We start from the raw sequence: 115343 nt of genomic DNA on the forward strand, positions 1-115343 counted from the left end.
GAGGCGCGCTATCTGCCTGCCATACGCCAGGACAAGCGCGGTCGGCGCTTCCTCGATGCGGGGTCGGTCAGGATTTCCACATCCGGTTCGGCCGGCCAGTCCTACGGCGCCTTCTGCAATGACGGCATGATGCTCACCCATACCGGCACCTGCAATGACGGCGTGGGTAAGAGCGCCAACGGCGGCACGATCTCGGTGCGCTCGCCGGGCGGTGGTTCGGCAGAGGCGGACGGCAACGTGCTTATCGGAAACTTTGCCCTGTTCGGCGCGACAGGCGGCCGTCTGTTCGTCGAAGGTCAGGCCGGCGACCGGTTCGCGGTACGCAATTCCGGGTCCACCGCCGTCGTCGAAGGCGTCGGCGATTTCTGCTGCGAATACATGACCAACGGCGCAGTCCTCAACCTGGGGTCGTTCGGCAAGGGCGTCGGCAACGGCATGAGCGGCGGCTTCTTTTACCAGTACGATCCCTATCGCGATCTGCCGAAGAAGATGAGCCACGACTCCATCCTGATCGGCTCGATCGCCGATGCGTCCGACCCCTATGTCACCTTCCATGCGGACGCGATCCGGATGATGCTGGAATGGCATTTCGAAGCGACAGGATCGGAAAAGGCGCGCTGGCTGCTCGACAATTTCGAAAGCGAACGCTCGAACTTCGTCTACGCACTGCCCCGTGCCCTGCTTCTCTATCAGGATAGCGATGCCATTCTGAAGGCGAAGAGCCGCAAGGATCTGGTGGAGGAACTGGCGACCGCGCTTGCCGGCCATCAGGTGCGCAAGTTCAAGCTCGCCTATCGTGACCGCAAGCCGATCCTCAACGGCAGGGCTCCCGGCCATGGCGAGACGGATACCGACGAAATGTTCACGCTGCTGAACAACTACACTGTGCTTTCCATGGCCCAGTCGCTGGCCATGGCGCGCGTGCCGAATGCACTCGGACCATCCGAGCCGGCGGTGGAAAAGGCGGTGCGCAACCTGATCCTGACCGAGGATTTCGCGCTGATGCAGAAGCTTTCGCGGTATGCCCGCGAGGCGATCGCCGATTATGACGATGCGGATCTTGCCGTCCTCGTTTCGGAAAAGCGGCTGACCGACTACAGGCAGGCGCTTGCCGGCCGCAACACGCTGTCGATCGACAGCCCCGGCACCTATGGCTGGATCATCCGCCAGACGGAAAGCAACCGGGAGCGGATCGGCCGCATCCCGAGCTTCGAGGAACTGTTCGCAGCCAAGGCCATCGGCGGCCTCGCGACTGCCCGTTGAGACGCGCCAGCAAGCCCGCACCCAGATGTTAAGAGCCGCATGATGATCATACCGCATATCCCTGAGGATGCTCCCTTCAACAGCGACCAGCGTGCCTGGCTGGCCGGTTTCATGGCCGGCCTCAACTCGCGGCTTGTCGCTAGCGAAAGCGCGGCCACTGCACCTGCCGCTGGCGCTGCGCAGCCGATCCACATCCTCTACGGCACCCAGACCGGCAATGCCGAACAGGTGGCGATGGACGCTGCGGCGTCGGCCAGGGCGCTCGGCATGGCGCCGCAGGTACAGGGGCTCGACGATATCGACATGAATGCTCTGGCCGACATGCGCCATGTGGTGATCGTTACCTCCACCTATGGCGAGGGTGAGATGCCGGACAATGCCCAGCTTTTCTGGGAGGCCCTGTCGGCCGAAACGGCGCCGCGGCTCGAAAGTCTGAAATTTGCCGTGCTGGCCCTGGGCGATACCGGCTATGATGGGTTCTGCCAGGCGGGCAAGCTGATCGATACGCGTCTCGAACAGCTGGGCGCCACCCGCATCGCTGCCCGCCTCGATTGCGATATCGATTTCGAGGATGCCGCCGCAGCCTGGCTTGGTGGGACGCTGCCGCTCGCCGCGGAAAAGCCTGCCGCCGGAGTTGTCGCAGCCGCCACAGGAGCGCCTTTGCGGGAACAGACCGGCTGGAGCCGCAAGAACCCTTACGCCGCGACCGTTGTGGTCAATCGCTGCCTGTCCGCCTCTTCCTCGACCAAGGAAATCCGCCATTTCGAATTCGATCTCGGCGATAGCGGGCTTGCCTACGAGGCGGGTGACGCCGTCGGCGTCATGCCGGTCAACGATCCGGCGCTGGTCGATCTGCTGATTGCAAGGCTTGGCGCGTCGCCCGACGCCGAGATCAACGGCTCGGCGCTGGCCGCGCTTCTTTCGACCCATTACGAAATCTCGACGCCATCGCGCGACCTGATCGCCGAGGTCGAACGTCGCGCCGGTCACGAGGAGCTCACCCATATCGTCCGAAATGCCGACAAGGAGGCCCTCGATGCCTTCCTGTGGAGCAAGGATGCACTCGATCTCGTCTCACACATACCCCAGGGAGGTCTGAGCGCTGCCGATTTCATCGGCCTCCTCAAGCCGTTGCAGCACCGCGCCTATTCGATCTCTTCGAGCCCGAAGGAGGCGGATGGCCGCGTGCATCTGACCGTCGCAAGCGTACGCTACCACGCCGCGGGTCGCGATCGCGGCGGTGTCTGCTCCACCTATATGGCCGACCGCGTTGCGGAGGGTACGAAGGCCGGCATTTTCGTCTCGCAGAACAAGGCGTTTCGCGTGCCGGGCAATGACGACGCGCCTATGATCATGGTCGGTCCCGGCACGGGCATCGCCCCTTTCCGCGCATTCCTCCAGGAGCGCCGCGCGCGCGGGGCAAAGGGCCGTAACTGGCTGTTTTTCGGCGACCAGCGCCGAGAGAGCGACTTCATCTACGAGGACGAATTGTCCGTCATGAGCCGCGATGGCCTGCTCACCCGCCTGGACCTTGCCTTCTCACGCGATCAGGACGCCAAGATCTATGTCCAGACCCGCATGAAGGAAAACGGCAAGGCGCTGTTTTCCTGGCTGGAGGACGGTGCGTCCTTCTATGTCTGCGGCGATGCCAGCCGCATGGCGCGTGATGTCGATATGGCGCTCGCTGAGATCATCGCCGAACATGGCGGCATGACGGCCGAAAGAGCATCGGACTATCTGAACGGTCTGAAAAAGGACAAGCGCTATCTGCGCGACGTCTACTGATCTGCAGCCAGACCTGCCTCGATCCTTTCATTTGCTATTGCGACCGTTCGGCTTCGTAGAAAAGCCGGGCGTCCTCAGACGCTGCCGCTCGTGAGGCGGGGTTTCCGTAGAACATGTGACCACCGCGATAGAGGTGCAGGCTGGTGCGTTGCCGGCTCAGCGACAGCGGCAGTTGGTCGATGACATATCGGCTGGCGCCGAACGGCGTGACGACATCGCTATAGCCGTGAAGGATCGCCAGCCGGAAGGATGGGATGACGGACAAGAGGTCGCGCAGGTCGCCGGCTGCATTGGCGCTTCCCCTCCCTCTGCCCCAATCCCATCTGCGGCTCGTCTCTCTGTTGAGCAATGTATAGGTCATCTCGCTGCGGAATTTCAGGTCGTCGTGAGCGTAGGAGGAGAAGGCGGCACCATAGGCGCGCGAATAGCCGTCGAGGATCACGTCATCATTGCCGACGCTGGTCTGGCCGGGATAGGCGTCGGCAGCAGACTGGCCGGCATCATAAGGGCTGACGACATTGCCCTCGCCGCCGGATTGTTTGGCGTAGAGACCGGCGACGTATCCGCGGCTTGCCGCCACGGTCTCGGGCCCAAGCCCCGTCAGTTCCGCAACGCGTTCGTAGAAGATGCGGCCCACGTCTTGTGCCGGCGGCGCTCCGGCCAGTGACACGAGGTATTCGGTCATGGCAAACCGCTCGGCTTGCCGCACGCTCTCGACGGAGAAGGCTCCCTTTCTCTCGTATTCGGCAGCGGCCAGGGAGGGCAGATGCAGGGCGGCAATCAGCGGGTTGTCGTCGGCGTCCGAAAGCAGCCGACTGTCGATCAACGGCGAAACCATGACGATGCCGGAGACGAGGATGCTCTGCGAGTTCTTGAGGCTGGTCGCGACCTTGGCAGCGCGAAAGCCGCCATAACTCTCGCCGAGAAGATACTTTGGCGAGGTCAGGCGGCCTTGTTTCTGAATGTAGAGTGCGATGAACTTGGCGAGGCTCTCGGCATCCTGGGCAATGCCCCAGTAGCGCTCGGCCGCGTCGGCGGTTGCGGCCCTGCTCCAGCCGGTGCCGACCGGATCGATGAAGACCAGATCGGTGAACCGCAGCCAGGTTTCGGGATTATCTGCGAGTTCGGGCGTCGTACCGTCTCCTTCGCCGGGGCCGAGTTCGACTATTCTGGGACCTGCAAGGCCAAGATGCAGATAGGCAGAAGCCGCACCCGGCCCGCCGTTGAAGGCGAAGGTCAGCGGGCGGCTCGGATCGTCCGCCTGGGCGGTATATGCGGTGTAGAACACCTTGGCGCCAACCGTGCCGCTTTGTTCGAAAAGATCGATCGTGCCGGCCGTTGCCGAGTAATCGAGCGCTCCCGTCTTCGTTTCGATCGTATGCCGGGTCGTAGAATCCGACGGAATGAGCGAAAGTATGCCGGAAGGGGCTGAATTCTGCCGAGAGGGCACGGCTGTTTCCTGCGCCATCAGCGGCGTGACCGCGGTAGCGAACAGTAGGGCGGCCGTCGGCACGAGCTTGCTGATCTTCATCGACGTCTCCATCAGGATACCATGCGGTGGCGGGGCCCGCCGGCGCTAGTCGCGCAGAAAGGTAAGGTGCCATCGAGCGACAAGGCTTCTCGCTGGCGAACGTGACACAGGGATCAGGCAGATATAAGCATTCACGACCGATCTCACGCAGAAGTGCGGGCAGACAGGCACGCGCGGTGACCGCGAGCGGCCGCGCATCGGTTGCGCCTGCGGGCCCTATTCTTTTTGGAAGATGTGCCAGGCTGATGCTGGGCATGCGACATATTGTCGCATCTGAGGTACGTGCGTCAAAATCGACCTTGCAAGCGAGCGGAAGGCTCGTATCAATTGCAGCCGGAGGAGGTGTTCGCCGAATTTTTCGCGCGACATTTGAGGCCGCGTCGGAGCGTGGCGAGGGAAGAGAGACAGCAGTCAGACATCAGCCATGACTCTTGGTCGCATGCTTTCGCATGCGCGACGTCGCGTGGCTGCTAACCAGCAATCAAGCAGATACTCAAGGAGGAGGAAATCATGACGAAATATCTTTTGCTCACGACGGCGGCGATCGGTCTCGCGGCAGGTCTTCTGGCAACCACCGGCCCGGCCGCGGCCTCTCCCGACAATCCGGTCATCGGCTTCTCGATCGACGATCTTCGCGTCGAACGCTGGGTGCGCGACCGCGACTATTTCATCGAGGCGGCCGAAGGCCTGGGGGCCAAGGTCAGCGTTCAGTCGGCCGACGGCAACGAGGAAAAACAGGTCAAGCAGGTTGAAAACCTGATCGCCCAGGGTGTCGATGCGATTGTCATCGTGCCGATGAACTCCAAGGTCTTCGATGCCGTGGTTGCCGATGCCAAGGCATCCGGCATCAAGGTTCTCTCCTATGACCGGCTGATCCTCAATGCCGATATCGATGCCTATATCTCGTTCGACAACGAACGGGTCGGCTTCATGCAGGCGGAAAACGTGCTCAAGGCCAAGCCGGAGGGCAACTATTACCTGCTGGGAGGATCGCCGACCGACAACAATGCGAAATACCTGCGCGAGGGCCAGGAACGCGCGTTGAAGCCGGCTGTGGACGCCGGCAAGGTCAAGATCGTCGGCTCCCAATGGGTGAAGGAATGGAGCCCAACGGAAGCGCTTTCGATCATGGAGAACGCGCTGACGGCCGCCGACAACAAGATCGATGCCGTCGTGGCGTCGAATGACGGCACTGCGGGCGGCGCGATCCAGGCACTCGCCGCACAGGGCCTCGCCGGCAAGACGGCGGTTTCCGGGCAGGATTCCGACCTTGCCGCCGTCAAGCGCCTGCTCGACGGAACCCAGACCGTGACGGTCTACAAACCGTTGAAGCTGATCGCATCAGAGGCGGCGAAACTGACGGTGCAGTTGGTCAAGGGCGAGACCCCGGCCTTCACCTCGAAGATCAACAATGGCACGAAGGATGTCGATACGCTTCTGCTGACACCGACGGCGGTGACCAAGGAGAATGTCGATATCTATGTGAAGGACGGCTTCTACACCAAGGAGCAGATCGGCCTGAAGTGACGACGGCGAACGACCTCGGGATCAATGCCGGTCCCGAGGTCTTCCACCAGATTACGAGGGGTCGATGAGCGAATATCTTCTTGAGATGAAGAATATCTCCAAGAGCTTTTCCGGCGTGAAAGCGCTGGACGGCATCCATCTGCAGGTGCGGCGCGGCGAATGCGTCGGTCTGTGCGGTGAAAACGGTGCAGGAAAATCCACCCTGATGAAGGTGCTTTCCGCCGTCTATCCCTACGGCACCTGGGAGGGCGAGATTTTCTGGGAAGGAAAGGAACTGAAGGCCGCCTCCATCCGCGAGACGGAAAGGGCCGGCATCGCCATCATCCACCAGGAACTGATGATGGTGCCGCATCTGTCGGTGGCGGAAAACATCTTTCTCGGCTCGGAAATCAGCAATCACGGCTTTCTTGATTACGATGCGATGAATGCGCGCGCGCAGGAACTGCTGGCCAAGCTGAATGTCCACGACATCAACCCGGCGCTTCCTGTTCTCAACTATTCCGGCGGCAAGCAGCAGCTGATCGAGATCGCCAAGGCATTGAACAAGAATGCCAAGCTTCTCATCCTCGACGAGCCGACATCGGCGCTGACGGCAACCGAAATCCGCACCCTGCTCGATCTCGTCAAGAGCCTCAAGGCCGAGGGACTGGCCTGCGTTTACATTTCCCACAAGCTCGATGAAGTGGCCGAAATTTCTGATACGGTCACGGTCATCCGCGACGGCACCCACATCGCCACCCGCCCTATGAGCGAGCTGACGACGGCCAATATCGTCACCATGATGGTCGGCCGCGAGATGAAGAACCTTTATCCCAAGGAGGCGCATGCCATCGGCGAAGTCGTGCTCGAGGCGCGCAACATTTCCTGCTGGGACATCACCAATCCGAACCGAAAGGTCGTCGACGACGTGTCGTTCCAGATCCGCAAGGGGGAAATTCTCGGCATTGCGGGGCTCGTGGGCGCGGGCCGTACCGAACTGGTGTCGACCCTCTTCGGCGCCTATCCGGCCGCGCACAAGGGAACGGTATCGCTCGACGGCAGGGAAATCACCATCCGTTCGCCGCGCGATGCGGTCAAGGCCGGCATCTGCATGGTCCCCGAGGACCGCAAGCGCAGCGGCATCCTGCCGATCATCGGCGTCGGCCATAACATGACGGTTTCGGTGCTCAACCGCTTTTCAAGGCTCGGCATGATCGACGAGCATGACGAACTGGCGCAGATTCAGGCCGAAATCGTCAGGCTGAAGATCAAGACGGCCGATCCGATGCTGCCGATTGCGTCGCTTTCCGGCGGTAACCAGCAGAAGGCCGTTCTCTCCAAGATGATGCTGCCGGAACCGCGCATCCTCATTCTCGACGAGCCGACCCGCGGCGTCGATGTCGGCGCCAAATACGAGATCTACAAGCTGATCTTCGCACTCGCCAAGGCCGGCGTCGCAATCCTGATGGTGTCATCCGAACTGACCGAGGTTCTTGGCATATCCGACCGCGTGCTCGTTATCGGCGAAGGACGGCTTCGTGGCGATTTCGTCAATGACAACCTGACCCAGGAACAGGTGCTGGCGGCGGCCTTGGGCCAGCCCGCACAGGTCGCCTGAAACAAAACGGCAGCGGCTTTGGAAGGCGTAAGAACATGAATGGCAGGAATTTTCGAAAATTTCTTTCCGAAAACAAGATCGTAGCCCTGTTGATCGTCGTCGCGCTGATCTGGGCGCTGTTCGGCTACCTCACCTATAATACCGATACCGGCGTCTCGGGCTTTCTGACGGCCCGGAATTTCTCCAATCTCCTGCGCCAGATGGCGATCACCGGTATTCTTGCCGCCGCCATGGTGTTCGTCATCGTCGCGGGCGAGATCGATCTTTCGGTCGGCTCGCTCCTCGGCCTGCTTGGCGGTATCGCCGCAATTCTCGATGCCGTCTATGGCTGGCCTCTGGCGGGAACCGTCTCCTTCGTGCTTCTCGCCGGCGCAGCACTCGGACTGATGAACGGCTGGATGACGTCCTATCTCGGCATTCCGTCCTTCATCGTCACGCTTGGCGGACAGCTGGCCTTTCGCGGCGCCGTTCTCGGTCTGACCGGCGGCATCACCATTGCCCCCGTGTCGCCAAGCCTGCGCTATATCGGCCAGGGCTACCTGCCGGGCTGGCTCGGCAACGGTTGCGCCATCCTGCTTTTTGCCGTGCTGCTGCTCATGGCGCTCAGGACCCGGCGAAAACGCCTCCAACATAACCTGCAGGTGCCGAGCGCACTCATGGAAATGGTCCGGCTCGTCGTCATCGGCATCTTCATTCTCGGTTTCGTTCTGGTACTGAACTCCTATCAGGGCATTCCCGTGCCCGTCCTGATGCTGCTTTTCGTGCTCGGCATCTTCACCATCATCGCCAAGGGAACGGTGTTCGGCCGTTATATCTACGCCGTCGGTTCCAATTCGGAGGCAACGCGCCTTTCCGGCGTCAACGTCAATCTGGTCAAGATGGCGGTGTTCGGGCTGATGGGCCTGATGGCGGCGCTGGCCGGCATCACCACCACCGCACGGCTTGCTGCCGGCACACCGTCCGCAGGCTTTGGCGGCGAACTCGATGCGATCGCTTCCTGCTTCATCGGCGGCACATCGATGCGCGGCGGCGTCGGCTCGGTCATCGGCGCACTGGTCGGGGCGCTGATCATGGCCAGCCTCGACAACGGCATGTCCATGCTCGGCGTCGACACGTTCTGGCAGCAGATCATCAAGGGCATCATTCTCGTCATCGCCGTCTATCTGGACATCGTCTCGTCGGGAGCAAAACGGGCTTGAGGGGCAACGTCGTCTACGGTCATGTGATCACGACACTTCACATTGACCTGCTCTCTTTTCCCTACTAAGTATCCGAGGGAGATTAATGGAGATATACGGCATGGCCCGGCCCCAAACCTTGACCTATTCGGAGGCTGATCTGGAACGCGCGCAATCCTACAAGGCGCGTGATTATCCAAAGGATGTCGACCCGAAGATCGAGGCTCTCGTTCGAGAGATGATTGCCAGCTTTGCCGACAAGTGGACGGTGATCATTCTCGATACGCTGTGGGACGAAGGCACATTGCGGTTTTCCGAAATAGCCCGCCACGTTACCGGCATCAGTCAGAAGATGCTGACGCAGACGTTGCGGCGGATGGAGCGCGACGGGCTGGTGATCCGCAAGATCTATGCTTCCGTGCCGCCCAAGGTGGAATACAGCCTCTCGCCGCTCGGTCTTACGCTCGGGGCGGCCTTTTGCAACGTCTGGATCTGGGCGATCGAGAACCATGATGCCGTCGATGGAGCACGCAGTTCCTTCGACAGCCAGGATAACTGATTTCAGATCATCGACCTCTTGCGCCGTGCGGCCGTTGAAACGGCGTCCTGGCTTGCGAATTCCCGATACCATTGATCCAGCTCGTCGCGGAGCTGCGACGAGGTCAGGTCGTGATAGGCAAGGCCGACGATGCGTTGCGCCGCATTGATGGCCAGAGGACTGTCTACCGGGATCGATTGATCGACGCAGAATTCGTTCAAGGCTCTGCGCATCGTCACCATACAGGGCATTGGCTTTCTCCTGCGTTTCCAATCTGTAATCAGCCTCTTGCCTCGGCGAGTGGCGATGAAATCGAGCGGATATGAGGCAACGCTTTTGCCTCAGGCGGCGACGACGAAGTCAAACCGGCCAATTGCGGCATTGGGTTCGACCGCCATCACGAGACGTTGATCGAAAATCGGATCTCCGGCGTTGCGAGGATGGCCGGGAAAGTACAGCTGCGTGGTCAGGAGCGGCCGCCCCGGGGCCTTGACGTGGAAATGGTAATGCGCCGTGCGGAAGGCGTAATGGTGGGTTGCGATCGTGTCGAAACCCCACCGCCCCGCTTCGTCCGTCAACTGGTGCCCACGCCAGGAAAATCCCCGGTTGTCGTAGTTTCCCTCATGGTCGGCATGCCAGATTTCGACGATCGCTCCCACCACAGGGCGGCAGCGCGTGTCTGTCACGAAGCCGCAAACGGTGAAGGCCGATTGACCTTCCGATGGTGCTCCGAGCGTGCCGCGCAGGGGCGCATTCGGCTGGTAATACGGGCCTTCTGTCTGTTGCAGCGTCTCAGCTGCCTCGCCGACACAGGCCGGCGTCAATGGCAGCGCTGCGCTTTCGGCCAATGATTTTCCACTGCCGACAAGAAGGGTGGGCGGCGCCGCCAACAGTGTCTTCAAAATCGTCCGCCGGGTTTTCCGCATCATCTCCGAGCCCTTTCCTTTATCCCGCAAATGCAATCCAGCGCCCGGCAAAGACCGCCGAGATCCACGCTGCCGCAGATGTCATGGCGCAAATCCGGATGCCGACGGGTGGATGTTCGCTTGTGCATTTGCGAATGAGCCGATGACAGATAAGGATATTCACGACGCCGACCGCCAGAATGCCGATCTTCACCAGGAACACTGTGAGCGATGCGTAATAGCTTCCACGCACGGCAAACAGCAGCATCCCGGTTGAGATCGCCAGCAGCAGCCCTGTTCCGGCAATGGGGATCGCCACATCGAGACCTTCCCGCCAGCGATCGCGCTTCCAGAGGCCGGAAGCGCGCAGGTCGAAGGTCAATATTGCGCCGACGAGGACCGCAAGGCCGAGAATATGCAATCCGTTCACCGTCGCATAGGCAAGGGTGGATGAACGGAGATGGCTGATGAGGCCGAGCGTTTCGACGTATCGAAAGCCGTCTATCAGCATTGCTCGACCATGTAGCTCATCGCCGCCTGGCGGCTTTCGATACTGCCATCCGCCAGACGCAGCCACTGGACGTTCAGTTGGTGAGGCGCTTCGCAGTTGCGGATTGCGACGGCAGCGATCCGATCGCCGACGGAGATGCGGTCTCCCAGGTTTGCATATTGCGCCGTCGGCGGCAGTTCGAGTTCAATCGCCTTGCCGGGGAGATCCGCGGGGACGTTCAGCGCGGCGTTGTTGAGGAAGGACGAGGCCGGGCCAAGAGTTGGCGCCGGCCGCGGCACTTTCAGGTCCGCTGCCACCGAGACGGTCAGTTCGGAATGCGGGTTACCGAAATAGGCGGCCGTCACCTCACCCTCGATCCAGATCGGGTTGCCCATGTCGTACCGGCTTTGAAAGCCGTGATGCGCGAAGGCAAAGGAGGCAAGGATAGTCATCGACAATCCGAGGATCGTGGCCATGGGGCGCTTGGCGAGTGATTTGAATGGCATTTCAGGCTGCTCTTTCTGTTGGGTGGTCAGCGCTCAGACCGGGTTGATCATGCCGAAGACGGTTTCGAAGTTGCCCGTCCGCTCTGCGGTCCGCTGTGGCATTACCCTCTGCACCAGAACCTCCGCGGGCGTCGGATCTGCGCAAAGAAGGTCAACGGATTCGGAAATGAAGTCGGCAAGCGGCAGCGCACGCGGATTGCTGGACTGGCCGGGCGTCAGGTCGGTGGCGACCAGCGGCGGCGCAATTTCGACAACCTCGACATTCGTGCTGCGAAGCTCGTGCCGCAGGCTCTGGCTCCAGGAATGGATCGCCGCCTTGGTTGCGCCATAGGTCGGCGTATCCGCCCGCGGCACGAAGGCGAGACCGGAGGAAACGGTAACGATTGCGGCATTCGGCTGACGACGCAGATGCGGCAGCAGGGCGGCTGTCAGCCGGATCGGTCCAAGAAAATTTGTGGCGATCGTCCGCTCGACGATGCCGAGATCGAAGCTGTCGGCCAGAACGTCCTCGATCAGCATGATGCCGGCATTGTGGATGACGGCGTTGAGGTCGGGATGGCGCTCCGTCACCATTGTCGCGAAGCGGGTAACGTCGTCGGCGTCGCTGACATCCAGTTCGTATCCGCTCATGGTCGGGTTGGCATCCAGCGTGGCCTTGAGCGATGCCGTATTCCGGCCGGTGATCAGTACGCGGGCGCCGCGGGCTGCAAGTGCTTCCGCAAGCCCCCTGCCGATGCCGGAATTGCCGCCGGTGATGAGTATTGTCGCTTTCGAAAAATCCATGATCAGGTCCTCGTCATTTGGTAACTGAAGACAAGGTAGAACTATAGCTCTCTTTTAGGAAGTAGGCACCTTTTGGTAAGTGATGATTTTTTTTAAGGCTCCGGGATGGCTTGGTGCATGCCATCCCGGACCAATATCTTACGTGCCGGACCCCAGCAGCGCCTCCAGCCGCACCGGCAGGTCACGGGCGCGAATGCCGGTAGCGTGATAAACGGCGTTGGTGATCGCCGGGGCCACACCTGCCATGACGACTTCGCCGAGCCCCTTCACCCCGGACCGGTTGATGCGGAAATCGGGTTCGTCGATGAAACCGGTCTCGATCGTGCCGATGTCGGCGTTGACCGGGATCAGGTATTCGGCGATGTCGGCATTCATGATGCCGCCGTAGCGCGCATCGATTTCCCCGCCTTCCCGCAGCGTGCCGCCGATGCCCCAGACAACGCCGCCGATCGCCTGGCTGCGTGCCGTGCGAGGGCTGAGCACGCGACCGCAATCGAACATGCTGACGACCCGCGGCACGCGGATGCGTCCGGTCGAGGCCTCGACATGCACTTCAACGAAATGAGCGGCATAACTGAAGGCGATGAAATCCGTATAAACGGGGCCGATCGGCGCGACGCGCCCCGTGTCGGTACGTCCGAGCACCTGCGGATTCTGCCCCGGCGCGATGCTGGATGCCTCCGCGGTGATACGGTCCCGGCCCGAGCGGGCGATCAGTTCGGCAAGCGGTATGGCCTTGTCAGAGGTGTCGACACCCGCGTCCGAGATCGCCTTCAACAGTGCATCGCAGACTGCTTCCGTGGCCGGAATTGCGGATGTCGATCCCCATGAGCCGGCCGTCAACGGCGGCGGTACTCCGCGGGTATCGCCGACCATGGCGGTGATTGCGGCAGGCGCGACACCGAGCCGCTGGGACACGACATTGGTGATGGCGGTCATCGCGCCCTGCCCCATTTCGTGGATGCCGACATTGACCAGAACCGTGCCGTCGCGCCTTGCAGTGATCCGCGCGCGCGCAGAACCGCCCGAACCGCTATAGAGGCCGATCGCCACACCCATGCCGATCAGATCGCCGTTTTCGGCCACCATCGATCGTGGTTGCGGGGTGCGCCTGCTCCATCCGAACGTGTCTGCGCCGCGTCTCAGGCATTCGGCGACATGGCGTGACGAATGCGGCAGGCCGCTGACGACATCGACGACTGTGTCGTTGCGCAGCCTGAGTTCGATCGGGTCGATATCGAGCTCATAGGACAATTCGTCCATTGCGCTTTCGATGGCGAACGCGGTGGCATGTTCGAACGGCGCGCGCATGAAGCCGGGCGTGGAGACGTCCGTGCGGATCAGCCGGGTGAAACTGCGAAAGTTCGGATAGCCATAGAAACGGGCGGCCGTGTCGGCATGTTCTGCAGGGAAGTAATCGAGCATCGAGGTCTGCGCGTCGACATCATAGATCGCCGACTGGAGGCGACCGTCACGGTCGGCGGCCAGCCGTACCCGCTGCCGGGTTGCGGGACGCGACGTCGCGTCATGAAACAGCTGCCGTCGCGGCACAACAATCTTGACCGGCCTGTCGATCTGCCGAGAGGCGAAGGCGGCCAGGACGAGTTGCGACTGTACGGCATTCTTCTGCCCGAAACCGCCGCCGATAAAGGGCGAGATGACCGTCACGTTATCCGGGCTGATGCCGAGCTGGTCGGCAACGCCGAACTTGCAGCCACCGGCGTTCTGCGTCCCTTCATGGATGGTCAGCTGGTCGCCATCCCAGGATGCGACCGTGCCGATCAGTTCCATCGGGTTCTGGAACTGCCTCTCCATCCGGTAGGTGGAATCGACCTTGACCGTGCCGTTGTCATAGGCAGTTTGCGCATCGCCGACGGAGACGTCCTCCAGCGGATAAGCCATCGGCGCCGATGCCTGGGCCACCGGGTCCGCCAGTTCGCTGTCGATGCTTGCCGCAAACGGCAATGCCTCATAGTCGATGCGCAACAGCGCAGCAGCCTCGATCGCGGTTTCAAGCGTTTCGGCCAGTACGAGCGCCACCGGCTGGCCGCGATAGAAGACATCTGCCGTCAATATCGGCGAATGCGACTGGAACGCATAGCCGCCGCCCATGAGAAAGCGCGCCGGCTTCAGCTGACCGGTATCGGCATGGGTGAGGACAAGCGTCACACCGGGCAAGGCTGTCGCCGCCGCACTGTCGATCGCGACGATCCGTCCCTTGCCGATGGTTGACACGGCAAAGGCGCCGTGAACGAGGTTTTCCGGTCGTGCGTCCGTGCCGAAGCGCGTTGCACCGCGAACCTTGTCGCGAGCATCCACGCGGGCGATTTCGGGATAGAAATTGCGGCTCATGTCAGGCTCTCCCGGCTGCGATGACCAGTGCGTCGCGTACGACATTGGCACCGAGTTCGATCTTGAATGCATTGTGTCGAAGCGGGGCGGCGCCCTCGAATGCGATACGCCCTGCCTGCATCGCGCTCTCTTGGTCGAGGCTGCGTCCGATCAGTGATCGCTCGGCCTCGCGCGCCCTCCAGGGGACAGTTGCCACGCCACCGAGTGCGATGCGGGCGTCGGCAACGACACCGGCTTCCAGTCGCACGGCGGCCGCCGCCGAGACCACGGCAAAGGCATAGGATTCGCGATCGCGGATCTTGTGATAGGTGGACGCCCTGCCGACCGCATTCGCCGGAATGCGAATCTGAACGATGATCTCGTCCGGTTCGAGCGTTGCATCCCGCTGCGGGCTGGCACCGGGTTGCCGGTGAAGCTCCGCAATCGGCAGGCTGCGGCGCCCGCTCGACCCGACAATGTCGATGACCGCATCCATGGCGATCAACGCGACGGCGAAATCGCCGGGATAGGTCGCGATACAGGCATCCGAGCCGCCGAACAGCGCATGCGACCGGTTGGCCCCATCGATGGCCGCGCAGCCGGAGCCCGGTGCGCGCTTGTTGCAGGCGAACGGTGCGCCATGGCGAAAATAGGCGCAGCGCGTGCGTTGCAGAAGATTGCCGCCAAGGCTCGCCATGTTGCGCAATTGCTGCGATGCCGCCTTCCAGAGCGCTTCGGAAAGCAGCGGAAATTCGGCCTTCAGCCGGGCATCCTCGGCGGCGTCCGCCATCCGTACCAGAGCGCCGAAGCGGAGTTCGTCTCCCGACGTATCCATGGCGGAGAGTTCCCGCAGGCGATTGATATCGACGATACGGGTCGGTGCCTCGACATCGAGTTTCATGAGATCGAACAGCGTGGTGCCGCCGGCGATCACCCGGGCATCGCCACCGGCGCCGACAAGGGTGGCCGTCGCGGAGCCGATATCGGCCGGGCGTGCATAATCAAAACGCTTCATGGTCAGCCCTCCATCGTCCGGGCCGCATCCTGGATGGCGGCAACGATCCCCGGATAGGCCCCGCATCGACAGAGATTGCCGCTCATATACTCGCGGATTTGCTGCGGCGATCCCGCATGTCCTTCGCGAACGCAGGCGACGCCCGCCATGATCTGCCCCGGCGTACAATAGCCGCATTGAAGCGCATCGTGATCGATAAAGGCCTGCTGCATCGGATGCAGGTCATCGTCGGTCGACAGGCCTTCGATCGTCGTGACATCGAGACCGTCAACCTGCACCGCCAGCGTCATGCAGGATGCCACACGGCGTCCGTCGACATGCACTGTACAGGCGCCGCATTGTCCATGGTCGCAACCTTTCTTTGCGCCGGTCAGCCCAAGCTGGTCGCGGAGCACATCGAGAAGCGAACTGCGCGGATCGAGCGTCAGCGAATTGGCTGTACCGTTGACGCGGAAGGCGACATCGACATCCGCGCGGAACGCGGCCGGCAATGCGGGGCCAGCATCCTGCGCCAGCGCATGGCCACCAAAGCCGGTTGCGGTCAGCGCGCCGATTGCCGCGCCTTGTTTCAGAACGGAGCGCCGGGTTACTCCGGAGAGGTCTGTTTCCTTATCACTTTCGCAACCATCATGCATGCTGTGCTCCCTTTCAATCTGCCGACTCCTGCCGGTTTAGAGTGAGGGGAAGGTGCTGTGACCGGTTCCGAAAAAGAAGAAGGCACCTCTCGGAGACCCACGAACCGCGCGGTTAGCTAACTGAATTGATAGGATTTTCATCCGATAACAATTTCGCCAACGAAATTTTATCCGCCTGACCGGAGGCGGCCAGCCCGCCGTTCAATGCCACCCGTCGCAGGGCGTGACGGCTTTCCGTTGCTCAGGCGCTTCAGCGTCTAGACAATACTGAGCGCCGGACGAATGTCGGGAGACTGCAGGCACATGAAAGTCTCCTTCAAGACGTCAAGAGCAAGTAGTCTGGAGACAATCTTGCCGTGCTCGTCACGGATCGTCGCCGACTTGATATCCATCCGTTTCCCGAGGGCGAGATGTTCGGCCATGATTTCGCGTAGGGCCATCACAGTGTCCCGAAAAGCCGAGGCTACGGAATCCGTTTCCAATGCCGATACGGTTTCGTTCACGCCATTCATAGTCTGAAACTCAATGTGGTACGTCTGCACGTCATTTCCCTCGAGGCGAAGTATAGATAAGTATTGCCTTCTCTTCTGACAGCATCCTGACGAATGAGTATTTTATGGTTCGGGGATCTGGATGGTTCAGCCCGCTCTTTCGTCACCCTTGATTTTCACCCCTTGCGTACGGGTGCAGCCGGAGCGCCGATCTGTGGATTGTGCAAATGTCTGTTATGGCGCATTTAATCGACGGCGGTCAGCTGAATGCGTCGTCATCGGCGATGGAGTAGTCAGCTGCAGGTGACGTCAGGGAGAGCCATGAGGATACTTTTAGTCGAGGACCATGTTTCTCTGTCGGAAATGCTGGAAGAGCAGTTTGGCCGCGCCGGATACATCGTCGACACGGCGCGAAACGGCGTCGACGCCTTGAGCTCCATCAAGCGCGTCCCCTATGACGTCGTGGTTCTGGATCTGGGCTTGCCCAGGATGGACGGGGTCGAGGTGCTGCGATCCGTTCGTTCTTCCGCCAATCGCTCGCTACCGATTATCGTTCTGACCGCTCGTGACGATATCGACAGCCGTATCGCAGGTCTCGATGCCGGAGCCGACGATTATGTCGTTAAGCCTTTCGATTGGGGCGAGCTGGAAGCGCGCGTCCGTGCTGTGCTGCGGCGGCCGGGCCGGCTCCAGTCCGAAATTCTCCACTTCGGTAACGTCACTCTGGAGGCCGCGCGAAAGGATGCGCGTGTGAGTGGAGTTGCGGTTGAGCTTGCCCGCCGCGAATATGCACTTCTCGAAGAATTGCTGCGGGCGGCACCCCGTGTCGTCATCAAGGACCAGCTGGAGGACAGGCTTTACACGGTCAACGAGGCGGTAACGCCCAATGCAATCGAAGCCATCGTGTCGCGCCTGCGCAAGAAGCTCGCCTCCCTTGATGCGGATGTGAAGATCGTGACCGTTCGTGGCATAGGCTACAAGATGCTGATGGGCGCGGCCGCCGATGATATGGACTAGAAGCGTTCGCGGTCGCCTGATCGCCGGTATGCTGATCGTGTTCGGCCTCGGGGTCGGCAATGTGGTCATCTACCTGCTCGATCTCGATCGCGACCTGCGTGAACATGTCTTCAACGAACAGGTAGCGGTCATTCTCGCAAGCGTCGACCTGATGCCTGATGGCAGCAATCTTGCGCAGCTCCCGCACCGTTTCTCCCAGTCCGACTGGCGTTTCAGCCTCTACGACGGCAACCGCACGCTGATTGCGAGTTCGCCGCCGGATATCACGCCCCTGCCGTTCCGGCCTGCGGGATCAGCCTCGCTGGATCAGCGCCAGCCCTCGACCGGGCGGGCTGTCGAAGGCGGCAATGTGCTTGTGCTGGCGCGTAACGACTGGGAGGAGTGCGAAGAGCTATGCCAGATATTCCGCGATCGTCTGACGGGAAGCTCGCTCCTCATCGCGGGGCTTGCGGCGGTGTCGCTTCTTGCCATGTCCCTGCTCATCGGCTGGATGCTGCGCAGCGTCGAGCGGGCGGCCGAGCTGGGAAAGTCGATCGGCGTCGAACACCCGGACCGCCGCATACCGCTCGACGAATTGCCCATAGAGATCGTGCCACTTGCGGCTTCGGCGAATGAGGCGCTGGATCGTCTTGCGACGGCCTACCAGGCTGAACGACGCTTTACGGCCGATGCCGCGCACGAATTGAGGACACCTCTTGCCGTCCTCAGCCTGCGCCTGCAGAAGGCGCGGCAGGACGGTGCGATCGACTGGCTGTCTCTCGATCGCGACATGCAGCAGATGCAGCGGCTTGTTGAGCAATTGCTGGTGATGGCGCGTGCCGACAGCCGATCCGCTTCGGCCGTGTCTGCCAGCCCGCTTCATCTGGCGCGGCTGGTGCGTGGGGTCGCAGCCGATATCCTGCCGATCTACGATGACGCCGGCCGGCAGATCGAAATCGACGTGGATGAAACGATCATGATCCACGCCTCTTCCGTTCTCATAGGCCAGGCTATCCGCAATCTTCTGGAAAACGCCCTCAGTCACGGTCAGGGTACGGTCACGATTTCGCTTTCACGACAGGCGGCCGAAAAATGCTCTATCGAGATCGCGGATGATGGTCCCGGCCCCGACCCGGACTGGTTCGAACAGATGTTCGAACGCTTCCGCAAGGGCGAGCAGAGCCGCGATGGGTCAGGTCTGGGCCTTTCGATCGTCCGCCAGATCATGCGCAATGTCGGAGGCGAGGCCGACCTTGTCGAAGCGCCGAATTTCCGTATTCGCCTGTCGCTGCCCTGTCTGGCGGCAACATGAATGACCGGCTGCCGCCAATTCGTTGAAGGTCATCAGGCGTCTGTCAGTTTCTCCTGCTAGGTGCGCCCAGAGGCAAATTTTGCGCAAGGCCGGTAACGGTTCTGCGTCCTTGAATTGCCTCCGGACAGCGATACGGGCCGGCCTCGCCTTCTCCAAAAAGGTGTGTCCACCCTAATCGACGCATTGGAATGGAGACGGATATGGAATTCTGGGAAGCGATCCTGTTGGGTGCAGTGCAGGGGCTGACCGAGTTTCTTCCCATCTCCTCCAGTGCGCATCTGAGAATACTGGGGGAGTTCCTGCCATCCGGCACCGATCCCGGCGCGGCCTTCACCGCGATAACGCAGATCGGCACCGAACTCGCCGTCGTCATCTATTTTCGCCGAGAGATCGTCAGACTGTCGCTTGCCTGGCTGCGCCAACTGCTCGGTCACCCGCACGAGCGGGATCAGGCGCGGCTGGCATGGATGATCGCTATCGGTACGCTGCCGATCATCGTTCTCGGCCTCCTGTTCCAGTCCTATGTCGAGACCGCGCTGCGCAACCTCTACATAACCGCGACGATGCTGATCGGTTTTGCCGTCGTGCTCGGATTGGCGGACCGCTATGGAAAGCGTCGTCGCGCGCTTTCGGATCTGACCTGGCGTGACGGCATCCTGTTCGGTCTGGCCCAGGCGCTTGCCCTCATCCCTGGTGTCTCCCGCTCCGGCGGCACGATCAGCGCCGGGCTGGCGATGGGATACACAAGAGAGGCCGCGGCGCGCTATTCCTTCCTGCTGGCCATCCCCGCCGTCTTCGGCTCCGGCATCTATCAACTGGCAAGATCGGCCGGTGAGCCGCAAGCTGTCGGTGGCGTCGAGACGGCCATCGCAACACTGACGGCCTTCGTGATCGGCTACGCCGTCATCATCGGTTTTCTGAAACTGGTGTCGACGCGCTCCTTCGCCATCTTCGTCTATTATCGCATTGCCCTGGGCGCGTTCATCCTGCTGCTTTTGGCGGCGAAGGTCATCTCTCCAGATGGCTCGCCGATGCTCCTCTATTAGGCGCCGCAAGTGGTCGCTCCGGGAAAATCTCGGTTCATCAGGCTGTTGTCAGGATCGCATGAGAAAGTGCGTGTCGTCAGTCTCGCCGGATCTGCCTGCAGGCCGAATGAAGCACAAGGGATATTTCTTGCAATCGCGCGCCATCGCAGCAGCCTTAGTCGAGGCGGAGATAGGCATTGCCGCAAGGCAGGCAGTCCGCTCATGCGATATCACCGCGTCGGTTCCCGCAAGCGCTGTGCCGAGGTCACCTTTCCATCGGCCAGGTTTCGCCGAAACCATGAGGCTTTAGGCGACACGATGGACAGCCGAATACGTCGGTCCGATCCGGACCCCGGCAGCTACCATGCCCCGTCCACGATCGGACAGACCTCGAAACTTCCCGCAACATCTGCGCGCGATTGCGCGCGAGCCGCGGTCGCGCATGAAGGCCGATCGTTCCTGCCGTCACCTGTTCCGGCGGTCGTCGATATTTCCCAGATCAACCAACATAAGGAGCGACCGCTTTTGCAGCGGTCATTGAACCCGTCATGATATTCGAATGGATGTCCGACCCTGCCGCCTGGGCGGGGCTTGCCACCCTGATCGTTCTCGAGATCGTCCTCGGCATCGACAATCTCGTCTTCATTGCCATCCTGGCCGACAAGCTGCCGGAGCATCAGCGCGAAAGGGCGCGTCTTATCGGCCTCAGCCTTGCGCTCGGCATGCGTCTGGCGCTGCTCGCTTCCGTCGCCTGGATCGTCACCCTCACCGCGCCGCTCTTCACCGTTGCCGGGCTTGAAATCTCCGGGCGCGATCTGATCCTGCTGTTCGGCGGCGTGTTCCTGCTGTTCAAGGGCACGATGGAGCTGCACGAACGGCTGGAGGGGCATTCCGGTCCCAAGGAAGGCAAGGTCGAACATGCCGTCTTCTGGCAGGTCCTGATTCAGATCGTCGTACTCGATGCCGTTTTCTCGCTCGACAGCGTCATTACCGCTGTCGGCATGGTCGAGCATCTTTCGGTCATGATGATTGCCGTCATCGTTGCCGTGGGCGTCATGCTGATCGCCTCGAAGCCGCTGATGGCCTTCGTCTCCAAGCATCCGACCGTGGTCATTCTATGCCTCGGCTTCCTGATGATGATCGGCTTTTCGCTGGTGGTCGAAGGTCTCGGCTTCCATATCCCGAAAGGCTATCTTTATGCTGCGATCGGCTTCTCGGTTCTGATCGAGGCGTTCAACCAGATTGGCCGGCGAAACCGCGAGCGCTTCATGTCGACGGGTGATCTGAGGGAGCGGACCGCAAGCGCTGTTCTGTCGTTGCTCGGCAGCCGTCGCGGCGAAGCGTCTCTCGGTGAGGCCGCAGACGTCATCGCCGAACGTGCAACGGAGAACGAGCTGTTCACCCCGGTCGAACACGAAATGATCGAAAGCGTGCTGACACTGGCGGATCGCCCGGCCAAATCCGTCATGACGCCGAGGCGGGACATCGACTGGCTGGATATCGACGACAATCAGGAGGAATTGCGCCGCAAGGTGCTCGAATCGGGGCATTCCCGTTTCCCGATCGCGCGCGGCAGTCTCGATAATTTCCTCGGCGTCGCCCTTGCCCGCGACCTGCTGCATGATCTCATCGAAAGCGGCCGGATCGATTTCGATCGCTCTTTGCGCCAACCGCTCGTCGTGCACGAGAGCGTCAACGCCTTGCGGCTTCTGGAACAGCTGCGCCAGTCCCCGGTACAGGTCGCGATCGTTCTCGACGAATTCGGCCAGATGGAAGGTCTCGTTACGCCGACCGATCTTCTGGAGGCGATCGCCGGCGAATTCGCTGATGACGACGAGGATCAACTGGTCGTCGAACGTAGCGAGGACGGTTCGGTTCTGGTCGATGGATGGATCGATATCCGACACGTCTCAAGGCTTCTCGAAGTCGATCTGGTGGACGACGCCGACCGCTATTCCACCCTCACCGGGTTCCTGCTCTGGCGGCTCGGGCATTTGCCGGGGGCTGGGGAAAGTGTCGTCTATGCCGACCTGCGATACGAGATCGTCAGCCTCGACGGTCGCAATATCGACAAGGTGAGGATCAGGAAGGAAGGCGAGCAGCCGCCCGTGCAGGCACTGGTAGAGGAGGCTATCTGAGCCAACCGGCGATACTGAAAAAATACGGGCGGGCTGTTTCGGCCCGTCCGCGCAATCGGCATATCGCCTGCCGGGCCAGGTTTCAGCCGTGCCCGGCCAGTCTTGTCGGATCAGATTGCAGTCCCATCGGCGCGCGAACCCGAGGCGCCGTGGCAGCGGCTATCGGCGGAAAGCACGATGGCACCCGCATGGCCAGGCAGGTCGGAAAAGGCCTGAGTGTTCTCATCCTCGGATCGCCGAGATCGCGATTGCGCCCGGTGAATGCCCGTGTAGTGGCCTCGATCAGGCCGTGGAGGTGATCGAGACCTTCGCCTTCCGCTACATTCGGCGGTCGAACAGGCCGAGGATCAGCAGTGACGCCGTGAAGGATCGGCAGACGTCGCCATCGTTACGCTATACGCAGTCTACTGAAAACCTTCTCCGAATCCTCAGGAGTTCCTAAAGGTCTGCACATAATCTGCAAACGACATGGGCAATTTTCGCCTCATGAAAAAGCACCTCATCCCAGACCGCTCCGCTCTTCCCAGATTGCCGTATCGCCTCTTGACCGAGGGTTGGTGGCTTGAAGATGAACCGTATCCCGACGGCAAACATTCGGCGCGGTCCGCTGGCGTCGAGATCTCCAGTCCGGTGCCTCGGCGTCAATGCGGATTTCAGCAATGCAAGTAAAAGACATGAAAGCTGCCCTTCCGCTATCGCGCGGCTCAAAGCGCTGCATTGTCGCCGTTCTGGCGGTCGTTGCTTTGGCCGACTTTCTGGTTTTCGACCAGGCGCCCGGCCTCAACCTCTTCCTTCTTTCAATCGCGTCGGTCGGCGCGCTGCTGCTCGCCTCCCCCAGGGCTGCAAGGCCAGTCACACTGGCCGGTCTTTTCGGCATTTCGGTTCTTGCCGCCGCGCCCCTGCTGGAGGCGCCGACTTTCAGCGGCGTGATCACCGCCATGACGGGGTTATCTCTTGTCGCACTGTCACGCGCAGGCCTGCTGCCTGGTCGCCTCAGCGCGGCACCTGCCGTCCTGCTTCGCTTCATGCCGGCCATGGTGACACGCCTGGCGAGGAGCTGCCGGGGATATCTGCGGTCCCGTTCCTCGGGCAACATCCTTGCAGCGATGTCGAGATACGCATCCGGCTGGGTGTTGCCGCTGATGATGGGGCTGGTCTTCCTGTTGCTCTTCAGCGCGGCAAATCCGCTGGTCGAGATGGCGCTTCATCGCATCAATCTCGGTTTCCTGCTGCAGTTTCTCGACATCTGGCGGATCACGCTCTGGCTTGCGGTCGCAAGCGTCTTCTGGGCAATGATACGTCCACGGCTCTCGCGCAAGTGCAGACCCCGCAGGTCTGCGGATCTTATTCCGACGGGGCGGGCCGGCGGATGTCTCGACAGGCAGATCCTGATCCGATGCCTTTGGCTGTTCAACCTGCTCTTTGCAACGCAGACCATGCTCGATGTCGTCTATCTCTGGGGTGGTGCAGAGCTGCCGGCCGGCATGAGCCACGCGCAATATGCGCATCGTGGTGCCTATCCCCTCCTGGCAACAGCATTGCTGGCTGCGGTCTTCGTCCTTGTTGCCATGCGACGCGGCGGTCCGGGAGATGAAAGCCGCGTGATACGCGCCCTTGTCGTCGCCTGGATCCTGCAGAATGTGCTCCTCTGCCTCTCATCCATTCTCCGTCTCGATCTCTATGTGCAAGCCTATTCGCTGACCGGATTGAGGTTTGCAGCGCTGATCTGGATGGGGTTGGTGGCTGCGGGCCTGTGTTTCATCCTGCTGCGGATCGTCTGGCGGCGGTCCAACGAATGGTTGATCGCGATGAACCTCGCGACGCTGGCAACGGTGCTCTATCTCGTATCGGTTGCAGATGTTTCGGGCCTCATCGCACGCTTCAACGTGGAAAACAGCGCCGAGCTTGGTCAGTCGGGTGCCTCGCTCGACGTCGACTACCTTGCCTCGCTCGGCCCTTCCGCCATCCCGGCGCTGGATCTTTTTCTGGCGTCGGTCCCGGCCGGGACAACCAAGGCGCGGGAGGCTGACTATGCCCGGCGGTGGCTGGCGCAAATGTTTGACGGCAGATCCCGTGATTGGCGCAGCTGGAGCTACAGGTCGCACAGAATGGAAACCTATTTACAATCAACCTCTTTGATCGAGTGATGAAACCGCGTTATCAAGTCTGTCAATACGTTCTCAGGAGTTGGCATGGCGTACCGCATCCTAGTTGTCGATGACGAGCCGAGTATTCGGGACGTCATCTGCTTCGCGCTCGAACGCGCAGGCATGACGACGGTGACAGCCGGAAACGGTGCGCAGGCGATGATGATGTGGCGGACGGGCAAAAGCGATCTCATCGTTCTCGATATCGGCATGCCGGACATGGACGGATTGGATGTCTGCCGGCAAATCCGCCAGACATCTGCTGTCCCGATCCTCTTTCTCTCCGCCAGGGACGAAGAGATCGACCGTGTCCTCGGTTTGGAGATCGGCGGCGACGACTATGTCACCAAGCCCTTCAGCCCGCGCGAACTCGTGGCGCGGGTCAAGACGATCCTGAGGCGCTCGGGCGCTTCGGGGATGACCGAGAAAGCCGATCAGGGCCTTGTCGTCGGCGCGTTGCGTCTGGAGCGAGCCAGCCGCGTGGTGGCCTTCGGCGACCGGGTTCTGTCTCCCACCGCGCTCGAATTCGCCATTCTGGAGGCTCTCATGGCACGACCGGAGATGGTGTTTACCCGCGAGCAGCTGATGGTCGCCGCCTATGGTCCGCAAACCTATGTCGCAGATCGCACGATCGACAGCCATATCCGCAATCTGCGTGCGAAATTCGCGGCGATCGGCGCTGAGGGCGTCATCACCACCATCCATGGTGTCGGCTTCACCTTGCGCGCCATCGCCAAACGGGGAGAGTGACATGCCGGCACCGCAGGTAAAGCCGAAGTGGCGGCCACAGATGGGGCTGATCGTCTACGCCGTGCTGCTGTCGATCATGGCGCTACCGATCGTCAGCATCATCTGGTTTCGCGCGACAGATACCGAGGCCTCCTTGACCACGTCGGCCGAGGTGGTTGCATTGCTTGCGGTGCTTCTGGTGACGCTTGCCGTCGCCTATGTGCTCAGCCGCACCATAACGGCGCCGATCAATGCGTTGATCTCGCGCTCGGATGAGATCGCGCGCGGCGGACGAGCCGCGATACGGCCGCTCGAAAGCCATGGCACGCGCGAGATCGCCACGCTTTCGCAGAGCCTTCTGGACCTTGCCGGCAAGCTCGTCGACCGCAGCGAGTATGTACGCTCCTTTGCAGCGCATGTATCGCATGAGCTGAAGTCGCCATTGACCTCGATCCGCGGTGCCGCCGAGCTTCTGCGCGATGACGGCGACGATCCTTCTATGACCAGCGCGGAACGCTTGCGGTTTCTCGAAAACATCATCGCCGATGCGGAAAGGCTGGACTTGCTTCTGGTGCGCTTGCGCGAGCTCGCCCATGCGGAAATTCCCAAACCGACCGGGTATATCTGCACCGGTGACGTTGCAAACATACTGCGCGAGCGGTTCCCGGAACACGAGATCGCTGTCCACGGGGATCCAGCGCTGCGTTTCTCGCTGCCGCCGGAGGCTGTCGGCGTGGTGTTCGGAAACCTGGCGGAAAACGCATTCCAGAACGGCGCCAGCCGTATCGACCTGACGGCGCGGGCCGAGGGAGCACTCGTCACCATTCTGGTCCGCGATGATGGCCGGGGCATAATGCCGGCCAACCGGGAGCGGATATTCCAGCCCTTCTTCTCTACCCGACGCCAGGAGGGAGGGACCGGCATGGGGCTCGACATCGCGCGCACCATGCTCGCGTCCCATGGAGGCGATATCATGCTGCGGGTGTCGCAGGCGCCCGGAGCCGAGTTCGCGGTGTCTGTGCCGAGGTCATAGGCCGTCGCTTGGCTGTGCGTGAAGATTGCCTTGCCGAAATGGCTCCATCTATCCAGCGCGGGACCGGGTAACATACTTGCTGAAAACGTGGCTACGGAAGATCGACAATCTCCCGATCCCATCTCGGCTGGCCGGAATATCTTGCCGCGAGAAAGTCGATAAACGCTCTGACCTTGGCTGGAGGCCTGCGATTGGCCGCATAGACCGCGAATATGCCGGATAATCCCAATGGCGGCTGATCGAGTTGAAGCGATACGAGCCGACCTGACCGGATATCGTCACCGAGCAGAAAGGTCGGCTGATAGACGATGCCCTGCCCTGCCAGTGCCGCCGCCACAAGCGCGTCGCCGTTGTTGGCATGCAGGTTGCCGCTGATCGCTACGCTGACGGAACCGTCATGGCCGAATTGCCATCGATTGGGGCCGACCGGCGCCGAGAGCGTGTAGCCCAGGCAATTGTGCGCGCCAAGATCGGCGACCCGTACCGGCCTCGGATGTCTTTGCAGATAGGCCGGCGATGCCGCGACCAGCAGGCGGCATGGCGCGAGTTTTCGCGCGATCAGGCTTTCATCCTTTATCTGGCCGATTCGAATGGCGACATCCCAGCCTTCCTCCACGAGATCGACGGCACGATCATTCAGGCCGAGATCGATCGCAAGGGCGGGATGAAGATCCGCGAGCTCGGCCAGCAGCGGGACGATTTCCCTCGTCCCGAATGAAACCGGCACGTTGACGCGCAGCGTGCCGGTCACTTCCATCCGCTCCGCGGCGGCGATCGCGTTCGCTTCGGCATATTCCGCCAGGATTCGCTCGACACTCTCCAGATAGCGGCGGCCAGCCTCGCTCAGCGTGGTCTTGCGCGTGGTACGGTGCAACAGCTTGACCCCCAGCCTATCCTCCAGCGCTGCCATGTGCTTGGTCGCCATCGTTTGCGACATGCCGAGCGCACGTGCAGCCGCCGACAGGCCGCCATGCAAGGCGACCTTGGCAAAAACCTCCATTCCGGCAATGCGGTCCAGCATTTTTTCTCACTCTGTTGGTGTGAGCTGATATGATCAGGTTCCCGATTATCATGCTTCGGATGAGGATGCATCTTCCCGTCCAGCAAAACGACGTGTTGTCGCAAGGATCGGGAGAGCGCTGTGCTCGTGAATGGCAAATGGACTGCGGACTGGCAGCCTGTCCAGGCGAAGGACGCCAAGGGCGGCTTCGTTCGCCAGACGTCCAGCTTCCGCAACTGGATCACGCCGGATGGATCCGCCGGCCCGACCGGAGAGGCAGGGTTCAAGGCTGAAGCCGGTCGCTATCATCTCTATGTCGCGCTGATCTGCCCCTGGGCGTCGCGCACGCTGATCGCCCGCAAGCTGAAGAAATTGGACAGCCTGATCTCCGTATCCGTCGTCGAACCGGTGCTGACGAAGGAAGGCTGGCGGTTCGGAACCTATCCGGGCGCCAATGAGGATGCCGAGAACGGCGCCCGCTACATGCACGAGATCTACACGCGGGTCGATCCGCATATCTCCGGCCGGGCAACCGTGCCGGTGCTGTGGGACAAGCTGACCAGGACGATCGTCAACAACGAATCTGCCGACATCCTGCGGATGTTCAACAGCGGCTTTGGGGCGCTGGCAGATGAGAGCGTCGATCTTTATCCCGAAGAGCTGCGTGGCGAAATCGATGCCCTGAACGACCGGATCTATCCGCGTCTCAACAATGGCGTCTATCGGGCGGGCTTTGCCACGACGCAGGAGGCCTATGAAGAGGCTTTCGCAGACGTGTTCGGCATGCTCGACGAACTCGATAGCCTGCTGGCGGACAGGGATTTCCTGAACGGAGACCGGCTTACGGAAGCGGATATCCGGCTGTTCGTGACGCTTGTGCGCTTCGATGCCGCCTATCACGGCCTGTTCAAATGCAATCTGCGCCGCATCGCCGATTACCGCGCCCTCACCCGGCATCTCCATCGGATGCTGTCCGTCGAAGGCATCGCGGAGACCGTCAGCATCGACCATATCAAGCGCGGCTATTACTCGATCGAAAGCCTCAACCCGACGGGTATCGTTCCGGTCGGCCCGCTTCTCGATTTCCAGCATCTTCTGGCAGTGGCTGCGGACGCTGAAAACTAGGCCGCCCGCCCGCAACCATCGGCAACCTTCAGGATCACGAGAGAATGCTCACCCAAATCCTTCTAACCACCGTCCTGCTGCCCTTGCTTCTCGGCTTGGCGATATCGCTCATCGGCAGGGGCATGCCGACTTACGGGCTCGTTTTTACAGTCTTTTTGATCCCGCTGGCGGCCGCCATAGCCAGTGTTTCTATCGAAGGCTTCCCACCCTTTCCGCCGGTGGCGGCAAGGCAGAAGCTGCCGGTCCTTCTGGTTGCCGGTGGTGTCGTCATGGCGGTTTTTGCCATCGCCTTTCGCCGGTTTCTGAACCGTTGGACTGTGGCGATAGCCGGTATCGTGGCGCTCGCCATTCCTGCCTGGTGGTTGGGCCGAAATGTACTTGCGGCGAACGCGACCAAGGCCACGACACTCGCCATCGTGATGATCATTGTTGCGATTACGCTCACCGCAATCTCCGGTTCCCGGATGCGCAAGTCGTCATCCGCCGCATTGCCGGCGGCCCTGCTGGCAACGGCCATCGCGACGGCCATCGCCGCCGTCCTCGGTGGTTACATCGGGATGGCGCAGATGAATGGTGCAGTTGCTGCCTTTCTCGGCGGCTGGCTTCTGGTGCGCTACATCGCTTACCTGCGCGGCGACGACATCGCCTTCGAACTTACGGGCCTTGCAGCATTCTCGTTCATCTGGACGGTTGCCATGGGCGTGACGATGACCGTGCTTCTGGCTCCGAACGCGGCACCCGCCTCACTTGTCCTTGCCGTCCTTCCGGCTCCCGTTTTCGCGCTGATCTGCCACAGAGGCATAGGCTTCGACGGGCAGCCACGTTTTCTAAGGCCCCTGACTATCGGCGCATTGACGGCACTTCCGGCGATTGCCGCCATCGTCATCGCCGTTCTGGCAGGTGACTGAGCCTGCAACCGATCCGGTTTTCCGGACTACATCGCCCATCGAGGCATCTCAAAAGGAGAAACCATGAAACGCCTTATTCTCGCGACCACTTTTGCCGGCCTGATGATGAGCGGAGCCGCCTTTGCGGCCGACACTTACGACATCGATCCGACGCATGCATGGGTCGGTTTCAAGACCAACCACGCCGGATGGGCCAAGACGCACGGTGCCTTCAAGGCCGTCAGCGGCACGATCTCCTTCGACAAGGAAGATGTGACGAAGAGCTCGGTCGAGATCACGCTGGAAGCCGCCAGCATCGACACCAATGACGAAAAGCGCAACACCCACCTGAAAAGCCCGGATTTCCTGAACGCCGAAGAGTTTCCGCAGATTACGTTCAATAGCACGGCGATCGAGAAAACCGGTGAAAAGACCGCCAAGGTTACCGGTGACCTGACCCTGCTCGGCACTGCCAAGCCGGTGGTTCTCGACGTAACCTGGAACGCGGAAGCACCGCTGCCATGGGATGCCAACACGATCAAGACCGGCTTCTCCGCCACCGGATCCTTCAACGGCGTTGAATTCGGTATTTCCAAGATGGCAGACTTCGGCCTCGGCCCGGATATCGCTCTCGACATCGACGTCGAAGCCGTCAAGAAGTAATCCGGCCTGACGACACTTACGGCGCGGGTGGACTAAATTCAGCCGCTCGCGCCGTTTTCCTGCATCGCCATCGTCTTCGGCCACCCCGATCAGAAGACCATGCCTGGCGGGCGGGCGACTGCCTTCCCTGTCCCGATCCATAGTTCGGCGTCCATACACCTCAGCTCAAGTCCACCGCCGCAGGCATCCATGCAGCCTCGTTCCAGGCGGCCTCGCTGCGCGGTCTCATATCCCCGGCGAGATTGCTGTGTCTGCTCTATCCTGCACATGCATTATTCCCTGTCCGGTTGATCCGACAATCTGGATGAAAGTGACAGCCTGTCGGGTAGTGCCTACGCCTAATGGTGAGTGTGGCATGGCTCGATGAGCATGACTTACCAATAAAGTATGTAACATCCTGAGCCGGTCATCCTCCTTTTTGGCAGGCTGCGGGACGGGGTACAGCTCGCGATACTCCTGTGAATGGCAGCCTGGAGGCAGCTATCGCGCAACGAATATACGGGCTTCTGTCATGACGAAAAAAGCGCTTATAGTCGGTGTAACGGGGCAGGACGGCGCATATCTGAGCGAGCTTCTGCTCGCCAAGGGCTATGAGGTGCATGGTCTGAAGAGGCGGTCATCCTCCTTCAACACAGGCCGCATCGATCATCTCTATCAGGATCCGTTCGAGGCGAATGTCCGGTTCAAGCTGCATTTCGGTGATCTGACCGATGCGACGAACCTCTGCCGGGTCATCCAGGAAGTTCAGCCGGATGAGATTTACAATCTCGGCGCCCAAAGCCATGTGCAGGTGAGCTTCGAGACGCCCGAATATACCGCCAATGCAGACGCATTGGGTACGCTGCGGCTGCTGGAGGCTGTTCGTCTGCTGAAGCTTGGAGACCGCTGCCGGTTCTATCAGGCCTCGACTTCCGAGCTTTTTGGCGGCATCGGCAAGGAACCCCAGAACGAGACGACGCCGTTCTATCCCCGCAGCCCATATGCGGCGGCAAAACTCTATGCCTACTGGATGACCGTCAATTATCGCGAGGCTTACGGGCTGCACGCGTCCAACGGTATTCTGTTCAATCATGAAAGCCCTATCCGCGGCGAAACATTCGTGACCCGAAAGATTACGCGCGGCGTTGCCGCGATCGAACGGGGTTTGATCCAGAAACTGCACCTGGGCAATCTCGACGCGATGCGCGACTGGGGGCATGCGCGCGATTACGTCGATGGCATGTGGAGAATGCTCCAGCAGGACGTGGCCGACGATTATGTGCTGGCGACCGGCGAGGCGCATAGTGTCCGGGAGTTCGTTCAGGTCGCCTTTGCCGCCGTCGGCCGGACCATAGAGTGGGACGGCACCGATGTCGACGAGGTCGGCTATTGCGGCCAGACCGGCAATCCCCTCGTCGTCATCGATCCCCGCTACTATCGGCCGACTGAAGTTGAATTCCTGCTCGGCGACGCGACGAAAGCGCTGAACAAGCTGAACTGGCGGTATTCGACATCGTTTGCAGATCTGGTCACCGAGATGGTTCAAGCCGATCTCAAACTTATCGTTCGCGAGGAGGGGCGGAATGACCTTGTCAGTTGATGAGCTTGGACGGGAATATGGGCTTGAGGGCAAACGCGTCTGGATCGCCGGACATAATGGAATGGTTGGTTCTGCGCTGGTTCGCCGCTTGCAACGTGAAGACTGCAAAATTCTCAAGGTATCGCGCAACGAGCTGGATCTCACGCGCCAGGCCGACACGGAAGCCTGGATAGCGGCTGCCCGGCCAGACATCATCTTCGTGGCTGCCGCGAAGGTCGGCGGAATAGCCGCCAATGCGGCCTATCCGGCGGATTTCCTCTATGTCAACACGCTCATCGCGATGAACATCATGAAAGCCGCGGCCGATCTCGGGGTCGAGAAGCTTCTCTGGATGGGATCCAGCTGCATCTATCCCAAGCTCGCTGCACAGCCGATCAACGAGAGGGCCTTGCTGACGGGGCCTCTGGAGCCGACGAACGAGGCCTACGCGATCTCGAAGATCGCAGCACTGAAGCTGGCGCAGGCCTACGCGGATCAGTACGGCATACTCTCCATCTCCGTCATGCCTACAAATCTCTATGGGCAGAACGATAACTTTGATCTGCATGACTCACATGTCATGCCCGCCATGCTGCGAAAGATGCATGATGCGAAGACATCGGGCGCCAACCATGTCGTACTCTGGGGCAGCGGAAGTCCTCTGCGCGAGTTCCTGCATGTCGACGATTTCGCCGATGCCTGCTGCTTCCTGATGAAGAAAAAGGCTTATGTCCCGATCATCAATATCGGCTCAGGGCAGGAAATTTCCATCCGGGATCTGGCCCTGCTCGTTGCAGATGTCGTCGGTTACCGGGGAGAGATCGTCTTCGACACCAGCAAGCCCGATGGCACGCCGCGCAAGCTTCTGGATTGCAGTCAGCTGGATAGCCTGGGATGGAAGGCAAAGGTCGATCTGCGCGACGGATTGGTCGATCTGTATGCGCGCTGGCGGGACCTGGCTGCGCAGGAAGCCTAGGGATGTCGAGCGTCCTGGAAAATGCGTCATATCGATATCTGACTGTTTGGCTGCGAGACGGGTCTATGAGGTGGGCGCTGTCGGCGCTCGCGCTGTTGCTGCTTCTGGTCGCAATCTCAAGATCCTCTGATGCGAGGCTGATGCATGGGGCGACGGATACGGTCTCTTTCCTCGGCGTTTCAGCCGTTTACCCGCAGGTGGACCTGCCGCCCGGTACCGCGGCCTTCAATCCGGTATTCCCATCCGTCGACGTTTCCGCACCGGTGATCGCCGAGATCTCGAAGATCGCCGACAGAGGTGAAGTCGTCTCGATGACGGGCGTCGACCTTGATCGGGCAACGTCCTTCCGTATCTTTTCGCAGGCACGCGATGGTGCCGAAGGTGAGTGGATTTCGGTGGCGCCTCTCTCTGCCGACACGACCACCGCCACGCTTCTGCTGCCGGAGACGCTGTCACCGTCTTCCATGTATCTGATCAGCCCCGTACGTGAACAGGCGCACGGGCCGATGGTGGCGATCAATCGGACCGAAGCTTGGTGGCTTGGACCCGAGAAGGCAGTTGCCGGCGACCTGATTTCGGTCCATGGCCGCAATTTCACCCTGGGTGAAGAAAAAGGGCCGCCTCTCATCTATCTCAAGCCGATCGGGGCAGAAGGTCGATATATCGAACCCGTATCCGCCAATCCGTTCAGGGTTGCATTCGCCGTTCCGGACCTGCCCGCGGCAACCTATGAGATCTGGATGCATAATGGGCACGGTGGTCGTTACGGCTGGAGTGGGCCATTGACACTTGAGGTGAGTGACCAGTCGCCATGGGTGCAGCAGCAGAAAGCCGTCTTCAACGTTAGGGATTTCGGTGCCGTCGGTGATGGTGTTGCCGATGATACGGTGGCGCTTGAAAAGGCCATTTCCGCTGCAGGCGAGGCTGCCCCTGCAACCATACGATTTCCTGCAGGGACATATCAGATCACACATGCGCTGCATTCTCCCGGCGACGTGACCTGGCTCGGCGATGGAATGGAGAGATCCGAGATCCGCCTTGTTCGGGCAACCGGAGAAAGCATGATCATAAGTCCTGGCGCGAATGTAAGGTTTAGCCAGATGACGATATCTGGAGGCGCAAATACCGGCCAGGAGCCGCTGCTTCGGCTTTACTCGGCGACAAATGCCTCGCTTCAGTCTGTCAGGATCGATGCCTGGGGGACTGCTGCGCTGGACGCACAGAGCGTATCGGGCCTATTCATCGATGCTTCCGAACTGATCGAGAACGGTTCGTTCTACGGTGCAAGCCGACAGATATTCCTGTCCGGAAACCGGTTTCGGATGACGGGAAACGGAGAGTCCGTTGTGGCGCTCTGGGGCGGTCGCGATTTTTCGATGATTGGCAACGAGATGAGCAATGCCGATGAAAGCCGTGATGACGGCAATGGTATCGGCCGGTTCTTCGTCGGCCAGGCGCATGCCGGCAATATGCGAAACCTCTATTGGGAAGGCAACGTCTCCCGCAACGCGGCACCGTTCGATTGTGACAAGGTCGATTGCAACAAAGGCGAGCAGATCTGTTTTGAAATCGTCGGCAGCCGATTGAAGAACGACTTCGTCGGTGCCACGGTTGACACCGTGACTTTCGCTTCCGATCGTGACTGGGACGCCCCCCTGGCGAGCGGCCGGGATCTCGTCATCGTTGGTGGTCGGGGTGCGGGCCAGCGACGCTCGATCGTGTCGATCGATAGGGCAACTGCCAGGCTGGATGCCAAATGGGCTGTTGTCCCTGACGCCACGAGCCGCTTCGCCTATGCCGCGACGGCCTCAAGAGCGGTGATTTACAAGAATACATTCGAAGGTCGTCCGACCTATGATCAACACGATTCCGATTCCACCGCGGTGCTGCTCTATGGCAATGTCTATGACGTCGTCGTGGACAGCAATGAAATTTCCCAAATGCGACATGGAATGATGACGGTCGCGTTGGATTCCGCCTACGGCCTCAGCCCGTATTTCCTGCAATATTCCAATAACAGGGTAAGCCGCAGCAACAGCGGCCTTTATGTCGGAACGACCTTTGCCGATACGGGCATTGCCGGAATATGGGGCGGCCTTGGCAATGTCTACAGGCATAATAGGTTCGAAGACATCGCCTATATAGGCGTCGAATACGAGACCTGGGATCATCCTGGTGCCGACTATAACGGAACGGTATTCGATCGGAACAGATTCGACAGGGTTCGATATGGCTTTGTCGACGGTTACAAGCTGATGTGGACGCATGACGGGCGATTTAAGGCTGGTCCCACTGGTCGGCGATCACGCCGCCTGAATACGGTGCTCTACAAAAATGATTTTGTCCGCGGTGTCGCGCGTCCTGACGGCAGTGTCGGGTTTCTCAGCCTGCATGAGGATAATAGCTGGATCAATATCGGCTCGACCTGGCAGGGATTTTCTCGTGGCAATGCGGGACCTGCGGAAAGCCGCGACGAACCTTGATATATCGGGTTTGACGCCGTCGCTTTGCTTTGCAAACGAGATGCTCCAGTTCGACAGCGCAACCTCTTGGCCCTGCCGAAACCAGAGATAAGCCTGGAATGCAGGTGTCTATGCATCCCAGGGTGCATATGGTCGGTATTCTTGTGATCAGCGCAGCGCCTTTGGCGGGTTACAGGCCACCATTATTGTTATTACCGCCGCCGCTGCCTGCGGAGCGAAATTGCTGGGGCATGGCTGTGCTGACGCGGATGATATCGCCGGCCTCTATTGCCGTGTATTCATCCGCGTCCACTTCCCTATATTCGCCCGCCGTTCGACGAACGACGGTGAACTCCGTTCGCACAACCGCCTCTAGATCTGTCTTGCGCGTTGCCGCCGCGCCGATTTCGGCCATGGTCTGCAGGATGAACGACATCTTTGTGCGCAAGCGCACCATGTCGAGTTCCAGCTCTCGCAATTCGGTGGCGGCGTCGCTTTTTCGCTTGTTGTCGAGCTCCAGAATACGTCGCTCCACTTCGTTCCTGTTCTGTTGGGCGCGGGCCAGAAAGGACGTCGATTCCAGCAGTTGCTGGTTCATCGCCAAAAGCTCCCGTTTGCGCTCCCGAAGCGCCGATTGAGACGCGGCGCCACGCGTGACGAGTTCCTCGGAGGCGTTCACATCCATCCCGAGAAGTTCGAACTGCTGATTGCGCAGGACATTCCCCTTCTCCAGCGTATCGATTTCCTGGAGGAAATTCTGCCGCTGCACCTCGAGATTGGTCCGCTCGTCTTGCTGAACGGACAGGCGAAGCCTGTAGAGCTTCTTCTCCGCATCGACGATCCGCCCAAGGATAGCGGGATTATCGGTCGCTTTCGCTGCCGTAGTTTCGTACTGGAATTCCTTGCCATCCAGTTCCGCCTCGAGGCGTATCCGCTTTACGTCATGGGAGAAGAGCTGGAGTGACGTGTCCTCGTATTCCTGTCTTGCCGAAATCAGCTGCACCTCGGAGGAATCCCTGCGGGACGAGGGTTCCCGCATGCCGCCGCCGAGCGTGAATAGTTCCAGGACGATCATGCCCGGCCTGTATTCGTACCGCCCTGGTTTCTGGACATCACCGACGATGAAGATCGGCGCATATTCCTTTATCGCGACTGCGACCGAGCGATTTGCAACATGGCTGGAGAGGTCCTGAGCGATCCGAGAGCCGATTTCGTCCGGTGTCTTGCCCAGTACATCGACATTGCCAAGCAGAGGGTAACCGATCGTGCCCTCGACACTCACCGGAAAAAGCCCGGTCAGGCCCGGATCACCATAGACGGTGATGTTGAGCACATCACCGGTGGTGACCTTGTGAGCGGATAGCTCCAATGCCGACACCAGGGTCGGCGGAGCGAAAAGTGCCGTCGACATCATGAAGGCGAACCGGAGAATGGGAAGGCGGTATCGACGATTGCTCATGTCTCACCTCGTATTCTCAACAGACGCCGGCGTCCGCTGCTGCTGCGGGCTTGGCGCGCGGTGAGCGGGCCTGCGCTGTTCCCCTCCCCTGAACCAGCCGGGCCAACGGTTGTGTTTGGGCATGACGACGCCGTTGAGGACAACCCCTGTTATATGTCGCCCTGCCAAACGCAGCTTGGTCACCGCATTCTGGATTTCGGCGGCCTTCGCGATGTCCTGCCTCACCACAAGCACGGTCGTATCGGCCAGCGTTGCTATACGCAGGAGATCGAGGTCGTATGCCACTGACGGGGCGTCGATCAGCACGAGCTCGTAGCGCTGCCGAAGCTCTGCGATAAGGGCGGAAAACCGCTTGCTGCCAAGCACTATGTTGGGCGGTATCTCGTTCTGCCTTGCGACAATGACATCTACAGATGAGCCGAGATCGTGCTGGATCAGGTCATCAAGTGAGGTATCCTGCTTGATTATGGAGGATAGGTGCCAGTTGGACTGGACGTCGAACTCGAGATTTAGTCCGGGATCGCGCAGGTTGGCATCGACGACAACCAGGCTAACGCCACTCGATGCAAGCGATCGCGCCAGGTTTGCGACAACGAACGTCTTGCCTTCGCGATCCAGCGACGAGGTGAACGCAATTACCCTGGCCTTGTCCTCCGCCAGTTGCATATAGGTCTGCAAATCGGCGAGTGACCCCAGAAAGTCCGTTGCGTCGCCAATGAACATTCCATTTCTGTTGCGGGTCTTGTCAGAGGGAATACGCGGTATTTTTCCAATGACGGCCAGGCCCGCCTTCTGCTGAAGTGCAGTGATCGAGCGAATGGACGTGTCGGTGAAGTTCAACACCATGGCTGTGACAATGCCGCTGCCACTACCCAGAAGGATTGCCAGCAGTCCCCACAAAAGCTTGTCAGGGCTGGCAGGCCTTGTGCTCGGTATCGCACGCGAAATGATCCTGGCTTCTGCCGTGGCTATTCCGTCCTGTTCGATCGTCTGCTTATAGCGCGTCAGATAGGTCTCGTAGATCGATCGGTTCGCCGTCGTTTCCCTATCGAGCTGAGCGGATTGCACTGCTGCCAGGGTGTTTTCGGCAATGTCGCTCTGCACCGCCTTCAAATTGGCCTCGACCTGCTGTTGCTGCTTTTCGTTGATTTCGATCTCGTTGCGCAGAGCCGAGATCACCTGAGTTATCTCTTGGTTGACCTGTTTTCCAAGCGAGGCTAGTTGGGACGAAAGCTGCGGTAACAAGGGGTTCATGCGCGCCCCGCTCTCGTCGATTTCCTCGATCGCTCGAATGACGCGCGCCTGCTCGGCGCGCAGCAATTGTATGCTGGGCGATGAGAGAACTTCATTGAGCCCGAGCCCGTTTCCACTGGCTTGAACATCCAGCGCGGTTGCAAGGCGCGCCTTCGAGCCGGCCAGTTTTGCCTGGAGGGATGTCAGCTCGATATTCAGGCCGGAGAGCCGTTGGGCCTGCAACGAGATGCCGCCATTGTCGGTGAGGCCGGCCTTGCTGCGAAAATCAACCGCCTGCTTTTCGGACTGTTCCAGATTGACCCGCAGGTTGGCAACCCGTTCCCCAAGCCATTCGGCAACGCGCCGGGTGGCCGACGTCTGAAGATCGATCTGGTAGTCGATATAGGCTTCGCCGAACGTGTTCGCGACGAGCGCGGCATAAGCCGGGTCCTTGGCGGAATAGGAGATGTAGATCGTGTAGGAACGCCCATCGTTCATCACGCGGACATTCTTCATCAGCTCTTCAACCATTTCCGTCCGGTCGCCAGCCCGGTAGCCAGCGCTGTCGCTGCCGGAAAGGCCGGCGTTTGCGCGGCTGTCCTTCTCGACGCGGCTCGCGTCCGAGCTTTCGTTCGCTTCCGTCGCGTCCATCCCTCCGGTCGCCTCGGCATTCTGCAATATGTCGAGAACGCGCTGGGCCATGGACTGAGAGCTGATGATATCGAGTTCGGTGCGCAGGACAGGACTTTCCTGCGGCAGGGGCGACACGACGGATTCCGTCGGCAGTGCCTGGAGCTTGCGCACATCAAGGGCGAGTATCACCTCGGACGTGAACCTGATGGGGCTGCTCAGATAGCCGGCCGCAGCGATGGCAAAGCCGACGGCCATACAGATCGCGATCGCCCGCCAGCGGTCCCGCAAGATGAATATGAGGCGAGGAAGCCCCTCCTGTTCTCCGGCTGATGACGACGAATGAATCATTGGATTTCCTGGCGTAAGCAGCGTGTGCGTGCCGTGCTCGGCTAATGTTCACACACCATGTCACTCATTTTGCACGCGACTTCAGTCCTGTTCGTAGCCCCGAGCTTCCTCATGATGTTGCGAATGTGCACCTTTATCGTGCTCTCGCAGAGGTTCAGTTCCGAAGCGATGGCCTTATTCGCCTTGCCGCATCGCAGTGCTTCCGCAATTGCAGACTGTCGGCTCGTCAGCCTGAGCGCGGGCATTGGACTGTGTGTCGGCAGCCCGAAGGCACCGCGCGCACTCAGAAGGCTGCTGGCCGGGATGAAACGGCCACCGGCGATGGCGAAATTGATGGCATGTATGCAGATGTCGATGCTGACCGAGCTCGGAATATATCCCCTGACGCCGAGACCGATGATGTCGAGAACTGTGTTTATGTCCTCATCATCCGACAGCACCACGACAGGTGCAGGCGCCATGGCTGCCACGATCTCCGAGATCTTGTCACTGATGTCCGGACCTAAATTATTCCCGGTGTTGAAAACAACCGCCGAAGGTACGCCGACTGTTGGCCTGGATTGCTCCAGTTCGCCCAACTGTGAGAATGTCAAAATCCTGTGGCGGATGTGGTGGAAATTAAGGCTGTGTGCCAGGCACTCCCGCTCAAGCGTCCTGCTGTCGATCAGTGCGATATATCCACCGTCCGCGTGATAAACGGGGCCGAATTCGGCCGGTTGAAGGGTTTCATCGTCGTGGTGAAACATTGCGATCCACTCCTGCACTATGTCTCGAATTCAGTCTCCAGTTAACGGCCTGAAACTATCCGACTGCTGATCCTGGTATTCAGGCGAGCAGAAGCTTCCTAACCGTGAAAGCTTCCGCAAAACGTGTTGGCGCACGGCATTCCATTCCCCTCAGTCGGGCGAGACCGCGGAACGTATCCGCATCGAACCAATCCTTTGAGCGCTGGCTGCCGAAATGCTCGAGCAGCAGGGCCACCTTCGTATCCAGTGCCCCCTCGCTCAATGGAACGTACGTGTTGCGGCGTTCCAGGTCGCCATCCCACTTTGGTATTTCGTATTCCATGATCAGGTGGTCACGAAAGATATTGCTTGTTAACCTATTGATTTCCCTGTGGTCCTGGTGTGCGTCGTCGCGGCTGTGGGTGAAGATGACGTCAGGCGCGATCCGGTCGCGCAGACAAAGCAGCCAGTGCTTGATCTCCGTGGTTTGACTGGGGAAATAGCTGTCCTGAAACGATCCCAGTTCAACGGAATACGAGGCAGTGTTCGCGAGAAATGCCTGCGCCGAGTTCCGTGCTTCGACGGCGCGTTCGTTTCCGGCGCTCAGCACACACCAACAGACATCAAGCGTGATCCCAGCCTCGATAAGGCTGAGGATTGCGCCCCCGGCACCGATTTCTATGTCGTCGGAATGCGCACCGAGGCAGAGCACTGACAGGCGATCGCCGGGAGAGGCCAGGGATATCTTCATCATGGAAGCTGCACCGCCATGCTGGTGCCGCCGGTGCCCGGCGCACGTTGGTTGATCCACGGCATGTCGCCGCGTTCGACCATGGCCTCAAGGCTCTGCCAGTCGCGCATCGTGTCCATGGATCGCCAGAAGCCGTCATACGTGTAGGCCATCAGCTTGTTCTCGGCGATCAGCCGTGTGAAAGGCTCGAGTACGAGTTCCTCCCCTTCCTGCATGTAGTCGAAGATTTCCGGGCGCATCAGGAAGAAACCGCCATTGATGCGCATCTCGGAGTTTTCCGAAGAGCGGAACTCCCGTACCCGGCCATCCGTGTCGATGTCGGCGAGGTGGTAGGTCAGTGGCGGTTTTACAGCCAGGAAGCAGGCCAGCTTGTCGCTTTTCCGAAAACGCTCGACCATGTCGTCGAGATCCGCATCCGTCAGGCCGTCACTGTAGTTGGCGAGGAATATATCCTCTCCCTCGACATATTTGCGCACCGCCCACAGTCGCTCGCCGATATTGCGCCAGATGCCCGTGTCGATCAGCGACACGCGCCAGTCACGCGGCAGATCCTCCAGCATTTCCACGCGTCCCGAGCCTGAAATGACGCAATCGCCATAGGTCTCCGGACGGCTGTTGAGGAAGAAATCCTTGACGACATTCGCCTTGTAGCCGAGGCACAGGATGAATTCGTCATGGCCGAAGCTGGCATAGTATTGCATGACGTGTCGCATGATCGGCTGACCGCCCAACGGGATGAGCGGTTTGGGAACCGAGTCTGAATATTCCCTGATGCGCGTGCCGCGGCCGCCGCAGAACAGAACGACTTTCATTGCATGACCTCCTTCGGATCGATGATCGCGACCTCGGGAATTGGAACGATGAACTTGCCGCCCCATTCGGCGATATCCTTCATCTGCTGGACAATCTCGGTCTTGAGGTTCCAGGGCAGGATCAGGACGTAGTCCGGGCGCGCGCGCCGGATCTCGTCGACCGGCATGATGGGAATGTGCATGCCGGGGGTGAACCGGCCGTGTTTGTAGGGGTTGCGGTCCACCGCGAAATCGATGAAATCGGTGCCAATCCCACAATAATTCAGCAGCGTATTGCCCTTGCCCGGCGCACCGTAGGCGCAGATGGACTTCTGCGTGTCCTTGAGGCGGATGAGGAATGACAGGAGCGAGCGCTTCGTCGCCTGGACCGCGAGAGAAAACGCTTCGTAGGTGTCAAGCGCGTCAAGCCCCGCCTGCCTTTCCCGCTCCAGCAGGGCAGTCACCCGTGCATTGCGCAGATGAACGCCGCCTTCGTGGGTGAGATAGACCCGCAGTGAGCCGCCATGTGTCGACAGTTCCTCGACATCGAAAACCATCAGGCCATGGCGTGCCGCCATCGTCTCGATCGTGATCATGGAGAAATATGAGTAGTGCTCGTGGTAGATCGTATCGAACTGGCGCTCGGCGATGAGCTTTTCGATATGCGGAAATTCCAGCGTGATCACGCCCGATGGCGCAAGCAGCAACTTCATTCCCGCGACGAAATCGTTGAGATCTGGAACCTGGGCGAGGACATTGTTTCCGATGATCAGGTCGGCCTGCTTTCCGTCCGCAATCAACTCCTTCGCCAGGGGTGTTCCGAAGAAGTCGGTTCGCGTCGGAATTCCCTTCTCGACCGCAGCGCGTGCAACATTGGCGGCGGGTTCGATCCCCAGAATGGCAACGTCCCTGCCGAGAAAATGCTGCAGCAGATATCCGTCATTGCTTGCGATCTCGACGATGAGGTTGTCGTGACCAAGGCTGAAGCGCTGCAGGACGCTCTCGCAATAGGCTTTGGCGTGAGCAACCCAGCTGTCGGAATAGGACGAGAAGTAGGCATATTCCTCGAAAATGCTCTCCGGCGCGACATGTTCCGGAAGCTGGACGAGAAAGCATTCGCCGCAAACGAACGTATGAAGTGGGTAATAGGTCTCAGGGCTGTTTATCTCAGCGGCGGGCACGAAGCTTTCGCATGGCGGTGACATGCCGAGATTTACGAATGTGTGCTCAAGAGGGCCGCCACAGAGCCTGCATATTTCCACTCTCCTTGCGGCATCGCGCCTCAAAGAAATGCTCGCTTCGTCATTCATATCAACCGCCCCCGACTTACAAGAAATGATGGCCCGTCTCAGCTGAACTGAATTTGATCTTATACGACAGCGGTACAGATTGGACCCCGTCTTCCGTGGGCGTTCATCATCCATAAGAGGTAGTTTTATGAGTTTCTTTGCAGTGACGCGCCCTTTGCTTCCCCTTAATGCTTAGAATATTGCCTGAAGATCAGCCGATCCTGACCCTGTAAAGGCTGATGAGCCAATTTAACGGCGTTACTGTATTTCTGTTATCTTGAGATCAGCTTGCGGATCCGACGAAGTATTGAAGGGGTGCTGATGTTTTTCAAACCAACAGAGCTCGACGGTGTGTGGGTCATCAGACCCGAAAGGCAAAGCGATAACCGCGGAACATTCGAGCGGACATTCTGTGTGCAGGAGTTTACCGAGCGAGGGCTGTGCAGCCGTTTCAGCCAGCACAGCTTGTCCGTTTCCGCCACGAAACATACGGTGCGCGGCCTGCATTACCAGAGGCCGCCACATCAAGAGGTAAAGCTGGTCTCCTGTGTCAGGGGCGCCATACTGGACGTTGCTGTCGATATCAGGCCGAATTCACCGACCTATCTGCGGTGGATCGCTGTGCCGCTTTCCCATGAAGACGGAACGCAGCTTTATATTCCGAAAGGCTTTGCACACGGCTTTCAGTCTCTCACGGACGACGCTGCCGTCTGCTACCTGATCTCCGAACCCTATGCTGCGCACAGTGCGTGCGGCATCCGCTTCGACGATCCGGCAATCGGCATCGCATGGCCCGAAGCACCGGCTGCTATCTCCGCGCGCGATCTCGGCTGGGAGGCCTTGCAGCCCAGTGCGGCATCATTTCTCCAGGAAACCGAGGTTTGAAACGAGGCCTGCCTCAAGCAATGCCTGCGCAGCCCCGGCAATTTCGGCAAACGGCATGCCGGATCTCTCGGCGATGTCGAGCAGGGAGTTTTGTCCATCCGCAAGGTTCAGCGTCCACAGGAAGGCCATCATGTGATCGCTGCTTTGTCTGTGTCCGCCGATCGTCGAGACGAGGCCGTATCGGCTCAGCTGCGGCTCGCCTTTTGGCGACAGGTTCAGCGGCGTCCAATTGCCTTCGAGCGCGGCGATCATATCCATGACAAGCTGGAAGGACGCCCCCAGATGCTGTGGCTCGATGAAGTCGAGATTGTCGGCAGATGTATGATATTCGGGAAAAGTGCCGAAAGAACTTCTCTGCAGAAGGCCGACCGGAAGATCGAAACCGGGTGAGCAGAATTGCCGTTCATCGTAGCCATAGGGGCTGAAGTCGGCCATGTTGAGCCCGCGTTGCTCGCTATCCAGGCGAACGCAGGCGGCGATGCGATCGATCAGCGAATTGCCCCGGCGGCTGCGTTTGTAGTTCGGCCCGCCGCCATCTCCAATGCAGGATACGACAAGGCCGGCAACCATATCCGCGAGCCGGTGTTCGTTGCGCGATAACCAGGTAAGCGAGCCGATCGTGCCGGGGGCGAAGACGAAACGATAGCTGTAGCGCGTCCGCATCGATTTCATCCGCGCGGCGAGACATGTCAGCAATGCCAGGCCAGAGCAGTTGTCGTTGGCCAGTGAAGGGTGGCAGATATGGGCGTATAGCAATACTTCCTTGCTGCTTTCGCCGACATGCAGGTATTCACCATAGGAGAGGTGCCCAGGCCGTTTTTCGGTGTCGATGAGCACCTCGTAAGGACCTTCCGCGAGCTTTTCGAACTCGCGGTGGGCCATGCAGAAGCCCCAGGAATCCGTATAGTAAGCTGTCTTGTAGGGGATGACATCGGGCCGGGATGGCAGTGTGTGGATATGATCCTTGAGCTCCGACAAGGACATGACGCGACGTAGCGGGGTGCTGTAGTTCAAGAGGTGAAGATTGCAGGCAGTGAAGTCTATCACCTTGCGGCCGGCGCGATCCTTCACATAGGCAGCACGCACCGTCCATTCGTCCGGGATCACCCAGCCGAAGACCCTTGTGCCGCTCGCGACCTCGTTACGTTGAATATCGATATGGTCGGCAAGGATGTCGATCGTATCGCGGACGCCCTTGCCGGTTATGCTTCGGCAGATCGGGAAAATGCGGCAGGCAAGCGCATAGATCTGCTGCCCGATATCAGGATCGATCTCGCCTTTGTCCGTGGAGTGGTGTTGCTGCCGGGCGATGCCTGTCATCGTCGCCAAATCACACGGCAACCGGCAGGTCGATAGGGATGGGCCGCGGGATGCGGGGTGGACGGCGCAGGTCGAGATCCAGTTCGCCGTCGGCGATCAACTTCTGCAGCTGGCCTATGCGCTGGTATCGCGGTCCTTCGAATTCTTCAGGTGTGAGGCCCGCATCCGCATAGGCGCGGTATAGCTGCGCCGCGCCGGCGGTGACCGTCCATGTCGGCTGGAAGGCCGGCATAACCTGCGTTATCTTGCTGAAATCGACGCGATAGGACCGCGTATCAGGGCCACTGTCACTCGTATATTGCAACGTGCATCCAGGTACTGTTGCGGCCACGATCTCGGCAATTTCGCGTATCTGGTAATTATGCTCGTTGCGGCCGACGTTGAATGCCTGATTTCGGACACTGTCAGCGGGGGCCTCAAGGGCAGCAAGGAACGCGCGGGAAATATCCTCGATATGCACGATCGGGCGCCACGGCGTCCCGTCGGATTTGAGCAGGACTTGCGCTCTTGTGACCGCCCAGGCCGTGAGATTGTTGAGCACGATATCGAAACGCAGCATAGGCGATAGCCCATAGGCAGTCGCCGGACGCAGATAAACGGGGCAGAAATTCGCGTCGGCGAGCGGGGCGATGTCACGCTCCGCGAGAACCTTGGATATCCCGTAGGCCGAAACTGGCTTCAATTCGGCGCTCTCATCGACATAGCCATCTCCGGCGGCGCCATAATTGCTGCAGGATGAGGCGAACAGGAAGCGCTTGATGCCAGCCGCCTTCGCTGCTGCCGCCATTCTCACGCTTCCCTTGTGGTTGATGGCATAGGTGATTTCGGGATTGAGGTTGCTCAGCGGATCATTGGAGAGAGCCGCGAGGTGAATGACCGCATCGAAGCCATCGAGATCGGCCGGCGTGACGTCACGCACATCTTTGCAGACACCTGGCACCTGAGGCAGTGCCCCGCCGGGGCGATAGGCGCAGCGATGATACAGTTCTATATCGTAGCCGGAAACCTCATGGCCCGCGGCTTGGAGCAAAGGCACCATGACCGAACCGATATAGCCGCGATGACCTGTGACCAGAACCTTCATTGCCGTGCCTCCCACGCCTTTTCCGTTGAAAATCGCCTTCTGTCTGGAGTCACTCTACCGCCTTGTCCGCCACGGTCCGAATGCGACAAGCGGTGGGTGCCCCTATGCGTAAGGCCTAATCCAACGATGGTTCTAATGCTTTGGGATGAAGAGGTGCCTCGCGCCGCGTTGTCGCTGCGCTACCCCTTGCCTCCGGTGACTGTGCCGGGCGGTTGAACTGTCGAAACACGACATCGGAGGGGCGGCCGACCAGCAGGCTTTCCACGCCGTTCTCCAGCGCCTGCCTGTAGATCGGCAGAACGGCGTCGACGGCATCGAGTGTTCTCGCCACATCTTCGTCCCCATGGGCATAGCTGACGACGAAGGATGGGGCGAGTATGCCCCGCCGGATCATTTCCTGAAGGAAGAGGGAGCGGAACAGCTGCGACGGTTTCCGTTCCTCATCCAGCGTTGCATAGGTCAGGCAGGCGGGATGCCCTTGAACCTTGAAGTGTTGGTCGACGCCGTGGGTGGCAGCGAGACTGTTGATCGCAGATGCCAAGGCGCGGCCCTGGCGATGCAGGTGCTCCATGACCGGCTCATTCCTGTAGACCTGCATCGTCGCGATTGCCGCCGCCATGCAATGGGTTTCCGCTCCATGGGTGGTCGACAGCAGGAACACGCGCGGCGCCGACGTTTGTCGCAGGCCGCCCAGTTCCATAAACTCGCGTCTTCCCGCCAGTGCCGATACGGAAATGCCGTTTCCCAGCGCCTTGCCGAAGCAGGATAGATCGGGAACGATGTCATATGTTTTCTGAGCTCCGCCTTCACTCCAGCGGAAGCCGGTGATCATTTCGTCGAGAATGAAAAGGGCGCCATGCCGGTGGCAAAGATCCTGAAGTCTGTGCAGGAAGCGGTCGATGGGCGGATCTCCGCGTGACGGTTCGAGAATGACCGCCGCGATCCCGGATGGGTGGCGGCGAAACAGCTCCTCCGCACTTTCCAGATCGTTGTATCTGAAGCCGAGCGTGAGTTCTCTCACCGAGGCGGGTATGCCGGCATTCATCGGCGTGGTGCCGATGAACCAGTCGTCGGTTGAAAAGAAGGGATGATCACTGCAGCAGGCGATGTAATCGCGGCCCGTCACGGCTCTTGCAAGCCTGATTGCACCGGATGTGGCGTCGGATCCGTCCTTGCAGAATTTGACCATGTCCGCACCGGTAACCATGTCCAGAAAGGTCGCTGCGCAGTCTATCTCCAATTTAGACGGACGGGTGAAGTTGCAGCCGTTATTCAGCTCGGTGCGTACGGCATCGACAACCTCGGCATAGGCATGCCCCAGACCGACGGCACGGTTGCCCATGCCATATTCGATATATTCGTTGCCGTCGACATCCCAGACATGGCAGCCGTGGCCGCGGCTTATGAAGCCCGGTGACAGTACCGGATACTGATCATCGCCCTTGGCATAAGTGTGCGCTCCGCCCGGAATGATCTCCGAGGCGCGATCGCGGAGACGATTTGAGGTGTCAAACTTCGTAATGAGTTGTTCCATTGAAAGAACCCCGCTTGCCGATCGGATTGGCACAAGGTTACCGCGTCCAACGAACAGGACTTATTCGGCTTTTCGTAGCGGATACTGGCCAAAAGGCTTAGGCGCTCAAAACGTTCTCGCCCACTGCGGCGGATTACGCAGGCCGTCATTCAGGATCATGCGCCCCCTACCCGATCGATGATCGGGCTTATCAAGGCGCAGGCTGTTCGAGCCATGCTCGCCTTATCGGCGTGCTCTTAATGACTGAGCAGGTCGGACACCTTGAAGATGACCTCGGTCCTGTTTCGGGCATTCAGTTTCTTCATGATGTTGCGGATATGGACCTTGACGGTGCTCTCGCACAGATTGAGTTCATAGGCGATGATCTTGTTCGGCTTGCCGCGCGTCAGAGCGTCTATGACCGCGGTTTCCCTTTGCGTGAACAACGCAGCCCGCCGCCGCTCTTTCGTTTCTGCGACGACCAGAAGTTGGCGAAGATCCGTCAGGTTTTCCGCTGAAATGAATGCCCCGCCCGCGAGAGCCAAGGATATGGCGCCCACACATACGTTGAGGCCGATGCCCGACGAGATGTAGCCGTGCACGCCGACTTCGAATGCGCGCATGACCTGCCGAATGTCGCGATTTTCGGCGAGGATGATGACAGGCAAAGCCGGAAAATCCTGGATAACCTGCCGCAGATCTGAGATGAAGTGATCGCTTGAGAAGTCGCCCCTGCCAAGATTGATGAGGATGCCTGCATAGCAAGGTGCCGAAGATTTTCTCCACCCGGCCAGAGACGAGAAGAAATCCACGCTCATGTCCAATCCGTGGGCCACGAGACTTTGCCCGAGGCATTCACGATCCAGGGCGCGGTCATCAATTATGGCCAGCCTGCGGAAGTCGTTGAGCGGGCCGGCCGCCTTGTCAGAAGGCCGGGCGCTTGCACCAATGCCTATCCTTGGAATTCTAGACGCATTTTCATAAACAGGAGCAACTGTTGACATGCTTTCCCCCACTATCACGCTTCCCGATAAGCGCCGATCAATCTCTCGATCGTTAATGAGATCTCTGCGATGTGAGTGCGAGTAATGTATTTTAATGTGAGTGCGAGACTATATTTCAGTTGAAACTTACATACAAATCATGCAGTCGCACGCAGAAATCACATTGATACAGTAAATCGGAGAAATTTAACGCCATTGCAACTTATACGAACTTGTTGATTTAATCAAACATCAAATTGACAGTTTTGAATAAGTAGTTTTTCCGATTTTATCGGATGCTATACATCGATTCTCATGGGCTGTAGAAACGCTCCGGCCAAACCGTTGTAGATGGACGTCAGGCATAAGAATAACTACGCTCTTCGTGATGGGGTATAGGGGCTCTTCCGCTTCCGGTTTGTGTTTTCATATCAATTGTCGTGGCCATGAGATTTCATTGGAAATAAGGCTGCTCCGTTCGGATAATGTTGCAGACGACATGAAAAGGGAGCCGATTTACCGAGGCTGCCCTTCTTGGTGCCGCTTGTCAGACGCTCGTTCGGTTCAGGCATTTTGGCCGTTTTATCGAGCCCGGCGTGTCCAGCCCTTTAACAGTGAAAGCAAGCGCCGAGACGTATCAGGCCGGTTGAGAAGATAGCTGACGGGCGGCATGATGGCTGTTATCGGCCGGATGCTGAATGCCAGCCGGAACAGATCCCAAGCCTCGCGGTTGCGCCGTAAGAGATGCGATACGCCTGACCAGTAGGCGCGGTTGGCGATCCCTCTGCGTGCCAGGCGTCGGAGGCCTTTGCTGTCGGCCATGCCGCTTCCTTCGTGTCTGAAAAAGCTTTTTGCGGCGGCATCTGTGTGAAGGATATGCTGGATCTGGTGCGCCCAGAGCTCGGTCGAGCGATTGGAATCGTGTGATCTGATGCCCGCCTGGATGCAGTCGAGCTCCGCGACAGGTCCATGCATCGCCAAGCGTAGCCATATTTCGTAGTCGTCGCTATGCGGCAGTTCCGGACGGTAATGGCCGACGCTTTTCTGGACGCTCGTTCTGACGATAATGGACGGTCCCGGTATCTGGAATACGCCCAGACGGCAGAAGCGGCGGATGAAGGCATCGCTCTCATGCAGCCGATAAGGGCTGGGGTCGGCTTGGGGGGCAATCTCAGGGATGGCAGCGTCTCCCTTGAGCGGGATATCGCGTCCATAGGTGAAGGCGATCCGGCTGTCCGTTTCCATGATCTCCACGGCGCGCTTGAGCGCACCAGGGACGAGAAAATCATCGGAAAACATCAGCAGGAAATAATCCGCTTCCGCCCAGTCTATGCCCTGATTGAAAGAGGCATGTGTGCCGAGATTCTGATCGCGCAGAATGAGCTCCACGCGCGGGTCGGCAGCGAGCGAGCGAGCGATATCGGCGCTGTCGTCGCTGGAAGCATTGTCGATGATAAGAACGCGGACCGTTACAGATGCCTGGTCGAGAATGCTTTCGACACAGGCTTTCAGATAGCGCCCGTAATTGTAGTTGGGGACGATGACATCGACGCTGGGCATGGATCAGACCTCGCGCGTAATCAGTCGTCGGCGCAGCCATCCCGGTACTTTGGCGACCGCTTTCCACAGCCACATCACCTCCGAGAGGAACGGATGATCGGCGACGGCAAGACCGACGAGCCAGCCAAGCACGGCCGAACCCAGCGTGAGGCCGAACCTCTCCAGGCTCATTGCGGTCTGCCAGTTGCCGGCGGCCAAAATGGTAAGCGGGCCGACAAGCGTCATAAGCGTTACCAGTATGCTGGGGCATACCGCCGCGGACAGTTCCGCGAGGCTGAAACGCAAATGTTTTCTGGCGAAGTACAGGGCTATCACCATCTGTATCGGCAGTGAGACGAACTGGCTGATAGCCATGGCGACGATGCCGTGCATGCTTGCGGTGCACAGGGCAACAGCGGCTGCCGATCGCGAATAGAGACCGGAAAGGAAGGCATCCCGGTTATGGCCGAGCGCGAGCAGCAGCGGGTTGGTTACAATGACGGCGAACCAGAATATGGCCGCAGCCGACATGATCCTGACCAGCAGCACGGCTTCGTGCCACTGGCTTCCCAGAATGATATAGACGATCGGATCCGCGGTGACCGCGATCATCAGTACGCCGGGAAGATAGATGACCGAGAGATAGCTCAGGACCTTGAGATAGGCCTGCTTGATATTGCCGCCCTCTCGCACGCTTGCAGCGAGTGTGGGAAATGCCATGCCGTAGAAGGCGGACATAACGATCCGATCGGGAATTCCGCAAACGGTATTGGCGCGATTATAGAGCCCTACGGATGTCATCGAGATCATCTTGCCAAGGATAAGTTGGGGCACGTTCTCGTATATGCGATCCACCGCCTGGGACGCCCCCTTGAATATGCCGAAATCAAGGATCGCCTTTCTCGAGGTCATGCTTGGACGACACATCTCGACCAGCGAATACGGCGCCACCAGCGCGGACAGGATCGCGAGCGTGACGGAGTTCGCCAGAACGCCCCATCCATAACTGAGCCAACCGAAGCCGAGTTCAGCCATGACGATGGTGGTGGCGGCGGAAACCAGCAGCGCCAATGTCCTTATGTTGGTAAGTATGCCAAAGGCCATGTTCCGGCGAAGAACCGCGACGATCGGCTGGGATATGATGTCGGCAAAGGCCGCGATCACGATCAGTGCCATGAAACGCGGCATTTCCGGTGTGTCGTAAAAGCCGGCCGCCAGTTCCGACAGGAGCATGATCCCGGTTCCGGCGACCGTCGTCACCACGAGAAGTGCGGTGAAGGATGATCGCAGATCGTCGATCCCTATTTCCGTCTTCTGGATCAGGAATTCCGGCGTCACGAACTCGCGCAGGGAAAGGAAAATCGCACCGAGGCTGATGCCGGTCACCGCATGACCTATGGCGTCGGGCGTAAGGATGCGTGCCATCACGGCCAGGACCGACACATTGATCGCCATCGCCAGATACTGTTCGATCGATGAGATGAAGAATGCTCGGCGGGCGTTTCTCATGGTTGGTTCCGATAGCTGCTATTGCGAAAATCCTCTGGCGCGACCCTGCCGCGCCAGAGGTGTCGGAGGGGACGTCGTTCAGGCCCGCCGTCTGGCTGAAGCGGGCCTGAGAGAGGCCTGCGGCAGCAGGGACTGGGCTCTCAGATGTTGTCGAATGAACTGCTTGCGCCAGCTCGCATTGGTCTTTTCGACCTTGGCTTCAATTTTCTGGCGGTCGACCAGCATTTCTTCGAACAGGGACTTCAGCTGCCGAACGTCGAATTCCTCGATATGCAGGCAGTATTTCTCCTGATTGAACGCCCGCATCAGCTCGTCGTTTTTTCGTGCGTAGCCGATCGATACGGTCGGCCGCCCCAGTTTCAGAGCGCACACGAGGTTATGGTATCTGGAGACGACGGCGAGATCGACGTCGGCCAGCTGCTCCATGATCTCGTGGAGGGATTTTCCCAGAGACGTCTCGATTTGCAGAAGGCGCTGCTTGGTTACGAGCGTTGCAAGCCGGTTTACAATATCGTCGCGTGCCTTCTGGTCGGCTGCATCTCCCAGCAGGAGGCTGACGTTGCAATCCTTCTCCAGTAACCACGCTATGAAGGTGGAGATCTTTTCGATATAGGTGTCGTAAATCCATTTTTGTCGCGGGGTTTTCGCCCGCCATCCCCGGTAGTACATGATGCCGACAGCTATCCGCAGCCTTTCATGCGTGGCGCACCTGCCCCTCAGGTCCGGCGCCGGAAGCGTGAAGGCGATGTCGGGATAGCGGCGATCGCCCGCTACATTCATCCCAAGCTCGCGCATGAACTCCAATGAATAGTCGTCGCGATACGATCGGTAGGACGCCATCTTTGCCGCCGACTTGAGAAACCAGCGGCTCAGCCTGCCTTCTATCGGCCCGGCGCCGATATTGACGAAGGCGATCCTGGTTCGGCAAAGCCGGGCGACAAGGCACCAGCAGAAGATCACGAAAGGCCATCCGAATGCACCTTCCTGGAAATCATCCAATATGCCGGTGCCGGGAATGATCATCACGTCGATGCAGCTCATTTGCGCAATCGCGATCAAAAGCGATGCAAGACGACGCGGCAGCTTGAGCAACAGCCGGTTGATCGCCTTGGCCCATGGCGACGTGAGAACCGGACCGCCGACGCCGAGTGTGCGTATCTTGTACCGGTCTGCAACGAGCATCGGGTTGGGGCAGATGCATAATAACTCCGCCTCGGGTTGCCAGCGACGCAGGTAGAGAAGCATAGCCTCGAGCGATCCGTCGTTACCGGTATTGCCAGAACCGAACTGTCCGAGGAGCGCTATTTTCATCGGATATCCCTGGTTTGTGGGCTTCAATCGACAGATGACGAGGATTGATACCCATTTCGGCCGGGGCGGACATATGATCCTTCGGCCATGGCCATACGCCAGATGGATAGGTATCCGGGATGACCTAGCCTAAGGCAGGTGCGGCATGGCCGAGCTGACGACTATCGCCGCGCTTTTCATGAATTAGTGTAATGGCATATTAGGAGTTCTTGGGCAGGAGACGTGCTGGATGAAGTTTGCCTATTTCGTTCTCCCCCACATCGGCGGCACCTATGCCGTGTTCAAAAGCCTTCGTCGTGGCCTGGCCGAACAGGGGATCGATGTCGACTGGTTGGGCTGCTGCGATGAGCAAGCCATCCTGTCGCCGGTCCTTCAGGATGAGGCTGCATTCGGGCATTTACTGCGCCTGCCGACCGGGCTGACGGAGCAGGCCTGTGCCATGCGGATGGTGGATGCCATCCGGGCAGGCGGTTTCGACGGGGTCTTCATCAATGTCCTTGGCGACAGGCTGCAGACGAACATAGCCCGCTACCTGCCGGAACATATCCTGCGCGTCATGGTCGTCCACAACATCACGCCCGGCACTTATGCCGCTGCACGTTCGATCCGCGATTACGCCCATGCAACCGTCGGCGTTTCCGAACGATGCCGCGCCGATCTTGTCGAACGCTACGGGTTCGCTCCGGAGCGCACGTACACGATTGCGAATGCTGTCGACACGGCGCTTTTTGCCGGCGGCAGCCGCCCTGGAAGAGAGCCGGAGGCGAAACTGCGTCTGCTGTTTGTCGGTCGCATAGAGGATGCTTCCAAAGGTGTGCTCTGGCTTCGGGAAATCCTGGACTGCCTGCCGGACACGGTGGAGATGACCATTGTCGGCGATGGACCCGACATGGGTCGTCTCAAGCATCGCCTGTCGCGTAAACAGGTGACGTATCTGGGTGCCGTCGCGCCGCAGGCAATCCCGTCGATCATGCGGGAGCACGACGTTCTTGTCATGCCATCGCGGTTCGAAGGGCTGCCCATGACACTCATCGAGGCGATGGCGGCCGGCTGTGTTCCGGTGGCCTCGCGGATTCGCGGCGTGACAGACGGACTTGTCGAGGACGGCGCCTCTGGGGTTCTGTTTCCCGTCGGCAATTATACGGAGGCCGCAAACGCAATCCTGCGTCTTTGTCACGACCGCGGGCTTCTCGAACGCATGTCGTCCTCGGCTGCGGCGACCGTGCATCAGCGCTACAGCGTCGCGACAATGGCACGGGACTACCATCTGGTGATATCGGCGATCGCGATGAAGCCGCCGACGCTTGCCCCGCCTCTCGGCATCGACGAGTGGTCCGTGCCGGCAGGGCTGCGTCCTGGCTTGAGAACCTATGTGCCGCTTCCCATCAAGAACTGGCTGCGTGTCGTGCGGGAACGACTTTAGCGGCAAGGCACGGCGCCGCGGCGTTGCTGCCCCGGCGCTTGAGCCATGGTTTATCGGCGTCCCATCGTAGGGGTAGTTTCCGCCACACCCTATTCCGATGGTGGAGGGTACTACTCCCTTTGCCCGCATACCCTTCGGGGGCGAGGCTTTCTACGATCGTATCGGCCGACATGTCGGCTTCAATAAACCCTGATGCTTCATGGGGGGCGCCATGCCCGGATTCGTCATCGACGCTATCGCCACGTTCATTCTCAGTATCTCGCTGGTTGTTGTCCTGCGGCAGCTCACGATCACCTTTGGCCTGGTCGACCGTCCAGATGCCATCCGGAAACGCCACAAGGGCGTGGTTCCCCTATGCGGTGGAATGGCTGTGTTTGCGGCTTTCGCCCTGTCCAGCTTTGCCGGCCAGGAATGGCAGGTCTTGGGGCTCAATTTCTGGCTGGCCTTGCTGATCATCCTGTCGCTCGGAATTGTGGACGACCGACGACCGCTGCCGGCCGGCGGCCGGCTTCTGATGCAATTGGCAATGTCGGTGGCGCTGATTGGCGGCACAGATATCGAAGCCCTCTCCGTCGGCGCGCTTTTCTCCGCCAGCGCGCATCTTTTCCTGCCGCTGTTCTTCGTCGTTGGAGTTCTCTTCGTCACGGGGCTCGTCAATTCATGGAACATGGTTGACGGTGTGGACGGGCTTGCCGGAGGCACCGCGCTCGTCGCCATCGTCTGGCTCATGCTCGTGGCGAATTTCGCCGACATGACCGAGCTCGTTACGCCGCTGCTTGTGCTGGCGATGTCCGTGTGCGGTTTCCTGATCTTCAATATGCGAAGCCCCTGGCGTGTCCGCGCGAGCATTTTTCTCGGTGATGCGGGAAGTACGGCCCTGGGGGCAACGATCGCCTACATGATCATTCTGCTTTCGACGCAGAGCATCGCGGTGACCTTTCCGGCACTGTTGTGGGTCGTCATACTGCCCGTTACCGATACGCTCAGCCTGATCGCCCGGCGGTTGACGGCTGGGCGCAGTCCGATGTCCGCAGACCGTTGGCACCTGCACCATCTTTTGCTCGATTACGGCTTCAGTCCTGCGGCAACAACCAATGTACTGCTTGTCGCGTCAGCGATCTGCGGAGCGGTCGGCTATATCGGAATACGAAGCAGTATGAGCGGTGAGGTCATGGCGCTCGGTCTGCTCATCCCCATCAGCCTACACACGATATTCGTTCTCGTTGCCACCGGCGTCGCGTCGCGCCTCCTTCATCACCGTCGGGTCGTCCCTGTCCGCGGCATCGGCGCCTCGAACACGACGGGCTCCCTGCCGTTGAAAACCTACGGGCCAAGCGCCTCGGCATCGTTGCTGAAGGATGAATAGGTTCATGATGGGCAAGCGTGACGATCCTCAAGCCGAAATGACCAGACATTCCGGTGCAGGCTGGCGAACGGCATTGATCTCCGCATTGTTTGGGTTTCTTGCCGTCGTCGGCCTCGGGGCCTATGGAGCGGCGCTATTGCTCGCCGAAGTCCTGCTGGTAAAGCGTGACGACCCGGCCCAGGCTGATGTGATCGTCGTCCTTGGGGGCAATGGCCCGCCGCGCGCTGCGCGTGCAGCGGCGCTGTGGCGGCAGGGAAAGGCGCCCGCGATCATCGTCACGGGCCACGGCGACTGTGGGCATATCCGGGACATCCTGGTTTCAAAAGGTGTCCCGACATCCGTGATCACAACGGAATGCCGATCGTCCAGCACATGGGAGAATGCCAGCTTCTCGGAGCCGATCATTCGGCACATGAGCGTCACAAGGGCTATCCTGACTACAAGCTGGTTTCATTCGGGTCGTGCCGTCAAACGGTTCCGGTCACTCATGCCCGAGGTGGAATGGCTTTCGCTGCCGGCGGAACGCAGCATTTCCTACTGGAAGCTCGCGCACGATGCGGACGGTGTTCAGATCGTCAAGGAATATGCCAAGGTGGTTCTCTACGACCTTCGCGCCTATGTCTTCGGCGTCGGCTCGGCGCAGGCTGCCGTCATCCTTCCGATGCCTGGTGGTTTGCCGAAATGAATATGCTTCTGCTCTTCGGTCTTGTCGCCTGTACGCTGCTGCTGCTTGGATGGGGCTTGTTCAAACCGCAGAGAGTTTATGAGTTTCCTTTCCTGACCGGTGTCATCACCTTCGCCTTCATCCTGCCCCAGGTTCCCGCGCTGGCGACGGACAGGTTTCTGCCCGCAGGCGCCTTCTCCACCACGGCTGTGTTCATGCTCGCGTGCCTCTTCATGTGCTGGTGGGGATGGCGGGACCAGGCAAGACCGCTTTCGTTCCTGCGCATAGATTTCGACGAGACCCGCCTCCTGACCGTTGCAGCCTTACTGTCGCTTGCGGGTGCGTATTTCTATTTCAAACTCAGTCGTTTACCTGGCGATCTTACTATCGCGGTGCAGATGACCGGAGTTCCCGTCATCTATATCTTCTTCTCGCGGCTTTTAAGTTACGGTCTTGCGATCGCCGCCTTGTGTATCGTTCGGCGGTTTTCCTGGCCGGCCCTCATCCTCGTCATCTTCAATCTGTGCTTCTATCTGGACCGTATCGTGATTACCGGGAAACGGGCCGAGGCGATCGAGCTGGTGATGATCTTCGCCCTGGCCTTTTGGTTCTACTGGCGGTGGGCAATTCCGCGGACGCTTGTGCTTGGTGCCGTGATCCTCGGAACACTGTCGATGAACAGCATGGGCGATTACCGGGCCATCACCAAGGCGAACTCGGCCCCGGTGCTGGACGACATCATGCGCATCGACGTCGTCGAGAATTTTGAAAAGGTGTTGAGGGATGGCGGCGACGAGATGCGCAACGCCACGTTGCGGATTCACAAGACGGCGAATTCCCTGGAATTCGATTACGGCAAGTTCCATTGGAACCGTCTGATCTTCAACTTCGTGCCGGCGCAGCTCGTAGGTGTCGCGGTGAAGCAATCCCTCATGTTGCCCGTCCCTTCAAGGGGACGGGACTACAACCCGATACTGGGAACGACAGAAACGGGAATGGCGGATGCGTTCGAGTCCTTCTGGTATTTGGGGGCCTTCAAGTTCTTCGTTCTCGCTTATCTGGTTCGACGTATCTGGGTGACAGCCAATGAAGGGGAGTTCGCAGCGCAATTTGTTTATGTCCTGTCCATCATCCCTTCGATGCATGCCATCTCCCACCAAACCGATTGGGTTCTGATGGTGTGGGTGCATATGGCCATGTTCGCCCTGCCGGTGATGATGTTCGCCGTCATTCCCGCCAGCCTCGACCGTCGCCGCCACATGGTTCCCCTTCCCTCCGGCACAGGTGTCTAGCCGATGCTTTCCAGATACAAGGATCCCTCTTTCGACAATTCCACCGTTGACCTGCCGCGCTTTGGTGGTCCGACATTTGCGCTGCGTTTTCGTTTGAAGCGCCTGTGTTGGATGGTCGTGTGGTCCCTTCTTGCCGGCTGGACGCCGCCGCCCTTGCGCCGGTGGCGTATATTTCTGCTGCGCCTTTTCGGGGCCGACATTCATTCAACCGCGACTGTTCATGCAAGGGCGATCATCTGGTGGCCTGCACATCTGAAGATGGCGCGCTTCTCGTCCATGGGGCCGGGCGTGATCTGCTACAATATCGACACGATCACGATCGGCGAATTTGCCAGCGTGTCCCAGCGGTCGCATCTCTGCACGGGATCCCACGATATCGAGGATAGCGCGTTTCCGCTGGTGACAAGGCCGATTACCATCGAGGCCAATGCCTGGATTGCCGCAGAGGCGTTTGTCGGTCCGGGCGTTGTTGTCGGCGAAGGGGCCGTTCTCGCTGCCAGGGGGGTGGCGGCACGATCTCTCCTGCCCTGGACGGTTTATGCCGGCAATCCGGCAAAACCTGTCAGATCGCGAGGGCGCGACGCCGACGCTCGTCATGCGCTCAGGCGATAGCCGCGTATCGTCGCTCCGGCGATTGCCGGCCACGTGTAGTTTTCCATGACGAGCCTGCGTCCGTTGCGGCCCATCGACCGGGCGCGATCGGCACTTTCGAGCACCTCGTTGAGGGCGTTCGCCACTTCTGCGGGATCGACGCGGACTATAAGCCCCGCACCGGCACCACCCACTTCGGGAAAGTGGCACTGGTCGGTGATGACCACGGGCGTGCCGCAGGCCAGGGCCTCCGTGATCGCCATGCTGAAGCCCTCCTGGCGACTAGGCAGGCAAAAACAGGCTGCATCGACTATCGCCTCTATCTTGGCCGGACCGTGGATGGGGCCGATCATGTGAACCCTGTCTCGGATGCCCAGTTTCTCGACCCGAGCCATGAAGTCGCCCGCTGCACCGTCATCGGGGCCGGCGACGACGAGATCGACATCCGAATGCATCCCGCAGATCGCGGCGAAGGCCGTTGCCAGTATATCCGTACCTTTCTTGAAGTGCAGGCGGGAAAGAAAAAGGATATAGCGCCGGTCGGTGGCAAACGACATCTTCTGCTTGAAGCGTCCCGTTTGCGGAAGCGTTGCGAACTCTTCGGTGAACACGCCGTTCGGGATGATATGAGTCCGCGCCTTCAGCTCGAGTGGCGCGATGGCTGCCGCCTCGTCGTGATTGAGGATGTGAAGATAGGCGGCTTCATTCAGCATCCGCCCATAGCAAAGGCGAAGCGCTATCCTCTTTTTCAGGGATTTTTGCGCAAGGCTCCAGTGGTCGAGCATGCCGGCAGGGCAGACGCAGTAGGGAATTCCGGCAGTTCTTGCCAGTTTCGAGGCATGCACGAGAAACGGTTCCCAGACGCCGTGGATATGCATGAAGGAGGCCTCGCGTAGAACCTGGCGCACCATCCGTCTGCCGGCGAAACTGAAGAGCCGTTCCAATCGACCGGCATCCGGCAGCAGGTGCCAGTGGATGCGTGAGAAGTCCGGGATCGTTTCGCCGATGGCGCGGACCTGCCGTTCGATCTGCGGATTTCCGTAGCTGACGACATGAACCTCAAGACCGAGCCCTGCCTGGGCGGCGGCAATTCGCATGGCAACGGCTTGCAGCCCGCCCTTGTCGGGGTCGATGGACGCAATGATGTGGACGATCTTCATTAGGGTTCCGCCGGGGTTGCAATCAGGCGGCCGGGTTGCCCCTTGCCGCCCTGGCCAATCGGGTTCAGGGGAGGCAGGACCGAGAGCAAGCGCCTGCCATAGGCTTCGACCGTATAGTCGGCCGCGCGCTTCAGGGCATTGGCGGACATGAGGGCGCGCAGTCCGTCGTTGACGGCCAGTTGCTCCACCGCCTGCGCGATGGACTGAGCATCGCCGGCCGGCACGATGAAACCTTCGGCGCAGTTGCGCACGACGCTGCCGGTGTTTTCCGTGGTGATCACCGGCAGACCGGCAGCCAGTGCCTCGTAGACGACTGTCGCGGAGCCTTCGCACAACGACGGAAGCAGAAAGACGTCGGCCCAGCGGAACTGCTCTGCCATCTGACTGCGCGGTACCGGGCCTTTCAATTCCACCCAGCGGGATATATCGCGGCACACCTCCGGCGGCGGTGTAACGCGCCCCACCAGCCTGAACGCGGCCCTGTTGCCGACCAGTCTTGCGGCCTCGGCGACATAGGGCGAGCCCTTGCGGAGGCCGACTTCGCCGACGGTCAGCACCCTTAGCGGGCCGGGCATGCGCGTAGCACGATCGACGTTACAGATCGCGTCGACCCCGTAAGGCACGACAACGCATCGCTTCGCGTCGCCGCCTTGTGCGACCACATGCTTGCGGACGAACTCGGATGGACAAAGGATGAGGTCCGCCAGCGCCCACTCGGCCTTTTCGCGATCGGCGAAAATTTCAGCGTGGGGGTTTTTGCCGGCCGCACCCGACCATTGCGGAAAGCGCCGTCTCTCTCGTTCGACCAATTCTTCGACCACCGCGCGTGGCGCGATCATCTGCTCGACTACGGTCCACATTCCCTGTTGTTTTGCGGCGCATATCTGCTCGAGAGCGTCGCCGCTGAACACATAAAGGCCTGCCGCATCGTGAAAGCCGCTTCGGGCAACCATTTTCGAAAAGACCGAACCGGCCCAGACCGCATGGGATGTCTGTTCGACGACGTCCCTGGCGCGCATATGGCGTAATACTGACCGCAGGCCGAAGCCGGGAAAGACGGTGATCAGCTCCGTTGGAATGCCACCGGGGCGCCGCCCCGCAAGGCGCCTGACCGACGCGGGCGCCAAGCTGCGCGGAACCGCGTTGACAATGCGAGGCCAACCCTTTGTCGCACAGATATCCGTATAGAAATGCGCCAGCCTTTCCGCCGAGGCGAGGATCCGCGGCACGGCGTAATGCATGCGTGCACCAAGGTGACTGACGACGATCTTGCCGGTCATGCCGTCTCCTCCCGTGCCAATGGCTCTTTGCAGGCGCCTGGTTTGCAGTCGACACGCGGCTGGAGACGCGCAAGAAGCGAACACCATGCGTCGGCTGCCTTCTCGCGCGAGTATTCCGCACGTTGCAACTCCCGCGCAGAATGCCCCATGGAGGCGCATTCTGCGGGATGTTCCTGCATCCTCTCGATATAGGCAGCAAGCATTGCGTCCGAGCCGATCGGAACGCTTCTGCCGCACGCTTTCGAGGCAAGAATACGCGACACTTCTCCATCCGGGTCGCCAATGAAAATGGTTGGACGACCGGCGGCCATGATGCCGTAAAGCTTGCTCGGTATGATGCAGTGCTCCAGCTCCGGCAGAAGCGAGACCAGATGCACATCGGCCGCGCCCAGACTTTCGGCCAGATCCGCGACGGGCTGAAACGGCTTGAAGATAATATTGCAAAGCCCCAGTCTCGCCGCGATTTTCAACACCTGCGGATGCTGGTGGCCGGCGCCGATCATGAGGAATGTTATGTCGGGGCGATTGCGCAACCGCTTCGCCGCTTCGATGATCGTGAGGAATTCGTGGGCTCTGCCGAAATTTCCCGAGTAGCCGACGACGAATGCGCCTTTAAGGCCCCATCTTTCGCGCATCCGGTTCTGGCTGGCCGCGACGGGGTAGATCTCCTCGCCATCCGCCCAGAGATGCATCACGGTCAACTGCGCGTCGGGCACGCCCTGGCGAGCGAGATATTCAGCCATCTTGCCCGTCGGGCAGATCGTAATGCCGCGGGTGCGCAGCGACCAGTTTCGGATCTTGGCGAAGACCTGGCCAAGCGGCCTGAAACGCCTGAAAAAGCCAAGCTCGATGGCTGTTTCGGGAAAGAGATCCATGATCCAGTTGACCATCAGGGCGCCCTTGATCCGGATGGCGACGCTGCCTGTCACGGACAGAAGCGGCGGATCGGTGCAGACGACGACGATATCTGCCGCAGTTGCGTTGCGCAGCAGCCAGATGAACGCCAGCCAGTGGAACAGCAGGTAGTCTGCGGTTCGCCACAGAAGGTTTTGCCGCCCATGCCCGACACTCGCCAGTCGCCTGATCGTAACGCCGTTGACGATGTCGCTTGCCGGCAGTTCAGACCCGGAGCGGTCATGAACGCTTCGGCTTGCGACCGACACCACATCGTATCCGCGATCAGCCAGTGAAAAGGCAATCGAGGATACGATCCGCGCGGTTGCCGATTGATCGGGGAAGAAATAGCGGTTGACTAGAATGATCTTCATGATCGGCCCCGGACGTGCCTAATCGGCCCGTGAGCGCATCTTGACCGGCCACGAGCTGACGGCAAGCTGATCGAAGGGATTAGGGCGTAGGTTCGGTATGGCTGGAAACCTAGCCAAAAGGCTGTGGCCGATCGGACATCGGGACAGCCTCACCCACCGAATGGGGTTCGGGCGCCAATGGCTTGAAAGGTATGGGGCAGAGATTGGAAGCCGACGTGCCTCACAGCGGTTGGCGCTTGCCGACGATCTCCAGCAGGCCGACGAAGGACGCGGCGACGTGGGCGCGCATGCGGCTGGCTGCTTCATCGCCATCCTGCGCCAGAATGGCCTCGGCGATCGAGCGGTGCTCGATGCGTGAGGTCTGCACGCGCGAAAGCCTGGCCCGCAACTGCGCTGCGCGCCATGGTAGAGTGCGCAGGTTGAGGTCGGCGAGCGTTTCGAGAAGCACTCGGTTGTGCGATCCGGCATGGATCGCCTCATGGAAGCGAGCATTGGAAAGCGCGTAGTCGATCGTCTCATTCTCGCCCTCGGCAAGGATGACGATCAGTTCCTGCCGCTCTATCTCGCTCATCCGCATGGCAGCAAGCCTGGCGACCAGCGCCTCCATTTCGCCGACGGCTTCGAAAAGCCCATGCATTGCGGCCATATCCATCTGCCTCACGACGAAGGCACGGCGCGGACCGCGTTCGACGAGGCCGGTCACATTGAGGCGCTGCAGCGCTTCGCGGACCGGCGTGCGCGAGACGCCGAACTCTTCTCCGAGAGGCAATTCATTCAGCGCGTCGCCGGGCACGAGTTCGCCGGCAACGATCTTCTGTACGATCGCTGATTGTATGTGATCGGCCCAGCGTTCTGATGGCTGCATGTTTTTCACTTACCAGAACAATTTACGCTTGCACATGTATACATATCGACCTCATAGTGCACAAGGCGATCGGCAAAGGGGAACGCTGACCTAGATCCGAAAACGGACAGGCGGCACTGGATAGCCGACATCTCCGTCATGCTTGCAGCATGACCGTTTCCAACTCTCGGGAGGAGGAATGAAACAAAGGAGCTGTCTTGAAATGAAGAACGAATTTTTGACGAGTGCGGACCACCGCAGGATTCTCGAAGACCGCATAACTGCCCAGATCGGGCGCAGAACGCTTCTCAAGGGCCTAGGTGCCGGACTTGTCGCCGCAGCCGGCGCAAGCATGCTACCGGGCGAAACCATGGCGCAGCAATCGGGGCATATCCGTATTGCGGCGATCAAGCATATCGATACGCTCGACCCGCATTTCACCTTCTTCCTGTCTGCGGTTCAGATCATCAACAACATCCACAACGGCCTTCTGAAGGTTACCTATGACGGCGAGGCCGTGCGCTTCGAACCGGATCTTGCCGCGTCATGGGATCTGGAAGACGAAAAGACCCATCTCTTCAAGCTTCATCCGGACGTGAAGTTCCACGACGGCACGCCTTGCGATGCCGAGGCGGTCAAGTTCTCGCTTCTGCGCGTCAAGGAAGGCCAGCCCGCCTCACCGCACGCCTGGAAGCTCGAACTGCTTGAGACGATCGAGGTCGTCGATCCGCTGACCGTGCGTCTGCGCTTCTCCAAGCCCTACGCCTTCCTGCCCGTTGCGCTTACCGGCTCGACCGGCCGCGCCGGCACCATTGTCAGCCCTGCGGCGGCACAGAAATACGGCATGGACTACGGCCGCAATCCGGTCGGCACCGGGCCGTTCAAGTTCGTCAGCTGGAGGGACAACGACAGCATCGAGCTGGAAGCCAACCCGGACTATTTCGAAAAGGGCATGCCGAAACTTCAGCGCGCCTCTTTCATGCTGATCGACGAGCCGAGCACGGCGGTCGCCGCCCTCGTTTCGGGGCAGATCGATGGCATGACCGACTGCCCGATGCAGCTCGTCAACCAGGTGAAGAACATTCCGACCGTTTCGCTCTATGGCGAGATCGAGGGCAACTACACCTATGTCGGCATGAACAACCGCAAGGCGCCGTTCGACGACGTCAATCTGCGTCGGGCCGTCGCCTTCGCCATCGATCGCGACACGTTGGTCAAACAGGCCTATTTCGGCCTTGCCCAGCAGGCCTACAGCCCGATTTCGCCGCCGATGTCGGGCTATTACGATCCCAACATCGCCAACACCGATCGCGGCCATCGCTTCAATCTGGAACAGGCCAAGGAATTTCGCGCCAAGGCTACTAATCAGGGCGAGATCGAGGTCACCTATATCATGGCCGAACGCGGCCCGGTCGGCACGCGTGTCGCCCAGGTCGTCGCACCGATGCTCGCCCAGATCGGTATCAAGGTGAAACTCGAATTGCTCGAGCCGGCAGCCTGGGTCCAGCGCATGCGCGACGGCAATTTCGAGATGCTCGATTTCGACTGGGTCGCTGACCTCGACCCCGAGGAAACGATCTTCCCCGAGTTCAAGACCGGCGGTTCATGGAACTATTGGGGTTGGGCGAGCCCCGAATTCGACAGGCTGTGCACCGAAGCCTCGACCACGATCGACGTGCCTGCACGCGCAGCGCTCTATCACCAGGCAGAGGATATCCTGATGGATGAGGCGCCGGTCGCGATGCTGGCGCATATCCCCATCTACAAGGTCTTCTCCAAGAAGGTGCAGGGCTTCAACTACATCCCCTGCGACCTGGTCAACCTGCATGGCGTGAGCATCACCTGATGCTTGCACAGTCCGCCGCAAAGATCTTTCAGACTGCGGTCGTTCTGTTCATCGTCTCGATCGCCAGCTTCAGCTTGCTGAAGCTGGCACCGGGCGACCCGGTGGTGTTGATGCTGGGGTCAGAATTCTCGCAGGCAAGCTACGATTCGCTGCAGCGCGAGTTGGGGCTGGATCAGCCGTTCCTTGTTCAATACCTGACATGGCTCGGCAATTTCGTCATCGGTGACTGGGGGAACTCCTTTGTCAGCCGTGCCGATATCTTCAATTTCGTCGTCATGGAGGCATTGCCTGTCACCCTGACGCTGACCTTCTGTTCCATCGTCTTGGCGATTGCCGTCGGCGTTCCGCTCGGCGTCATCGCCGCTGTCCGCAAGGATACGATCTGGGACACGGCCATCGCCGTTTTCGCGCTCACCGGTTCGGCCTTCCCGTCCTTCTTCCTCGGCATCGTTCTGATCTGGTTCCTGGCGGTGCAATTCGGCCTCTTCCCGGTCATGGGCTTTGTCGCGCCGTGGGAGAACTTCTGGCTCGGCATGTATCACATGGTCCTGCCGGCGCTGACACTGTCGACCTATTTCATCGGCATGATCGTCCGCGTTACCCGCTCCTCGCTGATCGACGTGATGGACCAGCCCTTCATCGCCGCCGCCAAGGCACGCGGCGAGCCGCGCTGGCGGGTCGTCTGGGTGCATGGCGTGCGCAATATCGCCATGCCGGTCGTCACCATGATCGGCCTGCAGCTGGGTGGTATCCTACAGGGGGCGGTGCTGACCGAAACGGTCTTCTCGCTGCCGGGCATCGGGCAGATGCTGACGGATGCGGTGCTCGGGCGCGAATACACGCTCGTTCAGGCCGGCGTGATGCTGACGGCCACGCTCTTCATCGTCATCAACCTTCTGGTTGACCTCTCCTATCCGCTGCTTGATCCAAGATTGAGGCCGCGCTGATGACCATCAATGATACAACGACACCCATCGTCGCGCCGAAGATGAAGCGCTCGGGATCACTGCGGAAAAGCATGTTCCTGCGCCGGCCCTTCTTCACCATGGCTCTGGCGATCACGTTTGGCTTTGCCCTCTGCGCCGTTTTCGCGCCGCAGCTCGCACCATTCGATCCGGTGGCGCAATCGATCGAGGCGATGATGGCACCGCCCGGCGGCCTGCACCTCCTCGGTACCGACAGCTATGGGCAGGACATTCTGAGCCGGATCATCTACGGCACACGTTATGCGCTGCTGATCGGCCTCTGTTCCGTCGTGCTCGGAGCCATCGGCGGGCTCGTTCTTGGCGTTGCGGCCGGCCTTTCCTCCGGCAAGACCGAGTGGCTGCTGCTGCGCGTCATCGATTCCATCCTGGCACTCCCCTCGCTCATCCTCGCGGTGGCCTTCATCGCCATTCTCGGCCAGGGCGTCGACAAGGTCATCATTGCCGTTGCGCTGTCGCTGATCGGCCCGTTTGCGCGCACCGTCCGTTCCGATGTGTTGCAGGTGAAGGTCCAGCTTTTCGTCGAGGCCGCCGGCCTGATGAGCATTCCGCGCCTGACGGTGGTTCTGCGCCACATCCTGCCCAACGTGCTCTTTCCGCTTCTGGTACAGGTTACGGTCAGGATCTCCGAAGCCATTCTCGTCTCCTCCTCCCTCTCCTTCCTCGGCATCGGCGTTACTCCGCCGACACCCGATTGGGGGTTGATGATTGCCGAAGGCAGAAGTTTCGTCAGCTTTGCTGCCTGGATGTCCGGCATGCCGGGATTGGCGCTGGCGCTGCTCCTGATCGCGCTATCGATCGTCGGCGATGCGGTGCGTGAGGAATTCGATCCGAAGCTGAGGACAAGCCGATGAATGCGCCTCTCTTGAATGTTCAGGGTCTGACGCTGCACCGAGGCACGAAACGTATCCTCGACGACGTATCGCTGACCATCGGCCGAGGCGAGACCGTCGCGCTCGTCGGGGAGAGCGGTGCGGGCAAATCCACCATCGCCGTCGCCCTCATGGGCCTGATCGACAAGGGTGACGCGACGATCGAGGGGGAAGCCCGGTTCGACGGTAGCGACAATCTCGTCGATCTCACCGAAAAGCAGTGGGCGAAGCTGCGCGGAAAACGCCTCTCCATGGTGTTTCAGGATGCCGGCTCCGCCCTCAACCCGTGCTATACGGTGGGAAGCCAGCTTGCCTCCGTGCTGCGCCGCAATCTCGGCCTTTCCCGGCGGGCAGCCAATACGAGAGCCGTCGAGCTGCTCGAAGACGTCGGTATCAACGATGCGGCGGCGCGCATGTCGGCCTATCCGCACCAGCTTTCCGGCGGCATGCAGCAGCGTGTGATGGTGGCGATAGCACTGGCCTGCAATCCCGACCTTCTGTTCGCCGACGAGCCGACTTCGGCGCTCGATGTCACCATCCAGGCGCAGATCATCCGCCTGATCCTCGACCAGACGAAGACGCGCGGCGCGAGCTGTATCTTCGTGCTCCACGACCTGGCGCTCGCCAGCCAGTCCTGCGACCGGATCGTGGTTCTATATGCCGGCCAGGTGATGGAGGCGGGACGCTGCGATGTGGTGCTGCAAAAGCCGTTGCACCCTTATACGCGGCTTTTGAAATCCTGCGTCGTGGAGATCGGCACCGAGGAACTCGATCCGCCGGAAGGCAGTGTGCCGCCTTACGAAGCGATGCCCGCCGGGTGTCGTTTCTCAACCCGCTGTCCGAAAGCCGACGGGCGCTGCGTTTCCGAACGCCCGCCGCTTGTCGAAACGCAAGGACGTGCGCTTGCATGCTGGAATCCCGAATGAACGCCATGATCGATCCGGCAAAGGAAAAGCAAACCACCGAGGGCAACGCGCTTTTCGAGCTTCTCGACGTCGAGAAGGTCTATGAGGTGACCAAGTCCGAGGGGTTCCTGAAGCGCAGCCGGCGCAAGCTGGCGGCCCTCGATGGCGTGCGGTTGCGTATCGAACAGGGCACCAGCATGGCGCTCGTCGGCGAAAGCGGTTCGGGAAAATCCACGCTTCTGCGCGTATTGCTCGGCCTGACCGAGCCGACCCAGGGACTGGCGCTTTATCGTGGCCGCGCGGTCGACAAGATGCGCGCCGCTGGTCCCGACTTCGCCCGTGAGGTGGCGATGGTCTATCAGGATGCGCGCGGATCGCTCAATCCGCGCATGACCGTCGGGCAGCTGCTCGCCGAGCCGCTTCGCCACTTCGGCATCTGCCCGCACGCGGAGATACAGGAACGGATCGGGTCGCTTCTGGCCCGCGTCGGTCTTGCCGCCGATGTTGCGGGACGCTACCCGGCCGCCATGTCCGGCGGGCAGATCCGCCGCGTGGCGATTGCCCGTGCGCTGGCGTCAAACCCGACAGTTCTGGTTGCCGACGAGGCCGTCTCCGGTCTCGACGTCTCGACCCAGGCGCAGCTTCTCAACCTTCTGCGCAGGCTTCAGAAGGAGATGGGGTTGACCCTGATCTTCATCACCCATGATCTTGGGGTGGCGAGCTATCTCTGCGAGGAAATCGCCATCATGTATCTCGGCCGGATCGTCGAGACGGGCCCGACACAGGCGGTCCTCGACAACCCGGCGCATCCCTATTCGAAGGCGTTGCGCCACTCGGCGCCGGAATTCTTCGAACCGATCTCGGACCCGCTTCCGGGCGAAATTCCAAGCCCGCTCGATCTTCCGCCCGGCTGCCGATTTTCCGGTCGCTGCACGGTTGCACAATCCGACTGTCTGGCCAATGATCCTGCCCTGACGCGGCAAGGTCAGGACCGGGCCGTCGCCTGCTACCACCCATTTGCAATGTCAAACATATCGCCTGAAGGCTCCAAGGAACGGCATGTCACATTTTGATTTCTTCTCCGGCAAGCGCCCGTCGACGCTCTCCACCGAAGCCATGATCGCTACCTCGCACCCTCTATCTACTGCGGCGGGCCTGGAAATCCTGCAGGATGGCGGTAATGCCGTCGATGCGGCGATTGCCGCCGTCGCTGTCCAGTGCGTCGTCGATCCCTTGATGACCGGCATCGGCGGTGACTGCTTCGCGCTTTACGCGCCAGCCGGTGAAAAGGTGAAGGCGCTCAATGGTTCCGGTCGCGCGCCGGCTGCGATCAGCGTCAAGGCGCTTGCAGAGCTCGGCCTTGTTGGCGAAATCCCGCAGGCCAGCCCGCATGCGATCACGGTGCCGGGTGCGATTTCGGCCTGGTGCCTTCTCCATTCCGACCATGGATCGCTGCCGCTCGAACGGTTGTTCATGCGAGCCATCGGCTATGCCCGCAACGGCTTCGTCGTCACTCCGCGCGTCGCCTTCGACTGGGCCAATCATCAGCAAAGCGTCGCCGGCGACATGCATTCCGCCGCCGTGTTTCTGCCGGGCGGCAAGGCGCCGGTCGCGGGCGAAATCATCAGGCAGCCGCTGCTCGCCGACCGTCTGGAAGAGGTGGCGTCTAAGGGAGCGGCAGGGTTCTACGAAGGCGAGACCGCGGGGAAGATGGTCGCGCATCTCAATTCGCTTGGTGGCCTGCACACGGCTGAAGACTTTGCCGCCGGCAAGGACGGTGCGAACTGGGTAGAGCCGGTCAGCGCGAGCTACCGTGGCTATGACGTCCATGAATGCCCGCCCAACGGCCAGGGCCTTGCAGCGCTTCTGATCCTCAAGATCATCGAGGGGTTCGATATCGCGGCCATGGACGACGCCGACCGCATCCACCTGCATGCGGAAGCGACCAAGATCGCCTATCACCACCGCGATGCGCTGATCGCCGATCCGGATCATTGCCCGGACGTCGCCGAAAAGCTGCTCTCCGACGAGGTGATCTCGACGCTGCGCGCCCGGATCGACATGAAAAAGGCCTTGCCACCCGTTCTCTGGGATGAGCCGGAGCACAAGGATACGATCTATCTCTGCGTCGTCGATGCGCAGGGGAATGCGATCTCCTTCATCAACTCGATCTTCCACCCGTTCGGCTCGACCCGGCTCGATCCGGCAACCGGCGTCCTTTTCCACAGCCGCGGCGCGTCGTTCCGGCTGATCGAAGGACATCCGAACGCGATCGGTCCGATGAAGCGCCCGATGCACACGATCATTCCCGGTATGGTGACCAAGGATGGCGAAACACTGATGCCGTTCGGCGTGATGGGCGGCCATTATCAGGCCGCCGGCCACGCCGCCTTCCTGTCCGGCGTCATCGACTTCGGTCTCGGCCTGCAGGAATCCATGGACGTGCCGCGCAGTTTCGGCTTCGGCGGCGTGCTGGAAGTCGAGCCGACGATCGCGCCGGAAGTGCGGGCCGACCTTGTGGCGCGCGGCCATGTCCTCAAGGTGGTCACCAGCCCGATCGGCGGCAGCCAGGCCATCCGCATCGCGCAGGGCGTGCTTGAAGGCGGCTCCGATAGCCGCAAGGACGGTATGGCATTGGGCTTTTAAGCCCCTGTCTGAGGCGCGCGCCGCATCCGCGACGCGCGTTAACCGTCGAATTCGCCGATGACTTCCAGAAAGGCGTCGCCGTAACGCTCCAGCTTGGCCTGCCCGACACCCGGTATTTCGAGCAGGGCGTCGTGGTCAGATGGCCGGCGGGTAGCGAATGCGACCAGCGTCGTATCCGCAAACACGACATAAGGCGGAAGGGAAAGATCCTTGGCGATTTCCATGCGCTTCCGGCGCAGCGCTTCGAAAAGTGCGGCATCCGCCTCGTCCAGCTGAGACCGGGCCGATTTCGAACTCGACGAAGCAGTCCGGTCGGCTTTCCTGCTTGTCGGACGGTCGACGCGAAAACGTACCTCCCGCTCGTGCTTGAACACCGCGCGTGCCTCCGGCTCCAGTTTCAGGGCGCCGAATGCATCGTGATCGACCTTGATGAAGCCGGCGGCGAGAAGCTGGCGGAACACCGATTGCCAGGTCTTGGCTGTAATATCCTTCCCCGCGCCGAAGACGGGCATGTCGACATGGCCGAAGCGCCTTGTCTTTTCGTTGTCGGTTCCGATCAGCACGTCGATGACGTGACCGGTGCCGAAACGTTCGCCGGTGCGGTAGACGGCAGCGAGCGCCCTTATGGCTGCGTCCGTGCCGTCCCAAGTGTCGACGGGCTTCAGGCAGGTGTCGCAATTGCCGCATTGCCCCGAATGCGCTTCGCCGAAATGAGACAGGATCGCCTGCCGGCGGCATCCGGCCGTTTCGCAGATGCCAAGAAGCGCATTCAGCTTGGCCCGTTCGACCCGCTTGACGTCGTCGCTGGAATTGCCGCCATCGATCATCCGGCCGCGCTGGATGACATCGGCCATGCCATAGGCCATCCACACCTCGGACGGCAGGCCGTCACGCCCTGCGCGTCCCGTCTCCTGATAATAGGCTTCCACGGAGCCGGGCAGGTCGAGATGCGCGACATAGCGGACATTCGGCTTGTCTATACCCATGCCGAAGGCGACGGTGGCGACAAGGCACAGTTCCTCTTCCTTGAGAAAGGCATCCTGATTGGCGTCGCGCCGGTCGCGTTCCATGCCGGCATGATAGGGCAACGAGCGGATGCCCTGGGTCTCAAGCCATTCCGCCGTTTCCTCCACCTTGGCCCGCGACAGGCAATAAACGATGCCGCTTGAGCCCTTGTGGCGCGAAAGGAACTGCAGGAGCTGCTGGCGCGGCTGGTGACGCTCGACGATCTCGTAGGCGATGTTGGGGCGATCGAAGGACGACGAAAAGACGTGTGCGCCGCCCAGGGCAAGCCTCTCGATGATATCGTCGCGCGTATGAGGGTCGGCCGTCGCCGTCAGCGCCATTCTGGGAACGCCCGGATAAAGCGTGGCAAGTTCGCCGAGCTGGCGGTATTCGGGACGGAAATCGTGACCCCATTGGGAAACGCAATGCGCTTCGTCGATGGCAAACAGAGCGATCCGCGCATCGCCGATCAGGCTTCGAAAGCCCGGCGTGGTAATCCGCTCCGGCGTCACATAGAGCAGATCGAGTTCCCCGGCGGAGATGTCCCGGCGTACGTCCTCGAATGCCTCGCGCGAAAGCGACGAGTTGAGCGCTGCCGCTCTCACGCCGACCTGCCGCAGTGCTTCGACCTGGTCGCGCATCAGCGCAATCAGGGGGGAGACGACGATGCCGAGGCCCTGTCGGCAAAGCGCGGGGATCTGGAAACACAGCGACTTTCCCGCTCCCGTGGGGAACAGGACGACGGCATCGCCGCCCGATACGACATGTTCGACGACGTCGGCCTGCTGGCCGCGAAACGACGGGTAGCCGTATATGCGACGCAGCACCTCGATCGGCTCCTGTTGCCGCTGATCGCCCATGGTCGTTGCTGCGCTGCCCGCCCGTTCCTGCATCTGGTCCTCGCTGATTGTTGAAAGGACTATGGCACAGCCGCCCCCCGTTTCGCGAGCACTGTGCGGCGAAAAACGACCTTGGCCGGTGTGTTCCCTGGGGAAAGCTGGTACATCGTATCTATGCGCCAAATTCATGAGTGTTAGCGCAACTATCTATCTAAACATTTGCGGTGATGCCGCTAAATAGATGCGATGTGCGGCCGGTGGCCGGCTAGCAAGGAGCATTTTCATGGATATCTCGAAAAACGGCAATCAGTCCTCGATGAAGGGGCCGTCCGACTGGTTTACCGGCACGGTGCGCATCGATCCGCTGTTTTCGGCCAATGACGCCCGCCGCGGCGCCGGCGCAGCCGTCACGTTCGAACCGGGCGCGCGTACCGCCTGGCACACCCATCCGCTCGGCCAGACGCTGATCGTCACCGCCGGTTTCGGGCTCGTTCAGCGAGAGGGTGGTCCGATCGAAGAGATCCGTCCGGGTGACGTCGTCTGGTTCGAACCGGGCGAAAAGCACTGGCATGGCGCATCGGCAACGACGGCCATGACGCATATCGCCATTCAGGAAAACCTGGATGGAAAGGTCGTCGATTGGCTCGAACATGTCACCGACGCCCAATATGGTAACCGGTAAGCAGTTTAGGCGTCATGCGGGCCGTCGGTCGCGACCGCCCGCATGGGGCCTGCAAGTTCGACTGTAAGGTCGGAACTCTGCGCCTGCCCTAGCCGGTCAGCATGGAAAGGGTAGCGCGATAGAGCATGATGGCCGTCGTTCCGACGCGGCCATCATGGATTTCGGCGATGAGAAGCGCCGACAGGATCAGGTTTCCGGCCAGCAGGAAGGGGATTGTCCAACCACTGCGAGCAGATGTCTCCGCCTCCGCTAAGCCCTCCGCGACGTTGGCGACCGCGCTGCGATTGACCGCCAGCTGTGCCTCGGTGAATTCCACCGATCGTCTGATCGCCTCCATATGTGATGCCAGCTTGCGTATTTCCTCGTCCATGCCGAAGGGCACGGCTGCCGGCATCATCGCCTGACCACGAGCGATCGGCTGCCGCTCGACGCGGACAATCCGCGAACCCTCCGCCGCCGCGTTGTCCTGACCTAATTCGCCGCGACGCATAAGCTCACCGGCGATGCTGTGGACGTCCGAAAGTCTGCTTTCCATCACTGTAATTGCCTTCTTGATGTGGGACTGCGTCGGTCTTGTCAGCTTTCGCGCATTGCGTGGCGAACCTGATCGGAGAGTGGCTTGATCATGTAGGAAAAGATCGTCCGGCTCTCGGTCTGCATGAACACTTCCGCCGGCATGCCGGGCTTTAGAAGCGTCTCACCGACCTTGGCGATCTCGGTTTCGGGAATGCGCAGACGCGTCAGGTAATAGCTCGCGCCGGTCTTCTCGTCGGTCGTCAGGTCCGGCGAGATATCGATCACGAGGGCACCGAGTTCCGGTGTGACGCGCTGGTTGAGACCGCTCAGGCGGATGCGTGCATCCTGGCCGGAAAACACCTGATCGACATCGCCCGGAGAGATCATCGCCTCGACGATCAGCTCGTCGTCCTGCGGGATGATGTTTACCAGAGTTTCGCCGGGGGCGGCGACACTGCCGACCGTGTGGATGTTGAGCTGGTGCAGCGATCCGGCAATCGGTGCGCGGATTTCCAGCTTGCGCAGCTTGTCGAGTGCTGCGATGCGTTCCTCGTTGAGCTTGGCGATTTCGGGGCGCTTCTGGTCAAGTTCGGTCAGGACGCTTTCGTAGAAGGCTTCGTCGACCTGGATGAGTTTCAGTTCGGCCTGGGTCTTGGCCTGCTGCGTCTCGATGATTTCCGCCGTCAGCGCCGACTGGCTGCCGGTCAGCGAGGCCTTTTCGCGCTGCATGGAGATCAGCTGCGAATGGGTGATCAGACCGCGTGCGCTGAGGCTGTCGTAGCGACGCAGCTGGTCGCCGACCAGCTCCATATTGTCGTCCACGGCCTTGCGCTGAGCCTCCAGTGCGGAAACCTGTTCGGCAAACTGGGACACCTGTTTTTCCAGCTGGGCCTTCTGGCTTGTTCGCGTCATCTCGCGCGCCAGTTTAAGCTTCATCTGCGCTTCGCTCAAAAGCGTTCGCCGCTCCTCTGCCACGAAGGCGAGTTCATTCGGCAGGTCTATTCCGGTCCGTCCCGCCTGTTCGGCCAGAAGCCGCGCCTCCTGCACCATCAGCTGGGCGAGCTGGCCTTCGATGATGCCGAGATTGGCACGCGCCATCGTACCGTCGAGACGGAAAAGAAGGGCGCCGGCCTCGACACGGTCGCCCTCGTTGACCACCATTTCGGCGATGATGCCGCCGTCAGGATGTTCGACCTGCTTGGCGCGGCCGAGCACGATGATCTTGCCGGCGGCCATCACCGCACCGCTGATTTCGGCATAGGCCGCTGCCGTGCAGACGCCTCCGAGGAAGAGGCCACCGACGCCGATCGCCAGGAAGAGCTGCTTGCGGATGGCGTTGGTAATCGTGTTGTCGAGTGTGTCATACCGCATTGGCGACCACCTTTCCGGGCTGCTGGGAGCCGCCGAGCATCGAGACATTGGAGAGGATCTGGTCCTTGTCGCCGAAGGCAACCTGCTGGCCGTTCTGGATGATCAGGACCTTGTTGACGGCCGTCAAAGCGCTGGCGCGATGGGCGATGACGACGACGATGCCGCCGCGTTCGCGGATGTCCATCATGGCGCGCGCCAGTGCCTGTTCGCCCTCTACGTCGAGATTGGAATTAGGCTCATCAAGGACGACGAGGAACGGGTTGCCGAACAGTGCACGGGCGAGGCCGACACGCTGGCGCTGGCCGGCAGACAGGCGTGCACCGCCCTCGCCGATCATCGTGTTATAGCCTTCCGGCAAGCCGGCGATCAGGTTGTGCACGCTTGCCATCTTGGCGGCGGCGACGATCGCCACGACATCGGCGTCCTTGTCGAAACGGGCGATGTTTTCCGCGACCGTGCCTTCGAACAGTTCGACATCCTGCGGCAGGTAGCCGATGAAGCGGCCGCGATCCTGATCGCTCCACTGGTCGATCGTCGAGCCATCCAGGCGAATGGCGCCCTTCAGCACCGGCCAGACGCCGACCAGCGCGCGGGCAAAGCTTGTCTTACCTGAGCCGGAGCCGCCGATGACGCCGAGGCCGTCGCCGGCCTGCAAAGTAAACTCTACGCCCTGGAGCAAAACCAGCGGCTCCCCCGGCGCACTGGTCGCTGCCTCCTGAACGGTCAGCTGCTGTTTCGGCAGCGGCAGGCCTTCGAGCCCCTGATCGACATCACACTGGAGCAGAACCTGGTTGAGGCGTCCGGCCGCCTGGCGGCAGGCGATGAACGAGGGCCACTGGCCGACCGCCTGTTCTATGGGGGCGATGGCGCGGGCCATGATGATCGAAGACGCGATCATCACACCGCCAGAGATCTCCTGCTTGATCGCCAGATAGGCGCCGAGCGCCAGCATGGCCGACTGCAGGATCATGCGCAGCAGCTTGATCACGGAGGAATAGAAATTGCTGCGGTCGGTCGCCATCTGCTGCGAGAAATAATAGGGCTCGACCATGTCGGAAAACCGATCCGACAGGCGACCGAGCATGCCCATGGCGTTGACCACTTCGGAATTGCGACGCGCGCTGTCCATGATCTTCGACTGTGCGGCCGTGCGCATGCCGACCTCCTTGGTCGGGCTACGGGAGGCGAATTCGTTGCAGATGACAAGAACGAAGATCAGCGCACCGCCGGCAAGGGCGAGATAACCGAGCGCGCTGTGCATCAGGAAAACCAGAACGAAATAGAGCGGCATGAAGGGAAGGTCGAAGATCGAGGCGGGACCCTGCGAGCCGAGAAAGCGGCGGATCGTGTCGAGGTCGCGGCCAGGGTGCACGCCTGCCCCCTTCGAACCGAGCAGCACCGGCAGGCGGATATTGGCGCGCAGCGATGGATTGCAGAGGCGCGTATAGACCCGCATGCTGATCCGAAGAAGCGCCTTGGATCGCAGGATGTCGAGCATGCCGCTGAACAGATAGAGCGACAGCGTGATCGCCGACAGGACGACCAGCGTCGGCACGCTGCTGCTCGACAGAACCCGGTCATAGACCTGCAGCATGAAGATCGGCCCGGTCAGCATCAGGATATTGAGCACCGCGCTGATGACGAATATGCCCCAGAATGCCGAACGGCATGTGCGGATGGCGTCGGCGACCGATAGATTGCGATTACGTTTCAACATGAACTCGCCCCAGTATCCGGCCGGCTTTCATGCCGGCCATTCCCCCTTGATTGGCGGCGGCGCCCCTTGACAGGCGCCGCCGTCCGGTCGCGTCAGATGACGATGTCGTAGCCCTGCAGATGGTTCTGTTCCGGCTCGTCGAGCGGCGTCGTCCCGAGGTCTGCGGTCTCCGGTGCCGGCGGCGTGTCGTCGATCACGGAGCTGTCGCCATCCAGGCCGAGGCTCGCGAACGTCATTGCGGATGCACCTGCCGGTTCGAGCGTGAAGGACGAGAAGTCCTGCGAGCCGCCGTTGAAGGTCAGGCGAACCACCGTCGTGCCCGCATCAAGATTGACGCTCACCGTTTCGGTATCCTGGAAGTTAGACCAGGTACCGGTTCGGGGCGTTGCGACCGATACCGTGTCGACCGCCGAACCATTGGTGAAGGTTGCCGTCACGCTGCGGTTCGGACCACCGGTCTCACCCAGAGACAGCGACAGGTTGAAGTCGTAGGAGCCGGCTTCTGTGACGTTGATCGTATATTCCAGCCACTCGCCATTGCCGATCCAGCCCACGTCTCCGCTGCCGGTCACTTCCACCGACGAGCCGCTTCGGCCGCCATTGGTGCCTCCCTGAAGGCCGGCAGCATCGTTATAGGCCACGCCCTGCCCGCCTTCGTCATAGTCGATCGCGTCGATGACGAGACCGGCATCGCCGAGCGCCGGTGCGACACCGCCGAAGGGCTGCTGGCCGGTCGGGGCCGTCAGCATGAAGGATGCGAGATCCAGCACATAGCCGTTCGATGCGAGTGGTCCGTTGAAGGTCAGGCGCAAGGTCTGAACGCCCGCATCAAGGGCAAACGAGATCGGCGCACTCTGGGCGAAGGCGGCGTTTCCGAAGTTAGATCCGCCGGCATGACCATCGGCCAGCGCTACCGTACCGAGCTGCGTCTGTCCGTTCAGCGAGACGCCGATCGTGGCGCCGGTGACCGGCGTCTTGGCGTTTGCCGAGAAGGTGTAGACGCCGGATGTCGGAACATTGATCGTGTACTCCACCCATTCGCCCGGCTTGACGTAGCCGATGTCGAGGCCCGGTCCGACTAGCTCCACCCCGCGGCCGGGACGGAAGGTCGGATTTTCGGTCGGGTTGTCGAGACCGGCATTGTCGTTGAAGGAAATGCCCTGGCCGCCATTGTCGAAGTTGGTGGCATCGACGGTCAGAACACCGTTGGTGAAGGTCGGTGCCGCACCCGGATAAGGCGTCTGCTGGTTGACCGGAGCGGTCAGCTTGAACGAAGCCAGATCGAGCACGTAGCCGTTCGATGCGAGCGGACCGTTGAAGGTCAGCCGCAACGTCTGGACACCGGCGCCGAGGTTGAGCGAGATCGGCGCGCTGTCTGCAAAGGCAGCGTTGCCGAAGTTCGAGCCGCCGGCATGGCCATCCGCCAGCGTGACCGTGCCCAGCTGCGTCTGGCCGTTGAGCGAGACGGAAATGGTGGCGCCGGTGACCGGCGTCTTGGCATTGGCCGAGAACGTGTAGGTTCCGGCGGTCGGCACATTGATCGTGTACTCCACCCACTCGCCCGGCTTCACATGGCCGATGTCGAGGCCGGATCCGACCAGTTCGACGTCACGGCCAGGCCGGAAGGTCGGGTTGCTCGTCGGGTTGTCGAGGCCGGCATTGTCGTTCCAGGAAATGCCCTGGCCGCCATTGTCGAAGTTGGTGGCGTCGACAGTCAGAACACCGTTGGTGAAGGTCGGCGCGGTTCCACCGTAAGGCGTTTGCGGCCCGGTCGGTGGCGGCGTGGTCGTGTCGAAGAAGTTGACCGTGCCGTCATTGTCGGCATCCAGCCGCAGGGCATCGTTGATGCCGTCACCGTTGGCGTCATTGGCTGCCGTCAGGACATGCGGCTTGACGTTCTTGATGATGAACATGTGGTCGTTGTAGTCGTAATTGCCGGCGCCCGGATAATCCTGGATGGCGATATAGGTGCCGGGAATGACGTTGCCATCGGCATCGAGCGCCTCGAAGAAGCGGATCAGATGCCCCTGGTCCTCACCGACGAGCTGACCGAAATTCGGATCGATCTTGTTGGCTTCCGGGTCGGTCCAGGACGAGTAGGTCGGGCGGCCATCGACCGAGATGAACAGGCCGAATGGCGTGTTCTGGTTGATGACGCCGCGGGCGACGGAGGCACCTGCACCGGTTCCCGTCACCAGCTGATCGGGCAGAACCGTCTGGCCCTGCTGGTCGTCATTGGCGAAGAGGTTGGTGACGGCGCTGGTGCCGACCTGGTGATAGCCGAGGCGGGCGACGTTACCCTGCTGCAGGAAGGCCGCCATCTGGATGATCTCGACGCCTCTGGAAGGATCGAGCTTCTCCAGATAGGGCATCAGCACTTCGTCGCCGACGGTTTCCACCTGGCCGGCATTGGCGAGCTGGCCCTGCGCCATGTCGGTCGAGTAACCGAAGGCCTCGACGATCTGCTCGACGGTCGGCTCGGAGTTGTTTTCGGAAAACTCCTGCGCCAGACCGGCCAGCTGGATGACCTGTGCTCCATCGTAATCGTTGGAGTTGATCGTCAGTGTCGCGTTGTAGAGATCCGCACCGGCGGTATTGCCGGCATGGGTTCCGGTGAAGCGCACGGTGACCGTGACCGATGCACCTGCCGCGACGCTTGTCGGAACGGAGCCGACGAACTGGAAGGCGGTGGTATCGGAAAGCACCATGCTCGTCAGCGACAGGGCGACGAAACCATCATTGGTGATGGTGAAGGTCGCCTCGTTGCGGAAGGTCTGGGCGGCATTGGCCGGCTGGTCGATATTGGTGAAGACCAGGCGGTCGTCGGCCGCGGCATCGTCGAGACCGGTGACAACCATGTCCGCACCGAAACCGACCGGCTGTACACCCTCGATGACGAAGAGGTTGTCGTTATAGTCGTAGTTGATGCCGGTATAGTCCATGATGCCGAGATAGACATTCGGGATCACGTTGCCATTGGCATCGAGCGCCTGGAACACCTTCACCGTATGGCCTTGCTGGGCGCCTTCGACCAGAACGTCGCCGCGCGGATTCAGGCGGGGGTCGGTCGACAGGCCCGCGACCGAGATGCCGAAGACTTCGTTGCCTGCCCAGCCGTTCGGGATGTCGTTGTTGGTGAATGTCCGGGTGGCGAACGTGTTGTCATTGCCGGCATTGGGCAGAAGCCGCTGGTTGTCGTTGCCCTCGTGATCCCAGAAGTTGACGGTGCCGTTCTTGGTTCCCGGATTGTGAATGCCCATCGTGGCGCCGCCGGTGCCATGGAAGGCGGCAATATGGGTGATCTTGGCGGAGGTGAAGCCGTCGGCGATCTTCCAGTAGGGAGAGAGAACCTCCGTCTCGTCCGTCTTGGCAAAGACATCGTTGGTCGAAAGTTCCGAGTTCTCGCCGCCGCCCTGCAGCCGCAGGCCTTCGATGACGTTGCCGAAGCCGAAGATCTTCCAGATTTCGTTGACGTTCGGCTCCTGTCCGCCCTCGTCACGCGCCTGCCAGAAGCCGGACAGCTTGACGGTGGCGACCGGGCTGTCCTGGTCGTTGGTGATCACCTTCAACTGACCTTCGAATATGGTCGAGGTCGCATCGACATTGGTGGTCGGCGGGGTATAGGCCGCACGGTTGAAGACCACCGTGACGTCGAGGAAGGAGCCGGGTGCGATCGTTGCACCATTAAGGGCATTCGGGTTCTGCAACGTGAACGGGCCGGTGAGCTGGTAGTCGCTGATCGACAGCGGCTCGGTGCCCGTATTGGTCAGCCTTACCGTGCCGGTGTCCTTCATGTCGCGTGGGGCACCCGCCTGAACCGCATCCGGATCCTCGATATAGGAGAAGTGCAGGCGATCGTCGAAATAGGCGGCATCGAGGCTCTGGACCGCGACGTCGGCATTCGGATTGCCCGGTGCCGGCTGTATATCGAGATAGTCGAGACCGTTGGCGCCGGGTGCGTTCGATACGATGCGAAGCTGGTAGTTTTCACCGGCTTCGAGTGCGAGATATATGGACTCCTCTCCTGCCGTTCCGGCTCCGGGGAAGGCGCTGATATCGACCTCGACGCCGTTCAGGAACCAGCGCAGCGACTGGCCGTTGGCGGCGTTGGCATTGGCTGCGACATCCAGCTTGTAGGTGCCGTCGGCATCGACGCTGAAGTAGAAGTCGACCGTGCTGCCATTGACCGTGTGGGCGGAGCCATCGGTTGCTTCGAGTTCGATACGGCCTGCCCCGTCGATTTCGGCGTAATCCGGTTCGAAGACCGAAATAGCGTCCTTGGTGACACGGATGTAATCGATGTTGGGACCGTTGCCGCCCGGTGCCGTCAAGGTGATGACGTTCGTGCCCGAAGAGAGGTCGAGCGTGACCGATTGCGGACCCCAGGCATTTTCAGCCGCATTCGAATTCGGTGCGAAAGGCAGGGTCTGGACGACGACACCATTGACCGAGAGGGTCATCGGTCGCGCCGTCTTGGTCGTCGCAAGAGCATAGAGGATATCAAGGTCATAGCTGCCGCTGGTGGCAGTCGAGATCGTCCAGCTGACCGACTGGTTGGCCGTTCCGACGTAATCGACAAAGGCACCGCCGGACTGGTTGCGGTTCTCGGTGATGATCGCGGCACCGCCGAGATCTGCCTTCTCCGCCTCGTACTTGATGTAGGTCGTGCCGTCGACGACGATTTCGCCGTCATTGGGAACGGAATTCCCTTCGCTCGCCACCAGCACTTCCAGCTGGTCGATATTCGGGCCGGTGTTGTTCACCGAGCGCAGGGTGACGGTGTTGGCGCCGGCCGTTAGGACGACTGGGATTTCGATCGTCTGCCAGTTGTTGAAGGGATCGGAACCATCGGTGGTCGAGGTCGGCGGGAAGGGCTGGATCTTGATGATCGTGCCGTTGATTTCGAGCTGCAACGGCCTGTCCGCTGTGCCGCCATTGGCATAGCGGAAGCGCAGTATGGCACTGCCGGCCTGATCGGACGGTACGGAGAAGTTGAAGCTGATGAAGTCGGCATTGGTGGAACCGAAGTCGGCATAGCCACCCGGTACGCCGTCGGTGTTGTTCGTATTGCCATCGGTGCCGTAAGCACCGGGGCGCAGGCCGTTGATCGTTCCGGCAACATTGCCGGGTTCGATGTTGGAGGCGTCTCGGATCTGGATCTGCGGCGCGGTGCCGGTTGGCACGACGACGGAGGTGCCGTCATTCGGCGTCCTGTCTTCCGCCTGGATGGTGGTGAGCAGGACGAAGTCCTCGCCGGACGGTTCTTCACCCGGTACGAAGTTCAGCGATACCGTTTTGCTGTTCAACGCATCGTCGGTGACTTCGAGGCTGGCGGTGACCGGTCCGGTGGTCGTGCCGAGATCGATGGTGAACTGGTTTTGCGCATTGATGGTGATCGTCTGCTTCGGCCCGCCGTTGAAGGAGATGCGGATCGCCGTGATGTCGTCGTCGAGACCGACGATGCGGAAGACCGCCGCCTCCGGGTCGGTGACGTCGACGGCGACGAGGGCGAGGTTATTGCCCTCGTCGGCCGTCAGATCCTGCGTGACGCCGCCAGGCGCTGGGGTAAGCAGGATCAGCTGGCTCGCACCGGTGCTGCGGTTGAGCGTCATCAGGTAGAGCTGGCCGGTGATCGGGTTCTCGATGATGTCGAGCGGGTCGATGTAATCGTCGATGACGGAACCGTCGGGACGGCGCAGGACGTCGTCGTCGATGATGTTGCCCTGTGCGTCGAGGCGGATGTAGCGGACATTGTCGCCGGTCGAGAACTGGGCGAAGAGGACCGCGCCCTTGAGGTTCGAACCGAAGGCCCCGCCGGTATATTCGATCGCGCCGTTCGGCGACTGGTTGTAGCCGAGATTGTAGACGCCATCGAGATCGTAGTCGGCATCGGGCTGAACACCGGTCTGGTATCCATCGGTATTGCTGTTACCGTCATTGCCGCCGACGACTTCGTTCGGGTCCCTGCCACCGGTCGGGTTGCCGCCGTTGAGGACGTATTCGTCACGCAGCACGTTTGGATGGCCGTAATAGCCGCCTTCGTCGATCGTGAAGAAGTAGTCGTACTGTTTCGGCGAGTTGGTGATCGTCGTGTCGAGGCCCGGTTGGGTCGGGTCGGTCGGCGTCCTGCCGCCCGAGGCCGTGCCGTTAGTCGGGACGTAGAGATTGCCGTTCGAATGCCAGACGAGATCGTAGGCATTGCGCACGCCGGTGGCATAGATCTTCAGCACCGCATCGGAGGCGAACGGATTGTACATCCCCGGATAGCTGCCGTCCGCGTTGAACTGTCCGGCAGGCGCCTGATAGCTCGGGTTCCCGGCCTGGCTCGGTTCGGTCTGGACGCTTATGCCGCCAGCAGGGACATCGCGGGTCGGATCGATCTCGAGGATCGCCGCGTTGAGCAGGCGCTCGGGACGATTGCCCCAGGCGCCGTCTGCAGCGCCGGCCGCCGAGTTGGAGCCCTGGCTGAGATAGAGCAGGTATTCCGGCTCGCCGTTGCTTGCCGTGTGATCCGGATTGGCGCGGAACTCGAGGCTGTTCGTCAGATGGTCGCCGCCGGAACGCGGCAGACCGGTGAGATAGGTTTCCGCCGTCGAGTTCTCGAACACCTCGCTAAGCGTGATCTTGCTGACCCGGCCGGAGAATTCCGGCGTGTCGAAGGCCTTGGATTCGCGTGGGATCGGCGCGTTGTCGCTGATCCAGATCGTGTTCGGGTCCTGCGGATCGAAGACGAAGCCGACGATGCCACGGCGCTCTCCGCCCGGTGCTTCGAGATAGTCGAGTGACAGCGTTTCCTGCGAGGCCTTGTCGATCGTGCCGTTGGCATTGACGTCCCAGCGATGGATCTCGCCGGTAATGGTCGCGACATAGAGCTTGCCGTCAGGGCCGAACTCGATCGTCGTATAGCCGAACGCGCCATCGGCGAAGCCGTTGAGAATGACGTCCGTCGAGAAGGCCACTTCGCGCGGCACATCCTCCGGCGCCGTGCCGGTCACGAACGTGGTCGTCAGATCCTGGAACTGGCGGAGCGCACCGTTCGGATCGGTAATCGAGCCGAGGTCCATCACGTCCTGAACCTTCAGCGTGTAGCTGGTATTTTCCTTCAGGTCCTGAAGCGGGCGGATGTTGAGCGTATCGGCGCCGCCGCTGATCTGGATCGACACCGGAACCTCGATGCCGGTCAGGGTCTCGACCAGCTTGATGTTGTCGGTATAGGCGATATTCGGGCCACGGTTGCCGTCGGCCTGCAGGTTGATGCCGACGACGAAGGTCGAGGTCGGGTCGATCCCGGTCGGCAATGCGCCATCCGGACCGATCGCGATCGACACCTGGCCGTCTTCCAGGGAGGCTGCGACGGGTGCGACGAAGAAGGAGAAATCCTGATCGGCGCTGCGGCCGTCATTCGGCGTCAGGTCGGGAATACGCTCGACTTCGAGATACTGGATTTCGGTGTTGACGCCGCCGATGGAGTCCATCGTCAGCTTGCCGTCCGTCACCGTCACCACCGCGGTCACCAGAGTCGAGCGGAAACCGCCGCCGTTCTGGCTGCCGTTGATCGGGTTCGCCGGCGTCCACTCCGGCATGACATTCACGCCTTCGAGGTTGATGACGTAGTCGGAGTCGAAGGCGCCCGCCGTATCGCCGACCGACATCGTCACCTGATAGGTGCCGTTTTCAAGCGCCATTTCCCAGGCGCGCGAGCCGCCTTCACCAGCACCCGGATACTCGAAATGGGCATAGGTCTTCTGCAGGCTGGACGCGCCGGAGACGATGTCCTTGTACCAGTGGGCATTGGCCGGCTGGGCAGCTGCGATCGTGCCGTTGGCGGTGCCGTCGACGACGCTCGCCTCCGTCACCCAGCCGTAGGAGAAGCCGTTGCCGCGATTGCCATAAGCTGCGCCCGTATCGGCGAGATAGCCTGTCGGGGTCTGGTAGCCAGATGGCAACCCTTGCGTCGTCTGGCCCGGTGCCGGTTCGAAATTGATTTTGACCACCGGTTCGAAGCGGATGAGATCACGGGTTTCCACCGGACCCTCATCGCCCTCGCGGCTGATCGTGACATTATCGATATTCGGACCGTTGGTGATCGTGTTGGCCAGAGAAATGGCGTTGCTGCCGGCGGTCAGATTGACGTCGAACGTGATCTCGACCCAGTTCGCCCAGCCCTGGTCGGCGGTGCCGCCGGTCGGAATGGTCGAGTTCATCGAGATCGTCTGGGCCGTGCCGTTGACATCGAGCGTCATCGGGCGATCCGTCGTGCCGCCGTTGGCGTAGCGGATGGTCAGCTGATAGGTGCCGGCCTGATCGACGGTAACGTTGAAGCCGGCCTTGTCGCCAATTTCTCCACCCATGTCGAGATAGCCGGTGCCCTCGTAGCCGGGGCGCAGCCCGTTGCTGTCGAAGGTTTGGCCGGGGCCGCTATTGCCGGCATTGGCGTTGCCCTCCTTGTTGGTCGGAGTGCGATAGACGGTGTCGGCGGGTGTCGCGGCATTGGCTTCGATATCCGTGATCGTGAAGGTCTCGCCTTCGATCGTGACCGAGAACGGCTGCGTCGGGTTCTGCGGGCCCTCGCTATCGAGATATTCGAAACTTGCCTGGTCGATATTCGGGCCACCAGTCGCGCCAGCCGGCATTTCCAGGCGAATGCTGTTCGCCCCTGCCGTCAGCGTCACCTCGACGCTCTTTTCGATCCAGGACGTCCAGCCCGTTGCACTTGCGCCGGTGCCGGTGATCGGACCGGGGATGAAGGATACGGAGCCTTCGCTTTCGCCGTTTACCGCCATGAGAAGCGGACGATCCGTCGTCGCGCCGTTGGCGTAGCGGAATGTCACGAGGTAGGTGCCCGCAGCCGGTGCGTTGACGTTGAAGGTGATCGCATCGCCGGGGTTGGAGCCGAAGTCGATATAGCCACCGCCGGTCGCACCTGAGCGATATTCGCCGGATGCGTCAGGTCGAGTAGCCGTGACCGCGCGCGTGAAGGAGGTGTCGCTGTCGCCTGTCCCCGTGTCGTTGACCGTGACCTGCGTTGCGTCTTCCGCCTGGATGGTGAACGGAGCCACGACCACTGGACCGGCGATCGTGAAGTTCATCTGCGACTGCGCCTCATTGTCGGCGGCATCCGTCACATAGGCGATGGCGGTGTAATTGCCGGATGCCAGCGCCGTGCCATCAACCGCATAGTCGCCATCCGCATCAGGGAAGACCTCAACCCGGGTGACACCGCCGTCGAAGCTCATCTCCACCTTGACGATATCCATATCGATACCGGCGAGGTTGAAGTTGATGGAGTCGGCACCTGCGCCGTTCAACGGGCCTTGCGGACCGGATAGGAACAGCGGGATGTCGTCCGCATCGGCGGACGTGTCGCCGGTCGAGGGAACGTTGCCGGAAATCTGGATGGAGTCGATGTTCGGGCCGGTCGTGGCCCCCGGCGGGATGGCGAGCGAGAAGGTGTTGGCACCCGCCTGCAGCGTGACGGTGACAGTCTGGACCGACCAGTTGTTGAAGCCTTCCGCCGGACCGGAGGTGTTGCTGCCGGTGGCGACGAAGGCCAAAGATTGCGCCGTTCCGCCATTGACGACGAGATTAAGCGGGCGAGCGCTGTTGCTGGCATAGCGGATGCTGAACGTATAGGTGCCGTCTGCCGGCACTTCGACGCTATAGTTCAGGCGATCGCCGGCGGTGTCGCCGTAATCGACATATCCGGTACCGGAGAAGCCGGGGCGCAGGCCGTTGACGAGGCCGGCGGTGCCGGGGGATTCCTGGTTGCTCGGGTCGCGGATGGTCGTGATCGTCGTGTTCGAGCCGTTGTCGAAGGAGGTGACCGTGCCGGATTCTGCTTGGATGGTGGTCGAGAATGGAACCATCACGACCGGTTCGCCGACGGTGACCGAGAAGGTGGTCGGTGCGCTCGACAACTCGCCGTCGCTGGCGGATACCGAGATTGCATAGGTGCCAGCGGCAACCGTTGCCGCCACAGTCAGTACACCGCCCGTAACACTGATGCCTGTCGGCAGGGCTGAACCGTTCGCGAGCGTTGCGACATAGCTGACGCTGTCGCCGGCATCGGGATCCGTCGCGCCCAGCGCTGCGGCGAGATCGATCGTCGTCCCCTCGCCCGCTTCGAGCACGACATCGGCGATCTCGGCATCGTCGCCAAGCTCCGGTGCTTCATTGACGTCAGCGACGCTGATCGTCACGTCCGTGGTGGTCGAAAGCCCCTGCGCGTCGGTTGCGACGACGGAGACGGTCACCGTTTCCGCCGCCTCGTGATCGAGGCTTACGCCATCGGCAAGCCGGATCGTGTTGCCATTGATGGTGAAGCGTTCGTCGGTGGTCGAGTAAACGATTTCTGTGCTGTCGCCATCGGGGTCGGTGGCGGAAAGCGTGCCGATGACGCCGGCCACGGAATTTTCATCGACGGTGCCGCCCGTCAGGGTAATGGCTCCCGGCGCCTGCTGTGCCGGCGCATCGGTTGGCGTGAAGGTCAGCTTGTCGATACGCAGATGCTCGCCGCTGTCCGACTGGCCCGAAAGCTGTGCGATCGTGGCAGCATCGATGAAGACCGGACTGGTGAAGGTGATGGTCTTCAGGTTGCCTGCCTGGGCGGCATTGCCACGGGTAGCGGACGGATTGTCGAACGCGCCGTTGTCGTTGAAGCTCAGATTGTCGGCCAGAACCGTGTCGCCGATCTTCAGCGTGAAGGTGGCGTTGCCATCGGTCTCGTCGAAGACGGTGATGGTCACCGTGTACCAGCCTTCCGACACGCCATTCTGCGACAGGACGGTCGTGACATTGGCCGACTGGTTGGCATTGGTGCGGATCAGCTGGTCGCCGGAGGCGGCGGGCGCCGCCGAAAGGTAGAAGCCGGTTGCCGAAGCAAGGCCGGTGAAGGCTTCCGCCTCGACGACGAAGCTCGTCTCGCCGACCGCTTCCCCGCCGATCTGGAAGGGGATCTGGATTTCGGCGCGCAGGCCGGACGGATCGGTGGCGACGACCGTGAAGAAGCCTTCGCCCGGTTGCGTCGGGGTTCCGACGATAACGCCCTCTTCATTGAGGCTGAGACCGGCAGGCAGGCCCTCGACCGAGAAGGTCAGCTCGTCGCCGTCGATGTCGGAAAACGCGTCGCCGAAGGAGGAGATGTCGATGGAGATTTCGTCTCCCGTCATCGCTTCCATCGGTTCGAACTGGATCGACGTGTCGGCGACAGGCGCGTCGTTGATATCGGCGACCGTCAGGACGAAGTCGCTCGTGGCCGAGCCGCCGCGGGCATCGGTGGCGACGACGGTGACGGTGTAGCTGCCGGGCAAGGCGGTGACGGGGCCGGAAAGGACGCCGTCTTCAAAGATGAGGCCGGCAAAGCCCGGTGCCGGGTTGCCCTGGGCATCGGTCACCAGCAGCGTGTAGGACAGCGCATCGCCATCGCTGTCGACGAATGGCAGATCGACTTCCAGCTCGCCGCGTTCGTTGACGCTCATATCGGCAAAGCCGCCGCCGACCACACCCGGTGCGGTGTTATCCGGCTCGATTTCGGCAAGCTGCACGGAAGAGAAGCTGACCGAGCCGAGACCATTGCTGGCCTGGTCGTCATCGGCGATGAAGACGAGCGAGCCGATCGTCTTGCCGGCATGGGCGGAGAGATCGATGGTGAAGGTGATCACCTGGCCCGGCGCGCCGTTCGAGCCGTTGCGAAGGTCAATGAAGGACGACATGTTCTGCGTGCCGGCGATCTGGTAGATCGACTTGTCGCTGGCTTCGAACGGGTTTTCGTCGTCATCGAAACCGATTGCGACGATTTCCGAGAGAACGTTGCCAAGCGTCACCGTCAGCGTCAGCTGGGTGTTCTCGGTGATCGTGTAATTTTCGCCGAGCGAAGCGCGCTTCCAGAAATTGCCGTTGAGATTGAGCGTGTTGCCGCCATCGGAAATCGTGCCGCCCGGTCCGCCATCCTGTGTGCTGTAGGGCGTCAGGCCCGCTGCGGTGAAGACCAGAGATTGCGGATCGACCGGCTCGACCGGGACTTCCGGCACCTCGGTGACGGCGAAGGTGAAGGTCTGCTCGGTGGTGAACTCGCCATCCGTCGCACTGACTGTGACGGAAACCGAAGGCTCTTCGGCGAAATCGAAGCCTGCGCCCGGCGCGACAACCAGCTGTCCGCCGGCATTGATCGAGAAGCGTGCGTCGTCGACCGTATAGGCCAGCGTGTCGTTGTCGGGATCGATGGCACTGACGGTGCCGAGCACGGTGCCCTGCGCGACATTTTCACCTAACGTGTCGACGCCTGCCAGCGACAGGCCGGTCGGCGCTTCGTTGACGTCCGCGACGGTGACCGTGATGTTCTGGCTGATCGAGGTAACGCCGTCGCTGACGACGACCGTCGCCGAATAGACGCCGTCGCCGTCCGCATCGTCCGGGTTTTCGAAATCTGGGGCGGCGATCAGGGCGATATTGCCATCCTGGTCGATGGTGAACTTGTCGGCGTCTGCACCGGTAAGCGAGTATTCGAGGATGTCGTTGTTATCGTCCGAGGCGATGACCTGGCCGACGGTCAGGCTGTTTTCAGAAACGACGAATTCCGGTTCGCTGGAGATTTCCGGCACCGAATTGCCAGGTTCGACCGGATCGACCGGCGCCGGCGAGACCACGATGCTGACGGAGATCGGATCGGATTCCAGGCTGCCGTCGAAGCCGGCGATGGCAACGGAATAGCTGCCTGCGGCAACGCTTGCCGCGATGACGAGCTGACCGTTGACGATGGAAAAGCCGGCCGGCAGGTCTTCGGCATTGGCAATGATAAGGGTGACGTCGTCGCCATCGACATCGTCGGTGGTCAGAGGCAGATCAATGACATAGTCGTCGCCGGCGACTACGGTCTGCGTTTCGATCGAGCCGAACAGCAGGGGTGCGTCATTGACGGCTGCGACATCGACGAGAATGGTGGACGTGTCGCTCAAGCCGTTCCCGTCGGTGACCGTGTAGCTGATTTCTGCAGGCCCCTCGAAATCTTCGGCCGGGGTGAAAGTAATGACGATGCCGTTCACCGAAACTGTACCCTGCTCCTCCGGAACGGTGGCGGTGACGGTCAGTACGTCATTTTCAGCGTCGGAGATCAGGTCGGCGACGTCGATCGTGACCACCGTGTCCTCGGTGCCCTCTACACTCAGTTCAAGGGCGACAGGAGCGGTGTTGACGACCGGCGGCGGATCGGCTTCGACCAGCTTGATGACGAACTTGTCGATGTTGGGACCGGTCGTGGCGCCGTCGCTGGCAAGTATGAGCGTGTTGGTGCCTGCCGTCAGATGCACGGTCACCGTCTCGACTGACCAGCCTTCCCACCCCTCGCTTATGTTGCCGCTGCCGGTTGCCGGCGCTGTCGTGACATTGGTCGGCAGGTCGGTGGGGCGGGCGCGGATGGCGTTCGGCCGGGTGGTCACGAATTCCAGCGTGTCGAGCGGCGTGCCGCTCGTATTGCCGCTATAGAGGTTCAGCGGCCGGGCTACCGGGTTACCGTTGGCATAGGTGACCGCGAAAGTGTAGGTGCCGGATACGGCGACATTGAAGGTCATCGACACCTGTGCGGTGGCAGCCTGTGCCCAGTCCAGATAGGATTCGCCCTCGGCGCCGAAGCGGAAGGTCTCGCCGGCCGGGGTATTGGTCAGATTGATCGGGCGGTTGATCGCGCCATTGGCGTTGTTGCCAACCTGGCTGACAAGGCTCTCGCCCTGAATGACGATCATGTTCGGATCGGCCTCGCGGATTTCCAGATAGTCGATATTCGGGCCGGAGAAACCGTTGGCGGTCAACCGGATCGTGTTCTCACCGGCCTGCAACAGCACGCGCGTACCTGTTTCAGCATAGGTCGTGTTGGCGCCGGTGCTCTTGAAGTCGAAGACACGGTCCCAGAGCTGGCCGTTGAGGTCGAGGCGCATCGGCCGGTTGGTGACGCCGGCAGAGGCAAAGGCGTAACCGAAGCCGATATCGTAATAGCCGGCCTCGTCGACCGTGAATTTCCATTCGAGATACTGGCCGTTGCCGATATTGTTGTTGGTGCCGAAACCGGCAAAGTCGACATAGGCATCGCCATCGGCGGCATCGGCATTCGGTATGTCACTGGCGCCGGCGGTGGTCGTGGTCACTATCACCGGGTTGGTGGTGACGTTGCCTCCTGAATTGCCAAGCGTGGCAGCCTCGGCCTGGATGCGCAGCGGCAAGGCAGAGGCGACCGGCGCCTCGACCTCATCTTCACCCGGCAGCTCGGTGACCGGCGTCTCCGGTGTTTCCTGATCGCTGTCGGTGTCCTCCTCGCCGGCGTCTTCTGACGGTTCGTCTGCGGCAAGAACAAGATTGTTTGCGGATGGACCGTCCGCCGTAAAGGCCGGCGCCGAACGTCCTGCCGAGGGCTGCCCCGCTGCGGCCATCTCGAAATCCGAGCCGAAACCGTTGGAGCTGCCGGTTGGGGTGATGCCATCAGAGCCGATGAAGCGGAAATCACGCCCGCCAGCGGCGGGGAGTTCTGTGGATGCCGTGTCGGTCGGGATTTCCGTCGGCACGGTACCGGTTGTCAGGTCGGTCTTGTCGTCTGATGCTGTCGCAACGTCTTCAGCCTCGGCCTCGTTCGTCGACGCATTGCCGTTGGAGGATGGCGCCGCTGCCGTGCTCACAGGTTCCTCGGCGCGCGGCGCCGTTGGCGTGTCGTTTGGCGTCGAGGGCGCGGCCTGCGGGCTTTCCTCGTTCGCATGCTGGATGCTCGGGCTCAGTGTCAGCGCCACGGCGCCGACGGCTGCAATGTTCAGGCCGGCAAGGGCTGCGGACGTGAGCAGCGAGCGGCCGGCCTTGCCACCGCTGGCGGGGCCGAGATTGCTGACGCTTGCGATTTCCGCCCCGGCATTGTTGAGCGACGAGAAGGTGAGGACATGCATGCCTTCGGCAAGATCGAGATGCAGAACCTTGTTGGAAAAGGTGGTCCAGGAGCCGGTCGGCTCGAATTCGACCACTTCCGCCTGTCCGTTGACCGTCAGGGTCGAGCGGAGGGCGTCACCGCGACCGTTGGCAAAGGCAATCAGGATTTCCTGCAGGCCACCGACGGACACTTCAAGAAGAAAGCCCTTGGCGCCGCCCGCCTCGCTGGCCGTCATGCCCAGCGGCGACGTCAGTTCGGCGACCGAAGTCCTGATGATTTTGCCGGTTTTGCTTTCGTTGTCCATGCTCGCCCCCAAAGGAAGAACGCTGATGTCGCGCTCGAATTGTAACGATAACCGGCGGTTGCGCAGGCTCGTCCCCAACCGGGAGTGTGCGTGAGTAACCTGCAATCACAAACCTGTCAGAAGGCCGATGCGCCGGTTTAATTGAGGTAAACAGATGGTTAACGACTAAACGAAACGCGCATCGGGCTACGCGAAACGTCAATTGTCGGTTGTGCTGCGTTGATGCGCCGCTGCGGCCGGCCGCGAAGCCGGAGGCCGCTACAGCATGTCTCCCGAAAGTGGCCACCGGTTGCGGGATAAAGACATGCGCAAAAACAAGGAGCTAAAGCACGGCAAGAGAATCTGAAAGATCGCGACGCGCTTTAGTTCACTGCCCTTGGTGTAGGGAACGAACGTCTCATGGCGTGGTGTGTGAGGGGAGAGTTGGAGCTTCCTGGGCTCAACTGAACGAACGGATGTGGCCGTTCCGGCCGTTACTCACGACTTCAGTTTGCGCCATGGAAAAGGGAAGGTAGTCGGTGCCGGAGGCCGCGGAGAGTTCAAAGCGGCGCCGCTCCGTTCTACGACAAAAGGGCGTCAGGCCATGACCAGCAGCGTTTCCGCGAATTCGGGCATGGATGTCCGCAGATTGACCACCAGAAAGCCGATGATGGCTGACATCATGGTCGTCGCGGGGCGGAAGATATCCGGGACCACCTGCGCGCCCTTGTGGCCGACCGCATAGAGTGCTGCCTGGGTACGGTTCTGCATTCCGAGCTTTTTAAGGATCGCACGCACATGGACGCGGACCGTGCTTTCGGTAATGTCCAGCTTTCGGCCGATGACCTTGTTGCTGGCACCCTCGGAGATCAGCCCGAGCACGGCATGCTCGCGGTCTGTGAAGGAGCGGTCGTCGGATGTTCTGAGGCTGCCCGCGACACTCGAGCCGACCGGTCTCATGCCGGTCACGGCAATCGTCGGCAGAAGCGTGATGCCATGGCGCACGATACGGGCCGCCAGCGCTATTTCCTGCAGGGTGGCGCCGTCCGGGAGCAGCGCACCGACGCTGCCGATGATGGCGCGGTAGTCGTCGACGCTCTGGTTGGCGCGCATCAGGACGATGACATGCGACGCATCGATGCCGTCGCTGTTGCGGCTCAGTTGCGCAACCAGATCTTTCGGGTTTCCCGCATCGACGATGACAACGGTATCGTCCCAGTCGATCACAAGATCGATCACGGTTGACAAGGATGACGATCGCGCCACCTGCGCAAACTCAGTTCTTATCGCCTGCTCCATTGCGCAAGCAAAAATAGTACTGTCACTCACCAGGAATACTGACACAGGCATCACAAATTCCCCCAATGGGGCTAATAAAGCAAATAATAAAAGAATAATCCACAAATTAATTCAGCAACGATAGGTAACATTAATTTTGGAAGCAAAGTTTGCTATGAAATACTTTGTGATGCGATGGAAATGAAATGATTTCAACGGCCTATGTTCGGCGACGCTCAAAGTAGTGCGGATGATTATGTCCCGGCCGTCGCGCCGTGCGCCCGGCATGGTTTGCTGGCTGCCGGTGTTGAGGAGCTTTTCGGCGGTTTACAGACGTCGCCGGGGCGACGTCTGTAACGCTGTCGCCTACCAGAGATCGGCGTGGCGATTGACGTCCTTGTAGAGGAGATAGCGGAAGCGACCCGGACCACCCGCATAACAGGCCTGCGGGCAGAAGGAGCGCAGCCACATATAGTCGCCTGCCTCCACCTCGACCCAGTCCTGATTGAGGCGATAGACCGCCTTGCCTTCCAGCACATAGAGCCCATGCTCCATGATGTGGGTCTCCATGAACGGAATGATCGCGCCAGGCTCGAATGTGACGATGTTCAGATGCATGTCGTAGCGCACATCCGATGGATCGATGAAGCGGGTCGTCGCCCAACGGCCCTGCGTATCCGGCATCGCGTCCATTACGCAGTCATCCTCGTGGGTGAAGATCGCCGGCGGCGGTTCAAGTCCGTCGACCACCTTGAACGCCTTGCGCACCCAGTGGAAGCGGCACGCCGCGCCGCTGTCGTTGCGCAAAGTCCAGTTCGAGCCTGCGGGCAGGAAGGCAAAAGATCCTTCGCGAAGGTCATGCGGGATGCCGTCGAGTTCGATCGTGCACTGGCCGGACACGACGAAGACGGCGGCCTGGGCGCGGGCGTCCGGTTCCGGCCTGAGGCTGCCGCCTCCTGCTTCTACCTCCATGATATACTGGGCGAATGTCTCCGCGAAGCCGCTCAGAGGCCGGCTGATGATCCAGGCGCGCGCCTTGTCCCAGTGTGGCAGGACGCTGGTGACGATATCGCTCATCACGCTGGCTGGAATAACGGCATAGGCCGTGGTGAAGACTGCCTTGCTGGAAAGAAGCTGCGTTTGCGGCGGAAGGCCGCCGACCGAAGAATAATACCTGCCGTCTGTCATGCGTCATCCCTGTTTTTGATGTTCAAGGTTTAAGCAGGCAGGTGCAATTGTTCAATCGACAAACCGCAGGTGGCCATGATTGATGGCCATTCAGGAGCGGGCGGCGCGAATCCGCTTGATCTCGTCGACGAGACGCTGCGGATGGTATGGCTGCTCGCGCGGTCCGTCCTCGCACAAATCGCCGGCCACCTGGGCGGCCTTGGTCAGTGACTGGGTGAGGATGATCTCCACCCTGCCGCCGCCGGCGCGAAGTTGCATCGACAGGTCGAAACCGGAGCCGTCACGCATTTCCGTGTCGGCGACAACGATATCGACGTCGTAGCTTTCAACGGCGACCTTGGCTTCATCGATGCCTGTGGCCTCGATCACCGCATATCCACATTCCCGCAGATATTTCGAAATGGCGGATCGCTGCAGCGTGTCGCTGCTGACGACAAGAATGGTCTCGCTTTCGGTCTGCATCACTTTCGACATTTCTCCATCAATCCGACGAGCCTTTCGGCTGCATCCCATACCGGTTTTGTGAGGATGAGGTCGTGAGGGGCGGTTTCCAGCTTAAGCGGGTCGTCGCCGCTCATCAGCGCAATCTTCATGTCGGGATACAGCTCGCGTGCCTCGCGTGCCAGATCGACGCCGTTTCGACGGCCGGGCATGTCTATATCGGTGAGCAGAAGATCGAAATGCAGGCGATAGCGCAGAAGCTCCATCGCCTCATCCGCGGAAGAGACTTCCACCACATCCCACCCCAGGCGACGCATGCTCGCCGCAGCCTCGAAGCGAAGCAGGAATTCATCCTCGGCAAGCAGGACGCGGATGGGCGAAACATCCGCACCACAACCACCTTCGCAAATAGCAGGATTCATTCCGCCTCGTCCTCAAATCACAGGGATGGAAATTCGGCTGGCGGAGTTTGGTTCCGTCGGCCTGGAATCGCCGTGTCGGGAGAAGAGTATGTCAAATGATCCTCAGGCACGATCCAAAAAGCGGATTGGTTGTCGGAAAATACGAATGCTCGCCAGGATCACGGCCCCGGCGGGCGCCTATTGCTCCAGTGCCAAATCGAAGACGTGATGATGGATATGCCCGTCGAACATCTCCATCAAGCCTTTCGTCATCTCCCGGCTTTCGTAGCGTACCGGTGATTCCAGAGCGGAGGCAAGGGCTTCGCGGCTGACATAGGCGGTCCATAGCACCATCGGGAACGGTGGCGCGCCCTCGTCCCGCTCGATGTTGTAGAGAACCTTGACCTCGCGGATGCCCGGAAACCTTAGCCACATAGGCATCAGCTTCTCCGCGACATAGGCCTTGAAGTCGTTTTCGCGGCCGGAATGGATCGCGCCTTCGAAGAAGGCCTGACGAATGATCATGATCGACGCCTCAATTGACCGTGGTCGGGGGCTTCTCGCCGGCAAAATAGGCAGCAAGGTTTTTCAGCACCAGATCGCCCATCGCCATACGCGTCTCAAGCGTGGCGCTGCCGACATGCGGCATGAGCACGGTGTTCGGGGCGGTGAAGAACTCCTCGCGGATATTCGGCTCGTTGACGAATACGTCCAGCCCGGCGCCGGCGATCTGGCCGGACGTCAGGGCCGCCAGCAGCGCATCCTCGTCGACGACCGTGCCGCGGGCGATATTGATGAGATAACCCTGGGGCCCGAGTGCCTCGAGCATCTCGGCGTTGACGATGTTGCGGGTCTCGGCGGTTGCCGAAATGACGACGCACAGCACGTCGCTATCTTCCGCCAGCGCCACGGGCGATGCGCAGGATTTCCAGTCTGTGTCTGTAACAGGCGAGCGGTTCCAGTAGCGCACGTCCATGCCGAAAGCTTCTGCCTTGCGGCCGACCGTCTTGCCGATCTGGCCGAGGCCGAGAATGCCGAGGCGCTTGCCCTTGGGGCTGGTTGCGAGCGGGAAGCCGCCCTTTGCCCAGTTGCCGCTGCGAACATAGGCGTCGCCGGCGACGACCTTGCGCAGGAGTGACAGCATCAGCGCGATGGCGACATCGGCGACATCGTCGGTCAGAACGCCGAGCGTCGTTGCGACATCGATCTTGCGCTCGCGGGCAAATTTCAGGTCGATACGGTCGGTGCCGACGCCGTTGACGGAAATCACGCCGAGGTTCGGCAGCTTTTCGATCCACTCGTTGGACATGCCGCCGCCGCCGCCGGTCGCGGCGGCCCGGATACGCGGCAAGGCCTGCTCGATCGCTTCAGCCTGGCTTGCGTCGTAGGCGCGGTGCACGGTGTAGAGCGCATCGAGCTTATCCTCGATCGGCTTCATCATCGGTTCGAGAAGCAGGAGGTCTGGTTTCATGTCGAAATTCCCTGTCATATGCTTATTGCCCGGATGCGTGTCGCCAAGCCGGGCCTATCAGGAGATCTGGCCGAGGAAATTCTTCAGCCGCTCATTCTGCGGGTTGCCGAAGAACGTATCCGGCGGACCCATTTCGAGAATTTCGCCGCGATCCATGAAGATCACCCGATCGGCAACCTGACGCGCGAAACCCATTTCATGGGTCACACAGAGCATGGTCATGCCTTCCCTGGCAAGGTCGATCATCGTGTCGAGCACCTCCTTGACCATTTCCGGATCGAGCGCCGAAGTCGGCTCGTCGAACAGCATGATCTTGGGGTTCATGCAGAGCGCGCGGGCGATGGCCACGCGCTGCTGCTGACCGCCGGAAAGCTGTGCCGGATATTTTTCCGCCTGTTCGGGAATGCGCACGCGCTCGAGGAACCGGCGCGCCGTCGCTTCGGCCTCGGCCTTGGCGATACCGCGCACCCGGATCGGGGCGAGTGTGCAGTTTTCCAGAACCGTCATGTGAGGAAACAGGTTGAAGCTCTGGAAAACCATGCCCGTTTCCTGGCGCACCAGATCGACGTTCTTAGCTCCGGCCGACAGGTCGTGGCCGTCGACGACGATACGGCCCTGCTGGATCACCTCCAGCTGGTTGATGCAGCGGATGAGCGTCGATTTGCCGGACCCGGAAGGGCCGCAGATGACGATGCGCTCGCCCCGGTTCACCTCGAGGTTCACATCCTTGAGGGCGTGGTAGGCGCCATACCACTTGTTGACGCCTTCCATGCGCACAGCCAGATCGGATGTTCCGCGCACGGCCGCCGCGTTCACGTTCGCTTTTGCCTCGGTCATGCGAGGAACTCCCCTGTTTCCGGCTTACTTCTTGGCTTCCGTGACGAAATCAGGCAGCGGCGAGCCGAGCCATTTTTCATGGATCGTGTTCAAGTCGCCATCGGCCTTGGCCTTCTCGACGAAGCTGTTGACTGCGGTCAACAACTCGGCGGAACCCTTACGTACAGCGATGCCCTGAACCTGCTGGCTCAGCTGGAGCTTCTGGTCGAAGCGGCCGGGAGCAGCCTGCTCGATCTGGGTGGCGACGACGTTCGAGACGCCGATCAGTTCCACCTGGCCGGACAGGAGTGCCTGAACCGCACTGGCGTCATCGTCGAAGCGCTGGATCTTGGCGTCTGCCGGTGCAACCTTGGTGACTGCGGTGTCCTGGGTCGATGCGCGAGCGACGCCGATCGTCTTGCCCGACAGGTCTTCCGGCTTGGTGACTTCGGTGCTGGACGCGCCGAAGACGCCGATCGAGATGCCTGCATAGGGCTGCGAGAAGTCGACATTCTTGGCGCGTTCCTCTGTAATGCCGAGGGAAGCGACGAGAAGATCGACCTGGTTGCTCTGCAGGTAGGGGATGCGGTTCGGACCGGTGACCGGCACGATCTGCACCTCGACGCCCCATGCCTTGCCGAGCAGCTTGGCGACGTCGGCGTCATAGCCATCCGGCTCGTTCGACGTGTTCATGATGCCGAAAGGCGGGAAATCGACCATCATGCCGATCTTCACCGTGCCGGCCTGCTTGATGCTCTCGACCGTCTGTGCCGTGGCCAGCGACGTGCTTGCGCCGATCATCAAGGCCGCGCTCATGCCGGCGATTGCCATGCGTCTGGTAATGTTCATGCTCCTACCCTTTCTGTTTGACCGGCATCCTCCTGCCGGCTCAGGTCCGGTCAACGTGATGTCGATCGGGAAAACTTGACCTCCATGCGCCGCGCCAGAAGAGACAGCGGCCAGCAGAGAATGAAATAGACGGCTGCGACCGTGCCGAACACCATGAACGGGCTGAATGTCGCATTGTTGATGATCTGGCCCTGACGCGTCAGTTCGGTGAACCCGATGATCGCGGCAAGTGACGTGCCCTTGATCAGCTGGACGAGAAAGCCGACGGTCGGTGCGACCGCGATGCGGGTGGCCTGTGGCAGGATCACATAGCGCATCCGGTCGTAGTATTTCAGGCCGAGAGCGGTTGCGGCTTCCCGCTGGCCCGGCGCGATCGCCTCGATGCAGCCGCGCCAGATTTCGCCGAGAAACGCACTCGCATGCAGCGTCAGCGCCACGGCTGCGGCAATCCAGGGATTGATCGCAAAGCCCAGAATATTCATGCCGAAAAACACAAGGAAAAGCTGCATCAGCAGCGGCGTTCCCTGAAACACGCGGATGAATCCAGTGGCGAGCAGGCGCGGCCATCGTGCATCCGAGACGCGGGCCAGCGCGATCAGCAGGCCGCCGACGCCGCCGCCCGCAAAGGCGATGGCCGACAGCGCGATCGTCCACTGCGCCGCCATTACGATGATCCAGAATTCGTTGATGCCAAAAGGTCTGATCAACATGGTTCAGCTCTCCCTCAGCGGCTCAACGGATATTGGAACGCGGCTTTTTCGATCAGCGAGAACACCGCCGAAAAGCCGATCGACATGACCAGATACATGGCCGTTATGACGATATAGACTTCGAAACTGGCGAAGGTCGCCGATTGCAGGTCGTTGCCGGCGGCTGCCAGATCATCTGCGGAAATGGCGGAGACCACGCTCGATGTCAGCATCAGGTAGATGAACTGGCTGGTCAGCGCCGGATAGACGGTCCTGAGGGCCGGCTTCATGATGATGTAGCGGAAGATCTGCAGTTTGGAGAGGCCGAGCGCCGTGCCGGCCTCGATCTGCCCCTTCTGGATCGATTCGATGCCGGCGCGGATGATTTCCGTGCCATACGCGCCGAAATTGACGACCAGTGCGACCAGTGCTGCGCTGTTCGGCGACAGCCGGATGCCGAGCGACGGCAGGCCGAAGAAGATGAAGAAGATCTGCACCAGGAACGGCGTATTGCGGATGATCTCGATATAGGCGTCGATCACCCAGCGCAGCGGTGCGATCCGCGACGTCTTGCCGGCGGCACAGGCAATCGAGAGGATCAGGCCGATCACCATCGCTGCGCAGGATAACTGCACCGTTACCCATGCGCCGAGCAGAAGGTTGTCGAATCCAGCCAATACGGGCTCAAAATTGAAATTGTACAAGGAGCTCCTCCGCGCCTTGCGTCACACTCCCCTGCGACGCTTTAGATCGATCTAAGTCGGTTGTCAGACAACGTCAACCCCGAACATTCAGGAAATCTTGGATAGCTGTCTCCGCGCCGCGCTGGATTGGCGCACCCGGAGCTGTGGCTCCTTCACAAGTTTGCGAGCCGCGCGCTCGGGCTGCGCCAGCCGATCGAGCAGCAGTTGCGCCGCCCCCTCCCCGATCGCCACCGGGAAGGTGGCAACGGAGGTCAGTTTCGGGCGCATCGCTTCCGCATCGGCGACATCGTCGAAGCCGACCAGCGAAAAGTCCTGGCCGACGCGAAGGCCGAGATCGTAGAGGCCGGCCGAAAGCCCGAGTGCCACGACATCGTTGAAACAGACCACCGCACTTGCCCGCTCGGGCCCGCTTGCGAAAAGCGTGGCGGAATCGGCGATCGCCGCGATCTGGGCGGGTACGCGGGTGATCCTGCGGGGATCGAGGCCACGGCTCTCCATGGCCTGACGGAACCCGTCAATGCGTTCCTGATAGGCGGAATGAATGGGCCCGTGGACGGCGAAAGCTATGTCGCGGTGGCCAAGGCCGGCCAGATGATCCACCGCCTGGCGCATGCCTTCGCTGTAATCCACGCCGGCGTAGTCACAATCCTCGCAGACGCGGCGCAAAACCTGAACCAGCGGCAGGTCCCAGCCTGCCAGTCGTTCGATCAGCGAGCGATCAGTATGCGCTGCCGGGCAGATGATGACGCCATCGACGCCGTGCTCTCGCATCCGCGTGATCAGCAGGTCCTGCCGCTCCAAGACATCGCCGCTGTTGACGAGAATGACCACCATGCCTGCCGCATCGATGACGGCCTCTATCCCGGCCAGCAGTTCCGAGAAGAACGGATTGGCGAGGTTTGGGATGACGACGCCGATCGTCAGGCTGCGATCGGCGCGCAAACGGGCTGCGCCCATGTTGTAGACGTAGCCGAGTTCCTCCATAGCCTGCTCGACGCGGGAGCGGGTATCTGCGCCGACAAGCGGGCTCTTGCGCACCACGAGCGATGCAGTCGCGCGCGATACGTCGGCGAAACGCGCAACATCGAGCAGCGTGACGCGGCTCTTCTTTCGATCATCCGTTGGCATGTGCCGCGCCGTCCTCCCGAGCCGAAGCGAATTGCGCCTATAGATTGCGCGTGCGCGCGTGTTGGTCAATGCGCGTTGAGCGAGAACAATCGGTTGTCACCGCTCAAGGGCAACCGTCTTGATCACGGCGAATGCCGGCCTTTCAACCGCAAGCCCGAGCCTTTCGACAGACAGGGTGGTGATGCGGGACAACAGGATGTCGTCGCCTGAGCGAATATGCACGCGTGCCATGCCCTCACCGTCCGTCTCGATCGCCGCCACCACGCCATCGATGATGTTGAGCGCACTCAGGCCTTCCGGACGAATGGTCGCGACCATGACGTCGCGTTCGGGAATGTGGATGCGAACGGTGCTGCCGGCGACGACCTTGGCATTCGGGACCGTCAGCAGGCTGGCGGAAAGCCTGATCGTTGCAAGCCCGTGCGCCGGGTCGACGCTATCGACAAGGCCGGCAAGAACTGCACCGGCCTCGCGGCGATCGGCGGAGGGCAGCGACAGGATTTCCGAAGGCGATCCGATCGCCTCGACGCGGCCGTCCTTCATCATCACCACCCTGTCGGCCAGTTGCGCCACCTCGGCCACCGAGTGGCTGACATAGACGATCGGCGTCTTCGTCTCATCGCGCAGACGTTGCAGGTAGGGCAGGATTTCGGCCTTGCGCTGTTCATCGAGTGCGGCGAGCGGCTCGTCCATCAGCAGCAATCGCGGGGCTGAAAGCAGCGCACGGCCGATCGCCACGCGCTGTTTCTCGCCGCCGGACAGTCCTCCCGGACTGCGGTCGAGCAGGGTGCCGATGCCCAGCATCTCGACGATCCGGTCGAATTCCGCGGGTATCGACGCCTTCTGCGCGAACCAGCGGCCATAGGTCAGGTTCTGCCGGACCGACAGATGCGGAAAAAGTCGCCCCTCCTGGAAGACATAACCGAAACGGCGGTGGTGCAGCGGCACGAAGATGCGGCTGGCCGTATCGACGAGCGTTTCGCCGTCTATTTCGAGCCGGCCGTGATCGGGCCTGGCCAGTCCGGCAATGATCCGCACCATCGATGTCTTGCCTGAACCGGAGCGGCCGAACAGCGCGGTGACGCCGCCATCGGATTCGAAGCCCGCATCGAGGGAAAAGGCGCCAAGTTTCTGTCTCGCCCGAACAAGCAGCGTCATTGCGGGCTGACCCTTCTACCGACCATGTGGGCGAGCAATTCCGAGGCGAGCAGCGCGGCGAAGGAGATGGCGATCGCCACGAGCGTCAGGCGCATGGCGCCAAGATCGCCGCCGGGAACCTGGGTGAATGTGTAGATGGCGGCCGACAGCGTCTGCGTTTCGCCGGGAATGTTGGACACGAAGGTGATCGTTGCGCCGAATTCACCCATCGCCTTGGCAAAGGCGAGGATCATGCCGGCGATGACGCCCGGCAGGATCAGCGGCAGCGTCACCGTCAGAAAGACCCAGATCGGGCTGGCGCCCAGCGTTCCGGCTGCCTCTTCCAGCTTTCGATCGACGGATTCGATTGAAAGCCGGATGGAACGAACCATCAACGGAAAGCCCATGACGCCACAGGCAAGGGCAGCGCCAGTCCAGCGGAAGGAGAGAACGATGCCGAGATATTCGTTGAGGAAGGCGCCGATGACGCCACGCCGGCCGAAAAGGACGAGCAGGATAAAGCCGGTCACGACCGGCGGCAAAATGAGCGGCAGGTGGACGATGCCGTTGAGGATCGACTTGCCCCAGAATTTCCCCCGCGCCAGAAGATAGGCGACGACGATGCCGAATGGCAGGCTGACGACCATCGCGACGGCGGAGACCCAAAGGCTCAGCCGGATCGCAACCCATTCCTCATCGCTCAATATCAGCCAGTCCAAGTATTTACTCCATGAAAAACGGCCCCCGCCAGGGCGGAGGCCGCAACCTTATTCAAAACGCTTACTTCAGAACCGTAAAGCCCTGTTCTTCAAAGAATGGTGCGGCCTTTGCCGACTTCAAATAATCGAGATAGGCGCTGGCGTCTGCGGACTTCGATTCCGACAGGATTGCGATCGGATAGATGATCGGCGGATGGGTATCCTCCGGGAAAGTGCCGACGACGGCGACGCCCGGATCCGCTGCCGCATCCGTCGCATAGACGATGCCGTAGGGCGCTTCGCCACGGGACACGAGCGCCAGTGCGGCACGTACACTTTCGGCACCTGCGACGCTCTTTTCAACCGACGCCCAGGCGCCGAGCTTTTCAAGCGCTGCCTTGCCGTATTTTCCGGCAGGAACCGAATCCGGTGCACCCATGGCCAGCTTGCCGCCATTCAGAAGGCCGGCAAGATCGAAGCCGGCCGTGATTTCGACAGGCTGGGCATTATCCTTCGGTGCGACGAGGACGATTCGGTTGCCAAGCCAGTTGGAGGACGTGCCTTCCTTCACCAGATTTTTGTCGGAGACGTATTTCATCCAGTCGAGGTCGGCGGAGATGAAGATGTCGGCCGGTGCGCCGGCTTCGATCTGCTTTGCGAGCGCCGAGCTTGCGGCATAGGACACAGTCGCTTCCTTGCTGGTCTCGCCGGTCCAGGCCTTGTTGGCCGCATCAAGCGCATTCTTCATGCTGGCGGCGGCAAAGACGGTGACCCGTTCCTGTGCAGCGGCAGGGCTTGCAGCCGCTGCGATAACGACAATGGCCGCGGCAGCGGCGGTTGCTGCCCGATTGAGCAGGCGGCGATCGAAGAAACTCATATGAAAACTCCCCAAGTGAACGAGATGTTTGCCTGAATATCTCGGCTGCGGCATTTTGGCGAGCGTTATGTGTTTTAAAATATAACGATTGCTTGAATGATGTCATGGGCTGTGAAAGCCTGGTGCGTAAACGCTCGCGGTCCAACCGGCGTGGCGCATTCACGCCTCGTTCGTCTCGACATTGCCTGCCTTCGGCGGTTGCCGTTTCCGGTGCTCCCGGTCTAGTTTCGAAAACCGCTTGCAAACGCTCAATCGGGAATTAACATACCAATATATCGGGGCGCCTTTCCGTCTTGATGAGGATCGGAGTTAGGCATTTGACCAGTACGCCCTTCATGTTGCTAACCGGAGCCAGCCGCGGGATCGGCCACGCCACGGTCAAGCTTTTTCAGGAGAACGGCTGGAGGATACTGACGGTTTCCCGCCAGCCTTTTTCCGAGGAATGCCGTTGGCCTTCGGCGCGCGAAAGCCACATTCAGGCAGATCTGGCAGATCTTTCGGAAATGGACGCGCTCGTCGCACAGGTGCGTGAGCGCCTGCCCGAGGGAAAGCTTGCCGCGCTCGTCAATAATGCAGGAATTTCACCAAAGGGGCCGGGCCGCTCGCGGCTTGGCGTCGCCGATACGGACGCCGAGACCTGGATGAAGGTGATGAACGTCAACCTGATCTCGACGGCGCTTCTGGCCCGCGCGATGTTGCCGGAACTGGAGGCCGCCCAGGGCTCGATCGTCAATGTCACCTCGATTGCCGGATCGCGTGTCCACCCGTTTGCCGGTGTCGCCTACGCGGCTTCCAAGGCCGGGCTTGCGGCGCTGACCCGCGAACTCGCGCACGAATTCGGCCCGCGCGGCGTTCGCGCCAATGCGATTGCACCCGGCGAGATCGCGACATCGATCCTTTCGCCCGGCACTGATGAATTGGTTAAGGCGGAAGTGCCCATGGGACGGCTCGGCACGACGGCCGAAGTCGCCAGAACCATCTATTTTCTCTGCACCGAGCAATCGGCCTATATCAACGGTGCGGAGATCCACATCAACGGCGGACAACATGTCTGATCACCGCCATTCAAGGATAGACGCAGGCCAACTGCGCACCCTGCCGGAGGAAACGAAAGGATCCGTCTAACGTCCAAAGGCCCAGGATAACAATCCGGGCCTAAATCAGGGGAACACAATGAAAAATATCTTCAAGACCGCAGCCTTCGGCATGCTTGCCCTGGCGTCCACAACGCTTGTCTCGGGACAGGCGAATGCCCGTGATCTGACGATCGTCGGCTGGGGCGGGGTTGCCCAGGCGGCGCAGAGCGACGTCTATTTCAAGCCGTTTTCGGAAAAGTCCGGCAAGCCTTTCCTGGAGGAAAGCTGGGATGGCGGCTATGGCGTATTGCAGGCGAAGATGAAGTCCGGCGCTGCGAACTGGGATGTCGTGCAGGTGGAAGCGGAAGAGCTGGCGCTCGGTTGCGCCGACGGCCTCTATGAAAAGCTCGACTGGGACAAGATCGGCGTCAAGGACGAGTTCCTGCCGGAAGCCGTCAGCGAGTGCGGCGCCGGCGTCTATTACTGGTCGCTGGCCATGGGGTATGACGGCGACAAGTTCAAGGATGGCCCGAAAAACTGGGTCGATTTCTGGGACACGACGAAATTCCCCGGCAAGCGTTCGCTGCGCAAGGGCGCCAAGTACAATCTCGAATTCGCGCTTCTGGCTGACGGCGTGAAGCCTGCCGAACTCTATGATGTTCTGTCCACCGACGAAGGCGTCGACCGTGCTTTCAAGAAGCTCGACGAGTTGAAGCCGAACATCGTCTGGTGGGAAGCCGGTGCGCAGCCGGTTCAGTATCTGGCCTCCGGCGAAGTTTCCCTTGCGGCGGTCTATAACGGTCGCGTTACGGGCATCAACAAGGCGGAAGGCAAGAACTTCAAGCTGGTCTGGCCGGAAAGCATGTACGCGATCGACAGCTGGGTCATCCTGAAGGATTCCGAAAACAAGGATACGGCGATGGATTTCATCGCCTTTGCGAGCCTCGCCGAAAACCAGGCAAAGCTGCCGCTCAAGGTGGATTACGGCATGCCGAACAAGAAGGCGGCCGCGACCATTCCGGCTGAAATCGATGCCAACCTGCCGACTCATCCCGACAACCTCAAGGATGCGATCGCGCTTAACGTCGACTTCTGGATCGACAATTCCGAGGCGCTGACGGCGCGCTTCAACGCCTGGCTGGCGCAGTAAGGCGACCATCTCTCCCGACAATCGGGAGGCTGCCGAAGGGCGGCCTCCCTCCTTCACAGGCAAGACTTATGGATGCGGGGCCGCTTTTACGAAGCGACCGATCGGGCAGCCGTATCCGTCGACAATAAAAAGGGGAATGGCGTGGCCGAGATCCGCATACGCTTCGATGGCGTCAGCAAATATTACGGGCAGCACTGCGTCGTCGACAAGTTGCGGCTCGATATCGAAAAGGGCGAGTTCGTCAGCCTGCTCGGACCATCGGGCTCCGGCAAGACGACGCTACTGATGATGCTGGCCGGCTTCGAGACGGCCACCGAAGGCCAGATCTTCGTCGATGGCTTCAAGATCAATGACGTCCCCTCGCACAAGCGCGACATGGGCGTCGTCTTTCAGAACTATGCGCTCTTTCCTCACATGACCGTCGGCGCCAATGTCGCCTTTCCGCTGCAGATGCGCGGGATCGGCAGGGCGGAGATTGCGCAGCGGGTGGCAAGGGCGCTGGACATGGTGCAGCTTGGCGCCTTTGCCGAACGCCGGCCTTCACAATTGTCCGGCGGCCAGCAGCAGCGCGTGGCGCTGGCGCGGGCGCTGGTGTTCGAGCCACGGGTCGTCCTGATGGACGAGCCGCTCGGCGCGCTCGACAAGAACCTGCGCGAACAGATGCAGCTCGATATTCGCGCCCTGCACCAGCGTCTGGGCCTGACGATCGTCTTCGTCACGCACGATCAGGGTGAAGCGCTGACCATGTCGGACCGTATTGCGGTGTTCAACAAGGGCAGGATCGAGCAGATAGGCACGCCGCGCGAGGTCTATGACGAGCCGTCGACGCGCTTCGTTGCCGAATTCATCGGTGAGACCAATCTGCTGGAGGGCGAGGTCGCGGGGGCCGGTGCAGGCTCCGCGATCATCCGCCTGGCCAACGGGCAAACAATTCGTGCCGGCGCATCTGCCGGTCTGGAGGTCGGCAGCAAGGCATCCGTCTGCCTGCGCCCGGAACGGGTTTCGCTGATCGGCCCCGGTGCGCCAGCCGGCGTTGACAACATCCTGCCGGCAACCGTTATCGATTGCGTCTACCAGGGTGACCACCTGCGTATCCAGCTGTCCGGCGATGACGGCGCCTCCTATGTGGCGCGGCTCGACCGGAAATCTCCCGAACCGGCGCGCGGCGCGAAGGTCAGTGCGATCTTCTCGCCGGCGGATTGCAAGGTGATCGCATCATGAGCGCGGGGGCCTTTTTGCGCAAAGGCGGGTCGTTCTTGCTCGTCGCGCCACTCTTTCTGTTCATCTGCCTTTTCTTCGTCTGGCCGCTTGTGACTGTGCTCAGCCAGTCGGTTTCGGATGATGCCGTCTCGCGGCTTCTTCCGGAGACGGCGAAGGTGGCGTCGTCCTGGGATGGCGAGACTGCGCCGAATGCCGAACTGCAGCTCGCCTTCGTCTCCGACCTGCGCAATGCGATGGACGAGCAGGCGGTTGGCGACATGGTCCGCCGCCTAAACAGCGCGCAATCCGGTTTCCGGACGTTGATGAGCAAGACCATTCGAGCCGCGCAGGAGCAGCCGGAGGGGCCGATAGACCTGCCTACCCTCGACCGCCGATGGGGGCAGCCGCAATACTGGAAGGCGATCAACGACGCGCTTTCGCCGACGACCGATCGCTATCTGCTTGCCGCCGTCGACCTGATGCGCAACGATGCCGGCGAGATCGTCTCGCAGCCGCCGGAACAGACGATCAACAAGGCGATCTTTGCCCGGACATTCCTGATTTCCGCCACCGTCACGCTGTTCTGCGTGCTGCTCGGCTACCCTTACGCGCTGCTGATCACGATCGCCACCGGATGGAAGAGGCAGGCGCTGCTCGCAGCCGTGCTTCTGCCGCTCTGGACCTCGCTTCTGGTTCGCACCGCCGCATGGTTCATTCTTCTGCAGGAGCAGGGTCTGATCAACGATGCGCTGCTGGGGATCAGCCTCATCTCCAGCCCCCTGCCCCTCATCTTCAATCGGACCGGCGTCATTATCGCCATGACGCATGTGCAGTTGCCGCTGATGGTGCTGCCGATCTACAGTGTGCTTCTGACCATTCCGAAGAACCTGATGCCGGCTGCCGCCTCGCTTGGCGCGCATCCGGTGCGCGCCTTTGTCCGGGTGCTGTTGCCGCTCAGTTTCAGCGGTATCGCCGCGGGCTCGCTTCTCGTCTTCATGTCGGCGATCGGCTATTACATCACGCCGGCGCTGATCGGCGGCGCAGGCGACCAGATGATCAGTTCCTTCATCGCCTTCCATGCCTCGAATTCCGGAAACTGGGGCATGGCGAGCGCGCTGGGGATCGTGCTCCTCGTCGTCACCATCCTTCTCTATGCGGTCTATGACCGTCTCTCCGCCCCGCGGGAAAGGAGTGCGTGATGCCGGCAAAGACATTGCAATGGATCTTCGGCGCCCTGATGGCGGCATTTCTGGTGATCCCGCTTCTGGTCATCCTGCCGCTTGCCTTCACCTCCAGCCAGTTGCTGATCTATCCGATCCCGTCCTTCTCGCTTCGGTGGTTCGTCGAATTGTTCACCGCTCCGGTCTGGCAGCGGGCGATCGTCAACAGCCTGATCATCGGTGGCGGCACCACGGTTCTGGCCACCGTGCTGGGCGTGCTGGCGGCACTGGGCCTGCGCCGACGCCTGCCGGCCATCGGCGGCCTGATCCGCACGCTCTTCATGTTGCCGATGGTGGTGCCGGTCGTCGTGCTCGGCATCGGCATGCAGATCCTGCTTGCCCGGATGGGGATTGCCAATACCCACCTTGCTGTCATCATCGCCCATACGGTGATCGCGGTGCCCTTCGTCATCGTCAGCGTGTCCGGCTCGCTTGCCGGCATCGACCGCAAGGTCGAGCTTGCTGCCGCGAGCCTGGGAGCATCGCCGGCGGTGACGTTTCGCAAGGTGACGCTGCCGCTCGCCATGCCGGGTATCCTGTCGGGTGCGGTGCTGGCGTTTGCGACGTCACTGGACGAGGTCGTGCTGACATTGTTCGTTGCCGGCCCCAATCAGCGGACGCTGGCGCGCCAGATGTTTTCGACCATTCGCGACAATATCAGCCCGGCGATCGCAGCGGCCGCCTTCCTGTTCATTGTCGGAACCCTGCTGATCGCGGCAGTGATCCTGCTCGCGCGGCGAAAGCGGTCGACGGAGGTCTAGCGTCACAGCAGGCTTGGCTGACGCGACCATGCCTGGCGCTATGCGCAGGCAGCGGCGGCATATTGGTGCCGCCGCTGCGTTTTACGTCAACTCACTTCTCAAGGGCGAGATAGTCCTCTTCGCTAACCGGCTCCAGCCAGACGGAGTTGCGGCCGTTCTCATCGCCGCGTGCCATTGCGACATGCGACATGTCGGAAACCGAGGTGGCGCCATGCCAGTGCCGTGCATTGGCCGGGATCGTCACCACATCGCCGACCTGCATCGTCTCGATGGCATTGCCGTCAACCTGCACCCAGCCTTCGCCAGCGGTAACGATAATGGTCTGGCCATGCGGGTGGGTATGCCAGTTCGTGCGGGAGCCTGCCGGGAAATTGACGATGCCGCCGTTGATGCCTGTTCCGGGCGACGCTTCGAAACGCGAGCCGGCCATCGGTCGACCGACGACGTTTTGCGCGGGCTGCGGCACCATCGGGTTTTCGGCAAAACGCTGAATGCTCACATTCGGCACCTCCGTGGACGTGGACGAGGCGCGCTGGACCAGCACACGATGGACCGCAGGGGCGGCGCGAACGACGTCCGGCCATCCGGCATAAAAGGCGATGTGGTTGACCGCTTCCGACAGTTCGCCGGCGGTCATGCCGTTGTCCATCGCGCCGTTGATGTAGAAGGGCAGCAATTCCGGCTGGCCGTTGGCTATGAGGGCGGCAGCCGTGACCAGGTGACGGTCGCGCGGAGCAAGGCCAGGGCGCAGCCAGAGGTCGTTGATGATGGTCTCGCTTGTCTGCGTCGTGAACGATCCGACCGCCTCGGACGCGGGAATGCCGAGCGTTACGGCATGCCGTTCGGCTGTCGCCGCATCGACGGTCAGCGCCGGCTGTTCGGCGAGGTTCGCCAAGGCGGCCTCTTCGCCGCGTTCCTTCAGGATGGCGCTGACCGCATCGGCTGCGCCATAGGCAGTCGGCCAGCCGGAATAGAAGGCCAGATGCCCAAGCACCTCGCTGATTTCCAGCGGTGTGACGCCGTTGTTCAGTGCGCGGCGAAGGTGATTGGGCAACTGCCCTGCCCGGCCGTTGGCAATCAGGGTGGTTATCGTCACAAGGCTACGATCGCGAGGCGTCAGCCCTTCCCGTCCCCAGACATCACCGAAAAGCACGTAGTCGGTGTAGTGCGCAAGCGCCGGAGAGACTTGCCGGACGGTCTCCGTTGCCATCGGCCGCGGTACAGGCTTCTCCTGGGACAGGGCTTCGAGGGGGCTGAACGTTGCGACGGTCGTGGCGATGGCGGCGGCAAGTTTCTTCATTGTACCTCTCTTCGGGATGTTTGATGCGGGGTTTTTTGTCAGGGGAAGCATGCTGGGCGCACCCGCCAGGGTGAAGGCGGTCTGGCAGGGCCGACATATGGGGAATTAGCGAAAGCCTTGGGTCAGATCAGCTGGCAGGTGCGAAATCGACCGCCAACGGTTCCATGCCTCAGTTCGGCTTTTCCGTGTTCAATGCACATGATGCGCCCCTTCTGCTCCTGATGCGAAACGCTAGGAGAATAGGGTGCTGCGGATTACCCATCGCCAGAATATAGGTCCTATGCCTCAGATTCATCTATCCGAGAATCTTGATGATAAACTAATTTTATCAATAACTTGTCCCGTTTTCCTCGGAGGCTTGTTCTTTGGTCCCGCCGGTCAACTCGCCAACACATGTAAGTGACGGAGAAGTGAGGTCTATCTGCGGATGCATTGCCTGGCTGCAGGAGGCTAATTTAGGCGAATGGTGCAGCTTGCGGTCGCAAACCCGACCTCGACATTGAGGGCAAGTTTTCGTCAGGTGATGAGTATTTATGCACTCGGGGTGCGGGTTCAGTTTTTGTGCAAAATCTTCCCTTCGATGCTTGACAGCTGCAGAAAGCCAGAGTCAAAATGGAGCATCGATATATCGGTATATTGATTAATTTGATGTGTTCCGAAGTGACGTCCGCACGCAAACGAAAATCCATAAGGGGAACTTCATGCGACGACTGCTTACTGCATCCCTCGGCCTGTTTCTGACCGCCACTGTAGCTTTCTCCCAGCCCGTTCCGGGTGGCAGGGTCAATCTGATTGTTCAACCCGAACCGCCGAGCGTTATGATCGGCATCACCACCAACGGTCCCGCACTTGCCGTCGGCGGCAACCTGTTCGAGAGCCTGCTTCGATACGATGAAAAACTGCAGCCGATGCCGGCGCTGGCCAAGTCCTGGACCATTTCCGAAGACGGCAAGACTTACACATTCGTGCTGCAGGACGATGTAAAGTTCCACGATGGCCAGCCGATGACCGCGGCCGACGTGCTTTTCTCGGCCAACGACTTCCTGATGAAGACGCAGCCGCGCCACCGTAACGTCATGGCGCGCGTCGAGAGCGTTACGGCGCCCGATGACAAGACGGTCGTATTCCAGCTGAAGCAGCCATTCGAGCCCTTCATCCGCTCCTTCTCGTTCGGAGCGATGCCGATCGTGCCGAAGCATGTTTACGAGGGCACCGACTACATGACCAATCCGGCCAATGAAAAGCCGATCGGTACAGGTCCTTTCAAATTCGCCGAGTGGCAGCGCGGCAGCTTCATCAAGCTGACCAAGAATGAAGACTATTATCTTAAGGGACAGCCTTACCTGGATGAGGTCTTCTACCACGTCATCCCCGACGGCGCAGCGCGTGCCGTCGCCTTCGAGACCGGCAAGGTGGACATCCTGCCGGGTGGATCTGTCGAGAATTTCGACATTCCGCGGCTTTCCGGCATGGAAAATACCTGCACGACGGAAAAGGGTTGGGAATATTTCGCGCCGCTGTCATGGTTGTGGCTCAACAACCGGACTGCGCCGATGGACAACCCGAAGTTCCGTCAGGCGATCATGTATGCGCTCGACCGCGAATTCGCCAAGGATGTGTTGTGGAACGGCTACGGCAAGGTCGCGACCGGCCCCTTCTCCTCGAAGCTGCCCTTCTATAGCGATGTCGGCCCGAAATACGCCTATGATCCTGACAAGGCAAAGGCGCTGCTGGAAGAGATCGGCTATGACGGAAAACCGCTCAAGCTCCTCCCGCTGCCCTACGGTGAGACGTGGCAGCGCTGGGCCGAGGCCGTGAAGCAGAATCTCGATGAAGTCGGCATCCCGGTCGAAATCGAATCGACCGATGTGGCGGGCTGGAACCAGCGCACCGCCAACTGGGATTACGACATCGCTTTCACCTTCCTCTACCAGAACGGCGATCCGGCGATCGGTGTCGACCGCAACTACAAGACAAGCCAGATCTCCAAGGGCTCGCCATGGAACAATGTCGAGGGGTATTCCAACCCGGAAATCGACAAGCTGTTCGACGATGCCGCCGTCGCCTTCCCGGCGCCCGAACGCCAGAAGATCTATGATGTCGTGCAGGCCAAGCTGCAGGAGGACGTGCCTGTCGCGTGGTTGCTAGAACTCGGGTTTCCGACCATCTACAATTGCAAGTTCCAGGATGTGGTAACCACGGCAAACGGTCTGGCAGAGTCCCTGCGCGACACCTGGATCAAGCAGTAAGGCCAACCCTTGCGCCGCAATCAGGCGGGGCCTGCCCCGCCTGATCCCTTGGACCTCAAAAGCCAGCCGGGTTTTCCATGCTTAAATTCATCACGGGGCGATTGCTGAAAGCGATCGTCATCCTGTTTTGCATCACCATACTCAATTTCTTCCTGATCCATTCCGCCCCCGGCGATCCGGCTTCCGTCATGGCCGGCGAGGCCGGTGAGACGGACGAGATGTTCCTGCAGCAGTTGCGCGAGCGTTTCGGTCTCGACCAGCCGCTTTATGTTCAATTGTGGATCTACCTGTCGTCGGTGGCGCGGCTCGACCTCGGCTATTCCTACCGCCAGCAGCTGCCGGTTCTGGATCTGATCGCCGACCGGCTGCCCGCAACCCTGATCCTTTCTCTCGCCGCCTTCGCCATCTCGCTTGGTCTCGGCATTGCCGCCGGCGCGTTTGCGGCCGCCCGCCAGGGACGCTGGTCGGACACGCTGATGTCGCTATTCGCGCTGATCTTCTACGCGACGCCGCTGTTCTGGCTGGCGCTGATGGCCGTGCTTCTGTTCTCCGTCCAGCTCAACTGGCTCCCCGGCTTCGGCTTCGAGACGGTCGGCGCCAACTATACCGGAATGGCGCGTGTTCTCGATATTCTCCAGCATCTCATCCTGCCGGCGATGACCCTCGGCCTGTTTTTCATGGCCGTCTATGTCCGCATGACGCGCGCCTCGATGCTGGAGGTCAACCGCATGGATTTCGTCAAGACCGCCAAGGCAAAAGGCCTTCGTCCCGGTGTCATCCAGAGACGTCACGTACTGCGCAATGCTCTGCTGCCGGTGGTCACGCTTGCCGGCCTGCAGGCGGGACAGCTTGTCGGTGGCGCGGTGCTGATCGAGACGGTGTTCGCCTGGCCGGGCATCGGCCGCCTGATGTTCGATGCGCTGTCGCAGCGTGACTACAACCTGCTGCTCGGCGTCTTCGTCATGTCGGCGGCGATGGTTCTCCTGTTCAACCTGATCACCGACGTGCTCTATCGCCTCGTCGATCCCAGAATCCGGGTGGCATGATGAAAGACTTCTGGAAACGCTTCTCGCAGAACCGCGGCGCCGTTGTCGGTCTCGTCATCCTGCTTCTGGTCATCGCCCTGTCGATCGCCGCGCCATTCATCTTCACCCGGTCGCCCTGGGCGATGGTGCAGCGGCCGTTCATTCCGCCCTTTACCATGGATGCCTTCATGTTCGGCACGGACCCGATGGGCCGTGATCTTGCCGCCGGCCTTGCCCATGGTGCTCGCATCTCGCTTCTGGTCGGACTGGTATCCACCATCGTGTCGCTTTTGATCGGCATCCCGATCGGCGCAGTGGCCGGCTATTTCGGCGGCTGGGTCGACGACGTCTTGATGCGCTTTACCGAATTCTTCCAGAGCGTGCCGAGCTTTGCGCTGGCGATCGTGCTGGTTGCCATCTTCCAGCCGTCGATCACCTCGATCATCGTTGCCATCGCGATAGTCTCGTGGCCCCCGGTGGCGCGGCTCCTGCGTGGCGAAGTGATGTCCCTGCGCTCGCGGGAATTCGTCGAGGCGGCCGTCCTGTCCGGTCAGACCCACGCGACGATCATCTGGCGGCAGATCCTGCCGAACACGCTGTCGCCGATCATCGTGCTTGCCTCGATGATGGTTGCGGCTGCGATCCTGATCGAAAGCTCCCTCTCCTTCCTTGGACTTGGCGACGCCAATGTGATGTCCTGGGGCTATATCATCGGCGCCGGCCGCACCGTCATCCGCCAGGCCTGGTGGGTCAGCTTCTTCCCCGGCCTTGCCATCCTTCTGACCGTGCTGGCGCTCAACCTCGTCGGCGAAGGCCTCAACGACGCACTCAATCCGCGTCTGGCGAGAAAGGGGAAGTGATCATGCTTGCCGAGAACACGATCACCGAAGCCGCGTCCGACGCCGTCATTCATCCCGGTGCCTTGAACGAAACGGGCCGCGGCGAACCGGTCGTCCATATCGACAGGCTGAGCATCGCTCTGCCGGACGGCGCGGACCGGCCCTATGCCGTCGACCGCGTCAGCTTCAAGCTGTTTCCGGGCGAAATGCTCTGCGTCGTCGGCGAGAGCGGTTCGGGCAAGTCCATGTCGGCCAATGCACTGATGGGGCTTTTGCCGGAAACCGTGCGGATCGCCGAGGGGCGTATCCTGCTCGAAGGCAAGGATCTGGTGACGCAATCCGCCGAAGCGCTCTATTCCATTCGCGGTCGTCGCGTGGCGATGATCTTCCAGGAGCCGATGTCGGCGCTCAATCCGCTGATGAAGGTCTCGGCCCAGATCGAGGAAGTCTTCGAGGCGCATGGCCTGCTGACGCCGAAGGCACGCAAGGAAAAGGCGCTCTCGCTGCTGACGGAGGTGGGCTTGCCCGATCCGCCGCGCGCGGCCGACAGCTATCCTTTCCAGCTGTCCGGCGGCCAGCGGCAGCGCGTCATGATTGCCATGGCGCTGGCGCTGGAGCCGGAAGTGCTGGTCGCCGACGAGCCGACCACCGCGCTCGATGTCACCACCCAGGCACAGATCCTCAAACTCATCGCCAGGCTCCAGAAGGAGCGCAACATGGCGGTGATGTTCATCACCCACGATTTCGGCGTCGTTGCCGAAATCGCGGACTATGTGACGGTGATGCAGCTTGGCCGCATCGTCGAGCAGGGCACGGCGGACGAAGTGCTGTTCTCGCCGCAGCACGCCTATACGAAGAAGCTGATCGCCGCGATCCCGAAGGCGGGAGACGGCGTTGTCGGCAGCCAGACGCCGGAGCCTCTTCTCGTCGTCGAAAAGCTCTTCAAGACCTATCGCATGGGTGGCGGGCTGTTTTCCAAGGCGCGTGAGGTGCACGCGGTCAAGGATGTCTCCTTCACGCTCGGACGCGGCGAAACGCTCGGTATCGTCGGTGAAAGCGGATCGGGAAAATCCTCCGTCGGCCGCTGCCTCGTGCGGCTGCAGGACCCGGATTCCGGCCGTGTTCTTCTCGGCGGCCAGGACATGGCGCATCTGAAAGGCGAGGACCTGAGAGCCATTCGCCGGCGCATGCAGATGATCTTCCAGGATCCCTATTCATCGCTCAATCCGCGCGAGAAGGTCGGCCGCATCATCGCATCTGGCCCGATCGCCTATGGCGAAGACAGCAGGAAGGCGATGTCGCGTGCTGCCGAGCTGATGGAAATGGTGGGCCTCGATCCCAAGGGGACCAACCGTTTCCCGCACGAGTTTTCCGGCGGTCAGCGACAGCGCATCGGCATTGCCCGCGCTCTGGCACTCGAACCCGAGATCATCATCGCCGACGAGGCGGTCTCGGCGCTGGACGTCTCTATCCAGGCGCAGGTTCTGGATTTGCTGGGCCAGTTGAAGAAGGACCTCAACCTATCCCTCGTCTTCATCACCCACGATCTGCGCGTCGCTGCAAAAATCTGCGACCGGGTGATGGTGATGCAGAAGGGCGAGGTGGTGGAGATCGGTACCGGTCACGCGATCTTCGCGACACCGAAACACGCCTATACGCAAAGCCTGATCGAGGCCATTCCCGGCCGGGCAAAGGAAGCATTGATGACGGCCTGAGCCGTCTGAGCGAAACATAACACAGGGCCATGAGCGCCCTTCAACGGAGCAGAACAATGACGATCATGCCGAATTCGGTCGAAGCCCGCGATATGGCCTACCAGATGCATCCGATGGTCAACCTGAGGAAATACGAGAAGACCGGCGGTCTCGTCATCGAGTCCGGCGACGGCATCTATGTCTTCGACAACAGCGGCAAACGTTACATCGAGGGCCTTGCCGGGCTCTGGTCGGTGGCGCTCGGCTTCGGTGAGAAGCGCTTGTCCGAAGTCGCCAAGGCGCAGATGGACAAGCTGCCCTACTACCACACCTTCGCCTACAAGACGCATGGCCCCTCCGTCGATCTCGCCGAACTGCTGATCCAGATCGCGCCGGTGCCGATGTCGAAGGTCCACTTCACCTCGTCTGGCTCTGAAGCCAACGACCTTGCCTGCAAGATGGTCTGGTATCGGTCGAATGCGCTTGGCAAGCCTGAGAAGAAGAAGATTATCGGCCGCATCAAGGGCTATCACGGCGTTACCATCGCGTCCGGCTCGATCACCGGCCTGCCGCGCAATCATGAGAGCTTCGACCTGCCGCTCGACCGGATGATCCACACGTCCTGCCCGTCCTATGTCCACTTTGCCGAAGAGGGCGAGAGCGAGGCAAACTTCACCACGCGCATGCTGAAGGATCTCGAA

At 60.8% G+C, this 115343-nt stretch carries 90 protein-coding genes (2 of these 90 only partly in view); 42 read left to right on the top strand and 48 right to left on the bottom strand.

Annotation, left to right across the window (positions count from 1 at the left end):
- Both AC0JZ4_RS22980 and AC0JZ4_RS22985 read left to right on the top strand, forming a co-directional pair.
- On the top strand, positions 1-1263 hold the 3' portion of the coding sequence (locus tag AC0JZ4_RS22980; protein WP_471888784.1) for a glutamate synthase-related protein. The gene continues 4230 nt to the left of window position 1, outside the view; only the last 1263 of its 5493 coding nucleotides appear in the window; its start codon lies beyond the left edge, outside the window; it ends in the stop codon at positions 1261-1263.
- 39 nt (positions 1264-1302) lie between these two features.
- Positions 1303-3048 carry a sulfite reductase subunit alpha gene (locus AC0JZ4_RS22985; protein WP_471888785.1) on the top strand — a complete coding sequence of 582 codons (1746 nt, stop codon included), beginning with the start codon at positions 1303-1305 and terminating at the stop codon, positions 3046-3048.
- A gap of 34 nt (positions 3049-3082) precedes the next feature.
- Here AC0JZ4_RS22985 and AC0JZ4_RS22990 read toward each other — a convergent pair whose 3' ends face one another.
- Entirely contained in the window at positions 3083-4579 is a 1497-nt protein-coding gene (locus tag AC0JZ4_RS22990; protein WP_471888786.1) for a S10 family peptidase, read from the bottom strand.
- A 510-nt stretch (positions 4580-5089) separates the two neighbouring features.
- Here AC0JZ4_RS22990 and xylF point away from each other — a divergent pair.
- The 4 genes from xylF (at position 5090) to AC0JZ4_RS23010 (ending at position 9440) form a co-directional block, all read left to right on the top strand.
- Positions 5090-6106 (top strand): D-xylose ABC transporter substrate-binding protein, encoded by a 1017-nt coding sequence (xylF, locus tag AC0JZ4_RS22995; protein WP_471888787.1) that lies wholly within the window; start codon positions 5090-5092, stop codon positions 6104-6106.
- A gap of 64 nt (positions 6107-6170) precedes the next feature.
- Entirely contained in the window at positions 6171-7703 is a 1533-nt protein-coding gene (locus tag AC0JZ4_RS23000; protein WP_471888788.1) for a xylose ABC transporter ATP-binding protein, read from the top strand.
- A 35-nt stretch (positions 7704-7738) separates the two neighbouring features.
- Entirely contained in the window at positions 7739-8902 is a 1164-nt protein-coding gene (locus AC0JZ4_RS23005) for a sugar ABC transporter permease (RefSeq protein WP_471888789.1), read from the top strand.
- A 100-nt stretch (positions 8903-9002) separates the two neighbouring features.
- Positions 9003-9440, top strand: a complete 438-nt coding sequence (locus AC0JZ4_RS23010) for a winged helix-turn-helix transcriptional regulator (RefSeq protein WP_471888790.1) — start codon at positions 9003-9005, stop codon at positions 9438-9440.
- Between the two features lie 2 nt (positions 9441-9442).
- Here the strand turns inward: AC0JZ4_RS23010 and AC0JZ4_RS23015 are convergent, their stop codons facing one another.
- The 9 genes from AC0JZ4_RS23015 to AC0JZ4_RS23055 all read right to left on the bottom strand — a co-directional run bounded on the left by AC0JZ4_RS23015 (position 9443) and on the right by AC0JZ4_RS23055 (position 16524).
- Positions 9443-9670, bottom strand: a complete 228-nt coding sequence (locus AC0JZ4_RS23015; RefSeq protein ID WP_471888791.1) for a hypothetical protein — start codon at positions 9668-9670, stop codon at positions 9443-9445.
- A gap of 90 nt (positions 9671-9760) precedes the next feature.
- Positions 9761-10381, bottom strand: coding sequence for a dioxygenase family protein (locus tag AC0JZ4_RS23020; protein ID WP_471888792.1), 621 nt, complete (start codon positions 10379-10381; stop codon positions 9761-9763).
- A complete protein-coding gene (locus tag AC0JZ4_RS23025) occupies positions 10365-10835 on the bottom strand; it encodes a DUF6644 family protein (RefSeq protein WP_471888793.1) in 471 nt (156 codons plus the stop codon). The genes AC0JZ4_RS23020 and AC0JZ4_RS23025 overlap by 17 nt, the downstream gene beginning before the upstream one ends.
- Positions 10829-11320 carry a DUF6152 family protein gene (locus AC0JZ4_RS23030; RefSeq protein ID WP_471888794.1) on the bottom strand — a complete coding sequence of 164 codons (492 nt, stop codon included), beginning with the start codon at positions 11318-11320 and terminating at the stop codon, positions 10829-10831. The genes AC0JZ4_RS23025 and AC0JZ4_RS23030 overlap by 7 nt, the downstream gene beginning before the upstream one ends.
- A 33-nt stretch (positions 11321-11353) precedes the next feature.
- Positions 11354-12103, bottom strand: a complete 750-nt coding sequence (locus tag AC0JZ4_RS23035) for an SDR family oxidoreductase (RefSeq protein ID WP_471888795.1) — start codon at positions 12101-12103, stop codon at positions 11354-11356.
- A 138-nt stretch (positions 12104-12241) separates the two neighbouring features.
- Positions 12242-14455 (bottom strand): xanthine dehydrogenase family protein molybdopterin-binding subunit, encoded by a 2214-nt coding sequence (locus AC0JZ4_RS23040; RefSeq protein WP_471888796.1) that lies wholly within the window; start codon positions 14453-14455, stop codon positions 12242-12244.
- Position 14456: 1 nt separating this feature from the next.
- Positions 14457-15449: an FAD binding domain-containing protein gene (locus AC0JZ4_RS23045; protein WP_471888797.1), complete on the bottom strand. Its 993-nt coding sequence runs from the start codon at positions 15447-15449 to the stop codon at positions 14457-14459.
- 2 nt (positions 15450-15451) lie between these two features.
- Positions 15452-16084, bottom strand: a complete 633-nt coding sequence (locus AC0JZ4_RS23050) for a (2Fe-2S)-binding protein (protein WP_471888798.1) — start codon at positions 16082-16084, stop codon at positions 15452-15454.
- A gap of 257 nt (positions 16085-16341) precedes the next feature.
- Positions 16342-16524: a hypothetical protein gene (locus tag AC0JZ4_RS23055; protein WP_471888799.1), complete on the bottom strand. Its 183-nt coding sequence runs from the start codon at positions 16522-16524 to the stop codon at positions 16342-16344.
- A 372-nt stretch (positions 16525-16896) separates the two neighbouring features.
- Here AC0JZ4_RS23055 and AC0JZ4_RS23060 point away from each other — a divergent pair, with 372 nt between their 5' ends.
- The 7 genes from AC0JZ4_RS23060 to AC0JZ4_RS23090 all read left to right on the top strand — a co-directional run bounded on the left by AC0JZ4_RS23060 (position 16897) and on the right by AC0JZ4_RS23090 (position 25955).
- Positions 16897-17592, top strand: a complete 696-nt coding sequence (locus AC0JZ4_RS23060) for a response regulator transcription factor (protein ID WP_471888800.1) — start codon at positions 16897-16899, stop codon at positions 17590-17592.
- A complete protein-coding gene (locus tag AC0JZ4_RS23065) occupies positions 17579-18883 on the top strand; it encodes a sensor histidine kinase (protein WP_471888801.1) in 1305 nt (434 codons plus the stop codon). Before AC0JZ4_RS23060 ends, AC0JZ4_RS23065 begins: the two co-directional genes overlap by 14 nt.
- Before the next feature lie 200 nt (positions 18884-19083).
- The gene (locus AC0JZ4_RS23070; protein WP_471888802.1) at positions 19084-19929 is read left to right on the top strand and encodes an undecaprenyl-diphosphate phosphatase; all 846 of its coding nucleotides are present in this window, start codon (positions 19084-19086) and stop codon (positions 19927-19929) included.
- Between the two features lie 527 nt (positions 19930-20456).
- Entirely contained in the window at positions 20457-22046 is a 1590-nt protein-coding gene (locus AC0JZ4_RS23075) for a TerC family protein (RefSeq protein WP_471888803.1), read from the top strand.
- A 674-nt stretch (positions 22047-22720) separates the two neighbouring features.
- On the top strand, positions 22721-24193 hold the full coding sequence (locus AC0JZ4_RS23080) for a DUF4153 domain-containing protein (RefSeq protein ID WP_471888804.1): 1473 nt from the start codon (positions 22721-22723) through the stop codon (positions 24191-24193).
- A 45-nt stretch (positions 24194-24238) separates the two neighbouring features.
- The gene (locus tag AC0JZ4_RS23085; protein WP_471888805.1) at positions 24239-24943 is read left to right on the top strand and encodes a response regulator; all 705 of its coding nucleotides are present in this window, start codon (positions 24239-24241) and stop codon (positions 24941-24943) included.
- Between the two features lies 1 nt (position 24944).
- The gene (locus AC0JZ4_RS23090; RefSeq protein ID WP_471888806.1) at positions 24945-25955 is read left to right on the top strand and encodes a sensor histidine kinase; all 1011 of its coding nucleotides are present in this window, start codon (positions 24945-24947) and stop codon (positions 25953-25955) included.
- Positions 25956-26046: 91 nt separating this feature from the next.
- On the opposite strand, the gene AC0JZ4_RS23095 is transcribed toward AC0JZ4_RS23090, so the two are convergent.
- Entirely contained in the window at positions 26047-26976 is a 930-nt protein-coding gene (locus AC0JZ4_RS23095) for a LysR family transcriptional regulator (protein WP_471888807.1), read from the bottom strand.
- A 120-nt stretch (positions 26977-27096) separates the two neighbouring features.
- Between AC0JZ4_RS23095 and AC0JZ4_RS23100 the strand changes: the two genes are divergently transcribed.
- The 6 genes from AC0JZ4_RS23100 (at position 27097) to AC0JZ4_RS23125 (ending at position 34647) form a co-directional block, all read left to right on the top strand.
- Entirely contained in the window at positions 27097-28080 is a 984-nt protein-coding gene (locus AC0JZ4_RS23100; protein WP_471888808.1) for a glutathione S-transferase family protein, read from the top strand.
- A 44-nt stretch (positions 28081-28124) separates the two neighbouring features.
- Complete coding sequence (locus tag AC0JZ4_RS23105) at positions 28125-28988, top strand: hypothetical protein (protein WP_471888809.1); 864 nt, start codon at positions 28125-28127, stop codon at positions 28986-28988.
- 63 nt (positions 28989-29051) lie between these two features.
- Positions 29052-29630 (top strand): YceI family protein, encoded by a 579-nt coding sequence (locus tag AC0JZ4_RS23110; protein ID WP_471888810.1) that lies wholly within the window; start codon positions 29052-29054, stop codon positions 29628-29630.
- A gap of 511 nt (positions 29631-30141) precedes the next feature.
- Complete coding sequence (gene gmd / locus AC0JZ4_RS23115) at positions 30142-31209, top strand: GDP-mannose 4,6-dehydratase (RefSeq protein WP_471888811.1); 1068 nt, start codon at positions 30142-30144, stop codon at positions 31207-31209.
- The gene (locus AC0JZ4_RS23120) at positions 31193-32164 is read left to right on the top strand and encodes a GDP-L-fucose synthase family protein (RefSeq protein ID WP_471889074.1); all 972 of its coding nucleotides are present in this window, start codon (positions 31193-31195) and stop codon (positions 32162-32164) included. The genes gmd and AC0JZ4_RS23120 overlap by 17 nt, the downstream gene beginning before the upstream one ends.
- Positions 32165-32229: 65 nt before the next feature.
- Entirely contained in the window at positions 32230-34647 is a 2418-nt protein-coding gene (locus AC0JZ4_RS23125; RefSeq protein ID WP_471888812.1) for a glycosyl hydrolase family 28-related protein, read from the top strand.
- 169 nt (positions 34648-34816) lie between these two features.
- On the opposite strand, the gene AC0JZ4_RS23130 is transcribed toward AC0JZ4_RS23125, so the two are convergent.
- The 6 genes from AC0JZ4_RS23130 to AC0JZ4_RS23155 form a co-directional block, all read right to left on the bottom strand.
- Positions 34817-36085 (bottom strand): polysaccharide biosynthesis/export family protein, encoded by a 1269-nt coding sequence (locus tag AC0JZ4_RS23130; protein WP_471888813.1) that lies wholly within the window; start codon positions 36083-36085, stop codon positions 34817-34819.
- Between the two features lie 3 nt (positions 36086-36088).
- Complete coding sequence (locus AC0JZ4_RS23135) at positions 36089-38299, bottom strand: GumC family protein (RefSeq protein WP_471888814.1); 2211 nt, start codon at positions 38297-38299, stop codon at positions 36089-36091.
- 41 nt (positions 38300-38340) lie between these two features.
- Positions 38341-39045 carry a response regulator transcription factor gene (locus AC0JZ4_RS23140; RefSeq protein ID WP_471888815.1) on the bottom strand — a complete coding sequence of 235 codons (705 nt, stop codon included), beginning with the start codon at positions 39043-39045 and terminating at the stop codon, positions 38341-38343.
- Between the two features lie 79 nt (positions 39046-39124).
- Positions 39125-39778, bottom strand: coding sequence for a PIG-L deacetylase family protein (locus AC0JZ4_RS23145; RefSeq protein ID WP_471888816.1), 654 nt, complete (start codon positions 39776-39778; stop codon positions 39125-39127).
- On the bottom strand, positions 39775-40587 hold the full coding sequence (locus AC0JZ4_RS23150) for a sugar phosphate nucleotidyltransferase (RefSeq protein WP_471888817.1): 813 nt from the start codon (positions 40585-40587) through the stop codon (positions 39775-39777). The genes AC0JZ4_RS23145 and AC0JZ4_RS23150 overlap by 4 nt, the downstream gene beginning before the upstream one ends.
- Positions 40584-41876 carry a methyltransferase domain-containing protein gene (locus AC0JZ4_RS23155; protein WP_471888818.1) on the bottom strand — a complete coding sequence of 431 codons (1293 nt, stop codon included), beginning with the start codon at positions 41874-41876 and terminating at the stop codon, positions 40584-40586. The genes AC0JZ4_RS23150 and AC0JZ4_RS23155 overlap by 4 nt, the downstream gene beginning before the upstream one ends.
- Positions 41877-42176: 300 nt before the next feature.
- On the opposite strand from AC0JZ4_RS23155, the gene rfbC reads away from it, so the two are divergent.
- Positions 42177-42740, top strand: a complete 564-nt coding sequence (gene rfbC / locus AC0JZ4_RS23160) for a dTDP-4-dehydrorhamnose 3,5-epimerase (protein ID WP_471889075.1) — start codon at positions 42177-42179, stop codon at positions 42738-42740.
- Here the strand turns inward: rfbC and AC0JZ4_RS23165 are convergent.
- The 7 genes from AC0JZ4_RS23165 to AC0JZ4_RS23195 all read right to left on the bottom strand — a co-directional run bounded on the left by AC0JZ4_RS23165 (position 42714) and on the right by AC0JZ4_RS23195 (position 51999).
- Entirely contained in the window at positions 42714-44060 is a 1347-nt protein-coding gene (locus AC0JZ4_RS23165) for a DUF4910 domain-containing protein (protein WP_471888819.1), read from the bottom strand. The two genes, rfbC and AC0JZ4_RS23165, sit on opposite strands and share 27 nt — an antisense overlap.
- A 10-nt stretch (positions 44061-44070) precedes the next feature.
- On the bottom strand, positions 44071-45144 hold the full coding sequence (locus AC0JZ4_RS23170) for an NAD-dependent epimerase/dehydratase family protein (protein ID WP_471888820.1): 1074 nt from the start codon (positions 45142-45144) through the stop codon (positions 44071-44073).
- A gap of 115 nt (positions 45145-45259) precedes the next feature.
- Positions 45260-46678 carry a glutamate-1-semialdehyde 2,1-aminomutase gene (locus AC0JZ4_RS23175; protein WP_471888821.1) on the bottom strand — a complete coding sequence of 473 codons (1419 nt, stop codon included), beginning with the start codon at positions 46676-46678 and terminating at the stop codon, positions 45260-45262.
- A gap of 236 nt (positions 46679-46914) precedes the next feature.
- Entirely contained in the window at positions 46915-47661 is a 747-nt protein-coding gene (locus AC0JZ4_RS23180; RefSeq protein ID WP_471888822.1) for a LuxR C-terminal-related transcriptional regulator, read from the bottom strand.
- Between the two features lie 561 nt (positions 47662-48222).
- Positions 48223-49200, bottom strand: coding sequence for a glycosyltransferase family 2 protein (locus tag AC0JZ4_RS23185; RefSeq protein WP_471888823.1), 978 nt, complete (start codon positions 49198-49200; stop codon positions 48223-48225).
- 3 nt (positions 49201-49203) lie between these two features.
- Positions 49204-50688 carry an oligosaccharide flippase family protein gene (locus tag AC0JZ4_RS23190; RefSeq protein ID WP_471888824.1) on the bottom strand — a complete coding sequence of 495 codons (1485 nt, stop codon included), beginning with the start codon at positions 50686-50688 and terminating at the stop codon, positions 49204-49206.
- A gap of 78 nt (positions 50689-50766) precedes the next feature.
- The gene (locus tag AC0JZ4_RS23195) at positions 50767-51999 is read right to left on the bottom strand and encodes a polysaccharide pyruvyl transferase family protein (protein ID WP_471888825.1); all 1233 of its coding nucleotides are present in this window, start codon (positions 51997-51999) and stop codon (positions 50767-50769) included.
- A 229-nt stretch (positions 52000-52228) separates the two neighbouring features.
- Between AC0JZ4_RS23195 and AC0JZ4_RS23200 the strand changes: the two genes are divergently transcribed.
- The 5 genes from AC0JZ4_RS23200 to AC0JZ4_RS23220 all read left to right on the top strand — a co-directional run bounded on the left by AC0JZ4_RS23200 (position 52229) and on the right by AC0JZ4_RS23220 (position 57356).
- On the top strand, positions 52229-53422 hold the full coding sequence (locus AC0JZ4_RS23200) for a glycosyltransferase family 4 protein (protein ID WP_471888826.1): 1194 nt from the start codon (positions 52229-52231) through the stop codon (positions 53420-53422).
- 211 nt (positions 53423-53633) lie between these two features.
- Positions 53634-54788, top strand: a complete 1155-nt coding sequence (locus AC0JZ4_RS23205; RefSeq protein WP_471888827.1) for an MraY family glycosyltransferase — start codon at positions 53634-53636, stop codon at positions 54786-54788.
- Between the two features lie 4 nt (positions 54789-54792).
- Positions 54793-55473 carry a YdcF family protein gene (locus AC0JZ4_RS23210; RefSeq protein ID WP_471888828.1) on the top strand — a complete coding sequence of 227 codons (681 nt, stop codon included), beginning with the start codon at positions 54793-54795 and terminating at the stop codon, positions 55471-55473.
- Complete coding sequence (locus AC0JZ4_RS23215) at positions 55470-56744, top strand: hypothetical protein (RefSeq protein WP_471888829.1); 1275 nt, start codon at positions 55470-55472, stop codon at positions 56742-56744. The genes AC0JZ4_RS23210 and AC0JZ4_RS23215 overlap by 4 nt, the downstream gene beginning before the upstream one ends.
- 3 nt (positions 56745-56747) lie before the next feature.
- Positions 56748-57356 (top strand): LbetaH domain-containing protein, encoded by a 609-nt coding sequence (locus AC0JZ4_RS23220; protein WP_471888830.1) that lies wholly within the window; start codon positions 56748-56750, stop codon positions 57354-57356.
- On the opposite strand, the gene AC0JZ4_RS23225 is transcribed toward AC0JZ4_RS23220, so the two are convergent.
- The 4 genes from AC0JZ4_RS23225 to AC0JZ4_RS23240 form a co-directional block, all read right to left on the bottom strand.
- Positions 57338-58495 carry a glycosyltransferase gene (locus AC0JZ4_RS23225; protein ID WP_471888831.1) on the bottom strand — a complete coding sequence of 386 codons (1158 nt, stop codon included), beginning with the start codon at positions 58493-58495 and terminating at the stop codon, positions 57338-57340. The genes AC0JZ4_RS23220 and AC0JZ4_RS23225 overlap by 19 nt on opposite strands.
- Positions 58495-59775 (bottom strand): glycosyltransferase family 4 protein, encoded by a 1281-nt coding sequence (locus tag AC0JZ4_RS23230; protein ID WP_471888832.1) that lies wholly within the window; start codon positions 59773-59775, stop codon positions 58495-58497. The genes AC0JZ4_RS23225 and AC0JZ4_RS23230 overlap by 1 nt, the downstream gene beginning before the upstream one ends.
- Complete coding sequence (locus AC0JZ4_RS23235; RefSeq protein ID WP_471888833.1) at positions 59772-61043, bottom strand: glycosyltransferase family 4 protein; 1272 nt, start codon at positions 61041-61043, stop codon at positions 59772-59774. Before AC0JZ4_RS23235 ends, AC0JZ4_RS23230 begins: the two co-directional genes overlap by 4 nt.
- Before the next feature lie 220 nt (positions 61044-61263).
- Positions 61264-61908, bottom strand: a complete 645-nt coding sequence (locus AC0JZ4_RS23240; protein ID WP_471888834.1) for a GntR family transcriptional regulator — start codon at positions 61906-61908, stop codon at positions 61264-61266.
- Positions 61909-62110: 202 nt separating this feature from the next.
- Between AC0JZ4_RS23240 and AC0JZ4_RS23245 the strand changes: the two genes are divergently transcribed.
- The 6 genes from AC0JZ4_RS23245 to AC0JZ4_RS23270 are packed head-to-tail and all read left to right on the top strand — an operon-like array spanning position 62111 to position 69139.
- Complete coding sequence (locus AC0JZ4_RS23245; protein WP_471888835.1) at positions 62111-63733, top strand: ABC transporter substrate-binding protein; 1623 nt, start codon at positions 62111-62113, stop codon at positions 63731-63733.
- Positions 63733-64680: an ABC transporter permease gene (locus tag AC0JZ4_RS23250; protein WP_471888836.1), complete on the top strand. Its 948-nt coding sequence runs from the start codon at positions 63733-63735 to the stop codon at positions 64678-64680. The genes AC0JZ4_RS23245 and AC0JZ4_RS23250 overlap by 1 nt, the downstream gene beginning before the upstream one ends.
- The gene (locus AC0JZ4_RS23255) at positions 64680-65570 is read left to right on the top strand and encodes an ABC transporter permease (RefSeq protein WP_471888837.1); all 891 of its coding nucleotides are present in this window, start codon (positions 64680-64682) and stop codon (positions 65568-65570) included. Before AC0JZ4_RS23250 ends, AC0JZ4_RS23255 begins: the two co-directional genes overlap by 1 nt.
- Complete coding sequence (locus tag AC0JZ4_RS23260; protein WP_471888838.1) at positions 65567-66514, top strand: ABC transporter ATP-binding protein; 948 nt, start codon at positions 65567-65569, stop codon at positions 66512-66514. The genes AC0JZ4_RS23255 and AC0JZ4_RS23260 overlap by 4 nt, the downstream gene beginning before the upstream one ends.
- Positions 66511-67566 carry an oligopeptide/dipeptide ABC transporter ATP-binding protein gene (locus tag AC0JZ4_RS23265; RefSeq protein WP_471888839.1) on the top strand — a complete coding sequence of 352 codons (1056 nt, stop codon included), beginning with the start codon at positions 66511-66513 and terminating at the stop codon, positions 67564-67566. The genes AC0JZ4_RS23260 and AC0JZ4_RS23265 overlap by 4 nt, the downstream gene beginning before the upstream one ends.
- On the top strand, positions 67553-69139 hold the full coding sequence (locus tag AC0JZ4_RS23270; protein ID WP_471888840.1) for a gamma-glutamyltransferase family protein: 1587 nt from the start codon (positions 67553-67555) through the stop codon (positions 69137-69139). Before AC0JZ4_RS23265 ends, AC0JZ4_RS23270 begins: the two co-directional genes overlap by 14 nt.
- A 38-nt stretch (positions 69140-69177) precedes the next feature.
- Here the strand turns inward: AC0JZ4_RS23270 and recQ are convergent, their stop codons facing one another.
- The gene (gene recQ, locus AC0JZ4_RS23275) at positions 69178-71004 is read right to left on the bottom strand and encodes a DNA helicase RecQ (protein WP_471889076.1); all 1827 of its coding nucleotides are present in this window, start codon (positions 71002-71004) and stop codon (positions 69178-69180) included.
- Positions 71005-71266: 262 nt separating this feature from the next.
- Between recQ and AC0JZ4_RS23280 the strand changes: the two genes are divergently transcribed.
- Positions 71267-71665 (top strand): (R)-mandelonitrile lyase, encoded by a 399-nt coding sequence (locus tag AC0JZ4_RS23280; RefSeq protein WP_471888841.1) that lies wholly within the window; start codon positions 71267-71269, stop codon positions 71663-71665.
- An 88-nt stretch (positions 71666-71753) separates the two neighbouring features.
- On the opposite strand, the gene AC0JZ4_RS23285 is transcribed toward AC0JZ4_RS23280, so the two are convergent.
- The 18 genes from AC0JZ4_RS23285 to modA all read right to left on the bottom strand — a co-directional run bounded on the left by AC0JZ4_RS23285 (position 71754) and on the right by modA (position 102128).
- Positions 71754-72200 carry a hypothetical protein gene (locus tag AC0JZ4_RS23285; RefSeq protein ID WP_471888842.1) on the bottom strand — a complete coding sequence of 149 codons (447 nt, stop codon included), beginning with the start codon at positions 72198-72200 and terminating at the stop codon, positions 71754-71756.
- 41 nt (positions 72201-72241) lie between these two features.
- Positions 72242-73552 (bottom strand): HlyD family type I secretion periplasmic adaptor subunit, encoded by a 1311-nt coding sequence (locus tag AC0JZ4_RS23290; protein WP_471888843.1) that lies wholly within the window; start codon positions 73550-73552, stop codon positions 72242-72244.
- Positions 73542-75269: a type I secretion system permease/ATPase gene (locus AC0JZ4_RS23295; RefSeq protein WP_471888844.1), complete on the bottom strand. Its 1728-nt coding sequence runs from the start codon at positions 75267-75269 to the stop codon at positions 73542-73544. The genes AC0JZ4_RS23290 and AC0JZ4_RS23295 overlap by 11 nt, the downstream gene beginning before the upstream one ends.
- Positions 75270-75361: 92 nt before the next feature.
- The gene (locus AC0JZ4_RS23300) at positions 75362-90472 is read right to left on the bottom strand and encodes a carbohydrate-binding protein (protein WP_471888845.1); all 15111 of its coding nucleotides are present in this window, start codon (positions 90470-90472) and stop codon (positions 75362-75364) included.
- A gap of 576 nt (positions 90473-91048) precedes the next feature.
- Complete coding sequence (locus AC0JZ4_RS23305; RefSeq protein WP_471889077.1) at positions 91049-91690, bottom strand: LuxR C-terminal-related transcriptional regulator; 642 nt, start codon at positions 91688-91690, stop codon at positions 91049-91051.
- Between the two features lie 405 nt (positions 91691-92095).
- Complete coding sequence (locus tag AC0JZ4_RS23310; RefSeq protein ID WP_471888846.1) at positions 92096-92917, bottom strand: bifunctional allantoicase/(S)-ureidoglycine aminohydrolase; 822 nt, start codon at positions 92915-92917, stop codon at positions 92096-92098.
- Positions 92918-93007: 90 nt separating this feature from the next.
- Positions 93008-93391, bottom strand: coding sequence for a response regulator (locus AC0JZ4_RS23315; protein ID WP_471888847.1), 384 nt, complete (start codon positions 93389-93391; stop codon positions 93008-93010).
- On the bottom strand, positions 93379-93780 hold the full coding sequence (locus AC0JZ4_RS23320; protein WP_471888848.1) for a response regulator: 402 nt from the start codon (positions 93778-93780) through the stop codon (positions 93379-93381). The genes AC0JZ4_RS23315 and AC0JZ4_RS23320 overlap by 13 nt, the downstream gene beginning before the upstream one ends.
- A gap of 177 nt (positions 93781-93957) precedes the next feature.
- A complete protein-coding gene (locus AC0JZ4_RS23325; RefSeq protein ID WP_471888849.1) occupies positions 93958-94284 on the bottom strand; it encodes a hypothetical protein in 327 nt (108 codons plus the stop codon).
- Positions 94285-94294: 10 nt separating this feature from the next.
- Complete coding sequence (locus AC0JZ4_RS23330; RefSeq protein ID WP_471889078.1) at positions 94295-95200, bottom strand: 2-hydroxyacid dehydrogenase; 906 nt, start codon at positions 95198-95200, stop codon at positions 94295-94297.
- 87 nt (positions 95201-95287) lie between these two features.
- Entirely contained in the window at positions 95288-96067 is a 780-nt protein-coding gene (locus tag AC0JZ4_RS23335) for an amino acid ABC transporter ATP-binding protein (RefSeq protein ID WP_471888850.1), read from the bottom strand.
- Positions 96068-96091: 24 nt separating this feature from the next.
- Entirely contained in the window at positions 96092-96895 is an 804-nt protein-coding gene (locus AC0JZ4_RS23340) for a transporter substrate-binding domain-containing protein (protein WP_471888851.1), read from the bottom strand.
- A 50-nt stretch (positions 96896-96945) separates the two neighbouring features.
- Complete coding sequence (locus AC0JZ4_RS23345; RefSeq protein ID WP_471889079.1) at positions 96946-97602, bottom strand: amino acid ABC transporter permease; 657 nt, start codon at positions 97600-97602, stop codon at positions 96946-96948.
- A 17-nt stretch (positions 97603-97619) separates the two neighbouring features.
- Complete coding sequence (locus AC0JZ4_RS23350; protein WP_471888852.1) at positions 97620-98288, bottom strand: amino acid ABC transporter permease; 669 nt, start codon at positions 98286-98288, stop codon at positions 97620-97622.
- Between the two features lie 87 nt (positions 98289-98375).
- Positions 98376-99416, bottom strand: coding sequence for a LacI family DNA-binding transcriptional regulator (locus AC0JZ4_RS23355; RefSeq protein ID WP_471888853.1), 1041 nt, complete (start codon positions 99414-99416; stop codon positions 98376-98378).
- 96 nt (positions 99417-99512) lie between these two features.
- Complete coding sequence (modC, locus tag AC0JZ4_RS23360; protein WP_471888854.1) at positions 99513-100574, bottom strand: molybdenum ABC transporter ATP-binding protein; 1062 nt, start codon at positions 100572-100574, stop codon at positions 99513-99515.
- Positions 100571-101272 (bottom strand): molybdate ABC transporter permease subunit, encoded by a 702-nt coding sequence (gene modB / locus AC0JZ4_RS23365; protein WP_471888855.1) that lies wholly within the window; start codon positions 101270-101272, stop codon positions 100571-100573. The genes modC and modB overlap by 4 nt, the downstream gene beginning before the upstream one ends.
- Before the next feature lie 61 nt (positions 101273-101333).
- A complete protein-coding gene (gene modA, locus AC0JZ4_RS23370) occupies positions 101334-102128 on the bottom strand; it encodes a molybdate ABC transporter substrate-binding protein (RefSeq protein ID WP_471888856.1) in 795 nt (264 codons plus the stop codon).
- A 335-nt stretch (positions 102129-102463) separates the two neighbouring features.
- Between modA and AC0JZ4_RS23375 the strand changes: the two genes are divergently transcribed.
- From AC0JZ4_RS23375 to AC0JZ4_RS23395, 5 genes are all read left to right on the top strand, one after another.
- A complete protein-coding gene (locus tag AC0JZ4_RS23375; RefSeq protein WP_471889080.1) occupies positions 102464-103183 on the top strand; it encodes an SDR family NAD(P)-dependent oxidoreductase in 720 nt (239 codons plus the stop codon).
- Between the two features lie 118 nt (positions 103184-103301).
- A complete protein-coding gene (locus AC0JZ4_RS23380; RefSeq protein ID WP_471888857.1) occupies positions 103302-104354 on the top strand; it encodes an ABC transporter substrate-binding protein in 1053 nt (350 codons plus the stop codon).
- A gap of 141 nt (positions 104355-104495) precedes the next feature.
- Complete coding sequence (locus AC0JZ4_RS23385; protein ID WP_471888858.1) at positions 104496-105575, top strand: ABC transporter ATP-binding protein; 1080 nt, start codon at positions 104496-104498, stop codon at positions 105573-105575.
- Positions 105572-106753, top strand: a complete 1182-nt coding sequence (locus AC0JZ4_RS23390) for an ABC transporter permease (RefSeq protein ID WP_471888859.1) — start codon at positions 105572-105574, stop codon at positions 106751-106753. The genes AC0JZ4_RS23385 and AC0JZ4_RS23390 overlap by 4 nt, the downstream gene beginning before the upstream one ends.
- A complete protein-coding gene (locus AC0JZ4_RS23395) occupies positions 106753-107535 on the top strand; it encodes an ABC transporter permease (protein WP_471888860.1) in 783 nt (260 codons plus the stop codon). The genes AC0JZ4_RS23390 and AC0JZ4_RS23395 overlap by 1 nt, the downstream gene beginning before the upstream one ends.
- A 91-nt stretch (positions 107536-107626) precedes the next feature.
- Here the strand turns inward: AC0JZ4_RS23395 and AC0JZ4_RS23400 are convergent, their stop codons facing one another.
- Entirely contained in the window at positions 107627-108835 is a 1209-nt protein-coding gene (locus tag AC0JZ4_RS23400; RefSeq protein ID WP_471888861.1) for a carboxymuconolactone decarboxylase family protein, read from the bottom strand.
- Positions 108836-109536: 701 nt separating this feature from the next.
- Between AC0JZ4_RS23400 and AC0JZ4_RS23405 the strand changes: the two genes are divergently transcribed.
- The 5 genes from AC0JZ4_RS23405 to AC0JZ4_RS23425 all read left to right on the top strand — a co-directional run.
- Positions 109537-111084, top strand: coding sequence for an ABC transporter substrate-binding protein (locus AC0JZ4_RS23405; protein ID WP_471888862.1), 1548 nt, complete (start codon positions 109537-109539; stop codon positions 111082-111084).
- Positions 111085-111161: 77 nt separating this feature from the next.
- On the top strand, positions 111162-112130 hold the full coding sequence (locus AC0JZ4_RS23410; protein WP_471888863.1) for an ABC transporter permease: 969 nt from the start codon (positions 111162-111164) through the stop codon (positions 112128-112130).
- The gene (locus tag AC0JZ4_RS23415) at positions 112130-112969 is read left to right on the top strand and encodes an ABC transporter permease (protein ID WP_471889081.1); all 840 of its coding nucleotides are present in this window, start codon (positions 112130-112132) and stop codon (positions 112967-112969) included. Before AC0JZ4_RS23410 ends, AC0JZ4_RS23415 begins: the two co-directional genes overlap by 1 nt.
- Positions 112970-112971: 2 nt before the next feature.
- Entirely contained in the window at positions 112972-114663 is a 1692-nt protein-coding gene (locus tag AC0JZ4_RS23420) for an ABC transporter ATP-binding protein (protein WP_471888864.1), read from the top strand.
- Positions 114664-114719: 56 nt separating this feature from the next.
- Positions 114720-115343 carry the 5' end (the start) of an aspartate aminotransferase family protein gene (locus tag AC0JZ4_RS23425; protein WP_471888865.1) on the top strand. It continues 729 nt past the right edge of the window, so 624 of the gene's 1353 nt are visible here — the first part of the coding sequence; the start codon lies at positions 114720-114722; its stop codon lies off the right edge, out of view.

It is taken from the genome of [Rhizobium] kunmingense, from assembly GCF_977018605.1.

Bases quoted from the DNA above. Each gene is read 5' to 3' on its own strand.
- AC0JZ4_RS22985 (WP_471888785.1), top strand. From the start codon at position 1,303: ATGATGATCATACCGCATATCCCTGAGGATGCTCCCTTCAACAGCGAC.
- AC0JZ4_RS22990 (WP_471888786.1), bottom strand. From the start codon at position 4,579: ATGAAGATCAGCAAGCTCGTGCCGACGGCCGCCCTACTGTTCGCTACC.
- xylF (WP_471888787.1), top strand. From the start codon at position 5,090: ATGACGAAATATCTTTTGCTCACGACGGCGGCGATCGGTCTCGCGGCA.
- AC0JZ4_RS23000 (WP_471888788.1), top strand. From the start codon at position 6,171: ATGAGCGAATATCTTCTTGAGATGAAGAATATCTCCAAGAGCTTTTCC.
- AC0JZ4_RS23005 (WP_471888789.1), top strand. From the start codon at position 7,739: ATGAATGGCAGGAATTTTCGAAAATTTCTTTCCGAAAACAAGATCGTA.
- AC0JZ4_RS23010 (WP_471888790.1), top strand. From the start codon at position 9,003: ATGGCCCGGCCCCAAACCTTGACCTATTCGGAGGCTGATCTGGAACGC.
- AC0JZ4_RS23015 (WP_471888791.1), bottom strand. From the start codon at position 9,670: ATGCCCTGTATGGTGACGATGCGCAGAGCCTTGAACGAATTCTGCGTC.
- AC0JZ4_RS23025 (WP_471888793.1), bottom strand. From the start codon at position 10,835: ATGCTGATAGACGGCTTTCGATACGTCGAAACGCTCGGCCTCATCAGC.
- AC0JZ4_RS23030 (WP_471888794.1), bottom strand. From the start codon at position 11,320: ATGCCATTCAAATCACTCGCCAAGCGCCCCATGGCCACGATCCTCGGA.
- AC0JZ4_RS23035 (WP_471888795.1), bottom strand. From the start codon at position 12,103: ATGGATTTTTCGAAAGCGACAATACTCATCACCGGCGGCAATTCCGGC.
- AC0JZ4_RS23040 (WP_471888796.1), bottom strand. From the start codon at position 14,455: ATGAGCCGCAATTTCTATCCCGAAATCGCCCGCGTGGATGCTCGCGAC.
- AC0JZ4_RS23045 (WP_471888797.1), bottom strand. From the start codon at position 15,449: ATGAAGCGTTTTGATTATGCACGCCCGGCCGATATCGGCTCCGCGACG.
- AC0JZ4_RS23050 (WP_471888798.1), bottom strand. From the start codon at position 16,084: ATGCATGATGGTTGCGAAAGTGATAAGGAAACAGACCTCTCCGGAGTA.
- AC0JZ4_RS23055 (WP_471888799.1), bottom strand. From the start codon at position 16,524: ATGGCCCTACGCGAAATCATGGCCGAACATCTCGCCCTCGGGAAACGG.
- AC0JZ4_RS23060 (WP_471888800.1), top strand. From the start codon at position 16,897: ATGAGGATACTTTTAGTCGAGGACCATGTTTCTCTGTCGGAAATGCTG.
- AC0JZ4_RS23065 (WP_471888801.1), top strand. From the start codon at position 17,579: ATGATATGGACTAGAAGCGTTCGCGGTCGCCTGATCGCCGGTATGCTG.
- AC0JZ4_RS23070 (WP_471888802.1), top strand. From the start codon at position 19,084: ATGGAATTCTGGGAAGCGATCCTGTTGGGTGCAGTGCAGGGGCTGACC.
- AC0JZ4_RS23075 (WP_471888803.1), top strand. From the start codon at position 20,457: ATGATATTCGAATGGATGTCCGACCCTGCCGCCTGGGCGGGGCTTGCC.
- AC0JZ4_RS23080 (WP_471888804.1), top strand. From the start codon at position 22,721: ATGAAAGCTGCCCTTCCGCTATCGCGCGGCTCAAAGCGCTGCATTGTC.
- AC0JZ4_RS23085 (WP_471888805.1), top strand. From the start codon at position 24,239: ATGGCGTACCGCATCCTAGTTGTCGATGACGAGCCGAGTATTCGGGAC.
- AC0JZ4_RS23090 (WP_471888806.1), top strand. From the start codon at position 24,945: ATGCCGGCACCGCAGGTAAAGCCGAAGTGGCGGCCACAGATGGGGCTG.
- AC0JZ4_RS23095 (WP_471888807.1), bottom strand. From the start codon at position 26,976: ATGCTGGACCGCATTGCCGGAATGGAGGTTTTTGCCAAGGTCGCCTTG.
- AC0JZ4_RS23105 (WP_471888809.1), top strand. From the start codon at position 28,125: ATGCTCACCCAAATCCTTCTAACCACCGTCCTGCTGCCCTTGCTTCTC.
- AC0JZ4_RS23110 (WP_471888810.1), top strand. From the start codon at position 29,052: ATGAAACGCCTTATTCTCGCGACCACTTTTGCCGGCCTGATGATGAGC.
- gmd (WP_471888811.1), top strand. From the start codon at position 30,142: ATGACGAAAAAAGCGCTTATAGTCGGTGTAACGGGGCAGGACGGCGCA.
- AC0JZ4_RS23120 (WP_471889074.1), top strand. From the start codon at position 31,193: ATGACCTTGTCAGTTGATGAGCTTGGACGGGAATATGGGCTTGAGGGC.
- AC0JZ4_RS23125 (WP_471888812.1), top strand. From the start codon at position 32,230: ATGAGGTGGGCGCTGTCGGCGCTCGCGCTGTTGCTGCTTCTGGTCGCA.
- AC0JZ4_RS23130 (WP_471888813.1), bottom strand. From the start codon at position 36,085: ATGAGCAATCGTCGATACCGCCTTCCCATTCTCCGGTTCGCCTTCATG.
- AC0JZ4_RS23135 (WP_471888814.1), bottom strand. From the start codon at position 38,299: ATGATTCATTCGTCGTCATCAGCCGGAGAACAGGAGGGGCTTCCTCGC.
- AC0JZ4_RS23140 (WP_471888815.1), bottom strand. From the start codon at position 39,045: ATGTTTCACCACGACGATGAAACCCTTCAACCGGCCGAATTCGGCCCC.
- AC0JZ4_RS23145 (WP_471888816.1), bottom strand. From the start codon at position 39,778: ATGATGAAGATATCCCTGGCCTCTCCCGGCGATCGCCTGTCAGTGCTC.
- AC0JZ4_RS23150 (WP_471888817.1), bottom strand. From the start codon at position 40,587: ATGAAAGTCGTTCTGTTCTGCGGCGGCCGCGGCACGCGCATCAGGGAA.
- AC0JZ4_RS23155 (WP_471888818.1), bottom strand. From the start codon at position 41,876: ATGAATGACGAAGCGAGCATTTCTTTGAGGCGCGATGCCGCAAGGAGA.
- rfbC (WP_471889075.1), top strand. From the start codon at position 42,177: ATGTTTTTCAAACCAACAGAGCTCGACGGTGTGTGGGTCATCAGACCC.
- AC0JZ4_RS23165 (WP_471888819.1), bottom strand. From the start codon at position 44,060: ATGACAGGCATCGCCCGGCAGCAACACCACTCCACGGACAAAGGCGAG.
- AC0JZ4_RS23170 (WP_471888820.1), bottom strand. From the start codon at position 45,144: ATGAAGGTTCTGGTCACAGGTCATCGCGGCTATATCGGTTCGGTCATG.
- AC0JZ4_RS23175 (WP_471888821.1), bottom strand. From the start codon at position 46,678: ATGGAACAACTCATTACGAAGTTTGACACCTCAAATCGTCTCCGCGAT.
- AC0JZ4_RS23180 (WP_471888822.1), bottom strand. From the start codon at position 47,661: ATGTCAACAGTTGCTCCTGTTTATGAAAATGCGTCTAGAATTCCAAGG.
- AC0JZ4_RS23185 (WP_471888823.1), bottom strand. From the start codon at position 49,200: ATGCCCAGCGTCGATGTCATCGTCCCCAACTACAATTACGGGCGCTAT.
- AC0JZ4_RS23190 (WP_471888824.1), bottom strand. From the start codon at position 50,688: ATGAGAAACGCCCGCCGAGCATTCTTCATCTCATCGATCGAACAGTAT.
- AC0JZ4_RS23195 (WP_471888825.1), bottom strand. From the start codon at position 51,999: ATGAAAATAGCGCTCCTCGGACAGTTCGGTTCTGGCAATACCGGTAAC.
- AC0JZ4_RS23200 (WP_471888826.1), top strand. From the start codon at position 52,229: ATGAAGTTTGCCTATTTCGTTCTCCCCCACATCGGCGGCACCTATGCC.
- AC0JZ4_RS23205 (WP_471888827.1), top strand. From the start codon at position 53,634: ATGCCCGGATTCGTCATCGACGCTATCGCCACGTTCATTCTCAGTATC.
- AC0JZ4_RS23210 (WP_471888828.1), top strand. From the start codon at position 54,793: ATGATGGGCAAGCGTGACGATCCTCAAGCCGAAATGACCAGACATTCC.
- AC0JZ4_RS23215 (WP_471888829.1), top strand. From the start codon at position 55,470: ATGAATATGCTTCTGCTCTTCGGTCTTGTCGCCTGTACGCTGCTGCTG.
- AC0JZ4_RS23220 (WP_471888830.1), top strand. From the start codon at position 56,748: ATGCTTTCCAGATACAAGGATCCCTCTTTCGACAATTCCACCGTTGAC.
- AC0JZ4_RS23225 (WP_471888831.1), bottom strand. From the start codon at position 58,495: ATGAAGATCGTCCACATCATTGCGTCCATCGACCCCGACAAGGGCGGG.
- AC0JZ4_RS23230 (WP_471888832.1), bottom strand. From the start codon at position 59,775: ATGACCGGCAAGATCGTCGTCAGTCACCTTGGTGCACGCATGCATTAC.
- AC0JZ4_RS23235 (WP_471888833.1), bottom strand. From the start codon at position 61,043: ATGAAGATCATTCTAGTCAACCGCTATTTCTTCCCCGATCAATCGGCA.
- AC0JZ4_RS23240 (WP_471888834.1), bottom strand. From the start codon at position 61,908: ATGCAGCCATCAGAACGCTGGGCCGATCACATACAATCAGCGATCGTA.
- AC0JZ4_RS23245 (WP_471888835.1), top strand. From the start codon at position 62,111: ATGAAGAACGAATTTTTGACGAGTGCGGACCACCGCAGGATTCTCGAA.
- AC0JZ4_RS23250 (WP_471888836.1), top strand. From the start codon at position 63,733: ATGCTTGCACAGTCCGCCGCAAAGATCTTTCAGACTGCGGTCGTTCTG.
- AC0JZ4_RS23255 (WP_471888837.1), top strand. From the start codon at position 64,680: ATGACCATCAATGATACAACGACACCCATCGTCGCGCCGAAGATGAAG.
- AC0JZ4_RS23260 (WP_471888838.1), top strand. From the start codon at position 65,567: ATGAATGCGCCTCTCTTGAATGTTCAGGGTCTGACGCTGCACCGAGGC.
- AC0JZ4_RS23265 (WP_471888839.1), top strand. From the start codon at position 66,511: ATGAACGCCATGATCGATCCGGCAAAGGAAAAGCAAACCACCGAGGGC.
- AC0JZ4_RS23270 (WP_471888840.1), top strand. From the start codon at position 67,553: ATGTCACATTTTGATTTCTTCTCCGGCAAGCGCCCGTCGACGCTCTCC.
- recQ (WP_471889076.1), bottom strand. From the start codon at position 71,004: ATGGGCGATCAGCGGCAACAGGAGCCGATCGAGGTGCTGCGTCGCATA.
- AC0JZ4_RS23280 (WP_471888841.1), top strand. From the start codon at position 71,267: ATGGATATCTCGAAAAACGGCAATCAGTCCTCGATGAAGGGGCCGTCC.
- AC0JZ4_RS23285 (WP_471888842.1), bottom strand. From the start codon at position 72,200: ATGGAAAGCAGACTTTCGGACGTCCACAGCATCGCCGGTGAGCTTATG.
- AC0JZ4_RS23290 (WP_471888843.1), bottom strand. From the start codon at position 73,552: ATGCGGTATGACACACTCGACAACACGATTACCAACGCCATCCGCAAG.
- AC0JZ4_RS23295 (WP_471888844.1), bottom strand. From the start codon at position 75,269: ATGTTGAAACGTAATCGCAATCTATCGGTCGCCGACGCCATCCGCACA.
- AC0JZ4_RS23300 (WP_471888845.1), bottom strand. From the start codon at position 90,472: ATGGACAACGAAAGCAAAACCGGCAAAATCATCAGGACTTCGGTCGCC.
- AC0JZ4_RS23310 (WP_471888846.1), bottom strand. From the start codon at position 92,917: ATGACAGACGGCAGGTATTATTCTTCGGTCGGCGGCCTTCCGCCGCAA.
- AC0JZ4_RS23315 (WP_471888847.1), bottom strand. From the start codon at position 93,391: ATGTCGAAAGTGATGCAGACCGAAAGCGAGACCATTCTTGTCGTCAGC.
- AC0JZ4_RS23320 (WP_471888848.1), bottom strand. From the start codon at position 93,780: ATGAATCCTGCTATTTGCGAAGGTGGTTGTGGTGCGGATGTTTCGCCC.
- AC0JZ4_RS23325 (WP_471888849.1), bottom strand. From the start codon at position 94,284: ATGATCATTCGTCAGGCCTTCTTCGAAGGCGCGATCCATTCCGGCCGC.
- AC0JZ4_RS23330 (WP_471889078.1), bottom strand. From the start codon at position 95,200: ATGATGAAGCCGATCGAGGATAAGCTCGATGCGCTCTACACCGTGCAC.
- AC0JZ4_RS23335 (WP_471888850.1), bottom strand. From the start codon at position 96,067: ATGACCGAGGCAAAAGCGAACGTGAACGCGGCGGCCGTGCGCGGAACA.
- AC0JZ4_RS23340 (WP_471888851.1), bottom strand. From the start codon at position 96,895: ATGAACATTACCAGACGCATGGCAATCGCCGGCATGAGCGCGGCCTTG.
- AC0JZ4_RS23355 (WP_471888853.1), bottom strand. From the start codon at position 99,416: ATGCCAACGGATGATCGAAAGAAGAGCCGCGTCACGCTGCTCGATGTT.
- modC (WP_471888854.1), bottom strand. From the start codon at position 100,574: ATGACGCTGCTTGTTCGGGCGAGACAGAAACTTGGCGCCTTTTCCCTC.
- modA (WP_471888856.1), bottom strand. From the start codon at position 102,128: ATGAGTTTCTTCGATCGCCGCCTGCTCAATCGGGCAGCAACCGCCGCT.
- AC0JZ4_RS23375 (WP_471889080.1), top strand. From the start codon at position 102,464: ATGTTGCTAACCGGAGCCAGCCGCGGGATCGGCCACGCCACGGTCAAG.
- AC0JZ4_RS23380 (WP_471888857.1), top strand. From the start codon at position 103,302: ATGAAAAATATCTTCAAGACCGCAGCCTTCGGCATGCTTGCCCTGGCG.
- AC0JZ4_RS23390 (WP_471888859.1), top strand. From the start codon at position 105,572: ATGAGCGCGGGGGCCTTTTTGCGCAAAGGCGGGTCGTTCTTGCTCGTC.
- AC0JZ4_RS23395 (WP_471888860.1), top strand. From the start codon at position 106,753: ATGCCGGCAAAGACATTGCAATGGATCTTCGGCGCCCTGATGGCGGCA.
- AC0JZ4_RS23400 (WP_471888861.1), bottom strand. From the start codon at position 108,835: ATGAAGAAACTTGCCGCCGCCATCGCCACGACCGTCGCAACGTTCAGC.
- AC0JZ4_RS23405 (WP_471888862.1), top strand. From the start codon at position 109,537: ATGCGACGACTGCTTACTGCATCCCTCGGCCTGTTTCTGACCGCCACT.
- AC0JZ4_RS23410 (WP_471888863.1), top strand. From the start codon at position 111,162: ATGCTTAAATTCATCACGGGGCGATTGCTGAAAGCGATCGTCATCCTG.
- AC0JZ4_RS23415 (WP_471889081.1), top strand. From the start codon at position 112,130: ATGAAAGACTTCTGGAAACGCTTCTCGCAGAACCGCGGCGCCGTTGTC.
- AC0JZ4_RS23420 (WP_471888864.1), top strand. From the start codon at position 112,972: ATGCTTGCCGAGAACACGATCACCGAAGCCGCGTCCGACGCCGTCATT.